Raw genomic sequence first — 113,257 nt, 5'->3', positions numbered from 1 at the left:
GCAGGCCATGCTGCGCACGGCCCAGCGCTATTTCGAGGTGCTGCTGGCGCGCGACGGCTTGCGCGTCCTCGAGCAGCAGCATCGAACCGTCAGCGGCATGCTGGCGCGTGCGCAGGCGCGCTTCCGGCTCGGCGACAGCTCGATCCTCGACGTGCACGAGGCCCGCGCCCGGCTCGACCAGCTCGAGTCTCGGCGCCTGCTCGCGCGGGTCCGGCTCGAGATCGCGCAGGCGGCGTTCCGGGACATCACCGGCCTGCCGGGGCTGGACCTCGCCCCCCTGCCGGCGGAGGCTGCGCGGCTGACCGCGGCGCCTGCCGAACCCCTGCACGACTGGCTGGCGCAGGCGGAGAACGCCAGTCCCGACATCCGCCAGAGCCAGGAGGCCGCCGCCATGGCGAGCGAGGAGGCCGACAAGCATCGCGCCATCGCGGCGCCCACGCTCGAACTCATCGGCGGCATCGGCCGCAGCCACCTCAGCGGCACGGGCGAATTCGGCCCCGCCGCCAACACCGCGAGCCAATGGTCGGCCGGGGTGCAGCTGCGCATCCCCCTGTACACCGGAGGCATGCGCAGCGCCCGCTACCAGGAGGCCCTGGCGCTGCGCGACCAAGCCCGTTTCCAGTCGCGGGCCGCCGGCCAGCGCATCGCGCAGGCCGTGCGCGCGGCCTGGCTCGGCCTGGACACTGCTCAGGCCCGCATCCGGGCGCTGCGGCAGGCCTTCGAGGCCAATGCGGCGCGCCGCGACGCGACCCGCCTGGGCCTCGAGGTCGGCGAGCGCGGCACCCTGGACTGGCTGGACGCCGAGGACGCGGTGGCACAGGCGGACCTGGCCCGCCGCGAGGCGCTCGCCGGAGTCGCCATGGACCGCCTGCGCCTGTCCGCACTGGCCGGGCGGCTGGACGACGACGCACTGAAATTCGTCAATTGCGCCCTCGCAGGCGCGCAATGCCCCTGACCCGCCGCGGGGCGGGCCGATCACCCACGAGGAGACTCGCGATGCCGACAGACCATCCACTATCATGGCCCCCGACGCTCGAAGGCAGGCGGGCGTTCCTCGCCCGATGCGCCGCCGGCGCCGGAATCGCGCTGCTGCCCGCGGCGCGCCCGCGAGCGGCCGAGAAGGTGCGCAGCCCGGTCCGCATCGTCATCCTCGGCGCGGGCGCCGCGGGGCTGACCTGCGCCTCGCTGCTGACCGCGCGCCTGGAGGGCGCGCGGATCACCCTGGTCGACGCCCGCAAGGCGCATTACTACCAGCCGGGCTACACCCTCGTGGCGGGCGGCATCAAGCCCGCCCGCTACCCGGTCTCGACCACGGCCGAGCACATCGCCCCCGGCGTCCAGTGGGTGACCGAGGAGGCGGCCGAGATCGACCCCGACGGGCGGCGCGTCCTCACACGCGGCGGCCAGGCGCTTGCCTATGATTTCCTCATCGTCGCCTGCGGCCTGCGGCTGGACTATGCCGCGATCGAAGGCATGGACGAGTCCCTGATCGGCAGCAACGGCCTGGGCAGCCTCTACCTCGGCCCCGAGGCCGCCCAGGCCACCTGGCGCGCGATGTCCGAATTCGCCGACCGCGGCGGGGTCGGCGTGTTCCTGCGCCCGGGGACCGAAATGAAATGCGCGGGCGCCCCCCTGAAATACGCGTTCATCACCGAGGACCACCTGGCGCGCAGAGGCAAGCGCAAGAAAGCCGAGCTCATCTACAACGCCCACAACAAGGCTCTGTTCAGCGTTCCCATCGTGTCCGAGAAGGTGCGCATGCTGTTCCAGGAGCGCGGCATCCGCGTCCATTACGACCGCATCCTGAAATCCGTGGACCCCGGCAGGCGCATCGCCACCTTCGCCTCGCCCGAAGGCCCCGTCGAACTGGGCTACGATTTCATCCACGTGATCCCCCCGATGCGCGCTCCGGACGTGATCCGCCACAGCCCCCTCGCCTGGCGCGCGGGCCCCTTCGCCGCGGACGGCTGGATGGAGGTCGACCAACAGACCCTGCGCCACGCGCGCTATCCAGAGATATTCGGCGTGGGGGACGTGGCCGGCGTCCCCAAGGGCAAGACCGCCGCCAGCGTCAAATGGCAGGCCCCTGTCGCGGTCGACCACCTGGTCGCCGCCCTGCGGGGCAAGGACGGTGATTTGATATACAACGGATATACATTCTGTCCCTTGATCACCCGCCTGGGGCGCGCCATGCTCGTCGAGTTCGACTACCAGAACAACCTGACGCCGTCCTTTCCCGGCGTGGTGGCTCCCCTCGAGGAGCTCTGGGTGACCTGGGTGATGAAGACCATGGCCCTGAAGCCCACCTACATCAGCATGCTGCACGGCCACACTTGAGAGGACACGACATGGATACCATCGATCCCCTGACCCTCATCGCCATATTCCAGGAGATGCTGGGCGTATTCCTGTGGCCCCTGCTGGCCTTCGGCGTGCTGGCCCCGCTGCTGTTCATCGCGGCGGCCTGGCGCGACCGCGGCCTGCGCGCCAGGCGCCTGGTCTGGTCCGAGGCCCTCGGGCTGGCCGGAGGCGCGCTGGCCCTCGGGCTGATGGCGCTGGTGTCGTCCTCGGGCTTCACCGACGCGGGCGGCCCCATCGACTGGCTGCTCATCGTGGCGATCTTCGTGCTCGGCATGCTGTGGACGGCCTTTGCCGCCTACGGGATCGCGGCGATCGTCAGCCGCTGCAGGCAGCGTCCATTGGATCAGAAAACCGGCTTACAGGCCTGATAAAAGGAATTCAGCAGCGAATCGTAAAGCCGCTCACACGCCGCCTATCGGCAGTGACAATAGATACAAAGTAAAGCTAGCTATTCGCCCCTGCATGCCCCAGACTGAATAAATCGAGGCAACAGTCATTCAGGGCCGATCTCCAGCCACCCAACAGATCGCGCCGCCTCCGTCAAAATCGCACATCCTGAACGTGCGGCCCCTTGCACACCGATTTCGTTGAGATCGGAACGTTTCGCGATGGGCAATCCTGGCCCAGATATACACAACAAACCGGCCAGTCTACTTGGAATCCTCATGATCATTTCCCTATTGCCCGCCGGCCTCATCGCGCCAAAGCTGCACGCTGTTGACATGGACTGGCCGCCCCCACCGCCCTCTCCGTTTGACGAAACCGAGCGCACCAGACGACGGATCGAACACCGCAACCATTTTCTCAAGCTGATGAAAGAAAAATTTCCCGGATTGCCATACTGAACCCGCACTCTGGCCACGCAGTGGTACTGCCCAACTCCTAACCCAACATCCGCGTCATCAGCCTATTTTGGGCGATGGCAACAGAAATCCCGGAGCACACCATGGAACAGAACACACCCAGCAACACCCCTCCCTTCAACCAAAAGAAGGGCGAACTGCAACAGAAACCGGATCCCAAGAGCAGTCCTCAGGAACCCGCTGAGCAAGAGAAAGGGGATCGAACGGCGAAAAAGTGACCGGTAGCCGGAAGGCTACGGTAGGAAAGGCCTAACAACCCTTCCTTCGACTCCGCCATCAGCCGCCCACGGGCGGCTGTTCTTTCGCACTTCAATCCGTCCGGCGCACGCCAAGATCGTGCACGCCAATGGCCTATTCGCCTGCACAGCCCCCTACCGTCTCATTGTGCTTCAGCAGCTGATGCCAGGGTTGCGTCCACATCGGCCGGCGGCTGAGGCGCTATGAGGCCTGACGCCCCAGGCGGCCGGGCCGCGCGCGCATGCGCCGCCCCTGCGCCAGCCACACCAGCGCGAGGATCAGCAGAGCCGGAACGTAGATCCAGAACTCGGACGGCCGCGAGGGATTGGGCACCAGCACCTCATGGATCACCCAGCCCTGCTCCCAGCCGGCGCGGCGCGCCGTGCTGCCAAAGCGGACATTGGCGATCTGCACCTGGCCGCCCAGGGCCACGGCCGTGACGCCCGCCGTCGCCAGGCGCTGGCGCCCGGCGGCCTCGCCGTTGAGGTCGCCGTCCTCGGGCAAGGCCGGCAGCGTCACGGCGACGGTTTTGGACAGGTCGTCGCCCTCGAGGTTCATGCCCTCCATGACCACGATCAGCCGGCCCTTGTCCGGCAGCGCCGCGGCGACCTCCAGCATGTGCGACGCCGGCTGGACCTGGTAGCGAGGCGCCACGAAATCCATGAACCAGCCGGGTCTGAACAGCGCGAAGGTCACCAGCAGCAGCAACAGCACCTCGAGCAGATTGCAGCGGATGCGGAACCAGAACATCGTCGCCGCCGCGAACGTCATGGACGCCAGCGTGGCGCCCGAGACGATCAGGATCAGTTCGCCCCAGCCATTCACATCGATCAGCAGCAGCAAGGGATTGAAGATGAACATGAAAGGCAGGACGGCGGTGCGCAGCGCATACCTCACGCCCTGGATGCCGGTCTTGATGGGATCCTCGCCCGAGATCGCCGCCGCGGCAAAAGTCGCCAGTCCCACCGGCGGCGTGATGTCGGCCATGATGCCGTAATAGAAGACGAACATGTGGACCGCGATCAGCGGGATCACCAGGCCGCTTTGCGCGCCCAGCTCGACCACTACCGGTGCCATCAAGGTGGCCATCAGGATGTAGTTGGCCGTCGTCGGCATGCCCAGCCCGAGGACCAGGCAGACAGCGGCGGTGAACAGCAGCATCAGCAGCACGCTGCCCATGGACACCAGTTCGACGAAGGCGGTCATGCGCAGGCCCAGGCCGGTCAGCGTGATCGCCCCCACGATGAGGCCGGCGGTGCCGCAGGCGATGGCGATACCCACCATGTTGCGCGCGCCTTCCTGCAGGCCGGTGACGGCCTCGGACCAGCCCAGACTCCAGGCGTGCGCCGTCGGCTGGCGCCTGAACCAGGCAATCAGCGGATGCTGGGTCACCATCTGGATCAGCATGGCGATCACCGCCCAGAATGCGGACAATCCGGCCGAGAACATCTCGACGGTCAGGCACCAGACCAACACCCCGATGGGTATCAAATAATACAGCCCGGCACGCACCGTCGGCCAAATCGGCGGACGCGTGGGATGCGTGATGTCGATGTCGGTGGGCAGGTCGGGATGGCTGGCCGCGATGCGCAGCAGCCACAGGTACAGCAGCGCCAGCATGGCCAGCAGGATCCAGATCGCCCAGGCGCCCGCCAACCGCTGCACACCCACGCCGATCCAATACACCAGGCCCATGACCGCGATCGATCCCGACAGGCCCATCCCCCAGCCGGCGAGGCGCTGCAGCGGCGTGCGGGGTGTGCTGTCCGAGAGCATCGGCTCGATGCCCAGCTGCAACGCCTCGAGGTGCACGATGTAGAACAGCGCGATGTAGGAGATCGACGCCGGCAGCAGCGCATGGCGAATGATGTCGGTGTAGGGAATGCCCACGTATTCGATCATGAGGAAGGCGGCCGCCCCCATGACCGGCGGCATGATCTGCCCATTGATCGAGGACGCGGTCTCGATGGCGCCGGCGCGGATGCCGCCATAGCCGGCGCGCTTCATGAGGGGAATGGTGAAAATGCCCCCGGTCACCACGTTGGCCACCGATGAGGCCGACACGATGCCGTTGACCGCCGAGGACACGACCGCGACCTTGGCCGGCCCGCCCCTCAGGTGGCCCAGCATCGCAAAGGACACTTGCATCATGTAGTTGCCCGCACCGCAGCGATCGAGCAAGGAACCCAGCAATACGAAGATGAAAATATACGAGACCGAGACGCCCAGGGCCACGCCATAGACGCCCTCGGTCGTCAGCCACATATGTGACATCAGGCGCTCGATCGACGCGCCGCGGTGCGACAGGACGTCGGGCAGCCAGGGCCCGAGCAGCGCGTAGGCGACGAACACCGCCCCCAGCACCGCCATCGGCGCACCCAGGGCGCGGCGCGTGGCCTCGAGCAGCAGCAACAGCCCGATGCCCGCCACCACGACGTCGCGCATGAGCGGGATGCCGGGCCGCGCGGCCAGCTCTTTGTAGAACAGGAACAGATAGGCGCCGCAGAATCCGGCCGCCAGCGCGAAGATCCAGTCATGCAGGGGTATCCGGTCGCGCGGCGAGGCCTTGCGGGCCGGAAACGCCAGGTAGCCGAGGAACATGGCGATGCCGAGGTGAACGGCGCGCGCCTCGGTATCGTTGAATATCCCCAGGTGCAAAGCAAACGGAATGGGCGAGGCATACCAGAGCTGGAACAACGACCACGCCAGGGCGGTCAGCAATACCAGCGTACCGGCGAGTCCCTGCAAGTCCCGGCCGCCGCGGTCCACATCGGCGACCAGTTGCTCCAGGTGGGCATTATCCATCTGCTTCATGTCCTCTCGCATCGGCCTTCCCCATGCCCTCGATGATCGGCGGCCGCGCGCGCGGCCGCCCCATGGACCGTCACCAGGCCCTGCGGACCCCGGCGAGCCGGGCGCACGCGCCCCGCCCTTGGATCACAGCAGGCCTTTTTCCTTGAAGTACTTTTCCGCGCCCGGATGCAGCGGCGCGGACAGGCCGTTCTTGACCATGTCCTCGGCGACGAGGTGGCCCAGCGCGGGGTGCAGCTTCTTGAAGTCGTCGAAATTATCGAAGACCGCCTTCACCACCTGATAGACCGTATCCTCGGGCACGTCGGCGGAGGTCACGAAAGTCGCCAGAACCCCGTAGGTCTGGGTTTCCTGCGGATTGTTGGGATACAGGCCCGCGGGGATCGTGGCCTTGGCGTAGTAGGGATACTTGTCGACCAGGCCGTCGACCACGGGGCCGGTCAGCGAGACCAATTGCGCGCCGCAGGTCGTCGTCGGATCCTGGATGTTGGCCGAGGGGTGGCCCACACCATAGAAGAACCCGTCGATCTTGCCGTCGCACAGGGCCGACCCGTGCTCATCGGGCCGCAACTCGGAGGCCAGCGAGAAGAAGTTCAACCCCTGACCCATGGCCTCCAGCAGCATCTCCATCGATGCGCGCGTGCCCGAGCCGGGATTGCCGACGTTGAAGCGCTTGCCCTTGAAGTCCTCGAAAGTCTTGATGTTGGCATCCTTGTTCGCCACGACGGTGAAGGGTTCCGGGTGGATCGAGAAGACGGAGCGCAGCTTGTCGAACTTGCCGGAATCCTTGAATTGTCCTTCCCCGTTGTAGGCATTGAAGCCCACGTCCGACTGCACCACACCCAGGTCGAGTTCACCCGCCTTGATGGTGTTGACGTTGAAGACCGAGCCTCCGGTGGACTCGACCGAGCAGCGCAGGCCATGCGAGGCGCGGTCCTTATTGACCAGCCGGCAGATGGCGCCGCCCGCGGCGTAGTAGACCCCGGTGACGCCGCCGGTGCCGATGCTGACGAATTTCTGTTGCGCAGCAACCGGCGCGGACATGCCGGCGCACAGGGCGGCAACGGCGGCCGACAGGGCCAGGCGCCGGCCGAGGCGCAGGGATGGCATGAATGAATCGCGCATTGTGTTCTCCTTTTCAACCCGCGGTAAGCCCGCATTAAGCGAACGGACAGGATAAAACACTTGTTGCCGCGATGGCTACGAAAACCTCGACTGTTTCATTCGGGGTTTTTACCAATTTCCGAGGAAATCCAGCCGGGCCTCAGGCCCTGCGCCAGGCGCCCAGGCGTTGTGAGAGACGGTCCGCGAGCCTGCGCATGGCTTGCCCGGCGCGCTCCTCGAGCGCCTCGTCGACATCGTCGGCCCGGATGCTGACCGCCACCCCGGCCACCGCCTCGGGATTGTGCGAATCGAAGACCGGCGCGCCAAAGCAGTACATGCCCTCGCGCACGGCCTCGCGATCGATGGAATAGCCGCGGCGGCGCACGCGGCGCAACTCGTCGATGAGGGCCTCGACGTCGCGCAGGCCGTTGGCCGTCAGTGGCACAGGCCAGGCGCCGGGCGCGCCCATGAGTTTGCGCACACCCTCGTCGGGCGAGGTGCTGAGCATGGCCTGGCCGGTGGCCGTGTAGACCGACGGCAGGCGCATGCCTGAACGAAAGGTGAAGCCCAGCGGCCGCACGCCGTTGCGGCAGGCGATGTAGACCACCTCGCGCCCGTCGCGCACGGACAGCGTGATGGTCTCCTCGGGCAGGACGCGCATGTCATCCCAGGAGGCAAAGAACTCCTGGGTGATGTCGATGCGCGCCAGGAACGCATTGGCCCACATCATCACATGGGGTCCCAGGGTCATCTGGCCGCTGTCCAGGCGGGTGAGCAGGTTGAGTTGCTCGAGGGTGGCGCACAGGCCGTGGAGGGTGCTCTTGGGAATGCGCAGCGCCCGTGCCAGTTCGGCCAAGGACTGCGGCTCGCCCGCCGCCGCGATCCGATCGAGGACGGCGGTCGCCCGCGCGACAGCGGGTGCGGCGGGACGGTCGGGCGTCAATGGATCGTCTGCCATCGGTGGTGTGGATCAGAACGTCGAGGCGCAATGCCCGCCGCTGGGGGCCTGCCCGGAGCCGGCGGCGATCAGCGGCGGCTCGGCGCGCACGTCGACGGCGGTGCTGTGCGCCCAGTCCCAGGCGAAAAAGCCGGCGATCAGCGCCCAGAACAACACGGCCATCAAAGGGTTCTTCATGCCGCCTCCGATCAGAACGCGAAACGACGGCGCACGCGCACGCCCAGCAAGGAGCCGAGGAACGCCATCGGCACCCAGATCCAGCCATGCAAGCTGCCGGTCGAAATGCCGCTGACCATGGCGCCGATGTTGCAGCCAAAGGCCAGGCGCGAGCTGTAGCCCAGCAGAAAGCCGGCCACGATGCCGACCAGCCATTGGGTGCCGTTCAATCCCTTGGCGGGTTTGCCCGCGGACTGGCCCGCCGCGATCCACAAGGCGCCGGCGAGGATGCCGAGGTTGGTGATCGAGGTGACGTCCAGGAACACCGATTGGCCCAGCGTGGTGGCGTTGACGGTTTCGCTCCAGAAGGGGTTGGCGGAGGGGTCGAACACGCCGGCCGCGGTCGCGAGCTTGGCCGCCCACAGGCCAAAGCCGTAGACGATGCCCCAGGGCTGGCCGGCGATCACCAGGTTCAGGGCGGCCAGGGCGGCCAGCAGCACAGCCCCGATCAGCAGCTTGCGATCGAACAGCCGGGCCGAACGTCCGGCCCAGCGCACCACGCCCAGCCCCACCGCGGCCAATCCCGCCAGGGTGAGCGCCAGCGCCACCGGAGCGCCGAAATGCGTGACCAGCCCATACGGCGGAACCGCGCCCAGCGCCAGCCAGCGGTCCAAGGTCGCCGAGCCCAGGAAACTGCCGATCGCGAACAACGGCAGGATCGCCATGTTCAGGGGGATGCCCAGGCCCGCCTTGTACAAGGTGCCCGACCCGCAGCCGTCGGCCACCTGCATGCAGGCGCCGAACACGAAGGCGCCCACCAGCAGGCTGATGCTGGGCGGACCCAGGGCGGCGCCCAGGTCGGTCGGAAAGGCCGCCAGCAGCGGCATGGATACCGCGGCGGCCACGGCAAGCAGCAGCAGTTGCGCCAGCACGCCACTGGGGTCGCGCTGCTCGATCAGCCGGCGCCAGCCGGTCGTAAAGCCGAAACGCGCCCCGGCCAGGACGGCACCCATGCCCACACCCACGAGGAACAACAGGGCCTGGCGCAAGGCGACGGACCAGGCCAGGAAAACCATGAAGGCGATCGTCAGGATCGCGACGGGACTGCGTTTCACGCGATCTCCTTGAGGGGGAACCGGGCCTCAGCCCAGCAGGCCCTTGAGCTTGTCGAGAATCTGCGAGCCGCGGCCCGGCACGTTGTCCATGGGCAGCGCGCTGTCATGCGACCACTCGGCGAGCGAAGCGGGATACAGACGGACGTTCTTCTGGCCCACCACCTCGGACAAGGCGAACCAGTCGGTGGCGGCCCAATGCCCGGTATTGCAGAAAGAGATCGTTTCGTCGGCCGGTTCCGGCAGGGACTGCGCGGCGATCCGGCGGGCCTCGTCGGCCGAGACGAAGATCGAGGTGCCGGGCTTGAACCACTTGCCGTTTTCGAGATTGACGGCGCCCTGGATGGTGCCGGGGACCTGCGCGGTGGGCGCCTTGACCTTGCCCAGGTAGAAATCCAGGGGGCGCGCATCGACCAGGCGCACGGCGGGATTGCCGACCTGGGCCGCGACCTGCTCCGTCGTGGCGATGAGGCTGTCGTCCAGCCGGGCCTCGAAGGCGCTGGCGGTGACGGCCGGGGCCGCCTGGTCCTGGGGCAGGCCGGCGTCGGCCCAGGCCTTCAGGCCGCCGTTGAGGATCGAGAGATCCTTCAAGCCCAGGTATTTCAGGGTCCAGTACACGCGGGCCGAGGCGCCGAAATCGGTGGCGTCGGCGCCCGAGGACACCACGATCGCATGCGTGCCGGCATCCACGCCCAGGCCGCGCACGAGCTCGGTCAGGCGCGAGACGGGCGGCAGTTCGCCGGGATTGTCGGCCGGGCCGCGCCATTGCCCGTAGGGCGCGGACACGGCGCCGGGAATATGGCCCGCCGCGTAGGCGTCGGGAGGCCGGATGTCGATCACCCGCACCGCGGGATCCTGGCGGATCGCCTCCAGTTCAGGCGGCGTGAGCAGCGGCTGCGCAGCCCAGGCCGCGGACGAGGCACCGAGCGCCACGACCGCGGCGCCCAGGTAGGAAGTCAGGGATTTCATGATGATGACCTGAAGCAATAAGAACAGGGGTTCTTATTTTCTCAGACTTTAAGGCCCGGCGGATGAGGCGCGATAGATCGCCTGTTTATTAGCTTCTATTTCCGGGGGATAAGGATCCCGGGGATGCCTGTGAGACCTCCCGCAAGGCGCCCGCCAGATTGGCCGGCAGGACCTGAAGGATGCGGGCCGCGCTGGCCGCCGCCTCGGTCAGGGCCCGGGCGGGATCGGCGCCCTGTGCCCATTCGTGCACGAAGGCTGAGGCGTAGGCATCCCCCGCACCTACGGTGGAGACGACCTCGACCGCCTGGGCGGGAGCGAAATGTCCGGCGCGGCCGTCATGGAACAGCGCCCCACCCTCGCCCAGGGTGATCAGGACGCCCTGGCCCTCTCGCGAGAGAATGCGGCGTGCCAAGGCCTCGGCGCGCTCGGGCGGAAATTCCTCGTGCGCGGCGGCAGGCGCCTCGCCGCACAAGCGGCTGGCCTCATCGATGTTCATGCACAGCAGGTCGGCTTCGCGCCGCAGGATCCGCAGCGCCTCGGGCTGCGCGATCTGGCGGGCGCCCGGCGTCACCACCAGCCGCCATCCCCGCCCGCCCGGCGCGCTCAGGGCGGCATCCAGGTGTGCCTGCGACTCCAGCGACAGGCCGGTGACATAGGCGACGTCGCAGGCGGCCAAGCCCGGAAATCCATGCCCACCCACGCGGGCGCTCGCGCCGCGCTGCGCATAAGCGCGGGCGGCGCCCCGCTCGTCGACCATCACCACCGCCTTGCCGGTGGGCTCGGACACCGTCTCGAACGCGACATGCACGCCGTGCCGCGCCAGCAGGCCCGCGATCAAGCCGCCTTCGAGGTCGGCGCCCACGCCGGCCTGCACCGTCGCCTGCGCACCACGCGCGGCGAAATTCAGGGCGGCGTTCACCGCACCGCCGCCCGCGTACAGGCCGATGTGGGCCACGTCCTGCTTGGCGCCGCGCATCGGCAGGACGCGCGCCACCACGATGTCCACCACCGCGGCGCCTATCGTCAGGATTTTCATGGCAAGCCCTCGTCAGTGCAGGTCGCGCGTGTAGACGAACTTCGGCATGCTCCAGCCAAAGCGCAGGGCCAGCAGCCGCAGCGCGAGGCCGACGATCATCGCCACCGCCATGACGGCCTCGTGATGCCATTGCAGGGCGTGCCCCGCCACATACAGTCCCCCGGTGACGACGGAGACCGTGGCGTAGAGCTCGGCGCGAAACAGCAGCGGGATCTCATTGCACAGGACGTCGCGCAACACCCCGCCCACGCAGCCGGAAATCAGGCCCGACGCGATGACGACCCCGACGGGCATGTCCAGGCCGATGGCCACATTGCAGCCGATCACCGTGAACACCACCAGGCCCACCGCATCCAGGAACAGGAACAGCCAGCGCAGCTGCGCCAGGTGCCGGGCAATGGCGATGGTCAACAGCGCGGCAACACCCGTGACCGCCAGGTAGGAGGGATGGGCGACCCAGCTCAGCGGATGATGGTCCAGCAGGATGTCGCGCACGGAACCGCCGCCCAGGGCGGTCACCCAGCCCAGCAGGCACACGCCCACCCAGTCCATTTCGCGCCGCCCGGCCGCCAGCGCCGCCGTCATGGCCTCGGCCGAGATGGCGACGAGATAGAGAATCTGCAAGAACAGGGCGGTCGAGGGGGCTTCGATCACAAGATTCCCTTTGAGAGCTTGATTTCCCTTAGAATTTACCGCATCCGACAGAACACATTCCGTCACGTCTCCTTCCAAACTGAAAAAAGGAACTCGTATGAAACGCTGGATGCTGCTTACCGCCGGATTGATTCTGTCCGCGAACGCCGGGGCGGCGGGCCCGGCCCAATGGGCCTACGAGGGCGCCGGCGGGCCCGCGCACTGGGGCGCGCTCAGCCCCGAATTCACAGCCTGCTCCCAGGGCCGCAATCAATCGCCCGTCGATATCAGTTCGACGGTCAAGGCCCAGCTGCCGCCCTTGCACATGCGGTATGCCGCCGGTCCGGCGACGATCATCAACAACGGCCACACCATCCAGATCGACTTCGCGCCGGGTGGCGCCCTCAATCTGGACGGCCGGGATTTCGAGCTCAAGCAGGTCCATTTCCATGCCCCCAGCGAAAACACCATCGACGGCCGCCTGTTCCCCCTCGAGGCGCATTTCGTGCATGCCGACGCCAAGGGTGCTCTGGCCGTGATCGGGGTCATGTACGAGACCGGCGCCGCCAACGAGGCGTTGGCGCCGGCCTGGGCGCAACTGCCCGCGCAGCCCGGGCCGGCGCAGCCCCTGGCGCAGCCCGTCGATGCCACCCGGATGCTGCCGGCCGCGCTCGACTACTACCGGTTCAGCGGCTCCCTCACCACGCCGCCCTGCTCCGAGGGCGTACGCTGGCTGGTGCTCCAGAAACCCCTGACCGCATCCAGCGAACAGATTGCCGCATTCGAAGGCATCATGGGCGGGCCGACCAACCGGCCGGTGCAGCCCCTCAACGGCCGCCTGATCGTCGAATAGGTCCGGGGCCTCCGGATCATGCCGCGCCGCCTGCTCGCGACTCTCACGCTCAGCGTGGGCGCCCTGCTCTGGCCGATGCAGGCGCCGGCGGCCACGCACTTCGGCTGCCACGGTATCCGCGACCTGGCCGTCGTCGCCCACATGGACGACGACTTGCTGTTCATGAATCCGGATATCGCGGATACCCTCGACGCGGGCGGCTGCCTGCAAGTCGTCTATCTGACCGCCAGCGATCGCGGCGAAGGCGCGCCTTATATGCTGGGTCGCGAACGCGGCATCCGGGCCGCCTACGCCCGCGCCGCGGGCGTGCGCGACGCCTGGCGCGAGGACGTGCTGACATTGGACGGGCGCCGCCTTGCCCGCTACACCCTGGAGGACCGTCCGGCCATCCGCCTGGTCCAGATGCGCATCAAGGACCCCTGGCTGGGCAAGGGCTGGGGCAGCCTCACGCCGCTCAGCCAGGCGGAATCCGTGCCTGGCGCGGAGGCGGAATCGATCGGTCCGCTGGTCGAGCGCTATGTCCGTTCCGGCCTGGTGACAGTCCTGGCGGCGTTGATCCGGGATTACGCGCCGACCTCGGTGCGATACATGGACGCCACTATCGCCACCCCCTATGCCGAGCTGTGCTGGCGCTGCGCCGGGGACGACCATCCCGACCATATCGCCGGCGCGCGGCTGGTGCGCGACGCCATGGCGCGGGCCCCGGGCATCTATGCCGAGATCGGCTACCTGAACTATCCCAGCCAGGAACGTCCCAGCAACCTGCCGTCCGCGCAAGCCGCCGCCAAGACCGAGGTTTTCCTGGCCTACATGCGCCACGACTACCGCTATTGCCGCGATCCGGCGCGTTGCGCACAGCCGGCCGGACCCGAGGCCGCATGGGTGTCAAGAATATATTATGTATCTCATGGAAATACCCCCGCGGCGCTGCTGGCGCAATCCGGCGGCCCCATCCTGCTCACGGTCGACGAATACTCCAACAATGCCAGCCTGCTGGCCGACGGGCGCATTCAGGCCCTGGGCCAGGGACCGCGCAGCGCCGATCCGGTGACGGTATTCAGATTGGCGGCCCCGGAAACCGGCGCCCTGCTGCGCAGCCCGGACGGCCGCATCCTGTCTGTCTTGATCGATGCCGCCGGCGGTCCGACGGCCTGGCGGCCCGTCGAGGGGGCGCGCCTGACGCGTGCGCCGGTGGTCACCCGCGGCCCGGCTCCGTGGGCGCTGGGCATGGGCCACGACGGACGCCTGCAACTGTCCCGCTGGGACACGGCGCGCCGGCAATGGGCGGGATGGCGGGGATTGCCTCCGCTGCCGGCGGCGCGGGCCGACGCGGCGATCGCCGAGGACCGCAACCAGGGCGTCCTGGTCCTCGCCACGGACGAGGCCGGGACGCTCTGGTGCGCCAAAGGCGGCGAACCGCTGCCCGAGGGCGTCCCGGCGCAGTGGCATCGCATCCGGGGCATCCGCAGCAGCGGGGGCCTGGCCGTGCTGCAGAATGCCGCCGGGCGAATGGAAGCCTATCTGCGCGACGCGCGCAGCGGGCGCATGATGCGCATGACGCAGCGGCGCCAAGGCGCCGGTTGCGGGGCATGGGGTCGGCCCGAGGACCTGGGCCTGGTCTACCAGGGCCGCCCCGCGATCCTCCTGGGACCGGACGGCCATGTCGTCGTGGCCGCCCGCGAACGCGACGGCGGCCCGCTCTGGCTGATCCGGGATGGCCGCGCGCGCAGGCTGCCCGGGGCCCCGGCATCCGACCCCAGCCTCGATGCAGTCGACGGCGAACTGCACGTCGTCACGCGCCAGATCGGGCCCGGCCAGGACTACCTGGTGCTGAGCCGGCGCGGCGGCACCTGGCGCGGCGACATCGTCGGCCGCCCGCCGCCGCAGGCCAGCGGACTGGCGCCCAGGCCCCGCCCACCGACGCTCAAGACATCGGCACCCCCGGCCTGAACGCCGTACCCGAATCAGGCACAATGCCAATATTCGAACCCCTCGAGGACATCATGGCCGATCTGTCAGCATTCCCCATCACCCGCAAGTGGCCGGCTCGACATCCAGACCGCATCCAGCTGTATTCCCTGCCGACCCCCAACGGCGTCAAGGTCTCGATCATGCTGGAGGAAACCGGCTTGCCGTACGAGGCGCATCTGGTCAGCTTCAGCACGCAGGATCAGCTCTCGCCGGAATTCCTGTCCCTCAACCCCAACAACAAGATTCCCGCCATCATCGACCCGGACGGCCCGGGGGGCCGGCCCCTGCCGCTGTTCGAGACGGGGGCGATCCTGATCTACCTCGCCGACAAGTCCGGCCGCTTTCTGCCCGCCGACCCGGCCCTGCGCTACCAGGCGATCCAGTGGCTGATGTTCCAGATGGGCGGCATCGGGCCGATGTTCGGCCAGGTGGGCTTCTTCAACAAGTTCGGCGGCAAGGACTACGAGGACAAGCGGCCGCTGCAGCGCTACGTGGACGAATCGCGCCGGCTGCTGAAGGTTCTCGAAGGACACCTTCGGGGCCGCGCCTGGATGATGGGGGACGACTACGGCATCGCCGACATGTCGATCTTTCCGTGGGTCCGCAATCTCGTCGGTTTCTACGAGGCCGGCGAACTGGTGGGCTTTGGGGACTTTCCCGAGGTGGCGCGGGTCCTCGAGGCTTTCGTCGCCCGTCCCGCGGTCCAGCGCGGCCTGGATATCCCGCCGCGCGGCTAGGGCCTGTTCACACTAAGGCACCTGCGGCTCAGTCCTCGCCGTCGGCCTCGTCCTTTGCCGGCGCCGCCTCGAGCAGGTCGGGGCGGCGTGCCAGGGTCAGAGCCAGCGATTGACGGCGCCGCCATTCGGCGATCTGCGCATGGTGCCCCGACAGCAGCACCTCGGGCACCGGCACGCCGTCCCAGACTTCGGGGCGGGTGTAGTGCGGACTGTCCAGCAGTCCCCCCAGTGCGGGATTGAAGGAATCCTGCTCGGCGGACTGCGCATCATGCAGGACGCCGGGCAGCAGGCGCAGCACACTGTCCATGACGACCATCGCCGCCAGCTCGCCGCCGGACAGCACATAGTCCCCCAGCGACAGTTCCTCGGTCACGTGTCGATCGATGAACCGCTGATCCACGCCCTCATAGCGGCCGCAGATCAGGATCGCGCCCGAGGACCGCGCCCAGCGCTGCGCCAGCCGCTGATCGTGACGCCGGCCGGCCGGGGACAGCAGCACGACCGGCACGCGATCCGGATCCTCGGCCGACTCGGCATGGCGCGCGGCACGGGCCGCCGCCACCGCGCGCGCCAGGGGCTCGGCCATCATGACCATGCCCGGCCCGCCGCCGTAAGGCCGATCGTCCACCGTGCGATGGACGTCCTCGGTGAAATCGCGGGGATTCCACACACCCAGGGACCAGAGTCCCCGCGCGTGGGCACGCCCGGTCACCCCCTGGTCGCGCAAGGCGGCGAACATGTCGGGAAATAAAGTGATCAGATCGAATCGCATGCTTGCGCCCCGCATCGAAGCAAACGCCCTGCGGCGCTCAGAAATCGGCGGGCCAGTCGCTGTCGATGCGCCGGGCCGCCAGATCGACACGCTGCACGTGGGCCTGCACGAACGGCACCAGCACATGCACCGGCCGCCCGCGGGCATCCGCCTCGGGCTGGAATCCGCCCTGCCCGTCCAGGACGCCACGCGCCACGCGCAGCACCGCATGGGCGCCATTGTCGAACACCTCGTCGACGCGGCCTAGAAAACAGGAGGCCTCGCCGGACTGCCCAAAGAAGTCGCAGCCGATCAGGTCGACCCAGTAATACTCATCCTCGCCGGCTTCTGGAAAGGCGGCCCTGGACGCCCAGACGGTGCACCCCTGCAGGGCCTCGGCCGCAGTGCGATCGGCGATGCCCTCGAACTGGGCGACGACGAAACGCCCCCCATGCAGGCGGCTGGTGCGCACCTCGATGGCGCGCGCCGACGGCGCCATGCCGGCCTGCGGGCCGGCCGCGGGTAGCTTCAGCCACCAGATCGCCGCGCGCAGCAGAGCCTGCGCATCGGCGGAATAGGGCTGGATCTTGAGCCAGCCGCGCACACCATGGGCCGCAACGATCCTGCCGACCTCGACCAGATCATCGGGCACGGAGTCGGCGCCGGATGCGCGGCCAGCCATGGCGCGCACCGTTGATCAGGCGGCAGCCTTGGCCGAATATTCCTTGACCAGACGGGCAACCGTGGGCGAGAGCTGCGCGCCGTTCTGCGTCCAGTGCTGGATGCGATCGAGGGCGATGCGCAGGCCTTCCTGGCCTTCGCCCGCGACGGGGTTATAGAACCCCACGCGTTCGATGAAACGGCCATCGCGGCGATTGCGCGAATCGGCTGCAACGACATTGTAGAAGGGACGCTTCTTCGAGCCGCCGCGGGCCAGACGAATCACAACCATTGATAATCCTTTGAAAATACGATGAAAAACGCAAAATTTTAGCACTTTTGGATGCCTGGCGGCAATCCGTGCGCACCACGGCTGGGTGCGCGCCCAAAAAACAACAGGCGGCGCGCTTAGGGGCCCTCCGGCCAAGTGCCCGCCGGCTCGTGCAGAAATTCCCTAGCGCCGCCGCAAAACATGCATGGTCACGCCGTCGGGCCGAGCGTCCTGCACCAGCAGGGCATTGCCCGTCTGCCGGCAGAACGCCTGAAAATCGCGCACAGCATGCGCATCCGTGGTCAGCACGGCCAGGACCTGCCCGCTGTCGAGCCGAGCCAGGGCCTTTTTGGTGCGCAGGATGGGCAGAGGACAATCCAGCCCCGTGGCATCGATCTCGAGATCGACCGGGACGGAAGGATCGGACGGCTGCATTCAGGCCTCCAGGCGCGCCTGCACCCAGGCGCGCACGCCCGCGAGGGCACCGTCCAGGGCGCCCACGTCGGTCCCGCCCCCCATCGCCATGTCGGGACGCCCGCCGCCCTTGCCGCCCACCTGGGCCGCGACGGCGCCCACCAGATCGCCCGCCTTGATCCGTGTCGTCAATCCGGGGCTGACGCCGGCGACGAGACTGATCCGGTCGTCGGAGACCGCCGCCAGCAGGATCACGGCATCCTGCAGCTTGGCCTTGAGCTGGTCCACCATGCCGCGCAAGGCCTTGGGATCCACGCCCGAGAGGCGGGTCGCCAGCAGGCGCGCGCCGGCCAGTTCGACGGCCTGGCCGGCCAGATCATTGCCGGCGGCGGCGGCCAGCTTGTCCTGCAGACGTTCGAGGTCGCGCTCCAGGTGGCGCGTCTGCTGCTGCAAGGCCTGAATGCGTTCCGGAATATCGGCGGGCTGGGTCTTGAGCAGGCCGGCCGCCTGGTCCAGCATGCTCTGGGCATCCTGGACCCAGCCGAGCGCCTTGCGTCCGGTCACGGCCTCGACGCGACGGATGCCGGCGGCCACGCCGCCCTCGGAGACGATCTTGAACAAGCCGATGTCGCCGGTGCGCGCGACGTGTGTGCCGCCGCACAGCTCGCGCGAAAAGCCGATGTCCAGCACCCGCACCTCGTCCCCGTACTTTTCGCCGAACAGCGCCACCGCGCCGCCCTCGACCGCCTGGTCGTAAGGCATGAGCCGGGTACGCACGGCCTCGTTGGCCAGCACCTCGCCGTTGACGATGCGCTCGACCTCGGCGACCTGCGCCGGGCTCATGGGCGCGTCGTGGGCAAAGTCGAAGCGGGTCTTGTCGCCATCGACCAGCGAGCCGCGCTGCTGGACATGGTCGCCCAGTACCTGCCGCAGGGCCTTGTGCATCAGGTGCGTGGCCGAGTGATTGCGCATGGTGTCGCGACGCCGCGCCTGGTCGACGTGCGCCTCGACGGTATCGCCCACCGACAGCGTGCCCTCGAGCAGGGTGCCGTGATGGCCGAAGACGTCGCTTTGGATTTTCTGGGTGTCGGCCACCTGGAAGCGCGCGGCCGCACTGGCCAGCAGGCCGGTATCGCCGACCTGGCCGCCCGATTCGGCATAGAAGGGCGTGGCATCGAGCACCACGACCGCATCCTGCCCCTGGGCAATGGTCTGGACCTGGGCGCCATCCACATACAGGGCGGTCACGGCCGCCTGCCCGTCGAAATGCTCGTAGCCGTCGAATCGCGTGGCCACGCCCTCGTAGCTGAGGTCCGCGGCGGCCTTGAACTTGCCGGCCGCGCGCGCCTGTTCGCGCTGCTGCGCCATGGCCCGCTCGAAGCCGTCCAGGTCGACCTCGACCCGGCGCTCGCGGCAGATGTCGGCGGTCAGGTCCACCGGGAATCCGTAGGTGTCATAAAGGGTGAACAGCGTCTGCCCGTCCAGGGCCCGGCCCTCGGGAAGCTCGCCCAGCGCAGCCTCGAGGATGCGCATGCCGTTCTCGAGGGTCTCGCTGAAGCGTTCCTCCTCCTGGCGCAAGACCTGCTCGACGCGGGCCTGCTGGGCGGCGAGCTCGGGATAGGCCTGGCCCATCTGGTCGACCAGGTCGGCGACCAGCCGATGGAAGAACGCGCGGGTCTGTCCGAGCTTGTGCCCGTGGCGCAGGGCCCGCCGGATGATCCGGCGCAGCACGTAGCCCCGGCCCTCGTTGCCCGGGATCACGCCGTCGACGATCAGGAAGCTGCAGGCGCGGATATGGTCGGCGATGACCTTGAGCGAGTTGTTGTCCAGGTCGCCGGTGCCGGTCTCGCGCGCGGCGGCGCGGATCAGGGTCTGGAAGAGATCGATCTCGTAGTTGGAATGCACGTGCTGCAGCACGGCGGCGATGCGCTCCAGGCCCATGCCGGTGTCGACGCAGGGCCGCGGCAGCGGATGCATGACGCCCTGGGCGTCGCGCTCGAACTGCATGAACACGAGGTTCCAGATCTCGATGTAGCGGTCGCCGTCCTCCTCGGGCGATCCCGGAGGCCCGCCCCAGATCTCGGGGCCGTGATCGTAGAAGATCTCTGAACAGGGACCGCAGGGGCCGGTATCGGCCATCTGCCAGAAATTGTCCGAAGCGTAGCGCGCGCCTTTGTTGTCGCCGATCCGGATGATGCGCTCGGCGGGCACGCCGATGTCCTCGGCCCAGATGCCGTAGGCCTCGTCGTCCTCATGGTAGACCGTGACCCAGAGCTTTTCCTTGGGCAGGCCGTAGACCTCGGTCAACAAGGTCCAGGCATAGCGGATGGCATCGTGCTTGAAATAATCCCCGAAGCTGAAGTTGCCCAGCATCTCGAAGAACGTGTGGTGGCGGGCGGTGTAGCCGACGTTTTCCAGGTCGTTGTGCTTGCCGCCGGCGCGTACGCAGCGCTGCGCGGTCGTCGCCCGGCGATACGGACGCGTGTCCTTGCCGGTGAACACGTCCTTGAACTGCACCATCCCCGAATTGGTGAACAGCAGCGTCGGATCGTTGGCCGGCACGAGCGGCGAGGACGGCACCACCTGATGCCCCTTGGATTCGAAAAAGGACAGGAATTTCTGGCGTATCTCGGAGGTTTTCATTCGTCATGCCGCTGGGGAAAGTAACCGGGAATTATAACGTCTTGGGTCCTCAAGCATGCGCCGCCAGGAAATCGGCCAGCGTCAGCGCAACCACCTGCGTCGCCGCGCACAGATCGGACAGCGCCAGGTTCTCGTCGGCCTGCTTGGCGCGCGACTCCATCAGCGTGCGCGGGCCCGCCCCGTACAGCACCACCGGCACGCCGTGCTCGCCATACAGACGCGCATCCGCATACAGCGGCGTGCCGCAGACCTGGATCGGCTCGCCCAGCACCGCCTCGGCATGGCGCCGCAGGCTGGCGACGATCCGCTCATGGCCGGGCAGCGCGCGCAAGGGGTGCGCCAGCAGGATGCGGCGCACATCCACGCGGATGCCGGGCAGGCCGGCGGCCGCGGACTGGATGAAGGCGCGCACCTCGGCCTCGACCTGGACGGGATCCTCCTCGGGAATCATGCGGCGGTCCATCTTGAGGACCACCCTGCCCGGCACCACGTTGGTGTTCGTGCCGCCGTCGATGCGGCCCACGATCATCGTGGGGCTGTCGATGCCGGGGAAGGCCGAGCGGATCCGATCCAGCGCGTCGGCCTGGCGATAGATCTCGTCGAGCACGCGCGCGGCGGCGCGCAACGCGTCGTGACCGGACTTGGGCATGGAACCGTGGGTGGCCTTGCCATCGATCGTGACCTCGAACTGCAGGCAGCCGTTGTGCGCCGTGACGGCGGCGTAGCTGAAGCCCGCGCACAGGGCGTAGTCCGGCCGGGTCAGGCCCTGTTCCAGCAGCCAGCCCGGCCCGAGCAGGCCGCCGAACTCCTCGTCATAGGTGAAGTGCAGTTCGATGGTCCCGGCCAGCGCCGCGCCGCTGGCCTCGAGCGCACGCACCGCATGCAGATAGGTGGTGAAGTCGCTCTTGGACACCGCCGCCGCGCGGCCATAGATGCGGCCGTCGGCAATCTCGCCGCCATAGGGCGGATGGGTCCAGCCCTCGCCGGGCGGCACCACGTCGCCGTGCGCGTTCAGGGCGAACACCGGCCCGCCCTCGGCGTAGCGGCGCCGCACGATCAGATTGGTGATGCTGCGCATGCCGTAGGCCCGCACCTGCTCCTCGGGCACGGGATGCCGCTCGACCTCCCAGCCCCAGCGCTCGACGATGCGCGCCACCGCATCGGCATGCGGCGCCGTGTCGCCGGGCGGCGTGTCGGTGGGAATGGCGACGAGGGTGCGCAGCAGTTCGACCTGTTCGTCGAAATGCGCGTCCACCCAGGCGCGCAGGCGCGCCCGCAGGCCGGCGTCGGCGGGCTGGGAATGTGGTTCGGTGGTCGGGGACATGGCGGCCTCGTTCGAAAATCGTCCATATGAAGCAGGCACCTCGCGGTGCCTGCGGCAAAACCAGTGCTGCGCGCGCAGGGTCAGCGCGCGAGCCGGCCCCAGATGCGCACGCGGCTCAGGCCGCCGTCGGGAAAGATGTTGACGCGCACGTGCGAGACCGGGCCGATGGCCTGGATCTGCGCACCCTCATAGAAATGCTGCTTGTCCATCTCGGTCTTCTGTTCGCCGAGCAGCTCGGGCCAGAACATCGCCTGGGTCACCAGCGACTGGTCCGTGGATTCGGCCACCAGCGCCGCCTGGATGGATACGCGGTCGGGATAGTTGCCCTTGAAGTGGGCGGTGTCGATCTCGATCTTTTCCACGGTCACGGGATGGCCCAGCTCGAGGATCAGCCAGTCGTTGCCCGGCTCGCGGCGGCGGCGGGTTTCCCAGCCGTCACCCATGTTGACGCCGCGGCCCGGCTTGATGATGCCGGTGGGCACACCGAAGTGCGCATCGTTATAGGCCACCACGCGCCCGCCATTGGCCAGGGCCGACACCTCGTACAAGGCCGCCGGGTCGCGGCGCGCCCAGTCGCAGGCCGGCTGGCCGTAGACCCGCAGGCGGGCGACGCCGCCGTCGGGGAAGATGTTCAAGCGCAGGTGCGTCCAGACACGGTCGTCCTGGATCTGGACGAAATGGTGGGAATTGCCCTTGAGCGTGGTCGCCGGCACGATCTCGACCCACTCGGTCGCATCGTCGGGATCGCCCTCGCTGCGGCAGGCCAGCACCGAGGCGGCCGGCGGGAAGTTGCCGGTGAAGTGGCTGGTGTCGATGTCCAGGCCCTTGACGACCCCCGGCAGGCCCAGGGCGATGATGGCATGGTCGTGGCCGCCGTTGCGCCGGCGGCGGGTTTCCCAGCCATCCATCCATTTGCCGTGCTCGTCGAACTTGCCGACGACGAACACCGGGCCGGCCGCCTGCAGCATGCGCCCGGCCGAGGCAAAGAACTCGTCCGTGCAGGACACGACCCGCGCGCCCAGCTCGGCGTCGGCGAGGTTCGGATGGCGGGTCGCGAACGCGGGCAGCTCGACCGCGGGGGCATCGATGACGGTGCCGACGGGCAGATTGGGGGTAGCCATGGTGACATGCTCCAAAACAAAGTGACCGGTCCGCCGGAACCGACCGGAGGACCGTGAGACGCAAGTCCGCCGACGGACTTGCGGACAAAGGGATTCAGGCGGCGCGCCAGGGGTGTTGTTCGACCCAGTGGCGGGCGATGTCGGCGCGCGTGGCGATCCACACCCGCTCGTGCTTTTGCACGTGGTCGAGGAACCGCTGCAGGCCGGCAAAGCGGCCCGGACGGCCGATCAGGCGGCAATGCAGGCCCACCGACATCATCTTGGGGGCGGTCTCGCCTTCGGCATACAGGACGTCGAAGGCATCCTTGAGATAGTGATAGAAATGATCGGCCGTGTTGAAACCCTGCGGCGCGGCAAAGCGCATGTCGTTCGTGTCCAGCGTATAGGGCACGATGAGCTGCGGCCGCGTGTTGCCGTCGGACAGTTCCACCTCGGTCCAGAACGGCAGGTCGTCGCCGTAGTAGTCCGCGTCGTAGAGAAAATTGCCGTCCTCGGCGACGATGCGCAAGGTATTGGGGCTGTCGCGCCCGGTGTACCAGCCATCGGGGTGGCGGCCCAGCAGCCGGGTGACGATCTCGACACAGCGCCGGAAGTGCTCGCGCTCGACGTCCTCGGGCACCGACTGGTAATGGATCCAGCGATAGCCGTGGCAGGCGACCTCGTGACCCAGCTCGACGAAAGCGCGCGCGGCTTCGGGATGGCGCTCCAGCGCCATGCCCACGGCAAAGACTGTCAGGGGCAGTCCGCGGCGCTCGAACTCGCGCAGGATGCGCCATACACCGGCGCGCGAGCCGTATTCATAGATGGATTCCATCGACAGGTGGCGCGCAGGATAGGCGGCCGCGCCGATGATCTCGGACAGGAACTGCTCGGAGCCCGGATCGCCGTGCAGCACGCAGTTCTCGCCGCCTTCCTCGTAGTTCAGGACGAACTGCACCGCCACGCGCGCCTGGCCGGGCCAGTTCGCATGGGGCGGATTACGGCCATGGCCGACGAGGTCGCGCGGATAGGCGGTGCTGCTGGGCATGTGGGTCTCCTGGTGATCAGATCTTGACGCTGAACGCGGCCCACGGGTCGAGCGTACCACCGGCCGTCTCGCCCATGCGCTGCTCGCAATCCAGCAAGTGATGGCCCATGGCCTCGCGTGCGCCCGCGGCATCGCCGCGGGCGAGCAGGTCCAGCACCTCGCGATGCTCGATGTAGGAGCACGCGCTGTCGTTGGGCGTGTCGTGGAATGCAATGATCAGCGTCGTGCGCGCGCACAGGCTGTGCAGCATGTCGGTCAGCACCTGGTTGTCGGCCAGGCGCGCGAGCTCGACGTGGAAGGCGTTGGACAGGCGGATCCAGCTGATGCGGTCGCCGCTTTCGAAGGCCTGCTGCTCGCGCTCGACCATGTCATAGAGCGGGCGCAGGGCCTCGGCGATGTCGGCGCGGGCGACCAGTGCGTCGATGACGATGTATTCCAGCGCCCGGCGCATGGCGAACACATCGCGGGTTTCCTTGGGCGTGGCCTGCCAGACGGTGGCGCCGCGGTTGGGCTCGATCACCACGATCTTGTCGTGGGCAAGCTGCGACAGCGCCGTGCGCACCGTGGCCCGCGAGCAGGAAAAGATCGTGCACAGGGTCGCCTCAGTGAGTTTCGCGCCCGGCAACAGGCGGCGGTCCATCGCCGCGTCGAAGATCTCGCCATAGACACGGTCGACTTCCGAGCGCGCGCCGGCCGACCCAGGCGGGTTGCGCAGCGAAGACGCACTGGGGGCGCCGGGGCCGTCCGGCGCGGCTGAAGGTTTCAAGCGAAGCATGAGGACATTTTGTACGACCAGAGTTGTTGACAATTATTGTAGATCAGACGAAAATCGTCAACACAAATTGTTTACAATCATCCAACTATCCTGCCCCGGAGTCGACCACAGGCATCAGCCGCAGACTTCGCGAACCGTCGCCGCAGGCGGCGGGCCGGCCATACCGGGGGCCTTTTGGCAGGATGCTGACCGGAGACAAATCCCATGGGAAAACTATCCACCCATGTGCTGGACACCGTCCATGGTGTGCCGGCCCAGGGCGTCGCCCTGGCACTCTATCGCCTCGATGAGGACGGGACACGCACCCTGCTCAAGCACGCGGTCACCAATGCCGACGGCCGCTGCGACGAGCCGCTGCTCAGCGGCGCCGACCTGCGGCGCGGCACCTACGAACTGGTCTTCCACGCCGGCGATTACTTCGCCGCGCGCGGCGTCCAGTTGCCCACGCCCCGATTCGTCGATCAGGTCATCCTGCGTTTCGGCGTGGCCGAGCCCGCCGAAAACTACCACGTACCGCTGGTCGTGACGCCATGGACCTGGTCCACCTATCGCGGCAGCTGAGCCGCCCGCGCATCGTCCCGGAACCCATCAGACCATAAAGGCACCCCATGGAAGGATTCCTCCTGGAATACGGCAATCTATTGCTGCGCTGGCTGCACGTCATCGCCGCCATCGCGTGGATCGGCGAATCGATCTACTTCGTCATGCTGGACTTGAGCCTGCATCCGCCCCGCAATGAACACGGCAAGAAGCTCGGCGTCTTCGGTGAAATGTGGGCCGTGCACGGCGGCGGCTTCTACCACAACCAGAAATACCTGACCAACCCCGCCGAACTGCCCGACGACCTGCACTGGGCGTTCTGGAAGGCCTACAGCACCTGGCTGTCGGGCTTTGCGCTGTTCGCCCTCATGTACCTGTCCAAGCCGACGTTCTACCTGGTCAATCCCGCCAGCCCCTGGGCCTGGGCGACGGGCATGAGCGGCACCCAGGCCAGCATCGTGGCGGTGGCCTTCCTGGTCGTCGGCTACATCGCCTACTCGCGCATGTGCCGCCTCATCAGCCCGACCATGAACCGTGACGGCCTGCTGAGCCTCGCGGTGGGCGTGATGATGGTGTTCGTCGCCTGGCTCAGCATCCAGATCTTCCCGGGCCGCGCCGCCTTCCTCATCACCGGCGCGCTGATGGCCACCTGCATGTCGGCCAATGTGTTCTTCTGGATCATCCCCGGCCAGCGCCGCATGGTGAAGGCCCTGAAGGCCGGCCAGACCCCCGATCCGCTGGACGGCAAGCTGGGCAAGCAGCGCTCGGTGCACAACACCTATTTCACGCTGCCGGTGGTGTTCCTGATGCTCAGCAACCACTACTCGTTCACCTATACGGGCGAATACGCGTGGATCATCATGAGCCTGTTCATTTTTGCCGGCGCGGTGATCCGCCAGTACTTCGTGCTGCGCCACACCGGCAGGAACGATCTGCGCTTTCCGGCCGCCGGCATCATCCTGCTGGCCGTCATCGGCTGGCTGGCCGCACCCTCGGGCACACCGGCCCAGGCCGGCGGCGAGCAGGCCGCCGTCACCCTTGAACAAGTCCAGGGCATCGTCACCGCGCGCTGCACCGAATGCCACTCGGCCAAGCCGACCTACGCGGGCTTTTCGGCGGCGCCGGCGGGCGTCATGCTGGATACCGCCGACGAGGTCCTGCTGCACGCGCAACAGATCAAGACCGTGGTCGCCAACCAGTACATGCCTCTGGCCAACCTGACCCAGATGAGCGACGAGGAACGCGCCGTCATCGCCGCCTGGAGCGGCCAGTAGGTCCATGGCGGCGCATCATTGCGCCGCCATGCAGATGAAGCCGGACGTCCGCCCCTCGGCGGACGCCAGCGTACCCGCGTCGGACACCATGACCGGCGCATAGCCGAAGGGACAGCTGCAATAGCCCGTGGCCGGGTTGCCCCGGTATGCGCCCGTGCCGTCGTAGCATCCCCGGTGGCTGTTCGACAGGAAGCCGCCGCCATCCACGCGGCCGGCCGAGCGCCAACGGCCCTGACGGCACAACAGGATGCCGTTGTAATCGCGTTCGATGGTCAGGGCGCCCTCCTCGCCGCAGCCCTCGTATTCGACGCCGGGGCGCTCCAGCACCAGATAGTCCCTCGCCCGCAGCGAAGCCCCGCTGCGGATGTTGCCGCCCACCGTGGCATCGCCCTGAAAGTCGGGGTCCCGATCGTCACCGACCTTCAGGTAGGGGCCGAGGTCTGGATCCGCGCCAGCCGCTGCCGCAACGTCGGTATCGTCGGCCGCGAGGGCCACGGTGCCCGGCGGCCAATCCTCCGGGGCGGGAAGCCGCCGGGCGGCGCCTGCCAGGGCGTCGGGGGCGTGCGGCCACACCACCAGTCCTTGGCCGCGCACGGCCATCAGCCACTGCGCCACCAGGCCTTCGTCGACCGACCGCCCATTGCGGGTCAGCAGCGGACCCCGCGTGTGGACCAGCGCCGTGAGGCGGCACGCAGGCCCCGGACAGACCTGCGAACGCAGGATACGCAAACCGGCGGACTGACCCAGCGGTCCCGCCTCGAGCCAGCCTGACGGAACGAGGCCGGCGGCGCGCAGCTCGTCCCAGCCGGGCGCCGACCAATCGTCGAACCCTTCGTGCGCCAATGCGCCCGGGCCGTCCGCCAGGGCCAGCGCCGGCCCGTGCCGCCTGAGGTAGGCCCGCGCAGCCTCGTGGGCCACGGTCATCCACACCGCCAGGGACTGGGCCTGCAAGTCGCGCACGCGCTGCGCCCAGGCGTGCGCGGCCCAGACCGAAAGCAGCGCGAGGATCAGCCCGGCCAGGGCCAGCTCGATCAGCACGAAGCCGCGCGGCCCGGCGCGCCCGCCCGCGAAGCGACGCACGCCCGGCGGGCTCATCGCGCGTAGAACGCGAACTGGTTGACGTCGCCGCGCGCGCATGCCGATTCAGCCGCCAGGGCGCTGTAGGTGGTGGAGGCATCCTTGACCACCCGCCCCTGGCCCGCGCCCTGCCCCACGGTGATGCTGTCGGCGACACGCTGCAGGACCGAGGCGATGGAGGGGCAGGCGGCATGATTGACCGCGTTCAGGCGAACCACGAAGCCGGCGCCGCTCTCGACCGTCTCGATCTGGACGACACCCTGTCCGCCGAGGCCGTGGCGCACGGAACCGTCCGCCGCCACCGTCAGCACCGTCGAATCAGCCATCATATTTGCCAGGCTGGCGGTCGACAGCGACTCGTAGGGCGGGACATCCCCGGTGTTGGCGTTCACGCGCGCCTGCAGAATGAAGCGGGTGAGCTCCTCGCCCACCCGGGGAACCTTGTTTTCGATCACATAGCCACCGATCGCCGGAATGCCGATGACCGCGACCAGCAGGATGATGGCCGTGACGATCGAGACCTCGATCAGGGAAAAACCTTGCTGCCGGGCGCGCCGCGCGCTTGCTGTGGAAACTGCCATGCTGTTCTCCTTGCCGGATGACCGGCACCGATCCGCCGGCCCCTAATGGCCGGCTTGAAATACCATCCAGGCGCGCCGCAGCTCGTCCATTGCGGCGTAATGCCACAGCGCCGCGCCCAGCACCCAGGCAAGTGCGGCCAGCAGCGCCAGCCAGCGCAGCGCCTGCGCCTGGCGCGACACGCGACCGAGCAACTGCGCGGCAAGCCGCAGGCGCGTCGCCCGCAATCCCTCATGCAGGCCGCGCGCCGCCGTCATATCCTCGAGGTACCAGTAGGCCTCGCGATCCAGCAGTCCGGTATCCAGCGAGGCCACGCCCGCCCATCCCCAGTCGATGCGGGCCAGCATGCGCGTCAGGTGCAGCCCCGCCCAGGGCTGTGCGCCATCCCGAAGCATGCCGATGGCGGTGCGCAGCTGGGTAGAGGCGCCCGGGCCGGCATCCAGCAGGATCTCGAGCAGCGCCAGGATGCGCAGACCCTGGACTTGCCGATACAGGCGCCAGATGCCGTGGCGGTCCAGGGGACGCCGCCAGGCACCCACGCCGCGCGGCAGCGACCAGATCGCAAGGAACGAGACGATCGCGGCCCCTGCGGGCAACAGCACACCATAGGCGGCGAGCCAATCGGAAAACGCAAACAGCGCCCGAGCGTACGGCCCATGAAAGGCGGGCGGCAGGCCCTGGAAGGCATGCGCCAGCCCAGGCACGGTGAAGGCCGGCAGTGCCAGCGCCAGGAGGCTGGCGACGATCATCGCCGCCGCGGCCGTACCGAGGGTCAGGACCAGGATACGGCGCGCCTGCGCCATCAGCGCCAGATGCCTGGCCAGCGCCTCGAAACAGGCCAGCAGGCGCTCGTTGCCGAACGCCTGGGCGGCGCGAACCAGCACCAGTTCGTCGGCAGGAAAGCTGGCGATCCACGTGGCGTACAGGTCGCCGCCGCTGCGCTCGCAGGCGCGCGACCACGCGGCGGACAAGCGGCCGCGCACGCTGCCGGCGCCATAGCGCCGCGCATCCAGGTCGAAGAGCTCGCGCAGGGTGCGCCGGCCGAGCATGCCCCGCAGCACGCCTTGCAGATAGTCATAGTATTCGGCCCGCGCCGAGGCGAAGCGCCAGGCGTCCAGCCGCAAGCCCGGCCCCGCACGCCAGCGTTCCCCCCAACCCCGCCTCATGGGAGGCGTCCTTCGCGCAAGGCGAGCGTCTCGAACGCCATGAAGCGCACCTCGACGTCACGCGGATCGATCTCGCCGCGCAAGGCCTTGTCCATCGCGTGAGCCATGGCGCCGCGCCCGGGCACATGCGGTACAAGCGCGCCCCGCGGCAGGCCCGGCTCGAGGCATTCGGCAGCCACAGTCCGGCCACGATAGCCGGCCAATTCCGGCAATTGCGCAACCCGGCACTGCCCGCAACCCGCCTCGTTGCGCAGGCGCAGCGCCTCGCGCGAGCATGGCCATGCGGATTCGATGCCCGCGAGCCAGTGCTCCCAGTAGGCCGCCGGGCGCGTACCGCCTCGAGCCAGATGATGGGCCTGCGCCGGCATGGCGCAAGCCGGACACAGGGTGGGCAGCAAGGCCTGAAAGACCAGGAGCTTGAGGATGCCGGGCGTCTGGAGGAAATCACGGGGGATGCCGACGAACTCGGAGGCCAGCCGGTCGACGATTCCAGCGGCCGAGGGCGCATGGACGGTCGTGTAGACGTTCACCCCCGAGCCGGCCAGGTCCATGAACGCCCTGCCGGTTTCCGCATCGCGGATTTCACCCAGCAACACGTCGGTCATCGCCGAGCGCTTGAGCGCTCTCAGCTTGGCCGCATAACCGTCATGCGCCTCGCGATCCAGGTAGCGCCCGATGGTGTTCTGCACCGCGTGCTCGATGCGGTACTCGACCGGTTCCTCGAGGGTGATGACCTTGCGATGCGGCGGCAGGCCGGCAATCAGCGTGGCCAGCGTCGTGGATTTGCCCGAGCCGACCGTGCCGGCGAAGACGATGGCGCCGCCCTCGGAGCGCATGACGCGCTCGATCTGTTCGACTTGGTCGCGGCGATAGCCGAGAGCCTCGAGCGACGCCGGCCGGGGTCGCGCGTGGCGCTCGAGGAACCGCAGGCAGACGCTGGGGCCGCGATCCGCGGCCAGGGAGGCCCAGCGCAGCGTGATGTCGCGCCCGTCGACCTGGCGCAGCAGGCTGCCCTGCTGTTCGGCCAGGGGATCGAAGACCGCTCCGTTGCCGCCGCGGATGTCCATCCAGGCGACGGCCAGGACATCGAGCAGCAAGGCGGTGGGCATGCGGCGGAAGCGCTCCGGGGCGATATAGCGCCCCGCCAGCGTGTAGCGCACCTCGGATTCGGCTTCATCGCGGCAGACATTCAGATGCAGATCGCTGGCGCCATGGCGCACGCCCCATTCCACCATGTCCTGAAAGACGCCGGCCAGCGCAGTGGGTGTACGTTCGCGCGGAAACGAGGTCGCCGGTTGTCCCGCGCCGCCGCGCGCCAGCGCCAGCAGCAAGGCGGCCGACAATACGTAGCGCGGCGGATCCGCCATGCGCCTGCCGGCGGATTCGATTCGCCGGCTGAGTTCGTCGGCCTGGTCGCTGCCCACATGCTCGGCCAATGCGAACAGGGCGACTGTGCCGTCGGCCATTTCGGCGGGACAGATCCGGTCGGACAAGGCCCGCGCCCCGAATTCGGCCGCCAGCGGGCGGCGCACCGGCGGATCCAGATCGGCCAGCCCGCGCGCACCATCGAGGACGACCGCACGCGCGCTGTCGAAGACCGCGAGGCGAGCCGCCGCCGGGGCGGGCGTCCGCCGGGGCCGCCAGCGGACCATCATGGCCTGGCCTCGCCCAACATGGCCCGCAGACACAGGGCGTGCCGCTGCGCACCGCGCTCGAGGCGCACGCACGCGCCGTTCATCTCGCGCAGCCGATAGACGGCGGAATCGCCCGCGTGGCCCACCGGCAGCGCCTGGCCGCGAACATACAGGAATGCGCGCCCGCCCACCTGGACCTCGGCCATCAGCCTGCGGCCGACACCATACATCGCCACGAGCCGTGGCTGCGCAGCCGATGCGTCGGCCGGCTGGCTGGCGCGCGCCGCCGGAACCCCGCCCCGCGCCGGCGCCGGCCGCAGGGCCTCCTGGAGATCGCGCCGCAACAGCTCGCGCACGGACTGGGCCTGCCACTCGAAATCCTCGCCGCCCTCGATGCCGGCCTCGGCGGGCGAGGATGCGGGGACGGCCGCGGGCCCTGCATCCCCTTGCACGACGCCCGTGGCCGGCGCGGGGCTCGGCTGGGCCGACAGGGCCAGCATGGCCGCAACGATCACCGCCTCAACCAGGCGGAGCCGGGAGGTCTTGGGTTTCATAGAGGACTCCCTCTAAATGAAGATTGATGGGACTGTCGGAGAGCCCTGCGGCGGGCCGCCGGCCGATCGACAAGGCCGCCTTGCGCCAGCCGATATGCTGCGAGATGGGGATCAGCAGCACGGCCGAGCGCAGCGGACCGTCGACCCGCAATTCCCGCAAGGCATAGCGGCGCATGTCCGGGGGCCGCGGCAATTCCACGCCGTCCGCATCCCGCGGAGGGGTCGGCTCCAGGGCCCGGCTGGCATCGAGGCGGAACGCGGAAAAGGCCGGCAGGATGCCCTGTGCCCGGCTGGCCCAGTCACGCGCCTGCCCCTGCGCGGACGGCGGCCGGGTACGGTCCGGGACCTGCGCCGGCAGCGATAGCGTCCAGGAGGCGCGCGCGAGGCCCAGGGACGGGAAGTCCAGACGCCAGTCGCGCGGCGCCCGGCGCAGCAGCCCGCGATTGTCGGCCCGGCGATCCGCGCGTTCATACTCGCCCAGACAGCGCCAGGCGCCGTCATCGGCCTGCCGACAAGACAGCAGGCGCAGCCGCCAGCCGGCGATCGCAGCCGGCTGCCGATGAAGAGCGGCAAGCAGCGCGCGCGTGCCCGCCGCGCCATGGACGCGGTGCTGCTCCAGCAGGCGGCGCTGGGCCTGGTCCCAGGCCTGGCGGGCATCGATACGCGGCGGTCCGTTCCGGGCATCAGCCAGACTTTGCCACGCCAGCGGCGCGGCCACGCACACCGCCAGCCCCACGAACCCGACGCGCCGCCAGCCCCACCACGGCGCCCGCCGCAGGCGGGATTCGTCGCCGGCGTGGCCGGCCAGATCCTCGAGACGGACCGCAAGCTGCGACGACGGGCGGCGCAGGCGGGGATACGCCAGGCGCAATTCATCGATCACCGCCTGCGCCAGCCCCGGGTCCTGGTAGATGCGGTCCGCCCGCGACAGGACGACCCCCTCGTGGGCCGCCAACACGCAGACACTGCCGTCGCCCAGGTCGAGCACGTCCGCCACCGTACCCCGGGGGTGGAGCAAGGCGAAGATCTGCGCACCCGAATAGGGCTGCGCGGACGACTTGCCATCCAGCCAGGCCAGCCCCACGGCCGCCTGGTCGGAGCCCGACAGGACGGCGTGCGAGGCCCGGCGCCGCCGGGTCAGCCGGCGCGCCAGGCGATCGGGATGCTCGCCCACCAGCGGCAGCCACTCCATGCCGAACGCCAGCGCAACCCGGCCGACCTGGAGAATCCGCGTGCCGCGCATGGCCTACAGCCCCTCCTCGACACGCGCGGTGATGACCAGGAGGGTCGTCAGGCGCTGTGCGGCGATCTGGTCGCCGCCGCCGAACACGGCGGGCATGCCCGGCCCGAGGCGGCGCTCGGATGTTTCGGACTGATGCCGATCGAAGCCGGAGATCACCAGCGGCTGGCCGGGCTGTACCGCGAGTTGTTGCACGGTACCGTTGCCGTCGATCGTGAGCTGCTGCAGTTGCAGCGGATTGGCCTTGTCGCCGAAGGTCACCGACTTCAGCGGCTGGGCCACCGTATTGTCATAGGCGATCGACAGGAAGATCTGGCCGTCCTCCTGGGCATCCGGTATGACGGTCAGCAGCGAACCGACGGTTTCCTCCTTCTGGTTGACCGACACGGCAGGCAGCGCCATCCCGGCGCCGCCGGGCATGGAAGTGGTTTCGACCCGGTCGATATATGAGAACGTGGTGCGCACCGCATGGGTCACGGGACGGCGGTTGAGGGTCAGCATGGGCACAGTGCTGCTGCGCACCAGACGCCCGGTCTCGCCCAGAGCGCGAACCACCGCCTCGCTGCCCGAGAGCGGGCCCTGGGTGATGCCCACGCCCAGCGAGCCCGACGGCGCCGTGCCCAGCGCCGGCACCGCCAGGCTCGCGGCCACGCGCGTGCCCGCGAAGATCAGGTTCCAGTCCAGGCTGGCGAGTGCCTGGTCCGTCAAGGCCACGGTCAACTCCTCGAACACCAGGCGCACACGACGGGTCAGGGCGCGATTCTCGATGTCGAGGTAGCGCGCGATCCGCTCGAGGGCGTCGGGCGTGTCGGTGACCACGATGCTGGCGCTGGCACCGGGCTCGGCCACCAGCAGGCCGGCGCGCGACAGGAAGGGCTCGATGCGGGCCCGGATGGTCTGGATCACATCCAGGCCGCCGCCGGCGAGGCGGGTGCCGGAGGTGCTGACGAAACCGCCCGCGCCGCGCGCCCCGGCGAACCCCAGCGAGGCCTCGGTCTGCGCCTCGAGCGCCAGTGCGCGGACGTTGAAGACCCGCGTCTGGGTGCGGAAAAATTCGATGCGGCCCTCGTGAAAGCGCCACAGGACCCCGAAGTGCGCGCACAGGCGATCCAGCGTCTGGGCGAGGGGTCGCGACGCATCGGCGAGGATGAAGGGCTCGGGCGCCGGCGCTGCGGAGGGGCCGGCGCCGGCCACCCCGGTCAGGCGCGGCAGGAAATGCCAGGCGGGCAACAAGGCGTCCGGCCGCACGTGCACGGGGATGCCCGTCACCGCCGAGATCCGGCCGCCGATGCGGCGCAAGTCATCGTCGCCGTCGGCAAACAGCAGGGTCGTGCGCACGTTGGCCCGCAGCGCCGGCGGCAGGCTCAGTTCCCGGGCCAGGGGCTGCGCCCGGCCCGCGAGCCAGGGCCGGTCGACGTCCTGGGCGGCGTGGCGCGCCTCGACATCGTCCCGCGCGTCGGCGGCGAAGGCTTCATGCCCCTGTGCAAGAGCCGCCCGTGCCTGCGAAAACTCGAGGGCCGCCTCGCGCAGACGCTGCGACAGGGCGCAGCCGGCGAGCAGCCCGCACAGGAGAACGCCCGCGATCGGCCGCCACGCCCTCACGAGGGTCTCCCGGGGCCTGATGTGCGATCGCAGCGCTGGGCCAGCGGAATGACCCGCAAGACCCGGTTGGCGTAGAAACAGGGCTGCAGGGGACGGTCGCCGAGTTCGGTGGCGGCCAGCAGCGCGCGCACCGCGGGGCGGAATCCCTCCCCGAAGGCCGCCGACCCCGCCAGGGGAATGTCGACGTCGACCGCCCAATGCTCGGCCTCGAATACCCAACCCGCCTCGCGCGCCCAGCGGCCCAGCGCACTGCGGATGTTGAGGTCCGCCGGGCCGGCCTGGAACGCCGACGGCTGGAACGCCGGGGGCTGGGGCGGTGGAGGCGGAGGCGGAGGCGGCGGGACGGGCGCCGGCAGGTGCGCGGACAGCGGCGCCGGTGCAGGCGAGGCGCGGACCGCCGGTGACAAGGAGGCCAGCCGGGGCGCGGGTGCCTCGACCGGCACGGCGGACGCCTCGGACATCGGGATCGAAGCCGGGACCTCGGCCACCGAGGCCGCTGCCCGATCCTCGACTGTGACCCCCGTCGTGCGCCGCGCCTCGGCCGCCAGATGCCCGCCGCGCATCACCAGGTGGGGCGGCACCCCCTCGAGGACCAGGTAGTCGCCCCGCCGCACGGGCATCAGCAGGCGGTCGCCGCGCGCCGTGCGCTGGAACAGGGCCGGCACGGCCTGGTCGGCCGGATACTGCAGCCAGGTGCGCTGGCCGTCGTCGAATACCTGCAGCGGCGCGAGGCCGGGATCACCGTCGATCCGCCAGTCGAAACCGAACTGCCGCGGCGCGGAATCGGCCGGCTTGCGTCCGTCCACCTCGAGCCACGCCCAGGCGGACGTTTGTGCGCAGCCGGCCAACAGGACCGAGGCGGCGGCCGCCGTGAGAACCTTCAACATAAACGCATCCCCCATCAACGAAACAGGCACCGGATCCAGCGGATCGGGTGCCTATCTTGGGATGGATGCCGGCCCTGCGCCAGACCGGCGATTACGGATGGAGGAAAGCGCCCCTGCGGCGGCGCGCCCCGCCTTGTCGGCCGCGCGCCGGAGGACGGGGCACGGGAATCAAGGCCTCATTTCTGGCGGACCATCTTGTTGGCCTCGGTCGCCGCCAGCTGCAATGCCGTCACCGCGGGCTGCTGGCCCTGGAGGGCGTTGTCCAGGATCTGGTGGAAACGCGCGCGGATGCTGGGATAGTTGTTGATGCGGAATCCCTGGCCGGTCGCGCTGGCCTTCTGCGAATACACGGCCACCAGCTCGCGCCATTGTCCCAGGCCCTTGTAGTACTTTTCCGGGGTCTGGTCGAAGGCCGCGTGCGTCAAGGGCAGGAAGCCCGTGTCCTGGTGCCATTTCGCCGCCTGCTCGGGCTGCGCCAGCCAGCCCAGGAACTTGATCCGGGCCTCGGTGCGGGGCTTGTCGGTCTTGGTCAGCCACAGGCCCGCGCCCGACACGAAGGGGCTGCCGGGCTGTTTGGTGACCTCGGGATAGTACGGCAGGCCCGAAACGGCATAGCGCAGCAGGCGCTTGTCGTTGAAGCGGCCGATGTGGCCGGAATTGGACATCAGGATCGCGCAGTCGCCCGCCGCGAAACGATCCACCGACTGCGGCCCGAGCTTGGGCCCGACCATGATTTCGCTGCGCACCCAGCTGATCATCAGCGACAGGTGGCGCACATAGGTGGAATCGAAGGAAAAGCTGGGCAGCCCCTTGACTGTGAGGCCGTTGCCCCCGCTGGCAAAAAGCTGGTTGTTCACCGCCGCCAGGTTCTCGAGGTTGATCGAGACCGGCAAGTCCGAGGTCAGCGGGCACTTGCGCGAGCCGTTGTTCGCCAGCTCGACCAGCTGGGCTTGCAGCTCGAGCCAGGTGCGCTGCGGCACCGCGGGCTCGATGTCGGCTTTCTTGAAGGCATCCCGGTTGTAGTACATGACCGGAACCTCGAGCATGTAGGGAAACGCCATCAGGCGCCCCTTGGCATCGTGGATGAAGGCGTTGTCGGACGACAGGAACCAGCGGGCGTTCTTGAGCGCCGGGCCGTTCTGCTGGGTGTAGAAAGGCTGAATATAGTTGCGCCGGGCGATTTCCTCGAGGGTGTGGTCGTCGCCCAGCTCGACCAGCGCAGGCAGGTCCTTGGCGCGCGCCGCCTCGTCGAGGGCGGCCTCGAGTTTCTGCGGGGTCTCGAACACCCGCAGCTTGACGCGGACATCGGACTGGCCCCGGTTGTAGGCATCGACCAGGTCCTCGAAGGCCTCGGCATTGTGCTCGTCCATGGTGTGCCAGACCTGGATATCCGTCGCCGCGAAGGCCGGACCGGCTGCCAGGGCCGCGACGAGCGCCCACGCGGCATGGCGCCCCAGGCGCAAAAAGCCGGGGTGGCTGATGAATTTCATATTGAATCTAACCCAAAAAAGGAAAATCGACCTCTGGCGTCCGACCGGACACCAGATCCGCCAAGGCCTTGCCCGACCCCACGCCCATCGTCCATCCCAGGCTGCCATGCCCGGTATTCAAATAGAGGTTGCCGATCCGCGTACGGCCGATCAGGGGAACGTTGGAGGGTGTCGTGGGCCGCAAACCGGCCCAGAACTGAACATTACCAAAATCGAGTGCGCTTGGAAACATGGCGCGCGCCCGTTGCACCAGATTATTGCAACGCCGTGTATTCAAGGCCCGCGAATAGCCGCCGATTTCCGCGGTGCCGGCCATGCGCAAATGGTCGCCCAGGCGCGAGAACACGATCTTGGCCTCCTGGTCGATCAGGCTGACCTCGGGGGCGGCGGCCGGATCGCGCAGGGCGAAAGTCGCCGAATAGCCCTTGGCGGGATAGACCGGACAGTCGATGCCCAGCGGACCCGCCAGGTCGGGCGTGAAACTGCCCAGGGCCAGCACGTAGGCGTCGGCGCGCAGGGGCCGGAACCAGCCATCCGGCTCGACCACCTCGGCCACCGCCACGCGCCGCTCGCCCGGCACCAGGCGGCTCAAGCGCGTGTCGAAGCGAAACACGACGCCCGCCGCGCGGGCGCGCTCGGCCAGCGCGCGAGTGAACAGGTGCACGTCGCCGGATTCGTCGTCGGCGGTATAGTCGCCGCCCAGGATCTGCCCCCGCAGGGCCTCGAGCGCCGGCTCGATGCGCAGCACCTCGTCGGCATCCACGATGCGGCGGTCCACCCCCAGTGCGCGCATGCGCTCGGCGCTCTCGCAGGCATGGTCGAATTCGCGGGCGTCCCGATAGAAGGCCAGGATGCCGCGTTCCAGGTGGTCGTAGCGAATGTCGAGATCGGCGCGCAGGCTGCGCAGCGTCGACCGGCTGTATTGCGCCATGCGCACCATGGCCGCCACGTTGACGGCATAGCGCGTGGCCCGGCACTCGTTCAGGTAGCGGGCGCACCACAGCCACTGCCGGGGGCTCAGCCGTGGCGAGAACGCCAGGGGCGCGTCGCGCCTTCCCAGCCAGCGCAGGACCTTGCGCAGCGTATGCGCGCTGGCCCAGGGCTCGGCGTAGCACACTGAAATCTGGCCGCCATTGGCGCGGCTGGTCTCGAGCGCGACACCGGGGCGCCGCTCGATGACCTCGACCTCGTGGCCGGCCTGCGCCAGCCACCAGGCACTGGAGACGCCGATGATGCCGGCGCCGAACACGGCGACTTTCATACGCCGGCCTCGAGCCGATCGATCTCGGAGGTGAAGGCGTCGGCGTAGAATTCGTCGCCCGGCAGGCCGCAGGACTGGACGAAGTCCCGGCGGGCGGCCTCGACCATGGCCGGCGCGCCGCAGGCATAGACCTGATGGCCCGACAGATCGGGCAGATCCGCCATGACGGCGCGGTGGACCAGGCCCTCGCGCCCCGTCCAGCCGTCGGCCGGCCGGGCCTCGGAGACCACGGGGACATAGCGGAATCCCGGCAGGCGCTCCCGCCATTCCCGCGCCAGGGCGTCCATATACAGGTCGGCCGGACGGCGGCCGCCCCAATACAGCGTCGCGGGCCGCCGGACACCCGTGGCGATCATGTGCTCGACAATGGCCTTGATCGGCGCGAAGCCCGTGCCGCTGGCCAGGAAGACCACGGGCTTGTCGGTGTCCTCGCGCAGGAAGAACGAGCCCAGCGGACCCTCGATGCGCAGGATGTCCCGCGCCTTGAGCGCCGGCTCGGCCGCGCCGAACACCTGGCTGGTGAAGGCCCCGCCGGGCATGTGGCGCACATGCAGGCGCACCGTGTGGTCCTGGCTGGACGGCGCGGCCATGGAATAGGCGCGGCGCCGGCCGTCCTTGAGGATGAACTCCAGGTACTGGCCCGGGTTGTAGCGATAGGCCTCGGCCGAGGGCAGCTGCAGGGTGATTTCCATGACGTCGTCGGCCAGGGGCTGCAGGGCCAGGACGCGGACCGGCATCTTGCGCACGTGGATGTCGCCCGCCATGCGGACTTCGCGCGCCTCGATGACCAGGTCCGACGACGGCCTGGCCTGGCACAGCAGGGTGTAGCCGCGCGCCAGATCCTCGGCCTCGAGGATGTGCGCGGGCGCTTCGCCCGCAGCGTACTCGCCCGACACCACGCGGCCGCGGCATGTGGAGCATGCGCCCGTGCGGCAGCTGTAAGGCAATATCAGGCCGGCGGCCAGCGCCGCATCCAGCACCGTCTGCCCGGGCTCGACCGCGAAGGCCTGGCCGCCGGGCAACACCGTCACCTTGAAGCTCATGACCCGTCCCGCATGGCGTTGAATGACATCCCGAATTGCATGACACCCGACATTCTAGCCCGCGGGCCACAGACTCGGCTGTTTGACCTTGACGGCCAGAAGCTTGCCCTTGCGCGCACGCCGCCCCTCGTATTCACGCAGGGCCTCGCGATCCAGCGTCAGGACGGTGTCCTTGGCCCGATACACGCCGCGCAGGCTGACCCCGGCGGGTCCGACCGCGGCCCACTGCTCGAGCCGGTCTTCGGCATCGAAGCCCATCAGGATCGTGCCGCGGCCGCCGCCCGACAGGGTCTTGACCTCGTCCAGGGACAGCACCAGAAACTTGCCTTTTTTGCTGAGCAGGGCCAAGGCGTGGTCGTCCTCGCGCAGCATGAGCGGCTTGAGCAGGACATCGCCCCGGTCCAAGGTCACGAACTGCTTGCCCGCATGCTGGCGGGTGCTCAGGTCGCCGATGCGGGTCAGAAAGCCGGTGCCGGTGCGCACCCCCAGCATCACCCGGCGGTCCGCCGCGCCCGCCACCATATGGACGATGCGCGCCCCGGCCTCCATCGAGACCATGGCGGTCACCGGCTGCCCGTCGCCGCGCGCCGACGGCAGGCCCGCCACGGCGATGGCGTAGCTGCGGCCGGTACTGGACAGGGCGATCAGCTCGTCGGTGCTGCGGCACTCGATGGCATCGTACAGAGCGTCGCCGGTCTTGAAGCCGAACTGCGCGGGATCGTGGCCGTGCCCCTGGCGCAGGCGCAGCCAGCCTTTTTGCGAAATCACCACGGTCACGGGCTCGTCGGGCACCTGGGTCTCCATCACGGCCCGGCTGGCCGCCTCGATCAGGGTGCGCCGCTCGTCGCCGTACTGCTTGGCGTCGGCCTCGATCTCGCGGATCATCAGGCGCCGCATGGCCTCGGGCTTGTCCAGCAGTTCCTGCAGGGCCAGCTGTTCCTCGCGCTTTTGCGCGAGTTCCTGCTCGATGCGGATGCCTTCGAGGCGGGCCAGCTGGCGCAGGCGCATGTCGAGGATATCGTCGGCCTGGCGCTCGGTCAGATGGAACCGTTCCATCAGCGCCGCGCGCGGTTCCTCGGCCTCGCGGATGGTGCGGATCACCTCGTCGACGTTCAGATAGACGATGCTGCGCCCTTCCAGGATGTGGATGCGGTCCAGCACCTTGTCCAGCCGGAAACGGGTGCGCCGCGTGACCGTGGCCGAGCGGAATGCCAGCCAGGACTCGAGGACCTGGCGCAGGCTGCGCTGCCCCGGGCGGCCGTCGGTATCGATGCAGACCAGGTTCATCGACACATTGCCTTCCAGGCCGGTGCGCACCAGCAGCATGTTGACGAACTCGTCGCGGTCGATCCGGCTGGTCTTGGGTTCGAACACCAGGCGCACGGCGGCCTGCTTGCCGGATTCGTCGCGCACGGCGTCGAGCATGCCCAGGACCAGGGTCCGGGTCTGCTGCTGCTCGGCGCTCAGGCTCTTCTTGCCGGCGCGCGGCTTGGGATTGGTGAGGTCCTCGATGGATTCGAGGATTTTTTGCGCCGAGGTGCCCGGCGGCAGCTCGGTGACCACCAGCTGCCACTGCCCGCGGGCCAATTCCTCGAAATGCCAGCGCGCCCGCGCCTTGATCGTGCCGCGCCCCGTGGCGTAGATCTGGGCGATGTCCTCGGGCGCCGAGATGATCTGGCCGCCGCCCGGAAAGTCCGGCCCCGGCACCAGTTCGTAGAGCGCCTCGTCGCTCAGGGCGGGCTTGCGCAGCAGCGCCACGCAAGCCTGCGCGACCTCGCGCAGATTATGCGCAGGGATTTCGGTCGCCATGCCCACCGCGATCCCCGAGGCGCCGTTGAGCAGCATCACCGGCAGGCGCGCGGGCAGGCACACCGGTTCTTGCTGGCTGCCATCGTAATTGGGGATGAAATCGACGGTGCCCTCGTCGAGCTCGTCGAGCAACAGCCGGGAAAACGGCGTCAGCCGCGCCTCGGTATAGCGCATGGCCGCGGCATTGTCGCCGTCGCGCGAGCCGAAGTTGCCCTGCCCGTCGATGAGCGGGTAGCGCAGGCTGAAGTCCTGGGCCATGCGCACCATCGCGTCGTAGGCCGCCTGGTCGCCATGGGGATGGTATTTGCCCAGCACGTCGCCCACCACCCGCGCCGACTTGACCGGACGCGACTGGGCGCCCAGGCCCATCGCGTCCATCGCGTAGAGGATGCGGCGCTGGACCGGTTTCTGGCCGTCGGAGACCTCGGGCAAGGCGCGGCCCCGCACCACGGAAACCGCATAATCGAGATAGGCCTGCTCGGCGTAGCGGGCGAGGATCAGGCCCTCGTCGCCATCCTGGGCCGGTGTAAGGTCTTGTGTTGCGTCCATGCTCATGTCCTAGGGCCTGTTCACACTAAATGTCGATATCGGCCAGATTGCCCTTTTCCTCGAGCCAGGCGCGCCGCTGCGCAGCCTCGCCCTTGCCCATGAGCATGTCGAACATGCGCCGCGAGGCGCCGGTGCCCTCGCCGCCATGCCGCACACGCTCGAGGCGCCGGGTGTCGGGGTTCATGGTGGTGTCCCAGAGCTGCTCGGCACTCATTTCGCCCAGGCCCTTGAAACGGCTGATGCGCCAGGCGCTCTCGCGCAGGCCCTCGGCGCGCAGCTTGTCCTGCACGGAATCGAGTTCGCCCTGGTCCAGGCAGTAGATCTTGCGCGCCGGGCGCTTGCCGGCGGCCGGCACGTCGACGCGAAACAGCGGCGGACGGGCCACATAGACATGGCCCGCCTCGATCAAGCGCGGAAAATGGCGCAGGAACAGGGTCAGCAGCAGCACCTGGATGTGCGCGCCGTCCACGTCGGCGTCCGACAGGATGCAGATGCGCCCGTAGCGCAGCCCCGACAGGTCGACCGCCTGGTCGGGGCCATGCGGATCCACCCCGATCGCCACGGAAATGTCGTGGATCTCGCTATTGGCGAACAGGCGGTCGCGCTCGACCTCCCAGGCGTTGAGGATCTTGCCGCGCAGCGGCAGGATCGCCTGGAATTCCTTGTCGCGCCCCATCTTGGCCGATCCGCCCGCGGAATCGCCTTCGACGAGGAACACCTCGGTGCGCCCCGGATCCGAGGATTCGCAGTCGGTGAGCTTGCCCGGCAGGACCGCCACGCCGGAGCCCTTGCGCTTTTCAACCTTGCGCGCGGCGCGCGTGCGCGCCTGCGCCTGGCCGATGGCGAGCTCGGCGACGCGCTTGCCGTATTCGACGTTGGCGTGCAGCCACAGTTCGAGCGCGTTGCGCAGGAACCCGCCGACCAGGCGCACCGCGTCGCGGCTGTTCAGGCGCTCTTTGATCTGGCCCTGGAACTGCGGATCCAGGACCTTGGCCGACAGGATGAAGCTCGCCCTGGCATAGACGTCCTCGGGCAGCAGCCGCACGCCCTTGGGCACCAGGTTGTGCAGTTCGGCAAAGGATTTCACCGCGTTGAACAGGCCTTCGCGCAGGCCCGCCTCGTGGGTGCCGCCCGCGGTCGTCGCGATCAGGTTCACATAGGATTCGCGCACCACCGGCCCCTCGGCGGTCCAGGCCACGACCCACTGGGCGCCCTCGCCCTCGGCGTACTGCTCGTCGTCGTCGGCCGCGTACTGGCCCCCCTCGAATAGCGGCACGATCGTCTCGCCACCGCCCAGCGCCTCGGCCAGGTAGCCGCGCAGCCCCGATTCATAATGCCACTCGCGGCGCTGCCCCGACTTTTCGTGCAGCAGGCCGACGCGGATGCCGCCCAGCAGCACCGCCTTGCTGCGCAGCGCATGCTCCAGGTCGCCCAGGGGGATCTGGGCGCTGTCGAAATAGCGCGGGTCGGGCCAGACGCGCACCCGGGTGCCCGTGCGCCGCCGGGCGGCCGGACCGATGCGCGCCAGCGGCTCGGCGGTCTCGCCGCCCGCGAAGGCGATGCGGTATTCGCCGCCGTCGCGCCAGATCGTCACCTCGAGGCGGCTGGACAAGGCATTGGTCACCGACACCCCCACCCCGTGCAGACCGCCCGAGAACGCGTAGGCACCGCCATCGGCCTTGTCGAACTTGCCACCCGCGTGCAGCCGGGCATAGACCAGTTCGACCACCGGCGCATGTTCCTCGGGGTGCTCGCCCACGGGGATGCCCCGGCCGTCGTCCTCGACGGTCACGCTGCCGTCGGCGTGCAGCGTGACCTCGAGCGTGCGGGCAAAACCCGCCAGGGCTTCGTCGGCGGCATTGTCGATGACCTCCTGCAGGATATGCAGGGGATTGTCGGTGCGCGTGTACATCCCCGGGCGCTGGCGCACGGGCTCCAGCCCCTTCAGGACGCGGATCGAGGACTCGTCGTAGCGTGTGGTGGCCAATGTCGTTCCGTAGTCGGTGTGGTCGAAGACCGGTATTTTACGGAAGTTCGCCGGCGCGCCGCTGGCGCACAGTGGGAACGGCGCGCAACACCGCGCGACAATGCGCCTCGCACAGTGGTATGCTTTATCGCATTGTGCCGGACCGACGCAAAACCCCAGCGGCGGCCCTGCGGCAGGGGCGTGACCGCGCGCCGGCGCCCATTCTCCATTCCTCTCTGATTCCTAGCACAACCATGAGCGACTCCATCAAGCACGTCAGCGACGCGTCCTTCGAGGCCGACGTTCTCCAATCCGATCTACCCGTCCTGGTGGACTATTGGGCCGAATGGTGCGGCCCTTGCAAAATGATCGCCCCGCTCCTCGAAGAAGCCGCCGCCAAATACCAGGGCCGTGTTATCATCGCCAAGGTCAATGTCGACGACAATCCCGACAGTGCCGCAAAGTACGGCATCCGGGGCATCCCGACGCTGATGCTGTTCAAGGACGGCAAGGTGTCAACCACCAAGGTTGGCGCCCTGTCCCGGACTCAGCTCCAGGCGTTCCTCGACGACTCCATCTGATTCCGTAAACATCGATCCGGTCAATCCGCACGCTCGCGCGAGCCCGTTCAGGGCTCGCCGCCGATCCAACGATCCCTTTCTCCCCCTCTTCCCATGCATCTCAACGAACTCAAAGCACTGCACGTCTCGCAGCTGCTAGAAATGGCCGCCGGTCTGGACATCGAAAACGCCAGCCGCCTGCGCAAGCAAGAGCTCATGTTCGCCATCATGAAGCGGCGCGCCAAGCAAGGCGAGCAGATCTTCGGCGACGGGGTGCTGGAAGTCCTGCCGGACGGGTTTGGATTCCTGCGCTCGCCCGAGACGTCCTACCTGGCCAGCACGGACGACATTTATATCTCGCCCTCGCAGATCCGCCGCTTCAACCTGCACACCGGGGATTCGATCGAAGGCGAGGTGCGCACGCCCAAGGACGGCGAGCGCTATTTCGCGCTGGTCAAGGTCGACAAGGTCAACGGCATGCAGCCCGAGGCGATCAAGCATCGGATCATGTTCGAGAACCTGACGCCGCTGCACCCCGACGAGCCCATGGTGCTCGAGCGCGACATCAAGAGCAAGGAAAACATCACCGGGCGGATCATGGACATCTTTGCCCCGATCGGCAAAGGCCAGCGCGCCCTGATCGTGGCCAGCCCGAAATCGGGCAAGACCGTGATGATGCAGCACATCGCCCACGCCATCACGTCCAACTACCCCGACGCGGTGATGATCGTCCTGCTGGTCGACGAGCGGCCCGAGGAAGTCACCGAAATGCAGCGCACCGTGCGCGGCGAGGTCGTGGCCTCGACTTTCGACGAGCCCGCCACGCGCCACGTGCAGGTCGCCGAAATGGTCATCGAAAAGGCCAAGCGCCTGGTCGAGCTGAAAAAAGACGTGGTCATCCTGCTGGACTCCATCACCCGCCTGGCGCGCGCCTACAACACGGTCGTGCCCGCCTCGGGGAAGGTGCTGACCGGCGGCGTGGACGCCAATGCCCTGCAGCGGCCCAAGCGCTTCTTCGGCGCCGCGCGCAACCTCGAGGAAGGCGGCTCCCTGACGATCATCGGCACCGCGCTGATCGAGACCGGCAGCCGCATGGACGAGGTCATCTACGAGGAATTCAAGGGCACGGGGAACTCCGAAGTCCACCTGGAACGCCGCCTGGCCGAGAAACGCATCTATCCGGCCATCAATCTGAACAAATCCGGCACACGCCGAGAGGAACTCCTGATCAAACCGGAACTTCTACAAAAGATCTGGGTGCTGCGCAAGTTCATACACGATATGGACGAAGTCGAGGCCATGGAATTCATCCTGGACAAGATCCGGGCGACCAAAAACAACGCAGAATTCTTTGACATGATGAAAAAATAAGCGAGCATCCTTGATGACAAACCCTTCACTCGAGCAGTTTCTATCCCAGGTCCAGGCCCGCGATCCGCACCAGCCCGAATTCATGCAGGCCGTCACGGAGGTCGTGCACAGCCTGTGGCCCTTCATCGAGAAAAATCCGCGCTACGGCAGCCAGGCCCTGCTCGAGCGCCTGGTCGAACCCGAGCGCGCGATCCAGTTCCGCATCTCCTGGATGGACGACACCGGCCGCATGCAGGTCAACCGCGGCTTTCGCATCCAGCACAACTCGGCCATCGGCCCCTTCAAGGGCGGCATGCGCTTCCACCCCTCGGTGAATCTGTCCATCCTCAAGTTCCTCGCCTTCGAGCAGACCTTCAAGAACGCCCTGACCACGCTGCCCATGGGCGGCGGCAAGGGCGGATCGGACTTCGACCCCAAAGGCAAGTCCGACGCCGAGGTCATGCGCTTCTGCCAGGCCCTGATGCTGGAACTGCACCGCCATCTGGGCCCGGACATCGACGTGCCGGCCGGCGACATCGGCGTGGGCGCCCGCGAGGTCGGCTTCATGGCCGGCATGGCCAAGAAACTCTCCAACTCGGCGGCCAGCGTCTTCACCGGCAAGGGCCTCTCGTACGGCGGCAGCCTGATCCGCCCCGAGGCCACCGGCTACGGCACCGTGTATTTCGCCGAGGAAATGCTGCAACGCGTCGGCCAGTCCCTCGAAGGCTACACGGTCTCCATCTCGGGATCGGGCAACGTGGCCCAGTACGCCATCGAGAAATGCATGCAGCTGGGCGCGCGCGTGATCACGGTCTCGGACTCGCACGGCTGCGTGGTCGACAAGGCCGGCTTCACGACCGAAAAGCTCGCCGCCCTGATCGAACTCAAGAACCAGAAGCGCGGCCGCGTCGAGGAATACGCCAAGCAATTCAACCTGGTCTACGAGGCCGGCAAGCGCCCCTGGCACGTGCCGGTGGACGTGGCCCTGCCCTGCGCCACCCAGAACGAACTCGACATCGATGATGCACGCACCCTGATCGCCAATGGCGTGCGCTGCGTGGCCGAAGGCGCCAACATGCCGACCGCCTTCGACGCCGCCGAGGCATTCATCGCGGCGGACGTGTTGTACGCCCCGGGCAAGGCCAGCAACGCCGGCGGCGTCGCCGTGTCGGGGCTGGAAATGAGCCAGAACGCCCAGCGCCTGCACTGGACGCGCGACGAGGTCGACTCCAAGCTGCGCGCCATCATGCGCGACATCCATGAAAACTGCGTGCTCCACGGCGGCAACGGCAGATCGGTCAACTACCTGAATGGCGCCAACATCGCCGGCTTCGTCAAAGTGGCGGACGCGATGCTGGCGCAAGGCGTGTACTGAGGCCGGCCATGCACCGTTTTCGCCACGCTTGCCAAAAGGCTCCCCTCGGGAGCCTTTTTTTGCACACAGGGACTCGGCCTGCGGTGCGCAAGGGCATTTTCCGCGTGCAATACACGTTCTTTCGATACACTGAACGGTTCCCGACCGCCACCCGCCCTCGATCCACATGCACCTCCAACGCCACGTCCTGCACAACGAGCTCCACGCCCGTCCTTCCATGTACTTCGAGGCGCCCGCGCAGATCTTCCACCTGGCCCTCCTGGACGAGGACGACACGGCCGGCACCATCGTCCGCACACTGTGCGACCGGCACGTCGCCATGGCCGACCCCGGACAGCCCCTGGGCGAAATCCCCCTGGGCGAAGCCAGCCTGCGCTGGGAACGCCATACCGAGTTCCTCACCCTGACCCTGCTGATGCCGGGCCGCCACAGCAGCCCCTGGCCGGAACTCCCCCCTGTGCTGGCCGAGGTCGCCGAGGCGCACAGCCGCCTGCTGATCAATGCGGACCAAGTGTGCATCGAGTCCGCCGCCGACTGGACGGGGGACGTCGAGGCCTATGGATTCGAGGATCCGCTGGGCTCGATCCTGGACCGGGACAAGGCCACCGTCTGGAGCGACCTGCGCCTGAACGGCTCGGGGCTGAACCGCATGCTGGTGGTCAATCGCCAGCTCGACGGCCGCCGGCTCGGCCGGATGGTCCGGCGGCTGCTCGAGGTCGAAACCTACCGCTTGATGGCCTCGCTCACGCTGCCGATGGCGCGCGCGCTCAACACAGAGCTCAAACACTACGAAGCCGAGCTCGCCGCACTGTCCGACGACAACGCGCGCGCCGGCGCGCGCGAGGCCAAGGCCCTGCTGGAACGGATCACCGCGCTGTCGGCCCGCGTCATGCAGACGCGCGCACGCACCCGCCTGCGCTTCAGCGCCACCGAGGCCTACGCCCAGCTGGTCTTCGAGCGGATCGCCGAGCTGCACGAAAGCCGCACCGGCGACTGCCAGCAATTGGGGGCTTTCATCACCCAGCGCTTCCGTCCCACGGTGCGCTATTGCGCCTCCACCGACCGGCGCCTGTCGGCCATCGGCGAGGCCGTCGCGCACCTGGGCGAGCTGCTGCAGGCCAGGGTCCAGGTCGAAATGGAAGAGCAGAACGCCCAGATCCTGCACAGCCTGAGCGCACGCGCCGACACCCAGATCAAGATCCAGAAAGCGGTCGAGGGCCTGTCGATCATCGCGATCAGCTATTATCTGTTCAGCCTGTTCAAGCTGCTGTACGAGGGCCTGCTGGTGCTGGGCGCCGATCTCTCACCACGGACCGCCCTGCTGGCGGGCACGCCACTGGGCCTGCTCATCATCGCCGCGGTCGCCCACCGCATCCGCGACACCAAGCGGCACTGAACGCACCGGGATCACCGCGAAACCATGCAAACGTCCACCCTACATTTCCGCAGCTTCCTGCTCCTGCTGGTCGCCGTCTCGATCGCCTTCCTCAGCATCCTGCTGCCCTTCTACCCGGCCATATTCTGGGGCGGGGTACTGGCCGTGATCTTCGGCCCCCTGCACCGGCGGCTGCGGGCGCTGGTGGGCGAGCGCCGCAACCTGGCGGCCTTCCTGATGGTGCTGATCATCATCCTGATCGTCATCCTGCCCATGACCTTCATCGCCGGCGCGCTCGCCAACGAGGCGGCGGGCCTGTACAACCGGATCAACAGCGGCCAACTCAATCTGGGCGGCTACTACGAACAGATCGTCACCGCCCTGCCGGCTTGGGTGCATGGCTGGCTGGACTCCTGGGGCGTGGGCGACCTGCTCAGCATCCGCGAGAAACTGTCCGCCGGCGCGCTGCAGGGCAGCCAATTCCTGGCCAAGCAGGCCGTCAGCCTCGGCCAGAACACCTTCCAGTTCCTGATCGGCCTGGGCGTCATGATGTATCTGCTGTTCTTCCTGCTGCGCGACGGCCATGCGCTGGTCCCGCGCATCAAGAGCCTGATCCCGCTGTCGGACGCCCATCGGCGCCACCTGTTCCAGAAATTCACGACCGTGGTCCGGGCAACGATCAAGGGCAATATCGTCATCGCCATCACCCAGGGATTCCTGGGCGGCGTCATGTTCGCCTTCCTCGGCATCCAGGGCGCCCTGTTCTGGGGGGTGTTGATGGCGTTCCTGTCGCTGTTGCCCGCCGTCGGGGCTTCGCTGATCTGGGCGCCCGTCGCCATTTATTTCATGGTGACCGGCGCCTATGGCGAGGGCATCATCCTCATCCTGTTCGGCGTGCTGGTCATCGGCCTGATCGACAACCTGCTGCGCCCTATCCTGGTGGGCAAGGATACCAAGATGCCCGACTACGTCGTGCTCATTTCGACCCTGGGCGGGCTGGCGGTGTTCGGCCTGAACGGCTTCGTCATCGGCCCGCTGTTCGCTGCCCTGTTCATCGCCTGCTGGGATCTGTTCCCCGATGCGGTATCGCTCAACGCCCGCGCGACACGGGACGAATCGGCGGCCCCGCCGCCGGTCAAGCCGGCGGGATCGCCGGCCGCGCCGCCCCCAAAATGACCGGGCGCACGGCCCGCGCCGTGCCCCCATCCAAGCCGCCACATTCCATGTATAATGCTTGGCTTTGGTGGGCGGCTGACGATAGCCGATGCCGCCATCGCCGGTGTAGCTCAGTTGGTAGAGCAGCTCATTCGTAATGAGAAGGTCGAGGGTTCGACTCCTTTCACCGGCACCAGTCACCACGCCCCGCACCACAGCGGCAGCCCGCCGCACCAGCACACCGCCGCATGCCGGCAATCAGAAAAAACAACACCATAGCGCGCCGTCCAACGATTCGGATGACAAATGTATTCGCCCAGAGTACTATTGCGGTCATCGAAGGGATGCGTCTTGCATGTCTTCGTTATTGATGCCGTTGTCACCTGCAATGGGTGCCTTTGGGTTCGTCGGAGAGTCGAGCCCAATGTCCGGATATGATCTTCACGATATTCGGCCTGCCGCATCGTTGTCCACCTCCAAAACGTAGCCGCCTCCGTATGCGTCCGTCCTCTGGATCCGCATCCGGTGGGCGGGTTCAGTGACCGCTTCGACCCGAAGCGCTCAACGGAGATGAAATCCTATGAAGATCAAGCAACTGGCCCTGTATGCCGTCGCCGCCGGCGGACTCGCCATTTCCCTGCCCACCTTGGCGCAGTCCACGGCCACGGGTTCGATGGACGTCCAGATCGTCATCACGGCCAACTGCACGGTGTCCGGCTCGACCAATACCCTGGACTTCGGCAGCAACGCCTCGACCGCCTCCAATGCGACGGCCAGCAACGGCGGATTCTCGGTCACCTGCTCGAACATGACACCCTACAAGATCGGCCTGAAGTCCAATTCGAGCGGCGCCGGCGATGATGGCGCCGGCGTGATGGCCTCGACGGCACCCGGCGTCACGCAGACCATCGGCTACCAGTTGTACCAGGATACCGGCATGGCCACGGTGTGGGGCAACAGCACCACCGGCACCATCAACACCAAGGCGGCCACCGGCACGGGCTCGGCCCAGGCCTACACTGTGTATGGCAAAACGACAACATCGCTGAACGTCCCCGCAGCGACTTACACCGATACCGTCGCCATTAATGTGTACTATTGAGGTTTTCACGAGCTGAGGACTGACCCATGGGGATAGCCCATTTGGCCAGATGGGCGGTTGGCGCCGTCCTTGTCGCATGGGGCGCAATCCAGGGCACGGCCCTGGCTGCGGGTCTGCAGATCTCGCCGATCAGCATCACCATGCCGGCGGATAAAAAGGCGGACGAGGTCTGGCTGCGAAATTCCAGCGCCGAGGTCGTGCATGCCCAGGTGCGGGTCTATCGATGGTCCCAGGCCGACGGCGAGGACGTCCTGTCCCCGGAGCAAAACATGGTCGCCAGTCCGCCCATGGTCCAGATCGAGCCCGGCCAGCAGCAACTGGTTCGCCTGGTGCGTGTTGGACCGCTCGGCGGCCCGGCCGCCGAGGAACGCTCCTATCGGCTGCTGATCGACGAGCTCCCCGTCGACCGGACGACCTCCAAGGCAGGACTGAATTTTGTCTTCCGTTACTCGGTACCCGTATTCATCAGCGGCACCGCGCCCGCCAAGCCCGTCCTGGACTGGTCGCTACGACAGGACGGCGGCCAGGTCTGGCTGCGAATCGCCAACTCGGGGACCAGCCATGCGCAATTGGCCAATATCGAATTCACGCCTTCGGGGGGGAAAACGATCATGGCGGTCAACGGCCTGGCGGGCTATGCGCTGCCGGGCCAGTATCGCAGCCTCCGGCTGGATCTGCCGGCCGGCACATTTGCGCGGGGCGGGGTTTTCTCCAGCTTGATCAATGCCGCCAAGGTTGAAACGCCCGTCCAGCCGATTGGCAAGACTCCTTAGCCAGAGCATCCTCACGGGGCTGGCCATGGGAGGCGCTATCGCGACTTCCGCCCAGCCCGCCGACATCCCGCCGGCCGGAACCGGCCAGGATATGGCGCGCGGCGAAAACGGCAGCACCGTCTTTTTATCCGTCACGCTCAACGGCAGCGCGGGCCACGACTTGGTTCCATTCGTCGAGCGCGGCCAGGCGCTCTACCTGCCGCGGGAAAGCGCCCTGCAGCTGAAATTCAGCACCGCCTTCCTGGACACCGTATCCGAAGACACGCCCCTGGCCGACTACCCCGGCGTCAGCTACGACTATCACCGTGATCTGCAAAGCATCGACATCACGGCGCCGCTCTCCAACCTCACGCTGGACACGACCGTGCTGGGAACACCGTCCAACCCCATCACGCATGCGGCGGCCTCGCCGGGCATGCTGCTCAACTACGACCTGTATTCCTCGTACACCAACAGGGACGATCTGAGCCTCAGCGGATTCACCGAATGGCGAGGCTTCGGCGACCTCGGCCTCGTCAGCAGCTCGCATTTGTTCCAGGGCCTGCGCAGCGGCGGTCAGCCAAACTGGGAATACACCGCGGTGCGCATGGACACCGTCCTCGAGCATTCCCTGCAGGACGAGCAGATCACTTTCCGCCTGGGCGACACCTTGACCAACGGCACCGCCTGGAGCCGCAGGACGCGCATCGGCGGGTTCCAGGTCTCGCGCAATTTCTCCTTGCAGCCCTATCGGACCACCGCGCCGCTGCCGGCCTACTTCGGATCGGCGACACTGCCGACCTCGGTGGAGCTCTACATCAACGGCATCCAGCAGTACACCGGCCAAGTGCCTGCCGGCCCCTTCGAACTCAACGCCCTGCCCACGGTCAGCGGCGCCGGCAATGCCCAGGTGGTCCTGACGGACGCGCTGGGCCGGCGCACGTCCGTCGACTTCCCCTTCTACAATTCCAGCAGGCTGCTGCGCGAGGGGCTGTCGGACTGGTCGTTCGAAACCGGCTACGTCCGCACCGATTACGGCTATCGTTCGTTCGGCTACGACAGCCGTCCCATGGCGTCCGGCACCCTGCGCTATGGATTCACGAACGTCCTCACGGGCGAATCGCACCTGGAGGGCGGCCAGGGGATTGTCTCGGGCGGCGTCGGCGCGGTCATGAACATCGGGACGATGGGCACCGTATCAGGCTCCTGGGCGCAAAGCCGCAACGAGGGCACCCGCGGCGGGCAATACACGATCGGCTACGAACTGCAGCATGGGTTCGTCGGCCTGGGCGCCAACCTGCAGCGCGCCGACGCCGGCTATCGCGACGTCGCCAGCGCCTTGGGGGGCACGCCGGTGTTGCGCAGCGACAGCGCCTATATCGGCTTCAACGTCGGCGTGCTGGGCAGCATCTCGATGAACTATGCCTACCTGCAGCAAGCTGAGCAGCCGCGCTACCGCTACGGCGGCCTGTCCTGGTCGCGCAATTTCGCTCGCGGAGCGGCGCTCAGCCTCAGCGCGAACCAGAACCTGGACGATCGCAGCGACCGGTCTGTCTATCTGACGCTGACCATCAACCTGGACGGCGGCCTGTCGACCTACGGCTCGGCCGCCCAGTCGAAAGAGACGAGAACCTATTCGGCGGGCGCCCGGTACACGGCCCGCGCCGATACCGACTGGAGCTGGAACGTCCAGGGACAGAACTCGGAATCCCGAGGGATGAGCGCCAGCGCCCAAGCCAACCGAAGCTTCCAGGTCATGGACCTCAACCTGGGCGTCAACAGCGCGGGCAATGACCAGAACGCCTATGCGGGCGCCTCCGGCTCCGTCGTGCTCATGGGGGGGAACCTGTTCGCCTCGCGCAGGCTGTCGGACGGGTTCGCCCTGGTGTCCACCAGCGGAGTGCCAGGCGTGCCCGTCAAGAGCGAAAACCGCCCGGTGGGCGTGACCGACGGCGGCGGCCGGCTGCTGGTGCCCCGCCTGCGGTCCTATCAGCATAACAAGATCTCGATCGATCCCCTGGGCCTGCCCGTCGACGTTCGCATCGACACCATCAGCAAGGATGCCGTTCCCCGCCACGGATCGGGCCTGAACGTCGAATTCCGGATCGAACGCGTGCAGGCCGCGACCGTGATCCTGCAAAACAGCGCCGGCCAGTTCATTCCCATGGGCGCCCAGGCCACCCTGAACGATGCGCCGCAGTCCACCAGTTGGGTCGGCTACGACGGCCGCCTCTACCTCGAGGGCCTGCAGGCCCAGAACCACCTGACCATCCAGGACGGGGACACACAATGCGCGCTGCGGTTTCCCTATGTCTATGCGCCCGGCACCTTGCCGGAGATCGGCCCGCTGGTTTGCACGCCATGAACGCGCAAGCACCCCTTCCCCACACAACAGCGGACCCGCCCATGGCGTCCCGACACAGCTCATCATCGACATGAAAACCTTGATCTCCCTCTTGCGCGCGGGCCTGCTGGCCGCCGTGTTGACCGCGCTGCTCCCGGCCACGGCCGCGGCGGCAAGCTGCAACGCCTACTCGGGCAATCTAGTGTTCGGCACCGTCACCCTGTTGAGCGGCGGCGTCAAGGACAGCAGCGCCGTCATCAACTACGGATGCAGCGCGAACCCCGGCGAACGCGTGCTGCTGTGCTTCAGCATGGGGGCGGACCCGGGCACGGGCCTGTACGCGCCGCGCCGCCTCAGCAGTTCCGGCAAGTACATGGCGTTCAACCTGTACACGAATGCCAGCCGCTCGACCGTCTGGGGCAGCACGGATTCGGCAGGCGGCGCTTATCCGCCGGTCGCGCTGGCCATGGACTTCGGCGCCGGCGAATACTACAAGACGGGTTCATTGACGGTGTACGGCCGCATCAACCCCGCCGGACAGACGGGGCTGCCGGCCGGCTATTACGATACGAACGCCATCGGCGGATGGCCCATGGCGCTCAGCTACAAAATCATCCCGACATCCGCGCCCATCGACTGCGCCACCGGCGGATTGGCCAAAAACAGCGCCACGTTCTACATCCAGGCCATCGTCGTGAGCGAATGCCGGATCGACTCGTCGACCACCATGGATTTCGGGACGGTATTCATGAGCCTGACCCAGAACGTCGACAGCACCTCGACAATCACGGTGACCTGCAACGGCGGCCAGTCGGGCAATGGCTACCACGTGCGGCTGGGCGATGGCCTGTACGCCAGCGGCCAGCAGCGCCGGATGCGGGGTTCCATGGGCTACCTGAATTACGAACTGTACCGCGACCCCCAGCGCACCAGCCGCTGGGGCAATAGCGACTATCTGGGGGTCGCCGGGACCGGCAACGGCCAGCCGCAGGCGCTGACCGTCTACGGCCGGGTGCCGGCACAGACACCGCCCGGGCCGGACCGCTATTCCGATACCGTCGTCATCACCCTGAGCTATTGAACCCGGACGTGGATTTTCCGCAACCGCGCGCCCGGCCCCCGATGCTATAGTGAGCACATATGCACTGCCACGGATTCCAACGGAACGCAAGGCGCCTGTCCCAGGCCGCCGCACTCATCGCCGCGCTGGCCGCGGCGACGGCTTCTGCCAGCCCTTCGTTCGAGGCACGCATCACCATCCGGTCGCAATGCAGCATCCATCCCTTGTTCGGGGCGGCGGCTGCCACCGGTGACGCTGCCGTGATCTGCCAGCCGGGCGTGACGCCATACCAGTCGCTGGACATTCCGCTAGACGGCGACACCGGGCCCTTGGCCACCTCCGACATCCTCTCGATAGCCAATGGCGGGCAGGCCCAGGCCACGTTCTGGCTGCGCCAGGCCATCGCGATTCCCCCGCCCTTTTCCAACACCACCGCCAAGAGCAAGCTCCTCTACATCATTTTCTGAACGGCCGGCACGCATGCGCCAGAATCCGTGCGACCGCGGTGGCTCTTTCCTGGAGACCGCAACATGTCCTCCGGCATCTCGCTGCATCAACGCGTACAGGGCGCCCTGATCGGCGCCTTCGTGGGCGATGCGCTCGCCCTTGGCCCCCACTGGTACTACGACCTCGTCGCGCTGCGCGCCGACTACGGCGCCTGGATCACCGACTACACCGACCCGCGCCCCGGGCGCTACCATGCCGGATTGAAGGCGGGCCAGTCGTCCCAGGCGGGCTACCTGCTAGAGCTCACGCTGCGGTCCCTCGTCGAGCGTGGCAGCTACGACGAGGCCGATTTCTGTGACCGGATGGACACGGACCTGTTCCCACGGATCGACGGCACGCCGCAGTCGGGACCGGGGGGCTATACCAGCCAGTCCATACGCGAAGCCTGGCGCTTGCGCACACGCGAGGGCCTGCCCTGGGGCCGGGTGGGCGGCCTGGCCGACAACACCGAGGCCGCCGAGCGCACGCTCGCGATCGCCGTGCGCTACGCGCTGCAACCCGGCGCGCTGGCCGTTCACGTGGGCGCGAACACCGCGCTAACGCAGGTCGATCCCACCGTGGCCGCGATGACGGTCGCCTACGCCTGCGTGCTGGGTCTGCTGGTGCGCGGCGAGGCCCTGGACGAGCAGACCTCGGGGGTGCTGCTGGACCTGGTCCGCGCGGGAACCCTGCCCTTCCACACGGTGACCTCGCCTGGGGAAAACATCCCGTCCCCGGGGCCCGAGGCGCCCCGCCAGGCCGGCCAGTTCGCCTCGCCCGACGCCCTGCTCACCGCATCCAATATCGCCCGCGCCGCCCAGGATCCCGACATCCGCATCGAGCCGCCCTGGAAGGTTTCCCTGGTCTACGGCATGCCCTGCGCCGTTTATCACCAGTTTCCCGCTGCGTACTATCTGGCGGCCTGCTTCCAGGATGATTTCGAGTCCGCCGTGCTGCACGCGGTCAACGGCGGCGGCCAGAACCAGGCGCGCGCCATGCTGACCGGCGCGCTGTGCGGCGCGATCGGCGGCCTGGCGGCCATTCCGGACCGGTTCATCGAGGGCCTGGAGTCCGGCCGCGAACGCCTGGCCCTGGCCGCGCGTCTGGCGCAGCAAATGGACTCGGAAGCGGAAGCCGGCACCGCGACCGCACGCTGACGCATGCCGAGGGGTTCTGGTCCGCACCTGCCCGCTAGCGCACGGGCAGGAAATTGAAGAACAACAGGCCCTGCAGATAGTTGATGCCCACGCGGCGCAGGTTCTCGTCCAGCAGTTCCGCCACCAGGTCGAGCCGGCCGATCAGCCGGCCGAATTCGCGCTCGAAGCTCAGGTTGGTCCCGCCCTCGCCGATCTCGTTGGACAGCAATAACGGCCGGCCCCGCGGATCGCGACGGCTGGCCAGCATCCAGGCGGCGATCTCGACGTTGCGCGCAGCGTTGAAGATCCGCTGTCCATCGAGGGCATCGGTGGCATAGAAACGCACCTTGCCGCCATGCGCGGCAATCAGCATGTCCGCCAGGCCCAGGACGTAGGCCGCCACCCGATCACCGCCATATTCCGGGTCCATCGCCACCGACAGCACCTCGATGTCCCGCAGACCCTGCAGATCGGCGGGCACCGCGCCGGCCTGGATGGCCGTGCGCCCCTGCTCGACGGCTGCCTGCAGGTCGACAAAGCCGCCCTTGCGCCATTCGGCTGGATTGCGGCGATAGAGCTTCTCGAGCAAGCGCTCCAGGCTGTCGAGATTATCGCGCATCGCCATGGTCACGGTCCGGTTGAAATCCGTCTGTCCCAATTGGTCGAACGACATGGACTCGCCCTGGGGGCCGCCGTGCGGTCCGGGCGTGCTCGTGCATGCCGACGCGCCCAAGGCCAGGGCGAGTGCCAGGCCCCGCAGGCGCCGCATCAGTACTGCTGCTCCGGATCAACGATTCCCGAAATCGGCTCGCCGCGCCCGTAGGCCCGGATCTTGGCCGAGATCTGGCGCACCGTCTGCCCCATGAGGCTCAAGCCGGCGATGTGCGGCGTGACCTGTACGCGCGGATCTGCCCAGAAGGGGTGCTGCGCGGGCAGCGGCTCGTCGACGAAAACGTCCAGGGCCGCCCCCCTGAGCAAGCCCTCGTCCAACGCGCCCAGCAAGTCCGCCTCGACCAGATGGCGGCCGCGCGCGATGTTGATGAGGTAGCCGTCTGGCCGCATGCGCTGGAAAGTCGTGCGACAAAGAATGCCTTCGGTCTGCGCCGTCAGCGGCAGGACGTTGATCAGCACGCGGGTGCGGGCGAGGAATGCGGGCAGGCCGGCATCCCCGCCGAACACCTCGATCCCGTCGAGCGCACGGCCGGAGCGCGACCATACCGCAACCGGGTACTCCAGGGCCGCCACCGCCCGGGCCACGCGCGCGCCCATCACCCCCGCGCCCATCACGCCCACCGGCCAATCCTCGCGCGCCATATCCCCCAGCGACTGCCAGCGGCGCTGGGCCTGGAGCTGCGCGTACCGGTCGAAGTCGCGTGAGACCCGCAGCAGGAAATGCACCGCGTATTCGGCCATCTGCACCGCCATGCCGCCGTCCTCGAGGCGTACGATCAGCACGTGTTCCGGCCGGCCCGGCATGCGCAGCAAGGCATCCACGCCCGCCCCCAGGTTGAACAGGATCCTGAGCCGCGGTTCGCGCTGGAACAGGTCCGCCGGCGGATTCCAGACCACCGCCACCTCGGCGTCGCCCTCGGGCGCGCCGTCGCCCCAGGCACGCACCCGATCCTGCGGCAAGGCGTCCTGAAAGGCCCGCACCCAGTCCCCCGGATGCCTCTCAATCCGGGATGCAAACACGACCTCCATCGAATGCTCCTTTCCAGCGTAACGGATCGCCACAATTGAACGCGCGGCCACGAGCCTGGCGAGTTCGCGCGGTGCTAATATGAACCGAAAAAAACATCAATATACCCGACCGCCTCCGGGAGGACTGCATGATCCGGCTCGACCACGCAATGCTCGTGCGGAGGGTGTCCGATCTCACCCGCCGCATCGCCGCGCGCACCTTTCCCTGGACCGAGTACCATCCCGGCCTGCATGGCGGCCGGCTCGGCAACCTGGTGTTGTTTGCGGGCGAATGGCTGCGCGGCCCGGCAGCCGTCGGCGCCGTCTGTTCCAGCTCACGCTGGTTGGCGCGCGAGATCGCCCGCCATGTCCCGGCCGGCGGGGGCCTGGTGGTCGAATTGGGCGCCGGCACGGGCATCGTGACCCAGGCCTTGCTCGAACGCGGCATCTCGCCGGGCCGCCTGATCGCCATCGAACGATCCGAGGCCTTCGTCGCACACCTGCGGCGCCGCTTTCCCGGCATCACCGTCATTTGCGGGGACGCCGCGCAGCTCGATGGCCTGATCCCCGAGGGCCTGCGCATCGATGCCCTGGTCTCGAGCCTGCCGCTGCGGTCGCTGCCGCTGCCCGAGCGCCGCCGGATCCTCGATCAATGGGACCGCGCGCTGGATGCGGATAGCATGCTGATTCAGTTCACCTACGATATCCGGCCACAGACCCGCACCTGTTCCTGCGACCAGGCCTTCGAGGTGCGCAACAGCCGTATCGTCTGGGCCAACCTGCCGCCGGCGCGCGTGCTGCTGGCGCGGCGCGCAGGCCGGCGGCGCCCGCCTCCATGAGCCTCCCGGTCAGGAGGCGCACGAAGAATCGCCCGACCAGGGGGCAAAGGCATCCGCCACCGCGTCCCGGCCACCCGGGCAGTGTCGCAGCACCAGCGCCAGCAGCACCCGAGCCTTGCGGCCGTCGAGGCAGCCCGAAACCAACAAGCCGCGGCGCTGCAGGTCGATCTCGCTGCCGGGAAACCCATAGGTGCCTGTCAGCGTATCGCCCACACCGATGCGCGAGGCGAGGATCACCGGCATGGCGCGGGCTGCTTCTTCGAGGCTTTCCGCCATGCCCAAGGAGACATGGCCCCCGCCGGTGGCTTCCACGACCAGGCCATCGAATCCACCCGCTGCGAGCAGTGCGCGCACCTGTTCACCATTGTCGCCCAAGCCGGCGGCCACCAGCGCCACCTGCGCCGGCCGGCCCTCGCCGGCGAGAGCAAGCCCCGGCATGCGTGGCGGACGCAGCGCCAGGCGAAAGCGGCCCTCGGCCACCCAGCCGATACGCCCACTGGCCGGCGACGCAAAGGCATCGGTGCGGCTGGTGTGCATCTTGCGCACGAACCGCGCCGCATGCACCTCATCGTTCATGACGACCAGGCACCCCAGCCCGCGGGCCGCATCGCTGATCGCGACCTGAACCGAGGCCAGCACATTGGCCGGCCCGTCGGCCCCCGCCACGGTGGGATTGCGCATTGCGCCGGTGACGACGACCGGGCTGTCGATATCGAGCAAGCGATCGAGCGCGAACGCGGTTTCCTCGATCGTGTCGGTGCCCTGGGTGATGACGAAGCCCCGCGGGCCGGCCGCATCGAGCTCGGCGATGGTCTGCGCGAGCGCCTCGATGTCTTCGAACTGCAGTTGGGCGCTGGGCAATTGACGGAACGAGCGTGCCTCGATCGCGGCGATCCGCTTGAGCTGCGGCACGGCGGCAACGAGCGCGTCGCCTGAGAGCGTGGGCACAACCCCGCCTCGATCGCTCTCGGTCATCGCAATGGTGCCGCCGAGGGAAAGAATGATGACTGAAGGCAAATTCATGAAAACCTCTGTAGATCCCGCTAATGAAAGACGTGCTCGATCGAGTTCACACAATCGACCAACAGCCGGGTGACCTGTTTTTGCCGGCTGTCCATCATGCGCTCGCCGATGGACGCCACAAAGACCGATGCCACCGGCGCACGGCCGCGGTCGTGCACGGTACGGCCGATAGCCGTCACGTCAAGGGCCGCGTTGCCGGCGTCGATTGCGATGCCGCCGCGGCCACGCGTGTCGTCTATGGCTTTCAGTATGCGTTCCGGCGTGATCTGATAGGCCTGCAGGCGGGGCTGCACGGCTTCGAGCACCAGGCGAATTTCGGCATCGCGCATGGATGCCAGAATCGCGAGCCCGCCGGCTCCGACCCCCAGAGGGTGGCGATCGCCTTCGGTCCGCGTCATGGTCTGGATCGGGTAATTGCCCGCTATCCGGCTGAGGCAGATCGATTCGTGCCCGCTGCGCCCGACGAGAAAGACCATGTCGCCCGTCGCCTGCGCGAGGGTATGCAGATACGGCTGCGAGACCTCGCGCAGATTGGTTCCCGGCAGCGCCACCAGGCCCAGCTCGTAGATCAGCGGCCCGAGCCGGTAGCCGCGAACCGGATCACGCACCGCCAGGCGTTCCAGCACCAGCCGCTGCAACAATCGTTGGGCCGTCGATTTGTCGAGCGAAGCCATCTTGGCGATGTCCACCAGACGCAGGCTCTGGTTGTGGCTCGAGGCAATGATCCTCAGCAGCAGCGCGGCGCGCCCGACCGTCTTGGCGGGCGACTGCGCGGCGGATTTGGAAGCAGGCGGCATGATGTCAATGGAGCAATTCACGGAACGAGTAGCAGGCGGGCGCCAGGCGGGAGGCTTCCCCGCACGGAAAGCCGCTCATCGTGGCCGCATAGTAGTCGGACTGTCATGGAACCACAATTCGGCATTTTGCCAAGGCATTGCTCGCCAAGTCAGAACAGCAGATCACGCAGCCACAGTGTGGATTGCGGGATGTAGGTCACGATCGCAAGCGACACCAGCATCAGCAGCAAGAACGGCATCACCGCCTTGAGCGTTTCCTTGTAGCTGAGCTTGAATGTCGCCATACCGACGAACAGGTTCATGCCGAACGGCGGACTGATCATCCCGATCGCGAGGTTCATGGCGACGACGGCACCCAGGTGGATAGGATCGATCCCCACCTGCAAGGCCGCCGGCATGACCAAGGGCGTCAGGATGATGATGGCCGAGTTCACATCGACCAGCATCCCGGCAAACAGGAATATCAGGTTGATCACCAGAAGCACCGTCACCGCGCTGTCGAAGACACCGATGTTCGCGACCAGCTGCGGCACCTGCTGGAGCGTCAGGTACCAGGTCAGCAAAGAGCCGCCGACGATCAGGATCATCACCATCGCGATCACTTTCGACGACGAGCGCGCGATCGAAACCAGGGCCGCCCAGTTCAGGCGTTTGTAGACGTAGATTTCGACGAGCACCGCGTAACCGACCGACACCGCGGCCGCCTCGGTGACCGTCGTGATCCCCCCATAGATCCCGCCCAATATGATCAGGGGAAACAGGATCGCCAGTGATGCGCGCCGCGCTGCCGCCACCAACCCCTCGAGACTGAATTTCTGGTCGTTGCCCAGGCCGCGCACGCGGACATAGACCAGCGTGAAGGCGATCAGAATGATGGCGAAGACGATGCCTGCGGCAAGCCCCGTCAGGAAGGTCTGCGCGATCGACTGGTTGGCCTGCAGCCCATATAGGATGATGGCGACGCTGGGCGGGATGAGCATCGATAAAGTAGCGCCGGACAAAATGAGCCCCAAAGCGAAGCCCCGGCTGTACCCGCGCTTCAAGAGCACGGGATACGCGATCGGGCCGATGCTGACGATCGCGGCCACGCCGACTCCTGAAATGGCGCCAAAAAGCATCATGGTCATGATCGTCGCAATCGCCATTCCGCCCGGAATATGGCCAATGGCGGCTTCCATCAGGGCAACGAGCCTGTCTGCGATTTCACCGCCCGCGATGATGTCGGCCGCGAACATGAACAAGGGTACGGCCAGCAAGGCGGGAATTGAAACGCCATTGATCGCGTGCTGCACGACCGCCACGGGCGGCATGCTCATGTCGAACCAGGTCAGGCCGGCGATCGCCGGCAGCAACAGGGATATGAATATCGGCAGTGACATCAGCAGCAATATCACGACCGCGAGAATTACGCCTGGGAGAGCCATCTTGTGTTCCTTTTCGCTATACGTCCGCCGTCATTCTTCTGACGGATCATCCTGCTCTTGAATGCCCGGATAGCTCTCCGGCTTGCCCATGATCACGCCCCAGCCCAGCACCAGCGCATTGCACAGCATCAGAAGCATGGCAACCGTGACAAACGCGTAGATGTATCCTTGCGAGATCCCGAGGGTCGCCACCTTGCCCCCCCGCATGAACAGCTGGTAGGCCAGCTGGGCCCCGTGCCAGACGAAGAAACAGCTGATGACGGCCGCCGTGACCGCCGTCAAGAGGCCGATCAGGCGGAGGAGGCCCTGCCGGTTGCGCACCATCCGCAAGAAGAAGTCGACACTGACGTGGCCGTACTTCAGGATGATCACGGCCGAACCGATGAACGTGATCCAGATCATGAAGTAGACGGCGAGCGTCTCTGTGCCGATGAACGACTGGCGGACCACGTTCCTGGCGAACACATTCACGAGCATGAGCCCGCTCAAAGCCAGCAGGGCGAGAGCCGCAGTCAGCTCCGCTATATTGTTAATGCGTTTCATGATGACGACTCTCCCCCGTCAAACCCCTACTTGACGCCCATTTTCTTGAACTCGTCCTCGAACTTGGCCGCCAGTTCCGCGCCCTTCGGCCCGACCATGTCGACGTAGTAGTTCTTGACGGCGGGTTCCAGGACATCCTTGATCGCGGCGACTTCCTCGGGCGTGAGGTCCACGATGGTGGTCCCGGCGGCCTTGATCTTGACCAGGTCTTCCTGGATCAATTTCTCGTTCACCTCGAATGTCGTCTTCCCGCCTTCCGCCACCGCGGCCCGGATCTCGGAATGGCAGGCCTCCGGCAGCTTGTCCCAGAAGACCTTCGAAATGGCGAACACCTGATCCAGGATCCCGTGGTTCGTCATCGTGATGTATTTCTGCACCTCGTAGAACTTCATGTTGTATATGAGCGGGATCGGGTTGTCCTGGCCGCCGATGGTGCCGCTTTGCAATGCGGAATACGTATCGCCGAAATTCATCGACACATTCTGCATGCCCAGCAGCTCGTTCTGCTTGTGCAGGACCTTGGACGGCATCACCCGCACGATCAGCCCCTTGAAATCGGCCGGCGTGCGCAAGGCCTTGTTGGAAGTCCAGTTCTTGTAGCCGGTATGCCAGACACCGGGCACGATGAAGCCATGGGGCTCGGGCACCTTCAGCAGATCGGCCATGGCCTCGCTTTCATAGACTTTCAGCAGTTCATGGGGATCCGAGGGCCAGAAATACGGAAGGTCCAGTATGCCCATCAACGGCTCGTAGGGCACCAGGTTCGCGGCCGGTGCAATCATCACCTCGACGCCGCCCAGTTGGACCTGCTCCCAGATCGACTCGCTTCCGCCCAACTGGTCGGAGGGGAAGACCTGGACCTTGATGTCGCAGGTCTTGCTTTTGTTCAGGATGTCGGCGACGACGTTCGCCCCCTGGTCGCGCGGGTCGCCCGGCGCGGCGGAGTGCGAAATCTTCATGGTGTATTTTGCCGCGTACGCCGCCGGGGCGAACGCAAGCATGCCAGCCAGGCACGTGGCCAGCCCGGTCTTGATGAATTGATGCATGGCGATCTCCAAAGCCAAAGGATTGCTTGACTACAGGGTTACTCTCGTTCGTCCTTCAGGCGGTTCGGTTGACGTGAGGCACCGACCATTCTTCGACCTTCTTCGGCTCGAGGACGGGGTCGCCGAGGAAGGGTGTGGACAGGCAATACAGCCCGGAGTGTGTCGCCACCCAGATCAGGCGTCGGTCCCACTCGATGAAGACGGCCTCGGTCGTGCCGCGGCGCCAGCTCATGTAGTCCGAGATCTCGCCGTCGCGCGGCGGGACGAAGTACGCCACTTCCTTGGGCGCAGTGGGTTCCGAGATGTCATACAGGCGGATGCCCGCATTCAGGTACGACATGGCGACCAGGTTGGGCTGGGCCTTTCCGGGGGCGATCCAATGCTGCATCACCCGTGAACTGAACCGCCCGCGCGCCATTGCAAAGTCCTTGTAGGGCGCGTCGGGATGAGGCATGGGCCGGGGAAAGAGCCCGATGATCCGGGGGTTCGCCGGATCCTTGGCGTCGATGACGTACGGCAGGTGAAAGGGCTCGCGACAATCGGCCTCGAGCGCTTCCGGCAGCGCGATGACCAGGTTCTGCAGTTGAGGGTGCTCTGTGGCGGATGCCCCCACGACAGGCACGACGTGGTGATACGGAATGCCGCCAATGGCTTCCAGCGGATGCGCCGTCTTCCCGTACACCTTCGGGTTCTTAATGTCGGACAGGTCGTGCACATAGAAGCCGAAATGCCCCCAGCCGCCATAGCCCACCGTGCCCCCGTCCTCGACCCGCTTGGGAACGATGCAGGGCGTGCGATTGCAGGTCCAGGAACATTGGTCGCCGGCAAACGGGTAGGTGCTGCGATACAGTTCTTCTTCCTCGAGCCGCTGGCCCGGGACCCACCAGCGCGAGACTTCCTTGACGGCGGCGGGGTCGGACATGTCGACGATCATGAGCCCGTGGCTATTGACCCGCTCGGAACTCTCCATCCGCAACTGATCGTCCCAGCCGCAGGCGAGATAGGCGTACTTGCCCCCGTCATAGAAGGACAGGTGTACCCCGTTGCCGGTGTCCCCCGTCGCAAACTCGTTCAGCAGCACCGGCTTTTCCGGATTGGTGACGTCATAGGTCTTGATGCCGCGAAAGCCGGCATACGATGCCGCCTGCTTGCGGTACTCGGGGTGATATTTGCCACGGGGGTATTCGACGGTGCCTGGTGTCAGCGGAATCTGGTGGGCGACGATGCGTATCCATTTCTTCAGGCGTTCGTTGTATATGCAGCTCTGGAACGGCGCCAGGCCGTCTTCCTCGATCACCGTGGGCGCCTTGGGTTCCGTGATGTCGATCCAGCCACCCTGGAAGGCGAGCATGCGCCGCCGGCCTTCCGTCCATAGGCATGCGTGCTCGTCTCCGAAGAAGTCGACCTTGATCGACGGGTAGAACCCGATGACCTCCATGGACGAGATGTATTGATTGCGGTCGAGATAGTCCAGCGCACCGGCGGGCAGCCGCATGGGCACGGTGCCTCCCTCCTGCATGACGCCGTGGATGGCGGGGTTCACCGATGAGTTCTTGTCGTGCTCAGTGGACATGTCGTGCTCCTCCAATGATGATGAATGCGACTTCAGTTCTGTTGCGCCTGCGAGCGATACCATTCGAGCATCTCGGCGCCCGTCATCGGGACGACGCCCTCATGCCCGAGGATGTAGTCCAGGAGCTGCTCCAGATACTTGATGCGGTGCGGCACCCCGGTCAGGAAGGGATGGATCGAGATGGACATCACGCGGACCGAGTCGGCGCTTTCCTGGTATAGACGGTCGAACTGGTCCTTGCCACGGCGCCAGATCTCGTCTGAAGGCTGGAGTTGGACGGCGCTGATCACGACGTCATTGATCTCGACCGGGTATGGCAGCGCGGTCATGGTTCCGGTGCGGGTGTGGACCGGCACCGGCTGATCATCCAGAACCCAGTTGGCCACGTACTCGATGCCCGCCTCGGCAAGCAGGTCGACTGTTTCGTCGGTTTCGGTCAGGCCCGGGCTCTCCCAGCCGCGCGGCGCCTCGCCGGTGAATGCCTGGATGGCCTCGATCGTCTTCCGTATGGCCTCGCCTTCATCTTCCACCGTATGCATCGGCGCCTGCACGTAGCCGTGTCCCATGAACTCCCAGCCTGCATCGCGGGCGGCTTCACAGGCCTCTGGATAGACGGTGCAGGCACTGCCGTTGACGGCAAGCGAAGCCTTCAGATCGCGGCTGCGCAGTGCGTCGAGATAGCGCCAGAAGCCGACGCGCATGCCGTATTCATGCCAGGCCCAGTTCGGAACATCGGGCAGCATGGGCTGGCCCATGGGCGGCGGAAGGACCACACGCGGCATCGGTCTTTCCGGGCGCCAGTTCTCGATGTTGACGATGACCCACAGGATGATTTTTCCGCCGTTCGGCAGATGCAGTTTTTTTCTCTTGTGTATCGGCTCATAAGGAACACGTGTCCGGACACTGCTTCCCGCCTTCGACATCTCACTTCTCCATCAATAAAAACCCGCGAGCCAGGGAAACGGCTCAGCGGTGTCATATGCGAATCATCCTAGGGTCCGGCTTCTGCAGTGTCAATCAACAGATCGAATTTATCTCATTTAATGAGAATATTAGGGATAATCCCCTATGCATATTCTATAAGAGCGTTATCCTGTTTCATCACTGATTATGAAGGGATATATTGTCGAATAAGTACTGTTCACCGCGTTGAATTCTTCCCTGCGCTGCAGGGGCCCCATTTTAAAGTATCATTTAATGAGAATTTTGGATTGCGTTTGAAATAGGTGCGGACTATCATGGCGTCCGATCCCCACGTCGGGGAATCCGGGAAGATCGTCGATGCCAAGAAGCGCCATAGCAGGTGGACTGGCGATTGGGGCGCTGGTGCTCCTCGCCTTCAATCTGCGCCTCATTTTTCCGAGCCTGTCCGTTCTCTTGCCGGAAATCACCAGGACGACCGGGATCTCCGCGGCAACGGCCGGGTACGTGACGGCACTGCCCATGATCTGTCTGGGCGTGTTCGCACCGATCGCACCGCTGTGCGTGCATCGCTTCGGCGTCGAACGCACCCTGGTCGTCGCCTTGCTGGGCCTGGCCGCCGGCACGGCGCTGCGGGGCTTCCACGGCCTGCATGGGCTGGTGCTGGGCTCCCTGTTGGCCGGCGCCTGCATCGCGGTCTGCAATGTATTGCTGCCGGTCCTGGTCCGGCGCGATTTCAGCGGCCGGGTTGCACTCGTCACGGCGCTCTACGTGACGGCGATGAACCTGGGATCGGCCGCGGCGGCGGCACTGACGATCCCCCTGGTTCGCGCGCTGGATCTCGCCTGGAGCAGCGGTCTCGCGCTATGGGCGCTGCCCGTCGCCCTGGCCGGCGCCCTCTGGCTGCCGCGGTTCAAGAGGCTGCCGGATCGCCGCGCTGGGACGTATGCCTGCGGCGATGTCTGGAGGAACCGGCTGGCCTGGCAAGTCACCCTCTACATGGGCCTTCAATCATCGATGGCTTATACGGTCCTGGGCTGGATGGCGCCGATCCTGCGTGAGCGCGGCATGGATCCGACAACCGCGGGCCTGGCAACCTCGGCCTGCATCATCGCGAACCTGGCGGGCAATCTATTGGCGCCCGCCGTGATCAAGCGGGCGCCTGACCAGCGGCTGCTGAGCCTGGTCCTGGCACTGGCTTGCGGCATACCGCTGATCGGCCTGCTGATCGCTCCGGTAGCCTGGGTGTTCCCGCTCTCGCTGGTCCAGGGGCTCGCCCAGGGCGCGACGTTTTCGACCGCCTTGACGATCATCGTGCTGCGTTCGCCCAATACCGAGACCGCCACGCTGCTTTCGGGCATGGCCCAGAGCGCCGGCTACACGATCGGCGCCCTCGCCCCTTTGCTCATCGGCCTGATCCACCACTGGTCCGGCAGCTTCATCGGCGTACTGTGGCTGCTCGTGTTCGTGACCCTGGGCACGGCACTGTCCGGATGGTCCGCGGGGCGAAACCGGTATGTGGTGCTTCCCGGTGGATCTTCGCCGGCGGCCTCAACCCCGCATTGAACCCGTCCGCCCGACGTATCGTGGCCGGCAAACAAAACACTAGCGGATCAGGCCCGCCGCCCTGGGCAGCCACAGCGACATCTCGGGCAGGAAGGTGATCAGGGCCAGCACCACCGCCATCACGGCGATCGGCCATCCGGCCTTGCGCCAGACCCGCACCGGAGGCCGCTCGGCCACGTTGGCGGCGACCAGCAGACAGATGCCATAGGGCGGCGTCACCGTCCCGATCGCGCAATTGAACACCACCACCAGCGCGAAATGAATGGGGTCGATCCCGAAACTGGCGGCGATCGGCAGGAGCACGGGCGCGACGATCAGGATGGCGGCGATCGTCTCCATGAACATCCCGATCAGCAAGAACAGGCCGTTGACGAACAGCAGGAAGACCAGCGGGCTGCTCGATACGCTGCGCAGCCATGCGGCGAGCATGTCGGGCACGTTGGCGTTGGCCACCAGCCACGAGAACACCGTCGCCGTCCCGATGATCAGCATCACGGCGGCCGACAGCGAGGCCGAGCGCAGCACGATTTGCGGCAAGTCCGCCAGGCGCAATTCCCGGTAGATGAACATGCTGATCAGCACGCCATAGAAACCGGCCACCGCCGCCGCCTCGGTGGGCGTGAAGATGCCGCCGATGATGCCGCCGACGATCACCACCGGCATGCCGAAGGCCGGCAGCGCGACGTACGTGCTGCGCGCCAGCTCCCGCAGCGAGAACGGCTTGGATTCCCGGTATTGCGGTCCGCCCTTGCGCGCGTACACGTAGGACACGCCGATCAGCAGGCCGATGCACAGCAGCCCGGGCACCACGCCGGACAGGAACAATGCGCCGATCGACATATTGCCGATGATGGCGATGACCACCATGGTCAGGCTGGGCGGGATGATCTGCGCCATCGATCCCGCGCAGGCGATGATGGCGGCCGAGAAATCCACGTTGTAGCCGCGCGACTTGAGCTGCGGCTGCATGATGGACGAGACCGCCGCCACGTCGGCCGAACCCGACCCGGAAATGGCCGCCAGGCCCGCCGAGGTCACGCAGGCCACGTGCAGCAGGCTGCCCGTCACCCAGCCGATCAGCGCCGAGGAAAAGGCCACGATGCGGCGCGATATGCCGCCCGCGTCCATGACGACGCCGGCGAAGATGAAAAACGGAATGGCCATCAAAGTGAACGAATTCAGCCCCGCGAACACGCGCTGGCTGACCAGCGTGACCGGCACGTCCGTGGTGATCACCAGCGTCAGCAGCGCCGAGGCGCCCAGCACGAACACCAGCGGCACGCCCAGCGCCAGGAACAGCAGGAAGCAGACCAGGATCACGATCATGACGCGTCCTCCGCCTGCGCGTCGATCTGGGCGAAGGGCTCGTCCCAGCGCCGCGCGACCGACACGACCAGTTCCAGCGCGATGTAGAACGCGCCCAGGGGCAGGCAGCCGTAGACCGCCCACAAAGGCACGCCCATGGCGGGCGACACCTGGTGCACGCCCAGGCGGATCAGCGGGATGCTGCCGTAGGCCATGGCCGCGAGGAACCCCATCGTCACGCAGGCGACCAGCACACTGGCGATGCGGGCATAGCGCAAGGACAGCATGGCAGGCAGAAAGTCGATGGCCATGTGCTGGTTGCGCGCCATCGCGACCCCCGCGCCCAGCAACACCAGCCAGACCTGGCAATAGGTGGACAGCTCGGTGGCCCAGGCCGTGGTGTAGTCCATCAGATAGCGGCTGCCGACCTGCAGCAGCACCGCGCCCATCATGACGCAGAACAATACGATCACGATGCCCGACATGAGCCGCCTGAGCCCATCGATGCACCACCAGCAAATTCCGGAATACTGTCGCATGGCGTCTTCCCGCAAGGGATTGCCGGGGCAGACCGGCATGCGGCCCGCCCGCCCCGTGGGTTGAAGGGCAGGATCAATCGATGGCGCGGATGATCCGCAGCAATTCCTTCTGCTCGTCGGTCTTCACGTGCGTACCGTAGATCTTTTCGGACGCCGCGCGGAACGGGGCCGTGTCCGGATGCGTGATGTTGACCGGCAGCTTCTTGAGCTCCTCGAAACGGCGCTGGTCGCTTTCGCGGTAGGTCTTGCGCTGCACGGCGGCCGCCTCGGTCCCGGCCGCCAGCAAGGCGTCCTGCACATCCTTGGGCAAGGCATCGAAGCGCGCCTTGCCCATCACCACCGGCGCCACCAGCTCGATCCAGCCCACCATGGCCCAATTGGGCGCCACCTCGTAGAACTTGCGCGAGTGGTAGTTGGTGTTGGCGGCCTCGGCGCCATCCACCACCCCCGTCTCGAGCGCACCGTAGAGCTCGGTATAGGCCATGGGCGTCGGGTTCGCGCCGAAGCTCTTGAAGGCATCAATGTGGATGGGATTGTTGAGGGTGCGGATCTTCATTCCCTCCAGGTCGCCGATCGCGTTGATCGGCTTCTTGGACATGATGTGGCGTGTGCCCGCGAAGAACAGGCCCACCAGCCGATATCCCTTCTTGGCCAGGACTTCATTGAGATACTCGTGCACCTCGGGCGAATTGGCGACGCGATCCATGTGCTCCGGACCCTTGAACAGATAAGGCAGGCTGAACACATTCATGTCGGGCACGAAGTTGGCCATCACCTCGTTGGCGGTGACGGCGATGTCGACGATGCCGAGCTGGGTGCCCTGGATGCTTTCGGCCTCGTCGCCCAGCTGGGCGTTGGAAAACACCTGGATCTCGGCCTTGCCACCCGTCTTTTCCTTGAGCAGCTCGCTCATGCGCATCATGCCGGTGTGGTAGGGCTCGTCCTGATTGGCGTTGTGGCTGGCCTTGAGCACGATCTCGGCCGCGGCCGCGGCCGCGGGCAATGCCGACGCGGCAAGCAGGGTGAGCGAGGCGAATATCGCGGCCGGCAGCCGGGTTGTCTTGAAGTTCATCACCGATTCTCCTTTGGGTTCCATGCTGGAAATATGCGATGGGGTGTCAGCCCGCGATGAGGCCGAGTCCATCCAGGACCTCGCGCAAAGGTTCGCGCCTGTGCGCAGGCAATGGCAGACGCGGCGCGCGCGGCGCGCCCACCGGCCTGCCGATCAGCGCCAGCGCAGCCTTGGTCGCCGATACGTACAAGTCGCCCGCCAGGGCATCGAGCAGCGGGGCGACCCGATCATAGATGCGTCGCCCGCCCTCGCCGTCGCCCTGCTCGACCGTCACAGTGAACATCTGCGCAGACAGCGCGGGGGCGATATTGGCGAACACCGACACGTATCCTTGCGCGCCCACCCGGTAGCCCTCCCAGGGGTGATAGCCGGCGAACACCGTCATCCGCCCCTTGGACAGCCTGAGGATCTCATTGATCCGCGCGACGCTGCCGCTGGATTCCTTGATGTATGAAATATTGTCGATCTCGGAGAGCCGCGCCACCAGCGGCGCGCGCAGATCGACATTGGATGTGTTGGGATTGTTGTACACCATGACCGGGATGCCGATGGCCTCGGCGATGCGCCGGTAATGATGAAAGATCTCGTCCTCCGTGGGCGAGGAATAGTAGGGCGGCACGATCATGACGCCATCGGCGCCCAGGCGCTCGGCCTCGCGCGAGAGATCCACCGCCTCGTCGGTCCATTCCGCCGCCGTGCCGACCAGCACCGGCACCCGGCCGGCCGCCTGCTCGACCACGATCGACGCCGCCCGCGCCCTTTCCTCGCGTGTCATGGACAGGAATTCACCCGTGCTGCCCAGGGGGATCAGGCCATGCGCCCCTTGTTCGACCTGCCAATCGACGAAGCCGCGCAAGGCCTGCTCATCGAGACGCCCCTGCTGATCGAAAGGGGTCACCATCACCGTATAACTGCCGCGGAATCCGGCCATTTGTCGTCTCCTTATAGGAATATTGATCCTGATTTGATCAATTTTTTGATTTGTTAATTGACATTTGATCATCTTAATAATTATGCTGTCAACAAATAAAACGTTGCAGGAGGCACCATGCCCTTCATTGAAGTCTTCGATTTCGACGCCACCCCGGCCCAGCGCCAGAACGCCACCCGGGCCCTGACCGACAGCTTGTGCGAGGCCTACGGCATCTCGCCCGCCATCGTCTCGGCCTACTTCTTCGATGTCGGCGGCATCGGCTACGGCCATGGCGGAAAGTTCGGCCCGGAGGCTGAAATGAAGCGCATCTTCATCAAGATCCACGCTTTCGGACGGTCGGAGGCACACCGCGGCCGGGCGGCCGACATGATGACCAAGGCGGCCATATCGGCCTACCGGGTCCTCCCCAAACAGGTCGTCATCTATTTCCTCGATCGAGACCCCAGCCAGGTTTCCCACGGCGGCCTGCTGGAATCGGCCGCCTGAGGCTTGCCGATGCGTGGCGGCTTGCGGCGGCGTACTGTTTATTGATCAAAACCGGTCGAATAGCCTTTTTTTATTTTCTGGATGAGACATGGAACGCTTCTACACCGATGAGCAGCGTCAGCTGCGTGACACTGTCAGGCGCTATACCGAACAGGCAGTGATGCCGGCCGCGGCCGGCATCGATCGCGATGACCGCTTTCCGCGCGAGCTCTACGAAGGGCTGGCCGGGCTGGGGCTGTTCGGTATCGGCCTGCCGGAGGCGGCCGGCGGCAGCGACCTGGGCACGGTGAGCACCTGCATCGCCATGGAAGAGATCGCCCGCGCCTCGGGCACCCTGGGCAACGCCTACGCCCTGCCCGTCGAGGCCGCGCTGTTTCTGGACGCCCACGGCAGCGACCGCCACAAGACCTTCATTCCCGGCATTCTGGACGGCTCGGTGCTGCCCGCCTCGGCAGCCACCGAACCCGACCATGGGTCGGACGTGGCCGCCATGCGCACCACCGCGGTGCGCGACGGCGACGACTACGTCATCAACGGCACCAAGGCCTGGGTCACGTTCGGACGCATCGCCGATTTCATCATGGTCTTCGCCAAGACCGACCGCGACGCCGGCCACCGGGGCATCAGCTGCATCCTGGTCGAAGCCGACCGCCCCGGCGTGGTCCGGGGCAAGTCCGAGGAACTCCTGGGCATGCACGGCCTGGAGGATTGCCAGGTGATCTTCGACCAGGTGCGCGTGCCGGTGGCCAACCGCATCGGACCCGAAAACCAGGCTTTCAAGATGGCCATGGGCAACTTCAATTTCTCGCGGCTGATGATGTCCTCGATGGCGCTGGGCATGGCGCAGGCCGCGATGGAGGACGCCCTGTCCTATGCCCGGACGCGCCGCCAGTTCGGCGAAGAGATCATCCGCTTCCAGGCCGTGCAGTTCATGCTGGCCGACATGTCCACGGACATCGCCGCCGCGCGCCTGCTCATCCACCATGCCGCCCGCCTGCACGATGCCGGCCATCCGATCGCCAAGGAGGCGGCGCACGCCAAGCTGTTCACCACCGACATGGCGATGAAGCATGCCTCGAACGCCCTGCAGATCCACGGCGGCAACGGCTATTCGCGCGAATACCGCATCGAGCGCATATTCCGCGACCTGCGCCTGGCGCAGATCTACGAGGGCACGAATCAGATCCAGCGCCTGATCATCGCCCGCCAGCTCGAAAAAGAATCCACCTGAAAGGAGTCGACATGATCAGCCTGATCACCGCACGCGAGGCCGCCGCCCTGGTCAAGGACGGCGACGTCCTGACCGTCGGCGGCAACGGCGGCACCGGCGTGCCTGAATCCGTGCTGGCGGCGCTCGAAAGCCGCTTCCAGGAAACAGCCAAGCCCGAAGGCCTGACGCTGTTTCACGTCACGGGCATCGGCGCCGTCACCGAGAGCGGCCTGTGCCGCCTGGCCTACCCAGGCCTGATCTCGTGCGTCTACGGCGGCAACTTCGGCCTGCAGCTGCCCTTCATGAAACTGATCCGCGAAGAACAGATCGAAGGCTACAACTTTCCGCAAGGCGTGATGACGCAGCTCTGCCGCGCCATGGCCGGCAAGCAGCCGGGCGTGATCACCCACGTCGGCCTGCACACCTACATGGATCCGCGCCATGAGGGCGGGCGGATGAACGCGCGAACCCGGGAAGAGCGGATTTCACTGCTCGAACTGGACGGGCGCGAGTATCTGTTCTATCGGGCCCCGACGCCCAACATCGCGTTCCTGCGCGGCACCAGCGCCGACGAGGACGGCTACGTGTCCATGGAGCACGAAGCCACCACCCGCGAGGACCTCTCGCTGGCCCAGGCCGTGCACAACGCCGGCGGCATCGTCATCTGCCAGGTCAAGCGCCTGGTGCGCCGCGGCACCCTGCACCCCCAGATGGTCAAGATCCCCGGATTTCTGATCGACCATTTCGTGCTGGAACCCGACCAGAAGCAGACCTATGCCACTCAGTACGACCCCAGCCGCTGCGGCGAGACGCGCGTGCCCATCTCGACCCTGCGCCCCGACCCCCTGACGGAGCGGCGCGTGATCGCACGGCGGGCCGCGCTGGAACTGCGCAGCGGCGACGTCGTCAACCTGGGCGTGGGCATCTCGGCCATGATCCCCAACGTCGCGGCCGAAGAAGGCATCGACGAGCACATCACCCTCACCGTGGAATCGGGCGTGATCGGCGGCGTGCCCGGCTACGCCCGGGAGTTCGGCACCGCCTACAACCCCCGGGCCATCATCGATCAGCCCTACCAATTCGATTTCTACGACGGCGGCGGCTTGAACTGCGCCTTCCTGTCGTTCGCCGAAGTCGACGCGCAAGGCAACGTCAACGTCACCCGCTTCGGCGACCGCTATGACGGTTCGGGCGGCTTCATCAACATCACTCAAGGCGCGCAGCGGCTGGTGTTCAGCGGCACTCTGACGGGCGGCGGGCTGGACGTGGCCGTCACGGACGGCCGGCTGCAGATCCGCCGCGAAGGCCGCTTGCGCAAATTCGTGCCCGAGGTCGGCCAGATCAGCTTCAACGGCCGCCTGGCGCGCGAACGCGGCCAGGACGTCACCTTCATTTCCGAGCGCGCCGTCTTCAAGCTCGACGCCGAAGGGCTGGTGCTGGTCGAGATCGCCCCCGGCGCGGACCTGCAGGCGGACGTCCTGGAGCAGATCGGTTTTCCCGTGCGGGTCTCGCCGGACCTCAAGCCCATGGACGAGCGGCTGTTCCGGAACGGCTCCATGGGCCTGGACCTGCGACACCCACCGGCGAAAACCGGCATTCAAGAGGAGGCCATCAATGCCTAAGCACGACATTTCACTCGACGGCGTGACCGTCGCCACCGTCCTGCCCTTCAAATCGGACCTGTCCATCGACTGGGCGAGCTACGATCGCCTGCTGGCCTACTGCACCACGCCGCGTGGCATCAACGCGGTATTCGTCAACGGCCATGCCGGCGAAGGCGCGACGCTCGATGCTCGCGAACGCATCGAGGTGATCCGACGCACCCGCGCCTTCATCGGCCCCGACAAACCCTTGCTGACGGGCATCATCCCGTACTCCACGGCCGACGCCGTGGCCCAGGCCAAGGACGCTGAACAGGCAGGCGCGGACGTGGCCGTCCTGTTTCCCATGCCGCAATTCGCGGCCGGCGCCTCGGGCGATCCACGCTATGTGCTGCACTATCTCGAAACCATCCTCGAGGCGACCACGCTGCCGGTGTCGATCTTCCAGCAGGACGTGCGCTCGGGCACCGGATTCAGCACCGCGGTGCTGAGCGAACTGGTCAAGTACGATCGGGTCATCGCCATCAAGGAAGGCAGCGGCGACATCCAGCTCTACGAGGACAATCTGCGGACCCTCAAGGCGCTGGCGCCCGACGTCGCCATCCTGCCCTCCAACTATCACTGGCTGTTCGCTCAGGTCGCCCTGGGCGCCGACGGCATTCTGTCGGGCATGGCCAGCATGATTCCCCATCTGCTGTGCGAACTGTGGGCAGCGACGCAGGCAGGCGACCTGAAGGCCATGCGCGCGGTCAACGACCGCCTGTACCCGATCGTGCGCACCATCTACGGTCCGCCGCCGCTGATCGACATGCACACGCGGCTCAAGGCCGGCCTCGCGCACCTGGGCGTCATCGACGATGCGACCCCGCGCCCGCCCCTGCTGCCCGTGCCCGCCGACACGGCGCGGCAAGTGGCCCTGACCGTAGACCGCGCCAACCTCAAGGCGGCCCTCGCCTGACGCGCAGGCGCATCCCGCTGCCGCCGCCGAAACACCGAACCCGGAGACTTTTCACATGCAGACCAAACCCCGCGAAGCCTTCATCGACCTGTACTACGAGGACGTCGTCGTCGGCGACGAAGTCCTGACCGACAGCCACACCGTCACCACCCAGGGCATCCTGCAGTTCGCCGACACCACGCGCGACCACCATCCCCTGCACACCGACGAGGCCTATTGCCGCAACACCGAGTTTGGCAAGCCCATTGCTCACGGCCTGTTCGGCCTGTCGCTGATCGAAGGCTTGAAGTCCGAGCTGCGGCTCTACCAGAACACCTCCGTCGCCTCGCTGGGCTGGGACAAGGTGCGCTTTCGCCAGCCGATCTTCGCCGGCGACACGGTGCATGTGCGCGTGGTCTTCATCGACAAGCGCGAGAGCCGCAGCGGCCCGCACGGCATCGTGATCGAACGCACCGAAATGATCAACCAGGACGGTGCCGTCGTGATCGACGCGGAGCACGCGACCCTGCTGTTTCGCAAGGCCGCCGCCGGGCAAGCGGCGGCGCAGCCGCGGGCCGAGACGCGATCCTGAGGCGCGCCATGGACACCCACACCGCCGACACCGCCGCATCCGGCGAGGCCGCCATGGGCGACATCCTGCAATCGACGCCATGCGAGGGCGTGCTGCTGATCCGCATGAATCGACCGGCGGCGCGCAACGCGCTCAGCATCCGCTTGCTGGGCGGCATCGCCGGCGCCCTGCGGGCCGCCCAGTCCGATCCCGGCGTGCGCGCCGTCGTGCTCGCCGGCGACGACAAGGCATTTTCAGCCGGCGCCGACATCAAGGAGATGCCTGACAACGGCATTCCCATGTGGGGCCAGAAGGAACGCCTGCTCGCCTGGAAGACGATCGAACGCTTCCCCAAGCCCCTGCTGGCGGCCGTCGAGGGCTACGCCCTGGGCGGCGGCTGCGAATTGACCTTGTTGTGCGACATCGTCATCGCCGGCGAGGCGGCGCGGTTCGGCCAGCCCGAAGTCCGGATCGGCGCCTTTCCCGGCGATGGCGGCACGCAGCGCCTGCCGCGCGTCATCGGCAAGTCGCGCGCCATGTGGATGATCATGACGGGCAATTTCATCGACGGTCGCAAGGCCTGCGAATGGGGCCTGGCGACCGAGGCCGTCGCCCCCGGCCAGGCCTTGCCGCGCGCCTGCGAGATCGCACGCGAGATCGCCGGCATGTCGCCGATCGCCATCGAGATGATCAAGCAGGAAGTCCTGATGACGGACTCCAAGCCGCTTGACGAGAGCCTCAGCCTTGAACGTAAATTGCTGCTGTGGCAGACCGAGGACCATGACGAGGGGATCGCCGCGTTCATGGAAAAACGCAAACCCGTCTTCAAGGGGCGATAATCCTCGTCACCGGGAACACGATTCGCGCACACTTGAGCAGCCCACCACATGGCCACGAACAAGAAAACAACCGCCCACCCGCGGGCACCCGCTGCGGGCGAGGACGCCAGGTCAGAAGACGCCTCCAGCACCCTGGTCGACCTGGTCACCGAAGTCATCCGCGAGGCCATCCTCTCGGGCGGCTATTCGCCGCGCGAACGCCTCAAGGTCGCCGACCTGTCGCGGCGCTTCAATTTCAGCGCCATGCCGATACGCGAGGCCTTGCGCACGCTCGAGGGCGAAGGCCTGGTCGAGATCACCCCCAACCGGGGCGCCACCGTCCGCCAGCTCGACAGGCAATTCATCGAGGACCTGTTCGAGCTCAACACCGAGCTGCGCATCTTCGCCATACGCCGCGGCATCAAGGCCATGACGACGGCCAAGCTGGACATGCTGACGGACATCGCCCGGGATTATGCCGCAGCGGTGGAAGGCGGCGACCTCGACGCCTCGCTCAAGCTCAACCGCAAATTCCACGGCAAGCTGATGGAGATCGGCGGCAATATGGAGGCCTTGCGCGTTTTCCAGCGCGGCTGGGAGCTGATCGGCGCCTTCCGGCGCCACTACGGCTACGGTCCCAGCCGGCAGCGGGGCCTGGCCCGCGAAAAAAGCATGCTGATCGAGGCCTTGCGCCGCATGGACCTGCAGCAGGCCGAGGCCATCCTGCGCATGCAGCACGCCGCCGCCGTCGAGGACCTGATCCAGCGCTTCGACGCCATGGGCAATGGCTAGTGTCCTGTTTGCTTAATCCATGCATTTAAATTCGGATGGATGCGCTGTCCGGACAAGGCGCAAACCGCAGCGATAGCCTGGCTATCGCGAGGATTTGCAACGCAGGCCGGGCAGTGCAGACGCCGAATTTAAGCATGAGTATTAAGCAAACAGGACACTAGACACGCATGCCGATCACGATCGCCTGACGATTTTGCGCGCATCCCTCGAATTAGTGTATGATTTCGTTCTTCGCAAAATGCGATGGGCTGTTAGCTCAGTTGGTAGAGCAGCGGACTCTTAATCCGTCGGTCGAGTGTTCGAGTCACTCACAGCCCACCAGGGATATCAAGGACTTAGGTGAAAACCTAGGTCCTTTTCTTTTGCCTGTATGTGATGCGATATGTGAGACCATCACATATACAGTGGTTTTCGGCGCGTGGCAGATCGTAGCCATGGAATCCGGCATGGAGCCGGTCGAAGTCGAGGCCGTGGCCGCCGTGCGCCGTCGAGTCGTTCGAAGTTGACCGCGTCGACAAACGCGCCGAAGAAGGGTTCGAGGCGGCGCGCAAGGGGGCCGCTAAAGCGCACTTACCATCGGCCTCATCCTGGGCGTCTGCGCGTACCCGCAGCCCAAAGCTGTCGCATCACTCCCGGAGGTGTCTAAGATCTTGTGCCAGTCCCAAGGCGGGACTATCATTAAGCACATGAGAGTGATTGCCGTCAGCACCTTGCGTCAATTCTGGGAAATCCACCCGGCAGCAGAGCAGCCCCTTAAGGCTTGGTTCAACGAGGCCACTCAGGCCAAATGGGCCCAGCCAGCCGACCTCAAGGCCCAATACCGCAGCGCCAGCGTACTGAAAAACCGGCGCGTCGTCTTCAACATCAAAGGCAACGACTACCGGCTGATTGTTGCCATCGCCTATAAGCTGGGGGTCGTCTACATCAAGTTCATCGGCACCCATGCCGAGTACGACAAGATTGACGCCGAAACTGTAGAAATGGAGTGAACCATGGACATCCGCCCTATCCGCACCGAAGCAGACTACAAGACTGCGCTCAAGGTAATCTCCCGTCTCGTGGAGGTCGACCCGGACATTGGCACGCCCGATGGTGACCGCCTGGATGTCCTGTCCACGCTCGTCCAAGCCTACGAAGCCAAGGCCTTCCCCATTGACCTGCCTGATCCGGTCGAGGCAATCAAGTTCAGGATGGAGCAAGCCGGTCTGACCGTAAAGGATCTGGAGCCGATGATAGGCCAACGTAACCGCGTCTACGAAGTCCTCAACCGCAAACGGTCCCTGACGCTGCCGATGATCTGGCGACTCCACAAGGGGCTCGGGATACCTGCTGAGAACCTGATTCAGCCTCCCGCGCATGCCTGACACTAACCGCCTGAGCCAATTCGAACGCGATCTGTTTCATCTGAACTGCGCCCCTATGCCGATTTCCGGCGTCCTTCAGCCGACGCGGGCGCCGCCTCAGATCCGGGCCGCCAGCTCGGCCGCCAGGCCGATATAGGTGCGTGGGGTCAGCGCAAGCAGCCGGGCCTTGGGCTCGGCCGGCAGATCCAGGCCCTGGATGAACTCGCGCAGCGCCTCCTCGGTGATGCCCTTGCCGCGCGTCAGCGCCTTCAACTGCTCGTAGGGCTGCGGCAGGCCGTGGCGCCGCATGACGGTCTGGACCGGCTCGGCGAGGATTTCCCAGCACTGGTCGATGTCGGCATCGACGGCGGCGGCGTTCAGTTCGAGCTTTCCCAGGCCGCGCAGACAGGCGTCATAGGCGACCAGGCAGTACCCCAGCGCCACCCCCAGGTTGCGCAGCACGGTGGAATCCGTCAGGTCGCGCTGCCAGCGCGACACCGGCAGTTTTTCGGACAAATGGCGCAGCATTGCGTTGGCCAGGCCCAGGTTCCCCTCGGAGTTCTCGAAGTCGATGGGATTGACCTTGTGCGGCATGGTGGAGGAGCCCACCTCGCCTTCCTTCAGGCGCTGCTTGAAATAGCCCAGGGCAATGTAGCCCCAGACATCGCGATCCAGGTCCAGCAAGATGGTGTTGGCGCGGCCGATCGCATCGAACAGGGCCGCCATCCAGTCATGCGGTTCGATCTGGATCGAATAAGGATTCTGCGTCAGGCCCAGGCCACCCAGCACGCCCGCGCTGAAGGCCGGCCAGTCGAGGTCGGGATAGGCCGCGAGGTGCGCGTTGTAGTTGCCGGTGGCCCCGTTCATCTTGGCCAGAGGCTCGACGGCGCGCACCGCGGCCAGGGCGCGCTCCAGTCGCGCGGCGACGTTGGCGAATTCCTTGCCCATGGTGCTGGGGGTGGCAGGCTGTCCATGCGTGCGCGACAGCAGGGGCTGGCCGGCATGCGCGCGGGCGAGTTCGCGCAGCCGCGCAAGCACGGCCTCGAGCTGCGGCACGATGGCGCGATCCCGCGCGCGGCCCAGCATCAATGCGTGCGAGGTGTTGTTGATGTCCTCGGAGGTGCAGGCAAAGTGAATGAACTCTGCCGCACGCGCCAGTTCCGGGTGGTCGGCCACGCGCTCTTTCAGCCAGTACTCCACCGCCTTGACGTCATGGTTGGTGGTGCGTTCGATCGCCTTGATGCGGGCCGCGTCGGCCTCGGAAAAATCGCGGACCAGCGCCGCTAGACGCGTGCGCGCCTCGACGCTGAACGACGGCAGTTCCGGCAGGCCGGCATCCGACAGGCCAATCAGCCAGGCGATCTCGACCTCGACGCGATGGGCCATGAAACCCGCCTCGGACAGCAAGGGCCGCAAGGCGTCGGCCTTGGCGGCATAACGGCCGTCCAGCGGCGACAAAGCATTGAGCGTACTGAGCGAGGCGTCGATCTGCATGGGGAAATCACCAGTTGAAAATGCAGGCTGAATTCTACCATTCGCACCAGCACCGTCCTCTTGGGGCGGATATACCACAGAATGTTCGATGTGCGGCCCCGAACCGCGGCAAACGTGGCCAAACCGCCCCACCCCGCCCGTCGATCCCCCCTGCTCCTGCTATACTCTTCAAGCCCGTGACTCCCACGTTTTGCCATGAAATTGATCGGTACGCTGACCAGTCCGTACGTCCGCAAGGTGCGCATCGTACTGGCAGAGAAAAAGCTGGATTACGAGTTCGCCCTCGACGACGTCTGGGGCGCCGGATCCCAGGTTCCGCCGCACAATCCGCTAGGCAAGGTGCCCTGTCTGATCATGGACGAGAACGGCGCGCTGTTCGACTCGCGCGTCATCGTCGAATACCTGGACACGCTCTCGCCGGTCGGCCGGCTGATTCCGCCTCCCGGACGCGAACGCACCCAGGCCAAACTGTGGGAGGCCCTGGCTGACGGGGTCATGGATGCCGCCGTCACCGCCCGCCTCGAGCAGACCCAACGGCCGCCCGCACAGCGCAGCCAGGATTGGATCGATCGGCAACTGGGCAAGATCACCGCCGCCGTCGATCACATGGACGAACTATTGGGCGAACAAGCCTTCTGCATGGGTGTGAACCTGTGCCTGGCCGACATCGCCGTGGGCGCGGCCTTGACGTATCTGGACTTCCGTTTTCCCGACATGGATTGGCGCGCCGGGCACGAAAACCTCGACCGCCTGATGCAAAAGCTGCTGGCGCGCCCCTCGTTCGCGGGCACCCAGTACGCGGCGCCCAAGTAAACCCGCACGCAATGCCGCGGCCCCGGGCGCACGGGCTCACGCCCCGATGACGCCACCGCCCAGGCACACCTCGCCGTCATAGAGTACGGCCGACTGGCCCGGCGTGACGGCCCACTGGGGTTCGTCGAACGCCAGGCTGAAGCCGCCGTCCTCGAGCCTCAGCACGCACAGCGCATCGGCCTGCCGATAGCGCGTCTTGGCACCGTAGCGCCCCGGGGGCGGCGCCTCGCCGGCAATCCAGCTCACGTCCTGCGCCTGCAGGCTGCGGGCCAGCAAGCAGGGATGCTCGTGGCCCTGGACGACGTACAGCACATTGTCCTTCAGGTCCTTGCGCGCGACGTACCAGGCGTCGGCCGTGCCGTCCTCGCGCTGCCGGCCGCGCACGCCACCGATCCCCAGGCCCTTGCGCTGGCCCAGGGTATAGAACGCCAGTCCCTGGTGCCGGCCGACCACCTTGCCATCGACCGACAGTATCGGTCCGGGCCGGGTGGGCAGGTAGCGATTCAGGAATTCGCGGAAAGGGCGTTCGCCAATGAAGCAGATCCCGGTGGAGTCTTTCTTTGCCGCATTGGGCAGGCCGAGTTCACCGGCGATGCGGCGCACCTCGGTCTTGTGGAGCTCGCCCAGGGGAAACAGCGTGCGTGCCAGCTGGCCCTGATTGAGGCGATGCAGAAAATAGCTCTGGTCCTTGCCGGCGTCCACCGCCTTGAGCAATTGGCTGTGCACGCCCGTGGGCGACTCGACGCGGCGCACCCGGGCGTAATGGCCGGTGGCGATGTAGTCGGCGCCCAGGGTCATGGCGTGGTCGAGGAAGGCCTTGAACTTGATCTCGGCGTTGCACAGCACGTCCGGATTGGGCGTGCGGCCCGCGGAATATTCGCGCAGAAACTCGGCGAACACCCGGTCCTTGTACTCGGCCGCGAAATTCACCGCCTCGATGTCGACGCCGACGACGTCGGCCACGCTGGCCGCGTCCAGCCAGTCCTGGCGTGCGGAGCAATACTCGGTATCGTCGTCGTCCTCCCAGTTCTTCATGAACAGGCCGACCACCTCGAATCCCTGCTGCTTCAACAACCAGGCCGAGACCGACGAATCCACGCCGCCCGACATGCCGACGACGACCCGCGCCCCCGCCGCGATGCGGTCACCCATGGGCCATGGCCTCGTCGACGACCTCGATCCAGTGGCGCACCGGGGCCTGCGTGCCGCTTTGCAGGTGTGTGATGCAGCCGATATTGGCCGAGACGATGCGCTCGGGCAGGGTCTGGGCGATCGCCTCCAGTTTGCGATCACGCAGGGCCTTGGACAGTTGCGGCTGGGTGATCGAATACGTGCCCGCCGAACCGCAGCACAGATGGGAATCGGCGAACAGCTGCAGGTCGAAACCCAGGTCCGCCAGCAGGCGCTCGGTCACCGGGCGCAGGCCCTGCCAATGCTGCAGGGTGCAAGGCGGATGAAACGCGGTGCGCCCCGGTGCGGTGCGCATGCGGGCCCGCACATCGGCGGCCATGGGGGCGAGGAATTCCGCCACGTCCTTGACGTGCTCGTCCACGCGGGCGGCCTTGTCCGCATACGCGGGATCGTGGCGCAGGTGATGGGCGTACTCGCGGACCATGCCGCCGCAGCCCGAGGCGTTGATGACCACGGCCTCGACCTCGCCGGACTCGATCAGCGGCAGCCACGCGTCGATATTGCGGCGCATCTGGTCGCGCGCGGCCTCCTGGGCATCCAGGTGAAAATTGATCGCACCGCAACACCCGGAGCCGGCCGCGAACCGGGCGCCCACGCCGACCGCATCCAGGACCCGCATGGTGGCGGCATCGATGGACGGCATCATGGCCGGCTGCACGCAATTGGACAGCATCAGGACCTGGCGCGCATGGCGGCGCGGATCGGCGGGCAAGGCGCCCGCGGGCCGCGCCTCGGGCATCTTGGCGCGCAGCACGGGCGGCAAGGCGGGCCGCACCAGGCGGCCGAGCCGATACAGGGGTGTGAACCAGGACGAGCCCAGCAGCCGGCGCAGGGTTTCGCGCAGCAGCCGCTGGCCCAGGGGCCGGCGCACGCGCTCGCTGACGATCTGGCGGCCGATGTCGACGAGCTCGCCGTACTTGACGCCGGACGGACAGGTCGTTTCACAATTGCGGCAGGTCAGGCAGCGGTCCAGGTGCTGCTGGGTCACCATGGACGGCTCGGCCCCTTCGAGGACCTCCTTCATCTGGTAGATCCGGCCGCGCGGGCTGTCGAGTTCGTCGCCCAGGATCTGGTAGGTCGGACAGGTCGCCAGGCAAAAGCCGCAATGCACACAACGGCGCAGGATCTCATCGGCCTCGCGGCCGAAATCGGTATCACGTGCCCAATCCGCGAGATTGGTTTGCATAGTCTGGCCTCAGAATTCCGGGTATAAGCGATGGGGGTTGAACAGGCCCGAAGGATCGAATTCGTGTTTCAGGCGGCGATGGATCTGCAGCACGCCGGCCTCCAGGGGATGGAAGACCGGCTGGCCGCCGGTCTCGCCGTCGTGCCGATACAGGCAGGCCGAACCGCCGGCCGATTGCACGCGCGCGCGCAATGGCGACCCTGCCTCCAGGGGCGCCGCGACCCAGCGCAGGCCGCCCTGCCATTCGACCAGCGTAGGCCCCAGGCCCAGCGGCGGCGTTGGCGGCGGCACCGCCACGCGCCAGAGGGGGCGCTGCCCGAAGAACGGATGCGTCTGGTCACGCAGCGCGCGCCAGAATTCGGCATCGGCCGGGGCATCCAGGGCGTCCCCGCCGATCGCGGCGCCCGCCTGCGCGACGGCCGATTCGTTGCCCGAGAGACGCACGTACAGCCGCCCGCCCGCCCCGCCGGCATCGGCGACCCAGGCGGTGGCGGACACCGGCAGGGGTTGTGCGCGCCACCGCACGCACAGGGCCAGCGCCTGTGCCTCGTCGGCCTGCAGCACACGGGTGGTCTCGCGACGCGGGCGAGGCACGACCTTGAGGGACACCTCGATGATCGCCCCCAGCACCCCCAGCGACCCGGCCAGCAGGCGCGACACATCGTATCCCGCGACGTTCTTCATCACCTCGCCGCCAAAGCGCAGCACATTGCCGTTGGCATCCAGCAGGCGCGTGCCCAGGACGAAATCGGACAGCGGGCCGGCCGCCATCCGCCGCGGCCCCGACAACCCTGAGGCCACGCAGCCGCCCAGCGTACCCTCGGGTCCGAAACGCGGTGGCTCGAAGGCCAGCATCTGGCCGCGCTCGGCCAGCGTCTGCTCGATATCGGCCAGCCGCGTCCCGGCGCGCGCGGTGATCACCAGTTCGGACGGCTCGTAGCCGATGATGCCGTGATAGCCGGAGACGTCCAGACAGACACGCTCGGGCCCCTCGGGCACCGCGGGTTCGCCGTAGAACATCCGGGTCCCGCCGCCACGGATATGCACCGGCCGCTGGGCGGCGCGCGCGGTGGCGACCCGGTCGCAAAATTCAGAAAGCACGAAATCCATGATCAAGCCGTGGCGCAATACTGGAACTAGAAACGGGGAATGTCCGCAAAGCGCAGCTCGCCGTTGTGGACATGCATCTTGCCGTACTCGGCACAGCGCACCAGCGTGGGGATGAGCTTGCTCGGGTTGAGCAGGCCGTAGGGATCGAAGGCGCGCTTCAGGGCCGAGAACGCATCGAGCTCCTCGCGCGAGAACTGGCTGCACATCTGGTTGATCTTTTCCAGCCCCACGCCGTGCTCGCCGGTGATGGTGCCGCCGACCTCGACGCACAGCTCGAGGATGGCGGCGCCGAAGGCCTCTGCGCGCTCGACCTCGTCGGGCTGGTTGGCGTCGAACAGGATCAAGGGATGCAGGTTGCCGTCGCCCGCGTGAAAGACGTTCGCACAGCGCAGGCCGAACTGGTCCTCCATGGCCTCGATCGCCGACAGGACCCGGCCGAGGTGGCGGCGCGGAATCGTGCCGTCCATGCAATAGTAGTCGGGCGAAATGCGGCCGGCGGCCGGAAAGGCGTTCTTGCGTCCCGCCCAGAAGCGCAGGCGTTCGTCCTCGGACGCCGAGACCTGGATCCGCGTGGACCCCGCCGCGAGGAACAGTGCCTCGACGCGGGCGATCTCGTCGGCGACTTCCTCGGGCGTGCCGTCGGATTCGCACAGGAGGATGGCTTCGGCCTCGAGGTCATAGCCCGCGTTCACGAAGGGCTCGACCATGTGGACCGAGCGCTTGTCCATGAGTTCCAGGCCGGCCGGGATGACACCGTCGGCGATCACGCGCGTGACCGCATCGCCGGCGGCCTCGACGCTGGGAAAACTGGCCATGACGACCTGCGCGCGCTGCGGCTTGGGGACCAGCTTGACCGTGACCTCGGTGACCAGTCCCAGCATGCCCTCGGAGCCGATGAAGGCCGAGAGCAGGTTCAGGCCCGGCGCATCCGGCGCCTCGCCGCCGAGCTCGAGGACCTCGCCATCGATGGTCACGACCCTCACGCGCAGGACATTGTGCACGGTCAGGCCGTACTTCAGACAGTGCACGCCGCCGGAGTTCTCGGCGACGTTGCCGCCGATCGAACAGGCGATCTGGCTGGACGGATCAGGCGCATAATACAGGCCGTGCGCCGCGGCGGCCTCGGAGATCGCCAGGTTGCGCACCCCCGGCCCCACCACTGCGACACAGGCCTGGGGATCGACGCGGTGGATGCGGTTGAGCTTGGCCAGGCCGAGCAGCACGCCCTGGGGATGCGGGGTGGCGCCGCCCGACAGGCCGGTGCCGGCGCCGCGCGGCACCAGCGGCACGTTGAACGCCCGGCAGGCCTTCAACACCGCGATCACCTGCTGCTCGGTCTCGGGCAGGATCACCACGGGCGGGCGCTCGCGGTACAGCGCCAGGCCATCGCATTCGTAAGCCGTCGTCTGGTCGACCCGGGTCAGGACGCAGTGCGCCGGAACGTCGCCCGCAATGCTCGCCAGCAGCCCCGGGAAGTCAGGCGCGGCATCCGGCACCTGTCCCCGACTGGAAGTATCCATGCTCATCGTTACCCATTCATGGGGCCGGCGGCCGCGGCAACACCTTCCCCGGATTGAGAATGTCGTGCGGGTCGAGGGCGGCCTTGAGGGCCGCCATGACATCCAATGCATCCTGGCCGTGCTCGGTGCGCATGAACGCCTGCTTGTGCAGGCCCACGCCATGCTCGCCCGTGCAGGTTCCCTGCATGGCGATGGCGCACTCGACGAGCCGGTGGTTCAGTGCCTCGGATTCCGCCCATTCGGCCGGACTGTCCGGGTCCAGAAGCATCAGGACGTGAAAATTCCCGTCCCCGACGTGTCCCACGATTGTATAGGGAAAACTCGCCTGATCCAGTTCGGCGGCCGTCTGGCCGACACATTCGGCCAGGCGCGAAATCGGCACGCAGACGTCGGTGGTGCTGGCGCGGCAGCCGGGACGCAGCTGCAGGCCGGCGAAATAGGCGTTATGGCGGGCGGTCCACAGGCGATTGCGGTCCTCGGGCTGCTCGGCCCATTCGAAGTCCATGCCGCCATTGCCGTGCGTGACCTCCTGCACCAGGGTCGCCTGCTCGCGCACCGAGGCGGGGCTGCCGTGGAATTCGAACAGCAGCAGCGGCGTCTCGCGCAGGCTCAGGTGGCTGTATTGATTGGTCGCGCGCACGGCCGCCGCGTCCATGAACTCGACGCGCGCCACCGGCACACCGAGCTGGATCACCTCGATGACGCTGCGCACCGCCGAGTCCAGGTCGGGAAAGTTGCAGATCGCCGCCGAGACCGCCTCGGGCTGGGGGTACAGGCGCACCGTGACCTCGACGATGATGCCCAGCGTCCCCTCGCTGCCGACGAAGAGGCGCGTCAGATCGTAGCCCGCGGAGGACTTTCGCGCCCGGTTCGCGGTCTCGATGATCCGGCCGTCGGCCGTCACCACCTTCAGCGACATGACGTTCTCGCGCATGGTGCCGTAGCGCACCGCATTGGTACCGGACGCCCGCGTGGCCGACATGCCGCCCAGGCTCGCATCCGCCCCCGGATCGATCGGAAAAAACAGGCCGGTGTCGCGCAAGGCCTCGTTGAGCTGCTTGCGGGTGACCCCCGCCTGGACCGTCGCCGTGAAATCCTCGGCATGAACGTCGAGTATCTGGTCCATGCCGGACAGGTCGAGGCTGATGCCACCCTGCACCGCCAACAGATGCCCCTCGAGCGAGGAGCCGGCGCCATAGGGGATCAGGGGCACGCGATGGTCATGGCAATACCGGGCCACCCAGGCCACGTCCTCGATCGTCCGGGCGAACACCACCGCCTCGGGCGGCATCGGCGGATACGGCGACTCGTCGCGTCCGTGATGCTCGCGCACCGACTGCGCCAGCGAACAGCGCTCGCCGAACTGCGCTTGCAGGGCCGCCAGGAACCCGTCCGGCAGGGGCCGGGGCCGTTGTACGAAGGTCGGAGTATCCATGTGCATGTCCTAAGGGCCGGGGCCCGGGTATCGGAAGTTCAGGCGGCGTCGCCCACCGTCGCGGCGGCGGTCCCGGCGGCGGCGCGGCGGCCCACCACCGCGGCGGCCAGCCGCTCGAGCACGGTCACCGAGGTGTCCCAGTCGATGCAGCCGTCGGTGATGCTCTGCCCGTAGACCAGCGGCCGGCCGGGCACCAGGTCCTGCCGGCCGGCGACCAGGTGGCTCTCGACCATGACGCCGAAGATCCGCGTGTCGCCCGCCTCGACCTGGCGGGCGATGTCATCGATCACCTGCGGCTGGCGCGAGTAATCCTTGTTGCTGTTGGCGTGGCTCGCGTCGATCATCAGGCGCGGCCGTATGCCCGCCTTCTCCATGGCCTGCGCGGCCGCCTCGACGCTTTGCGCATCGTAGTTGGGGTTCTTGCCGCCGCGCAGGATCACGTGGCAGTCCTCATTGCCGACGGTGGATACGATGGCGGAATGCCCGCCCTTGGTCACCGACAGGAAGTAGTGCGGCTGCGAGGCCGCTTTGATGGCATCCAGGGCGATGCGGGTATTGCCGTCCGTGCCGTTCTTGAAACCCACCGGGCAGGACAGGCCCGAGGCGAGTTCGCGGTGGACCTGGCTCTCGGTCGTGCGCGCGCCGATCGCCCCCCAGGACACGAGGTCCGCGATGTACTGGGGCGTGATCATGTCCAGGAATTCGCTGCCGGCCGGCAGGCCCAGGCTGTTGATGTCGAGCAGCAGCTCGCGCGCCGTGCGCAAGCCCTGGTTGATGTTGAAGCTGCCGTCCAGGCCCGGATCGTTGATCAGCCCCTTCCATCCTACGGTAGTGCGCGGCTTCTCGAAATAGACGCGCATGATGATTTCCAGCTCGCCCTTGAAGCGCTCGCGCTGCTCGGCCAGGCGGCGCGCATATTCCAGCGCGCCGGCGGTGTTGTGGATGGAACACGGCCCGATCACCACCACCAGCCGGTCGCCCCTGCCCTGCAGGATCTCGTGCACGGCCCGGCGCGCCTCGTAGACGCCCTTGGAGACGGCCGGCGTGCAGGGAAATTCACGCATGATGTGGGCGGGAGGGGCGAGCTCTTTGATCTCGCGGATACGTAAATCATCGGTATTGTGTGACACGGTCAGGCTCCATCGGATGCCGGGTTCCGGGGGCGGCGACAAAAAAAAGCCGCCTGGCTGCGCCGGCGGCTTTTTCGGGAATTTTGTTCGACTACTTTTTTGTACAGCGATCCCCTTCCTCCACCAGCGGCGTTGGAAACGTAAAAAAATAAAAAAAATAGGGGGCGGCGTACATGGGCGAAATCCTAGCATATCCGGCCTCGAATGCCAAACGGTAAATCGGGCGGCGGCGCCTCCGATAAAGGCGTCCGTCATCATTCCCAAGCAAATGATTCCACCAAAATTGATTCGTATCGAAACCATTCTATAATTGATCATTCGACAGTACATCATTTGACGTGAATACAGGAGACCCGCATGATCAATAAACGCAAACAATTCGTCCTGGGCCTGGCCGGGGCCTGCGTCATGGGCCTGGCCGGCGCGCCGGCCGTCTCGGCCGACCTGGCGGAGATCCAGAAAAACGGCGTGCTGCGCGTCGCGGTCGCCAATGAAATTCCCTACGGATACATGGACGTGAACGGCGAGGCCAAAGGCGTCGGCCCGGATGTCGCCAAGCACATCGCCGAGGCCCTGGGCATCAAGAAGATCGAATGGACGACCACCAATTTCGGCTCGCTGATCCCCGGGCTGAAGGCCAACCGCTACGACATGGTGGCCGCCGAGATGGCCATCCTGCCGCAGCGCTGCGAACAAGTGCTGTTCTCGGAGCCCAATAGCTCGTACGGCGAGGGCCTGCTGGTCGCCAAGGGCAATCCCAAGGATATCCACGACTATGAAAGCTTCGCCCAGTCGGACCACAAGATCGCCATCATGGCCGGCGCCGACCAGCTCGAAATGCTGCAGGCGCTGAAGGTGCCCGAATCCCGGATCGTCACGATATCCAACAACGCCGACGCCATCTCCACGGTGTCCACCGGACGGGCCGACGGCTATGCCGCCACCAGCCTGACCGTGGGCGAGCTGGCCTCCAAGAGCGACAAGGTCGAGGCGGCCCAGAACTTCAAGGATCCCGTGGTCAACGGCACGCCCGTGCGCAGCTGGGGCGGCTTTACGTTCGACAAGGATTCGACGGCGCTGCGCGACGCGGTGAACACCGAGCTGGCGAAATTCAAGAAGACCCCGGCTTGGGAAAAAATCCTGACCGGCTACGGCTTCTCGGCCGAGGACGCCAAGGGCTCCTTCACCAAGACCACCGCCGAGCTCTGCGCCAAGTAAGCGGCCCAACCGCATGGACTGGCTGGATTACGCCCGCCCGCTGCTGCTGGGCGCACGGGTCACGATCGAACTGACGCTGTATTCCACCGTGCTGGGCGGGGTGTTCTCCTTTGCCTTCGGCATCGGGCGGCTGTCAGGGAATCGCCTGCTGCGCTGGTTCTCGATCGCGCTGATCGAGGTCTTCCGCGGCACGTCCCTGCTGGTGCAGCTGTTCTGGCTGTTCTTTGCGTTGCCGGTGGCCGGCGAACTGCTGGGGGTGGACCTGCGCCTGTCCCCGGTCGTCGCCGGCACCCTGGCGCTGTCGCTGAACATCGGCGCCTACGGGGCCGAGGTGGTGCGCGGCGCCATCCAGGCCGTGCCGGTCACGCAGTACGAGGCCGCCAAGGCCCTGGACTTCACCCCGCGCCAGATCCTCTGGCGCATCGCCGTGCCGCAGGCGGTGCCGGAAATGATGCCGAGCTTCGGCAATCTCGCGATCCAGAACCTGAAGGACACGGCGCTGGTCTCGCTGATCGGGCTGGGCGACCTGGCATTCCAGGCGGAGCGCATCCGCAATTTCACCCAGGACAGCGTCTCGGTCTACACCGTGCTGCTGCTGATGTATTTCGGCATGGCACTGGTCCTGGCCGCCATCATGCGCATGCTCGAGCGCCGCGCCGGGCGCTGGCGCGCCAAGGGGACCTGAGCCATGCTGTTCGGAATCGAATGGAATACCGCCGACAACTGGACCTTTGCCTGGTCCATCCTGCCGATCCTGCTGCGCGGAATGGTGGTGACCATCCAGGCGACGCTGCTCGGCTTTGTCGTGGCGGCCATCCTGGGGCTGATCCTGGCGGGCCTGAAGAGCGCCCGCGCGCGCTGGATTTCCTGGCCGGCGCGGGTGTTCACCGAATTCTTGCGCGACACGCCGCTGCTGGTGCAGCTTTTCTTCCTCTATTACGTGCTGCCGGAATACGGCCTGGTGCTGCCCGCCTTCATGACGGGCGCCCTGGCCCTCGGCATGCAATACAGCGCATACACCTCCGAGGTCTACCGGGCCGGCCTGGAGTCCATCACCCATGGGCAGACCGAGGCCGCCCGGGCCCTGGACATCTCGCCGATGCGCACCTTCGGCGTCATCATCCTGCCCCAGGCCGTGCCGCGCATCATCCCGGCGCTGGGCAACTACCTGGTGTCGATCATGAAGGACGTGCCGGTGCTGTCGGTGGTGTCCATCCTGGAAATGCTCAACGTCGCCCGCATCATCGGGGATCGCAGCTTCAACTACATGGTGCCGCTGACCATGGTCGGCGGGCTCTACCTGATCCTGACGCTGGTCGCCTCGGCCGGCGTGCGCATCCTCGACGAACGCCTGCCCAAACAAGGAATCCCCCTGCGATGAACGAAGCCATCATCACCATGGAACAAGTCGTCAAGCGCTTCGGCGAGGCCGTCGTGCTGGACCATCTGGATTTCGAGGTCCGCAAGGGCGAGAAAGTCACCATCATCGGCCCCTCCGGGTCGGGCAAATCCACCGTGCTGCGCATCCTGATGACGCTCGAGACCATCGACGAGGGCATGATCCACGTCGCCGGCAAGCCGCTGTGGCATGAATACCAAGGCGATCGGCTGGTGCCCGCCGGCGAAGCCCACCTGCGCGCCATGCGCAAGGAAATGGGCATGGTCTTCCAGCAGTTCAATCTGTTCCCCCATATGACGGTGCTGCGCAACATCACCGAGTCCCCCATCCACGTCCTGGGCCTGGACAAGGCCGAGGCCCGCGCGCGCGCCGAGGAGTACCTCGAACTGGTGGGCCTGTCGGAGCATGCGGAAAAATTCCCCAGCCAGCTCTCGGGCGGACAGCAGCAACGCGTGGCGATCGCCCGCGCGCTGGCCATGCGACCCAACATCATGCTGTTCGACGAACCGACCTCGGCCCTGGATCCCGAACTGGTGGGGGAAGTGCTGACGGTCATCCAGCGCCTGTCCGAGGAGCACGACCTGACCATGCTGCTGGTCACCCATGAAATGGGTTTCGCGCGCCAGATCTCGGATCGGGTCTGTTTTTTCGACAAGGGCACGATCGTCGAACAAGCACCGCCCGAGGAGATCTTCACCGCGCCGCGCGAAGCGCGCACGCGCGAGTTCCTCAAGGGCTTCATGGAAGAGCGCCAGCCCGCCGGCTGAGGCGAACAGGCGGACGGACGCCCCGAAAGGCGCCCTGCGCTTACCTCAAGCCGCGGCCGTAGCGCGGCTTTCTCCGACCTTCAGCGGCGCGGGGGTCAGCACCTCGGGCTCGCCCCGCGCGGCGATGTGCGACGGACGGGGCTTCATCCCGTGAAACGGATCGACCAGGGTGTTGTGCACGCTGTTGTAGACCATGAACGCATTGTTGCGCGGCCACGGCGAAAGATTCCCCACGGATCCGTGCAAGACGTTGCAGTCGAAGAACACCACGGAACCCGCCGGCGCCACCACCGCGTGGATACCGCCGCCGTCGGCCAGCAGGCGCAGGCTGACCGGATCGGGAACGCCGATGTCCTGGCGGCGCAGTGAACTGCGATAGTTGTCCTCGGGCGTCTCGCCCACGCAGGACACGAACTGCCGGTGCGATCCCGGGATCAGCATCAGGGGTCCGTTGCTGGCCTCGTTGTCGGTCAGCAGGACCGAGCAGCTGAGCGCGCGCATCGACGGCATGCCGTCCTCCACGTGCCAGGTTTCGAAGTCCGAGTGCCAATAGAACTCCCGACCCTCGAAACCCGGTTTCATGTTGGCGCGCGACTGGTGGATATAGACCTCGGAACCCAGGATCTGGCGCGCCACGTCCAGCAGGCGCGGATCGCGCGGCAAGTCGGCCAGCAGGCGGCCGATCTCGTGGATCCTGAAGATCGAGCGCAAGGCGTCGCCGCCCGGCTCGCGGATGACCTCCTCGCTGGCCTGGACCGACGGATCCCGGCAAAGCGCATCGACCTCGTCGCGCAAGGCCTGGACTTCGTCGGTCCCGAACACCTCGGGCAACACGATGAAACCATCGCGCTCGTAGGCCTGCAGCTGGGCGGGGTCCAGCGCCTGGACGTAGGTCCCGCCTTCATACACCACGGGCTCGCGCCGCGCCAGCAGGCCGGCGCTGCGCCCGCGGCGGGATTCGTAGAAATCCTTCATGTTCGACTCCTCATGCTTCTTGCTCCGTCGCGGCCGGCAGGGGATAGACGCCTTGCGCGTCATGGACCTCGCGGCCGGTCAGCGGAGGATTGAAGACGCAAATCACCCGCAGGGGCTCGCGCCCCCCTCTGAGCCAATGCTCGTCATTCTGGTCCAGCGCATAGACCACGCCGGGGCCCAGGGCGTATTTGCGGCCGTCGGCGACGGTCTCGACCTCGCCGTCGCCCTCGACGCACCAGACCGCCTCCAGGTGATTGCAATAATGAATATGGGTTTCGGTCCCCGGGAAAATCACCGTCTCGTGGAACGAGAATCCCATGCCGTCACGTGCGAGCAGCACGCGGCGGCTGGTCCAGTTGTCGGTGATGATCTCGTTTTCCGTACCCACCACCTCGTTGACGTTTCTGACGATCATTACACGCCTCCCGCCACTTTCAGCGTGCGGGGCCGACGCCCCGCCCCAGCCAGGACCTCCGTCGTGGCGCGCTCGATGATCTCCAGCCCGTGTTCGAGCTGCTCGCCGGGGATGGTCAGCGCCGGCAGCACCTTGAGGACCTCATCGTGGGCGCCCGAGGTTTCGATCACCACGCCCAGCTCGAAGGCCCGGTGGGCGATGCGATTCGCCAGGCCCTCGCCCGGCGGGGTCACCAGCCCCTGGATCAAGCCGCGGCCGCGCACGCTCAGGCCCGCATCGCGGTAGCTGTGGGCGAGGTTCTCGAGCCAATCGCGCACGATCGCCTCCTTGGCATGGACGCCTTGCTGGAAAGCATCGTCGCTCCAGTAGGTCTCGAGGGCCTGGGCCGCTGTCACGAAGGCCAGGTTGTTGCCGCGGAAGGTGCCGCTGTGCGCCCCGGGCTCCCAGACATCCAGCTCGGGCTTGAACAGCACCAGCGACATGGGCAGGCCGAAGCCCGACAGCGATTTGGACAGGGTCACGATGTCGGGCGAAATGCCCGCCGACTCGAAGCTGAAGAAGCCGCCGGTGCGCCCGCAGCCCACCTGGATATCGTCGACGATCAACAGCATGTCGTGCTGGCGGCAGAGGCGTTCGAGCTCGCGCAGCCAGCGCTGGGACGCCACGTTGACGCCGCCCTCGCCCTGCACGGTCTCGACGATCACCGCGGCCGGCAGGTCCAGGCCGCTGCTGGGATCGGACAGCATGCGCTCGAGGTAGACGATCGTATTGACGTCGGGGCCGAAATAGCCGTCAAAGGGCATGAAGCTGGTATTGCCCAGCGCCATGCCGGCGGCCTTGCGGAACTTGCTGTTGGCGGTCGCCGCCAGCGAGCCGCCGGACACGCCGTGAAAACCATGCGTGAACGAAATCACGTTGTGCCGGCCCTTGACCTGGCGCGCCAGCTTGAGCGCCGCCTCGACCGCGTTGGTGCCCGTCGGGCCGGTGAACTGCAGCGTATAGCGCAGGTCCCGCGGCTTGAGGATCAGCCGCTCGATCGTCTGGAGAAAATATTTTTTCGCGCTGGTGGCCATGTCCAGGCCATGCACCACGCCGTCGGCATTCAGGTACTCGATCATGCGGTCCTTCAGGACGGCATTGTTGTGGCCATAATTGAGCGTGCCGGCGCCACTGAAGAAATCGATATAGCGCCTGCCGGATTCGTCAAACAGCTCCGATCCGCTGGCCTTGCTGAAAATCACCGGGAAAGACCGGACGTAGCCTCTCACCTCGGACTCCATCCGGTCAAAGATTTTCAAGTCCATATGTACCTCCTTTTGTCTAGCAAATAGCGCCCGCCGTAACGGCGGACGTCTCGAATGGGCCGATACGCAACAGCGGTTCTGCTTCGTGGTCGCCGGCCCCGAACAAGGCGGCATCAAAGAATGCCGCCTCGACGATCGACGCGCGCAGGCTGTGCGCAAGCCCGGCGAATAGTCGCCGGGAAGCCGCATTGCCCGGGCCGACCGTGGTTTCGATATAGTGGATTTCCGCCAATTCCGGGCGCTCGATCAGCGCGTGCAGCATGCGGCGCCCCAGCCCCAGGCCGCGGGCGCGGCCCGCCACCGCGACCTGCCAGACAAACAGCGTGTCGGGCCGGTTGGGCGGCAGATATCCGGTCACCAGACCCGACAGGCCCTCGTCGTCCTCGGCGAGGATGCAGGTATCGGGAAAATGTTCGGCCAAAAGTAGGTAGGCGTAGGCCGAATTGGCATCGAGAGGCGGGCAGGCGCGGACCAGCCCGCACATCGACGCACCATCGGAACGATGGGGTTTGCGCAGCCTCAAACCACCAATCCCGATTCAGGCGCAACACCGCCGACCGGGACTTCGAGCATGGGGGATTGCGGGTCGGCGGGCTGCTGTATGCCGGCACCGGACTCCATCAGGGCCACGACACGCTCCAGCGACAGCGTGATCGTGGCCTGCTCGAGTTCGGGCAGCGCCTTGAGCGATTCGGAGAGCTTTTGCTGCAGGGGGGACGGCGTGTCGCGGGCGAGCTCGCGGCCGGCCTCGGTCGCGGTAATGAATACGATCCGTCGATCCTCGCGGCCGCGTTCCCGTACGATCAGGCCCTTGTCCTCGAGGCGGTCCAGGATGCCGACCACCGTGCTGGCGCTGACGTGAACCTCGCGGCTGATCGCCGTGGCGGTCATGGGGCCATGCTGGATCACGGTGCGCAGGCAGACGAGCTGGGGTCCGGTGATGTGGCTGCACGCCGCGAGCTGGCGCGAATGCAGGGCCACCGAGCGCGTAATGCGGCGCAATGCGCGCAGAATGCGCAAATCGTAATCCTGCTGCTGCGTATCGACCATTTTGCTCATAGCCTGCTCACAAGTGTCCCTCGATCGCTCATCGATCAAAAATGCGGCGAAAATCCATTTCGATTGAAATGATAAGCCCACGAATCAAATGGGTCAACCGCCGGACGGCTCAAGGCCGCCGCAAAAGCAAAGGGGCCCGCCATCATGGCGAGCCCCCTTGCGCGGCAACGAACAGGCCTCAGGCCGTGCCGCCCACCGTCAAACCGTCCATGCGCAGGGTCGGCATGCCCACCCCCACCGGCACGCTCTGGCCTTCCTTGCCGCAGGTCCCCACGCCGCTGTCCAGTTGCAAATCGTTACCAATCAAGGCGATGCGGCTCATGGCCTCGGGGCCGCTGCCGATCAGCGTCGCGCCCTTGACGGGGTGGGTGACTTTGCCGTTCTCGATCAAGTAAGCCTCGGAGGCCGAGAACACGAACTTGCCGCTGGTGATGTCGACCTGCCCGCCGCCGAAATTGACGGCGTACAGCCCGCGATCCACCGAGGCAATGATGTCCTGCGGGGGCGTGTCGCCGGCCAGCATGTAGGTGTTGGTCATGCGCGGCATGGGCAGGTGGGCGTAGGATTCGCGGCGTCCGTTGCCGGTGGCGGCCTGCCCCATCAGCCGCGCATTGAGCGAATCCTGCATGTAGCCCTTGAGGATGCCGTCCTCGATCAGCACGTTGTGCTGGGTCGGATGGCCCTCGTCGTCCACGTTCAGCGAGCCGCGCCGGTCGGCCAGCGTGCCGTCGTCGACCACGGTGACGCCGCGCGAGGCCACGCGCTCGCCGATGCGTCCCGAAAAGACGCTGGAGCCCTTGCGGTTGAAGTCGCCCTCCAAGCCGTGGCCGACCGCCTCGTGCAGCAGGATGCCCGGCCAGCCGGAACCGAGGACCACCGTCATCTGGCCGGCAGGCGCGGGCCGGGCTTCGAGATTCACACGGGCCTCGTGGACGGCGCGCCGCACGTACCCTTCCAGCACCTCGTCGGTGAAATACGCCAGGCCGGTGCGTCCGCCCCCGCCGCCGCTGCCCATTTCGCGGCGGCCGTGGCGCTCGGCGATCACGGTGACCGACAAACGGACCAGCGGGCGCACGTCAGCGACCAGGCGCCCGTCGCTGCCCGCCACCAGGATCACGTCGTACTCGGCCGCCAATCCCGCCATCACCTGGATCACCTCCGGGTCGGCGGCGCGCGCCATGCGCTCGACGCGCTCCAGCAGCGCCACCTTGTCGGGCGCCGAGAGCGAGTCGACCGGATTGACGGGCGCGTACAAAGTCCGGCGGCCATCGGGCGGGCCGTCGATGCGCCGCCGCCCGGCCCCCTGCCGGGCGATGGTCCGCACCGCGCGAGCCGAGGACATCAGCGCCGATTCGGACAGGCTGTCCGAATAGGCAAACGCCGTTTTCTCGCCGCTGACCGCGCGCACGCCCACACCCTGGTCGATGGAAAAGCTGCCGGTCTTGACGATGCCTTCCTCGAGGCTCCAGCCCTCGCTGCAGCTGTACTGGAAATACAAGTCCGCGTAATCCACCTTGTGCGCATGGATCTCGGACAAGGCCCGCGCCAGGTGCGACTCATCGAGCCCCCAGGGCTCGAGCAGCAGCGATCGCGCTGTGGCCAGGGACTCCATGCCCGGTTCTATCAGTTTCATATCCTTCCTTTGTCTTCGACAATCACATCACGCGGTGGCGCAGGGCCGGCAGGGATTCACGCAAACGCTCGAGGCGCCCGGCATCGAGCCCGCCGCTCACGACGCCCTCGCCCTCCGGCAGGCAGCCGAGAACCTCGCCCCACGGATCGACCAGCATGGAATGGCCCCAGGTCCTGCGGCCGTTGCCGTGCTTGCCGCCCTGGGCGCTGGCCAGCACGTAGCATTGATTCTCGATCGCTCGCGCGCGCAGCAATATTTCCCAGTGTACTGAACCCGTGGTGTAGGTAAAAGCCGCGGGCAGGACCATCAGGCGAACGTCCCCCTGCGCGCGGAAAAACTCGGGGAAGCGCAAATCGTAGCAGATGCCCAGGCCCGTACGGCCGAACGGCAGTTCGAAGACCTGCGGCGCATTGTCGCCGGGCCGGATGGCCACGGATTCATCGTAGGATTCGTCGCCGCGCCGGAAACTGAACAGATGGACCTTGTCGTAGCGCGCGCAAACCCCGCCGTCGGGGCCGAAGACCAGGCAGGCGTTATATATGCGGTCGGCATCCGGACTCTGCAAGGGCAACGTCCCGCCCACCAGCCAAATATCATGCCGGCGGGCCTGCGCGGCCAGGAATTCCTGGATCGGCCCGCGACCGGCGGTCTCCGCGATGCCGATCTTGTCCGCGTCGCGTGCGCCCATGAAACAGAAATACTCGGGCAGGACCACCAGGCGGGCGCCGCCGGCCGCGGCATCGGCAATCAGTGCGCCGGCGCGCGCCAGATTATCCTCGACGGAAAACCCCGATACCATTTGAACGGCGGCCACCGGAAAGAGCCGTTCTTCCGCGCATCTTGTCTTTTCCAAAATCAAACTCCATCCAAGAGGCTAAACCCAGCGGAAACTTTCAAATACACTGCAAGGGTGCCACAAAACATTAATATTGAATTAAAATTACCGCCACGTCCGATTATTTATCCTCAACCACCCTCAATACGGAAAATATAATGGCCCGAGCAAGCTATTCGACTCAAAAGCTGAAACTCGAGAAAGAAATCACCAAACTCCAAAAGCAGATGCAAACCTTGCAAAGCAAGCAGCGCGCGCCTGTGATCGCTTCTATCGTCCGATCGATGCGTGAATACGATATCAGCCTCGAGGAAATCACCGCTGCGCTCGGACGACGCGGGGGCGGCGCCCGCAAGGCCGCTGCGAAAACCACCAAGCGCGTCATTCCTCCGAAATACCGTCATCCGGAAACCAAGGCGACCTGGACGGGACGCGGCAAGGCGCCGCGCTGGATCACCGACGCCGAGGCGCAGGGCCAATCCCGCGACACCTTCCTGATCCAATGAGGCGCGCGGCGGCTCTCAGCCGCCGCTACCCCCCATCGGATACTCGACCTCGATGACCTGGGCATTATGCCCGGGAAATCGATCGAATATCGCCCGCGCCAAATAGGGCATCACCACTGTCAGATTATCGGACCGGCCCAAGCTGACCGCGGTGGCGCGATAGACCTCGCGGTGGTCGTGCCGTCGATCCTGAATCGTCACCGTCAAGGTATGGCGATACAGATCGACGGGCACGTTCTCGACCGGCGGTCCGAACGCCCAGCCGCCCCAGGGCCGGTACATGCCGACATAAGGCCCGTTGAATCCATAGAAGCCGCCGGAATAATAAAAGGGGTCGACGGGGCGCGAGATCCAGGCGCGCGTCATCGGGCTGCCATAATCGATCCGCACGTCGAAGCGCGCATCGCCCTCGCTGCGGGCCTCCACGAGGCCGGTCACGCCGATCGCGGCGCGCACCATGTCCGTATAAGCCTGGAATTGCAGGTCGTTCTTTTCGCCTTCGGCGGCCAGGATACGATAGTGCGCGCCCGCGGCGTCGGACGGCCACTGCTGATAGCGGGTGACCTCCGCGGAAAATGTGGATGCGCATCCCGCCAGCAGAACTGCGGCCCACGCCATCCCGCCCAGACGCACGATTCGCGCACAACGCGAGAGCCCCGCCAATACCATTTCGCACCTCTTTCACGACGACTCGGCCGCCCGGGCCACAGGCTTTCATCATAGGGCTTGCGGCACCCGTGCGGAACCCTGCGGTTGCACACCGATACACGGGCGCGGCACCGGCGTGCGCACTACAATGAGGGCCACGCCAAATTCCGTTTCCATCTCGAAAAAATGCGCACCGATACCGCCCAGACCGTCCATCGCCTCGATTATGTTCCATACCCCTATCGCCTGCCCGAGCTGCGGCTGGAGTTCGATCTGGATCCCGAGCGCACGCTGGTGCGCTCGACGATGTGCTTCGAGCCGGCCGCTGAACCCGGCGGACAGCCGCTGGAGCTCTACGGCGAGGACCTGGAACTGCTCTCGATCGCGCTCGACGGGCGCCTATTGTCGGCGAACGACTATGTGCTGGACGGCCAGATCCTGAGGCTGCGGCCGCCGGCGGGCCGGCCCTTTACCCTGATCGTGACCAGCGCTTGCCGGCCCGCGGAGAACACCAGCCTGATGGGCCTGTACGTCTCGGGCGGAAAGCTGTTCACCCAGTGCGAGGCGCAGGGCTTTCGGCGCATCACCTGGTTTCCCGACCGCCCGGACGTCATGTCCCGCTATCACGTCACGCTGCGCGCCCAGCCCGGCCCTTTTCCGCTGCTGCTGTCCAACGGCAATCCGACGGCGCAGCGCGTCCTGGACGACGGCCGCCACGAGGCCGTCTGGGAGGATCCGCACCCCAAGCCCTGCTATCTGTTCGCGCTGGTGGCCGGCGACTTCGACCGCATCGAGCGCACCGAGACCACACGCAGCAGCCGCCCCGCCGCCCTGCAGGTCTACAGCGACCGGGGCTGCGGTGAACAAACCCGCTGGGCGCTGGATTGCCTGGCGCGGGCGATGCACTGGGACGAGCAGCGCTTCGGCCTCGAGCTCGACCTGGACCGGTTCATGGTCGTCGCGGCCCGCGACTTCAACATGGGGGCCATGGAGAACAAAGGCCTGAACATCTTCAACGCCGCCTATGTGCTGGCCGACCCGGACACCGCCACGGACGCGGCCTATCGCGGCATCGAGGCGGTGATCGGACACGAATACTTCCACAACTGGACCGGCAACCGGGTCACGTGCCGCGATTGGTTTCAGCTGTCTCTGAAAGAGGGCCTGACGGTATTCCGCGACCAGGAGTTCTCGGCCGACATGATGGCCTCCGGCCTGCCCGAGCGCGAGGCCGCCAGCGCCCGCGCCGTCAAGCGCATCGACGACGTGACGACTTTACGCATCGCGCAGTTTCCCGAGGACGCCGGCCCCATGGCGCACCCCATCCGGCCCGACAGCTACCAGGAGATCGCCAATTTCTATACGGCCACGGTCTACGAAAAAGGCGCCGAGGTCATCCGCATGCAGCACACATTGCTGGGCGAGGCGGGCTTTCGTGCCGGACTCGACGAGTATTTCCGGCGCCACGACGGCCAGGCCGTCACCTGCGATGATTTCGTCGACGCCATGGAATCGGTCTACCGTCGGCTGCGGCCCGGCGAGGACTTATCGGTCTTTCGCCGCTGGTATGCCCAGGCGGGCACGCCGCGCGTGCGCGTCCAGGTGGCGCACGACGCCGCGGCCCGGACCTGCCGCATCACCCTCAGCCAGCATTGCCCGCCGGTCGGGCTCGAAACCCGCCACGATCCGGTCGAGCACAAGCCACCCCTGCACATCCCCTTTGCCATCGGCCTGCTGGATTCCGACGGCACACCCATCCCGATCCCATGGGAAGGCCAGATGCAGGACACCGTGGTGCTCGAGCTGCGCGAGGCGTCCCACAGCTGGACCCTGCCGGGCATCGAGCGGCGGCCTGTGGTGTCGCTGCTGCGCAATTTCTCGGCGCCGGTCATCGTCGAGGCCGACCGCCCGGATGCCGAACTCGCGCTGCTGGCACGCTGCGACACGGACCCGTTCGCCCGCTGGGAGGCCGGACAGGAACTCGCGCGGCGCCACCTGCTCGCCTGCGTCGCCGCCTTCCAGGCACAGGCGCAGCCGCCCGCCATCGATCCACTGCTCGAGACCTGGCGCGCAGCCCTCGCCGACAATACCCTGACGCCGGCCTATCAGGCCCGGCTGCTCGCCCTGCCCTCGCCCAAGGAAATCCTCGAGCTCACCCAGCCCATGGACCCGGCGGCGACGATGCAGGCCTGGACGCACGTTCAAGGCGCCATCGGTACGGCGCTTGCCGAGGCCTGGCGCCGGATCCACGATCGCCGTGCCGAGGACGACGGCCCCTACCGGCCGGACCCCGTCTCCTCGGGGCGCCGGGCGCTGCGCAATCTCGCCCTTGCTTATCTCGCGGCCGGCGGCGCGGGCGAGGGCCGCGAAAGAGCACTGGCGCAATACCGGGACGCCCGCAACATGACCGCGCGCATGGGCGCCCTGGCGGCGCTCCTGAACCAGGACGGCGGCCACGAGGCGGCCGATACCCTGCTGGCCGACTTCCACACCCGCTGGCGGCACGAGCCCCTGGTGGTGGACCGCTGGTTCGCCGTCCAGGCGGCCGCGCCTTCCTGCGACATCGCGCGGGTGCGCGAACTCATGGCCCATCCGGATTTCTCGCTGCGCAACCCGAACCGCGCCCGCTCGCTGGTGTTCCGCTTCTGCATGGACAACCTCAAGGGCCTGCACACGCCCGACGGCTATGCATTCTGGGCCGAGCAGGTGCTTGCCCTGGATCGCATCAACCCCGAGATCGCCGCCCGGCTGGCGCGCGCCTTCGACAACTGGGCCCGCTACGCACAGGGCCCGCGCGACGGCATGCGCGAAGCCCTGCGCCGCGTCCACGAGGCGCCCGGCCTGTCGCGCAACGTCGCGGAAATCGTCTCCAAGGCATTGACCGTCTGACGGCGGCCGCCGAGCCATCCACTCACACCAATATATAAAGGGGGAACCACCTTGAAATTCAAATCCCTGACCCAGTACCTGGTCGAGCAGCAGCGCGAACACCAGGCCGTGTCCGCCGAGGTCCGGCTGCTCATCGAAACCGTGTCGCGCGCCTGCAAGGCCATCAGCCATGCCGTCAGCAAGGGCGCGCTGGGCGGCGTGCTCGGCAGCCTGGGCACCGAGAACGTCCAGGGCGAGGTGCAGAAAAAGCTCGATGTGCTCTCGAACGAGATCCTGCTCGAGGCCAATGAATGGGGCGGGAACCTGGCCGCCATGGCCTCCGAGGAAATGCAGACCATCCACCGCATCCCGAATCAGTATCCCAAGGGCCAGAATCTGCTGCTGTTCGATCCCCTGGACGGCTCCTCGAACATCGACGTGAACGTCTCGATCGGCACGATCTTCTCGGTCCTCCAGGCGCCGGCCGAGGCCGCGGGCCGCGAGATCGCCGAAGCCGATTTCCTCCAGCCCGGCACGCGCCAGGTGGCGGCGGGCTATGCCGTCTACGGCCCGCAGACCATGCTGGTGCTGACCGTGGGCGCCGGCGTCGTGGGCTTTACCCTGGATCGGGAAATGGGTTCGTGGCTGCTGACGCACGAGGACATCCGCGTTCCCGAGGATACCGCCGAGTTCGCCATCAACATGTCGAACATGCGCCACTGGGAGGCGCCGGTGCGCCGCTACATCGACGAATGCCTGCAGGGCGAGACCGGCCCGCTGGCGAAGAACTACAACATGCGCTGGATCGCCTCGATGGTGGCCGACGTGCACCGCATCCTGACGCGCGGCGGGGTCTTCATGTACCCGCGCGATGCCCGGTCCTCGGGCCGCAAGGGCAAGCTGCGCCTCATGTACGAGGCCAACCCCATGAGCTACATCATCGAGCAGGCCGGCGGCGCCGCCATCGACGGCGACACGCGCATCCTGGAACTGCAGCCCGCCGAACTGCACCAGCGCACCGGCGTGATCCTGGGGTCGCGCAACGAGGTCGAACGCCTGCGGCGCTACCACCGGGATCCGGCCTGATCATCAATCCAGGGTCAGCACCGTGGCCCCGGTCGTGCGGCGCTCGGCCAGGGCGCGGTGCGCCTCGGCAACGTCCTCGAGGGCGAAGCGCTGGCCGATGGCCACCTGGATGTGGCCGTCCACGACCTGCTGGAACAGGTCCGCCGCCGCCTCCTGCATGGCCTGGGCCGAGGCGACGTACGTGCCCAGGGTGGGCCGCGTCACGTACAGCGAGCCCTTGGTCGCCAGTTGGCCGAGCTTGACGCCTTCGACCGGCCCGGACGCATTGCCGAAACTGACCATCAGGCCCCTGGGCTGCAGGCAATCCAGGGAGACCTCCCAGGTGCTCTTGCCCACGCCGTCGTAGACCACCGGCACCTTGCGGCCGTCGGTCAGTTCGCGCACGCGCGCCGCGACGTCCTCGCGCGTATAGTCGATGACCTCCCAGGCGCCGTTTTGCCGGGCCAGCGCGGCCTTTTCGGGCGTGGAGGCGGTGCCGATCAGACGCACGCCCAGGGCACGGGCCCACTGGCAGGCGATCAGGCCGACCCCGCCCGCGGCCGCATGAAAGAGGATGGTTTCATCGCCCTTCAGGCGGTAGGTCTGGCGAAACAGGTACTGGACGGTCAGGCCCTTGAGCATCAGGGCGGCCGCCTGCTCGAAATCCACCGAATCGGGAATGGCGACCACGCGGTCGGCCGGCACGTTGCGCAATTCGGCGTAGGCGCCCAGCGGGCTCTGGCCATAGGCGACCCGATCGCCCACCCGCAGGTGCCGGACCCCGGCGCCCACGGCCTCGACCACCCCGGCGGCCTCGAAGCCCAGGCCGTGCGGCAAAGGATTGGGGTACAGCCCCGTGCGACAATAGATGTCGATGAAATTCAGGCCGATGGCCTTTTGCCGGATAAGGACCTCATGGTCAGACGGCGCAGGCACCGCCTCGGTCACGATGCGCATGACCTCCGGACCGCCATGCGCCTCGATCCGGACCTTCCTGCTTTGCTCCATAACGATCTCCTTGAGGCGCGGGGCCGCGCCCAACGACTGATTTCCAAAGACCGCATTAGACTAGCATGAACACTCGCCAGGCCCGGATATCCATTCACGCCGCCTGCCAGAAGCAGACACAGAGGGTAAAATCAGTCTTTTACCGACGAACCGATTGAAAGACTGACGCTTATTATGGCCGGACACAGCAAATGGGCAAACATCCAGCACCGCAAGGGGCGCCAGGACGCCAAGCGCGGCAAGCTCTGGACCAAGATCATCCGTGAAATCACCGTTGCCGCCCGCGCCGGCGGCGCGGATCCGGATACCAATCCCCGTCTGCGGCTCGCATGGGACAAGGCCACGGCGGCCAATATGCCCAAGGACAACATCCTGCGCGCCATCCAGCGCGGCGCAGGCGGCGCCGATGACGCCAACTACGAGGAAATCCGCTATGAAGGCTATGGCGCCGGCGGTGCGGCCGTGCTGATCGACTGCATGACCGACAACCGCCAGCGCACCGTGTCCGAGGTGCGCCACACCCTGACCAAGCACGGCGGCAACCTGGGCCAGGACGGCTGCGTGTCGTTCATGTTCAAGCATTGCGGACAGTTCCTGTTCGCGCCCGGCACCTCCGAGGAACAGGTCATGGAAGTCGCCCTCGAGGCCGGCGCCGAGGATGTGCAATCCGACGACGAAGGCGTGATCGAGGTGATCTGCGAACCCGGCCAGTACGCCGAGGCCAAGGCCGCCTTCGAGGCGGCGGGCCTCGTCCCCGAGGTCCAGGGCGTCGTCATGAAGGCCCTGAGCGAGGTCGAGCTCTCGCCCGAGGACTCCGAACGCATGCAAAAACTGATCGATACTCTCGAAGGCCTGGATGACGTCCAGGAGGTCTTCACCACCGCCATCCTGGACGAAGCCGAATGAAACTCCTGGTCATCGGCGCGGGCGGCCGCGAACACGCCCTCGCCTGGCGTCTGGCCCAATCGCCGCGCGTCCAGACGGTCTACGTGGCGCCCGGCAACGGCGGCACCGGCCACACACCGCAGCTCCAGAACCTCGACGTCGACGACACCGAGGGGCTGATCGATTTCGCGCGCCGCGAAAAGATCGCCTTTACGGTGGTCGGCCCCGAGGCGCCGCTGGCCGCCGGCATCGTCGACGCCTTTCGGGCGGCCGGCCTGCGCATCTTTGGCCCGACCCGCGAGGCGGCCCAGCTCGAAAGCTCCAAGGACTACGCCAAATCCTTCATGCAGCGCCACGGCATCCCCACCGCGGCGCACCAGACCTTCACCGATCCTGCCGCCGCCAAGGCCTACATCCTCGGACGTGGCGCGCCCATCGTCGTCAAGGCCGACGGGCTGGCCGCCGGCAAGGGGGTCGTCGTCGCCGCCACCCTCGACGAGGCGACTGCGGCCGTGGACCACATGCTGGGCGACGGCCGCCTGGGGGCGGCCGGTGCGCGCGTGGTGGTCGAGGACTTCCTCGAGGGCGAGGAGGCCAGCTTCATCGTCATGTGCGATGGGCATCACGTCCTCGCCCTGGCCACCAGCCAGGACCACAAACGCCTGAACGACGGCGACCAGGGACCGAACACCGGCGGCATGGGGGCCTATTCGCCCGCACCCATCATCACGCCCGCCCTGCACAACCGCATCATGCGCGAGATCATCCTGCCCACGATGCAAGGCATGGCACGCGACGGCATACCGTATACCGGATTCCTGTACGCGGGCCTGATGATAGGACCGGGCGCCGATGCCGCGCGCAGCCTCAAGGTGCTGGAATTCAATTGCCGGCTGGGCGACCCCGAGACCCAGCCGATCATGATGCGCATCAAGAGCGACCTCACGACCGTCTTCGAACACGCCCTCTCGGGCACCCTCGATCAGGCCGAAATCGACTGGGACCGCCGCACGGCGCTGGGCGTGGTGCTGGCGGCCGCGGGGTATCCGGAATCCCCGCGCAAGGGCGATCCCATCAGCGGCCTGGCCCCCGACACCGACACCTGCATGATCTTCCATGCCGGCACCGCCCTGCGTGATCAGGCCCTCGTCACCAACGGCGGACGGGTGCTCTGCGTGACCGTCCTCGCGGATTCGATCCGCCGCGCCCAGCAGGCCGCCTACGACGCCGTGTCGCAGACCGTTTTCGAAGGCCGCCAATTCCGCCGGGACATCGGCTGGCGCGCCCTGCCGGCCGCCAGACCCTGAGCCCAAGGATATCCATGCCCGTCCCCACCCATCGCGTCCACGACACCTTCATCGACCTGCAGGCCGGCATCGTGCGCGCCCTCGAGGCGCTGGAGGGCGGCGCCTTCGGGCACGACGCCTGGACCCGGCCGGAAGGCGGCGGCGGGCTGACGCGCCACCTCGAGGGCGGCCGTGTCTTCGAGCGCGCCGGCGTGCTCTTCAGCCATGTCCAGGGGACGACGCTGCCGCCCTCGGCCAGCGCCCATCGCCCCGGGCTGGCGGGCCGGGCCTGGGAGGCCATGGGCGTGTCGATGGTGCTGCATCCGCGCAATCCGCATGTGCCCACCACGCACATGAACGTGCGCCTCTTCGTGGCGCGCGGGAGCGACGGCGCCGAGGATGTGTTCTGGTTCGGCGGCGGGCTCGACCTTACCCCATACTATCCCCACGAGGCCGATGCGCGCCATTTCCACAGGGTCTGCCGCGACGCGGTCGCCCCTTTCGGCGAGGACAAATATCCCGCGTACAAGACCTGGTGCGACGATTATTTTCTATTGCGCCACCGGGGCGAGACCCGGGGCGTGGGCGGCCTGTTCTTCGACGACCTCGACGCACCGGACTTCGAGACCTGCTTCGCCCTGACCCGCGCCGTGGGCGAATGCTTCCTGCCCGCCTACGTGCCCATCGTGGAACGCCGCAAGGACGCGCCTTACACCCAGGCCCAGCGCGACTTCCAGGCGTACCGCCGCGGCCGCTACGTGGAATTCAACCTGGTCTACGACCGGGGTACGCTGTTCGGGCTGCAATCGGGGGGCCGCACCGAATCGATCCTGCTGTCCATGCCGCCCATCGCCCAATGGCGCTATGACTGGACGCCCGAACCCGGCAGCCCGGAAGCCGCGCTCGCCGACTACCTCAAGCCCCGGGAATGGGTGTAGTGCCGCGGATCGGGCTCCTGGGCGGCAGCTTCGATCCCGTCCACCGCGCCCATATCGCACTGGCGCAAGCCGCGCTCGAGGCCCTGGCGCTCGACCGCGTCGAGCTGCTGCCCGCCCATCGGCCCTGGCAGCGCCAAGCCCTGGGCGCCGGCCCCGACCATCGCCGGCGCATGCTCGAGATCGCCTGCCGGGACGACCCGCGCCTGCTGGTGAATCCGATCGAACTCCAACGTCCGGGCGCGACCTATACCATAGACACCCTGGACGCCCTCCCTCCGGCCCGCTACACCTGGATCCTGGGGGCCGACCAACTGGCGAATTTCTGTACCTGGCACCGCTGGCGCGACATCATCGCACGGGTCCGCCTGGCCGTCGCCCAGCGTCCGGGATCGGTGGATACGCCGCCGATCGATCTCCAGCAGGCCCTGGACCAGTCGGGACACGCGCTGCTGCGCATTCCCTTCCCACCCCTGGCGATCACCGCCACCGGCATCCGGCACGCCCTGCGCACGGGCGGGCCGGTCGATGATATGCTGGACCCGAACGTGCTCGAATACATCCGGACGCACCACCTCTACTCCGATCCGGCGGCCACTCCGGACCCCAACCGCCCTCTATGAACATCCAGAAACAGCAACGCATCGTCATCGACGCCCTCGAGGACGTCAAGGCCCAGGACATCAAGGTCTACAACACCACCGGCCTCACCGGCCTGTTCGACCGGGTCATCATCGCCAGCGGCACATCCAACCGGCAGACGCGCGCCATCGCCAGCCACGTCGCCGACCAGGCCAAACGCCGCGGGATCCAGGTGATCGCCTGCGAAGGCGAGGAATCCGGCGAATGGGTGCTGATCGACCTGGGCGACATCGTCGTGCATTGCATGCAGCCCGCGATACGCGCGTACTATCACCTCGAGGAAATCTGGGGCGCCAAGCCCGTGCGGGTCAAGCTCCTGCCGCAGGGGCCCGCCCAGGCCGCCTTCGAGGATTGACGGCCATCGCCCGCCGCACATGAAGATCCAGGTATACGCTGTAGGCGTGCGCATGCCGGCCTGGGTGCAAGAGGCCTGGAAAGACTACGCCAAGCGCCTGCCCCCCGACTGCGCGCTGGAACTCGTCGAGATCAAGCCCGAGCCCCGCAGTTCCGGCAAGACACCTGCGCAGCTCATGCTGGCCGAGGCACAGCGCATCGAGGCCGCCCTGCCCGCCCAGGCCTGGCGGGTCGTGCTCGACGAGCATGGCCGGGACCTCGACACCGTGGGCCTTGCGCGGCTCCTCGAGAACTGGCGCGGCGAGGGCCGGGATGTCGCCTTCCTCGTCGGCGGGCCCGACGGGCTGGATCCGGATCTGAAGCGACGTGGGCACCAGACGATCCGGCTGTCCTCGCTGACGCTGCCGCATCCCATGGTCCGCGTCCTGCTGGCCGAACAAATCTACCGCGCCTGGGCCATACTGTCCGGGCATCCCTACCATCGCGCCTGAACGGAGGCCCCGCCATGAATGCCCGCCGCCGCACCAAGATCGTCGCCACCCTCGGCCCCGCAAGCTCCTCGGCCCAACGCATCGAGGCCCTGATCCTCGCCGGGATGGACGTCGCCCGCCTGAATTTCTCGCACGGTACGGCGGACGAGCACCGCGAGCGGGCCCGCCTGATCCGCGACATCTCGGGCCGCCTGGGCCGCCACATCGCCATCATGGGCGACCTGCAGGGCCCCAAGATCCGCATCGCGCGCTTCGCCGAGGGCGCGGTCACCCTGCATGCGGGCGATCCCTTCACGCTGTCCACGGACCACCCCGCCGATGCCGGCGATTCGCACATCGTCGGCATCGACTATCCGCCGCTGGTGCGCGATTGCGCGCCGGGCGACGAACTGCTGCTGGATGACGGGCGCGTGATCCTGCGGGTCGACCGGGTCGAGGACAGCAGCGTGCACACCACCGTCGCCGTGGGCGGGCCGCTGTCCAACAACAAGGGCATCAACCGCCGCGGCGGCGGCATCTCGGCGCCCAGCCTGACGGACAAGGACCGCGAGGACATCCGCCTGGCGGCGGAACTGGAACTGGACTACGTGGCCGTCTCGTTCCCGCGCACCGGGGCCGACATCGAACAAGCCCGCAGCCTCGTGAGGGCCGCCGGCAGTCCCGCCTGGATCATCGCCAAGATCGAACGCGCCGAGGCCGTCGCCGACGACGAGGCCCTCGACGGGCTGATCCGGGCCAGCGACGGCGTCATGGTGGCGCGCGGCGACCTGGGGGTCGAGATCGGCGATGCCCGGCTGGCCGGCATCCAGAAGCGCATCATCCAGCATGCGCGCACCCTGAACAAGCTCGTGATCACCGCCACCCAGATGATGGAGTCCATGATCGCCAGCCCGCTGCCCACGCGCGCCGAGGTCTCGGACGTGGCCAACGCCGTGCTGGACTACACCGACGCCGTCATGCTGTCGGCCGAAAGCGCCTCGGGCCAGTATCCGGTCGAGGCCGTCGCCGCCATGGCGCGGGTCTGCCTGGGCGCCGAACAAGAACCCACCAGCACCCGCTCGCATCATCGGCTGGGCGAGACCTTCACCCGCTGCGACGACACCATCGCGCTGGCCAGCATGTATGCCGCCAATCATTTTCCGGGCATCAAGGCCATCATCAGCCTCACCGAAAGCGGCCACACGCCGCTGATCATGTCGCGCATCCGCTCGGGCGTGCCCATCCACTGCTACACGCGCCACGTCACCACGCAGCGGCGCGCCGCCCTGTTTCGCGGCGTCTACCCCGAGGCTTTCGACGCCGCGGCGCTGCCGCCCGCGGAGGTCAGCGATGCCGCCATCGACATCCTGCGCGCCCGCGGCCTGCTCGAGGCCGGCGACTGGATCATCCTGACCAAGGGCGACTTCTATAGCGACAGCGGCGGCACCAACGGCCTCAAGATCCTGCGCGTCCAATGACTTGTACGGATATCCTTCATAGATCCGTCCCATGACGGCCGCCCCGCTCTATCTGGCCTCGGCCAGCCCCCGGCGCCGGGAAATCCTCGACCAGATCGGCATCGCCCACCGTGTGCTGCGCGTCCCGGCGCCCGAGGGCGAGGACGAGCCGCAATGGCCCGGCGAGGCCGCCGAGGACTACGTGCGTCGCACGGCACGGGAAAAGGCCGAGCGCGCCATCCTGTGGCTGGCCGGCCCGCAGCGTCCGGAAGGCTTCCTGCCGCCGGATCAGGCATTCGTCCTTGCCGCCGACACGACCGTCATCCTCGAGGGCCAGGTCCTGGGCAAGCCGCGCGACCTGGCCGACGCCGAATCGATGCTCACCCGCCTTTCGGGCCGCAGTCACCGGGTTCATACCGCCGTGGCGCTGGCGTCCAAGGGCCGCATCCTCGAAGGCCTGAGCGCCAGCCAGGTCCGCTTCAAGCCGCTCTCGCGCGCCGACATCCAGGCCTACTGCGCCACCGGCGAGCCGCTGGGCAAGGCAGGGGCCTACGCCATCCAGGGACGCGCGGGCGTGTTCGTCCAGCACCTGGCGGGCAGCTATACCGGCGTCATGGGGCTGCCCGCCTATGAAACCGCGCAGCTCCTGGAGCAGGCTGCGGCCATTCATGAACGCAAGGGATAACCCTGTAATCATTCGCATTTACTTGACCCGTATTCGCTTGGCGCATTAGGATCGCGGTACCCCCTTACAATTTCCTGTCAGGGTATGGTGATGGCCATGGCTGCATGGCATGGCCACCGTTGCAAGTATCTTCACTCACGAAAAAGGTATTGCACATGGTCACTCAAGCCAGCGACACGGGTTCGCCCCAGATCGCACCCGAAATCTCCAGCGTCAACCTACCTCCGGTCACCTACCGCGACCTCCCCGAACCCCTCCCCCTCAAGCAAGTCATCGGCCCCAGCGTGCTGCTGCTGGCGGGCTCGATCGGATCGGGCGAATTCGTGCTGTGGCCGTACATCTCGACCCAGACCGGCCTCGCGCTGGTGTGGCTGGCCACGATCGGCATCCTCACCCAGTACTACCTGAACATGGAGATCACCCGCTACACCCTGGCCACGGGGGAAACGGCGGTGACGGGGTTCACGCGACTCTGGAAACCCTGGAGCTGGCTGTTCATCATCATGGCCGTGGTCCCCTGGATGTGGCCGGGATGGGCGACCGGCAGTTCCACCGCGCTGACTTACGCCTTCGGGCTTTCCCAAGGCGCCGTGATCCCAATCACGATCGCATCGCTGGTCCTGATCGGCATCGTGTTGACCGTCTCTCCCGTGGTCTACAAGACGGTGGAAAAGATCCAGTTCTTCCTGGTGGCCCTGATCCTGCTGTTCATGCTCTACATGATCTTCGGCCTGCTGGGCGGCTCCAGCTGGTCGGCGCTGCTGTCGGGCTTCACCACCGAGATCCCGCAGATCCCCAGCGCCATCGGCTCGATCCCCACTGCACTGCTGCTGGGTGCCATCGCCTTCGCGGGCGCCGGCGGCGTCATGAACCTGGCCCAATCCAACTGGGTGCGCGACAAGGGCCTGGGCATGGGTGCGCACCTGCCCAAGATCGTCTCGCCGATCACCGGCCAGGAAACCACCAGCGCCTCGATCGGCTATTTCTTTCCGCAGGACGAGGCCAACATGGCGCGCTGGCGCGGCTGGTGGCGCGTCGCCGACCGCGAGCAGTTCATCACCTTCTTCGTGCTGGGCTGGCTTGCCATCATGCTCTTCATGATGCTGGCCTTCACCTACGTCGGGGTGGGCAGCACCGCGCAGAACTTCGACTTCGTACGCCTGCTGGGTGAAAGCCTGAACACGGATGTCGGCAGCTGGGCGGGTCCCGCCTTCTGGTTCACGGGCGTCGCCGTACTGCTGTCCACCAACCTGACGGTGGTGGACATGATCGCCCGTATCGTGGCCGACATCATCAAGGCCAACTGGCTGCGCGACAGCCAGACCTGGAGCGAAAGCCGGCTGTACTTCCTGGTGGTCTGGCTGATGGTGATCTTCGGCTCGGTCATCCTGCTGGCCGGCGTCAGCCAGCCGCTGGTGCTGCTGGTCATCGCCTCGGCGCTCAATGGGCTGGTGATGTTCGTGTACTCGGTGCTGCTGATCAAGCTCAACCGCGGCATGCTGCCCAAGGCGCTGGGCCTGGGCGGCGTGCGCTACGTGGCGGTGCTGTGGGCGGTGATCTTTTACGGCGGCTTTTCGATCTACCTGATCATCACGCAGTTCGGCAAGCTGTTCTAATGGGCCCGGGCGCTTTGCGCCCGGATCTTATTGGCAGGGAACGCCCATAAAAAAACCCCCGCAAGGTTGATCCTTGCGGGGGTTTTGCATCAGAGCCTGACGATGACCTACTTTCACAGATGTCCATCCACTATCATCGGCGCGAAGGCGTTTCACTGTCCTGTTCGGGATGGGA

108 protein-coding genes, 2 tRNA genes and 1 rRNA gene (1 of these 111 cut by a window edge) are annotated in these 113,257 nt (G+C 66.9%); 51 read left to right on the top strand and 60 right to left on the bottom strand.

What is annotated here, in order from left to right:
- From OOZ48_RS11430 to OOZ48_RS11410, 5 genes are all read left to right on the top strand, one after another.
- A protein-coding gene (locus OOZ48_RS11430; protein ID WP_269498402.1) for a TolC family outer membrane protein crosses the window boundary here: on the top strand, positions 1-955 show its 3' portion. It extends 491 nt beyond the left edge of the window; 955 of the gene's 1,446 nt are visible here — the last part of the coding sequence; the start codon falls outside the window, past its left edge; it ends in the stop codon at positions 953-955.
- A 41-nt stretch (positions 956-996) separates the two neighbouring features.
- Entirely contained in the window at positions 997-2,337 is a 1,341-nt protein-coding gene (locus OOZ48_RS11425) for an NAD(P)/FAD-dependent oxidoreductase (RefSeq protein ID WP_269498401.1), read from the top strand.
- An 11-nt stretch (positions 2,338-2,348) separates the two neighbouring features.
- A complete protein-coding gene (locus OOZ48_RS11420; RefSeq protein WP_269498398.1) occupies positions 2,349-2,729 on the top strand; it encodes a DUF5368 family protein in 381 nt (126 codons plus the stop codon).
- A 297-nt stretch (positions 2,730-3,026) separates the two neighbouring features.
- Positions 3,027-3,206, top strand: a complete 180-nt coding sequence (locus tag OOZ48_RS11415) for a hypothetical protein (RefSeq protein WP_269498396.1) — start codon at positions 3,027-3,029, stop codon at positions 3,204-3,206.
- A gap of 101 nt (positions 3,207-3,307) precedes the next feature.
- A complete protein-coding gene (locus OOZ48_RS11410; protein ID WP_269498395.1) occupies positions 3,308-3,442 on the top strand; it encodes a hypothetical protein in 135 nt (44 codons plus the stop codon).
- A gap of 220 nt (positions 3,443-3,662) precedes the next feature.
- Here OOZ48_RS11410 and OOZ48_RS11405 read toward each other — a convergent pair whose 3' ends face one another.
- The 8 genes from OOZ48_RS11405 to OOZ48_RS11370 all read right to left on the bottom strand — a co-directional run bounded on the left by OOZ48_RS11405 (position 3,663) and on the right by OOZ48_RS11370 (position 12,258).
- Entirely contained in the window at positions 3,663-6,275 is a 2,613-nt protein-coding gene (locus OOZ48_RS11405; protein ID WP_269498393.1) for a TRAP transporter permease, read from the bottom strand.
- A 123-nt stretch (positions 6,276-6,398) separates the two neighbouring features.
- Positions 6,399-7,397: a TAXI family TRAP transporter solute-binding subunit gene (locus OOZ48_RS11400; RefSeq protein WP_269498391.1), complete on the bottom strand. Its 999-nt coding sequence runs from the start codon at positions 7,395-7,397 to the stop codon at positions 6,399-6,401.
- Between the two features lie 139 nt (positions 7,398-7,536).
- The gene (locus tag OOZ48_RS11395; RefSeq protein WP_269498389.1) at positions 7,537-8,334 is read right to left on the bottom strand and encodes an IclR family transcriptional regulator; all 798 of its coding nucleotides are present in this window, start codon (positions 8,332-8,334) and stop codon (positions 7,537-7,539) included.
- 12 nt (positions 8,335-8,346) lie between these two features.
- Positions 8,347-8,511, bottom strand: coding sequence for a hypothetical protein (locus OOZ48_RS11390; RefSeq protein ID WP_269498388.1), 165 nt, complete (start codon positions 8,509-8,511; stop codon positions 8,347-8,349).
- An 11-nt stretch (positions 8,512-8,522) separates the two neighbouring features.
- On the bottom strand, positions 8,523-9,605 hold the full coding sequence (locus OOZ48_RS11385) for a YeeE/YedE thiosulfate transporter family protein (protein WP_269498387.1): 1,083 nt from the start codon (positions 9,603-9,605) through the stop codon (positions 8,523-8,525).
- A gap of 27 nt (positions 9,606-9,632) precedes the next feature.
- A complete protein-coding gene (locus OOZ48_RS11380) occupies positions 9,633-10,571 on the bottom strand; it encodes a sulfurtransferase (RefSeq protein ID WP_269498386.1) in 939 nt (312 codons plus the stop codon).
- An 88-nt stretch (positions 10,572-10,659) separates the two neighbouring features.
- Positions 10,660-11,607, bottom strand: coding sequence for a carbohydrate kinase family protein (locus OOZ48_RS11375; protein WP_269498385.1), 948 nt, complete (start codon positions 11,605-11,607; stop codon positions 10,660-10,662).
- Positions 11,608-11,619: 12 nt separating this feature from the next.
- Complete coding sequence (locus OOZ48_RS11370; protein WP_442867579.1) at positions 11,620-12,258, bottom strand: trimeric intracellular cation channel family protein; 639 nt, start codon at positions 12,256-12,258, stop codon at positions 11,620-11,622.
- 100 nt (positions 12,259-12,358) lie between these two features.
- On the opposite strand from OOZ48_RS11370, the gene OOZ48_RS11365 reads away from it, so the two are divergent.
- From OOZ48_RS11365 to OOZ48_RS11355, 3 genes are read left to right on the top strand one after another with little or no spacing between them, the layout of a single operon-like run.
- Entirely contained in the window at positions 12,359-13,093 is a 735-nt protein-coding gene (locus OOZ48_RS11365) for a carbonic anhydrase (protein ID WP_269498383.1), read from the top strand.
- An 18-nt stretch (positions 13,094-13,111) separates the two neighbouring features.
- Complete coding sequence (locus OOZ48_RS11360; RefSeq protein ID WP_269498382.1) at positions 13,112-15,043, top strand: PIG-L family deacetylase; 1,932 nt, start codon at positions 13,112-13,114, stop codon at positions 15,041-15,043.
- A gap of 53 nt (positions 15,044-15,096) precedes the next feature.
- Positions 15,097-15,801 carry a glutathione S-transferase N-terminal domain-containing protein gene (locus OOZ48_RS11355; RefSeq protein ID WP_269498685.1) on the top strand — a complete coding sequence of 235 codons (705 nt, stop codon included), beginning with the start codon at positions 15,097-15,099 and terminating at the stop codon, positions 15,799-15,801.
- Positions 15,802-15,829: 28 nt separating this feature from the next.
- Here OOZ48_RS11355 and trmD read toward each other — a convergent pair whose 3' ends face one another.
- The 9 genes from trmD to OOZ48_RS11310 all read right to left on the bottom strand — a co-directional run bounded on the left by trmD (position 15,830) and on the right by OOZ48_RS11310 (position 24,787).
- On the bottom strand, positions 15,830-16,573 hold the full coding sequence (gene trmD / locus OOZ48_RS11350; RefSeq protein ID WP_269498380.1) for a tRNA (guanosine(37)-N1)-methyltransferase TrmD: 744 nt from the start codon (positions 16,571-16,573) through the stop codon (positions 15,830-15,832).
- 37 nt (positions 16,574-16,610) lie between these two features.
- Positions 16,611-17,234: a ribosome maturation factor RimM gene (gene rimM / locus OOZ48_RS11345; RefSeq protein ID WP_269498378.1), complete on the bottom strand. Its 624-nt coding sequence runs from the start codon at positions 17,232-17,234 to the stop codon at positions 16,611-16,613.
- Positions 17,235-17,249: 15 nt separating this feature from the next.
- Positions 17,250-17,504 carry a 30S ribosomal protein S16 gene (gene rpsP / locus OOZ48_RS11340; RefSeq protein WP_269498376.1) on the bottom strand — a complete coding sequence of 85 codons (255 nt, stop codon included), beginning with the start codon at positions 17,502-17,504 and terminating at the stop codon, positions 17,250-17,252.
- Between the two features lie 162 nt (positions 17,505-17,666).
- A complete protein-coding gene (locus OOZ48_RS11335; RefSeq protein ID WP_269498374.1) occupies positions 17,667-17,918 on the bottom strand; it encodes a sulfurtransferase TusA family protein in 252 nt (83 codons plus the stop codon).
- Positions 17,919-20,540, bottom strand: a complete 2,622-nt coding sequence (gene alaS, locus OOZ48_RS11330; RefSeq protein ID WP_269498372.1) for an alanine--tRNA ligase — start codon at positions 20,538-20,540, stop codon at positions 17,919-17,921.
- A gap of 49 nt (positions 20,541-20,589) precedes the next feature.
- A complete protein-coding gene (locus OOZ48_RS11325) occupies positions 20,590-21,864 on the bottom strand; it encodes a M20/M25/M40 family metallo-hydrolase (protein ID WP_269498370.1) in 1,275 nt (424 codons plus the stop codon).
- Between the two features lie 80 nt (positions 21,865-21,944).
- On the bottom strand, positions 21,945-22,985 hold the full coding sequence (gene alc, locus OOZ48_RS11320; protein ID WP_269498368.1) for an allantoicase: 1,041 nt from the start codon (positions 22,983-22,985) through the stop codon (positions 21,945-21,947).
- 94 nt (positions 22,986-23,079) lie between these two features.
- Positions 23,080-24,012, bottom strand: coding sequence for an allantoinase PuuE (gene puuE, locus OOZ48_RS11315; RefSeq protein WP_269498366.1), 933 nt, complete (start codon positions 24,010-24,012; stop codon positions 23,080-23,082).
- Between the two features lie 16 nt (positions 24,013-24,028).
- Positions 24,029-24,787 (bottom strand): GntR family transcriptional regulator, encoded by a 759-nt coding sequence (locus OOZ48_RS11310; protein WP_269498365.1) that lies wholly within the window; start codon positions 24,785-24,787, stop codon positions 24,029-24,031.
- Between the two features lie 204 nt (positions 24,788-24,991).
- Here OOZ48_RS11310 and uraH point away from each other — a divergent pair, with 204 nt between their 5' ends.
- Together uraH and OOZ48_RS11300 are read left to right on the top strand one after the other, a co-directional pair.
- Positions 24,992-25,348, top strand: a complete 357-nt coding sequence (gene uraH / locus OOZ48_RS11305; protein ID WP_269498363.1) for a hydroxyisourate hydrolase — start codon at positions 24,992-24,994, stop codon at positions 25,346-25,348.
- A 47-nt stretch (positions 25,349-25,395) separates the two neighbouring features.
- Positions 25,396-26,601: a urate hydroxylase PuuD gene (locus OOZ48_RS11300; RefSeq protein ID WP_269498360.1), complete on the top strand. Its 1,206-nt coding sequence runs from the start codon at positions 25,396-25,398 to the stop codon at positions 26,599-26,601.
- Between the two features lie 15 nt (positions 26,602-26,616).
- Here OOZ48_RS11300 and OOZ48_RS11295 read toward each other — a convergent pair whose 3' ends face one another.
- From OOZ48_RS11295 to OOZ48_RS11235, 13 genes are all read right to left on the bottom strand, one after another.
- On the bottom strand, positions 26,617-27,681 hold the full coding sequence (locus OOZ48_RS11295) for a hypothetical protein (protein ID WP_269498358.1): 1,065 nt from the start codon (positions 27,679-27,681) through the stop codon (positions 26,617-26,619).
- A gap of 11 nt (positions 27,682-27,692) precedes the next feature.
- Positions 27,693-28,259 carry a type 4 pilus major pilin gene (locus OOZ48_RS11290; RefSeq protein WP_269498356.1) on the bottom strand — a complete coding sequence of 189 codons (567 nt, stop codon included), beginning with the start codon at positions 28,257-28,259 and terminating at the stop codon, positions 27,693-27,695.
- Between the two features lie 42 nt (positions 28,260-28,301).
- Entirely contained in the window at positions 28,302-29,423 is a 1,122-nt protein-coding gene (locus tag OOZ48_RS11285; RefSeq protein WP_269498353.1) for a general secretion pathway protein, read from the bottom strand.
- Entirely contained in the window at positions 29,420-31,078 is a 1,659-nt protein-coding gene (locus tag OOZ48_RS11280; protein ID WP_269498351.1) for an ATPase, T2SS/T4P/T4SS family, read from the bottom strand. The genes OOZ48_RS11285 and OOZ48_RS11280 overlap by 4 nt, the downstream gene beginning before the upstream one ends.
- On the bottom strand, positions 31,075-31,611 hold the full coding sequence (locus OOZ48_RS11275) for a hypothetical protein (protein ID WP_269498350.1): 537 nt from the start codon (positions 31,609-31,611) through the stop codon (positions 31,075-31,077). The genes OOZ48_RS11280 and OOZ48_RS11275 overlap by 4 nt, the downstream gene beginning before the upstream one ends.
- Entirely contained in the window at positions 31,577-32,854 is a 1,278-nt protein-coding gene (locus OOZ48_RS11270; protein WP_269498348.1) for a hypothetical protein, read from the bottom strand. Before OOZ48_RS11270 ends, OOZ48_RS11275 begins: the two co-directional genes overlap by 35 nt.
- Positions 32,855-32,857: 3 nt before the next feature.
- Entirely contained in the window at positions 32,858-34,453 is a 1,596-nt protein-coding gene (locus OOZ48_RS11265; RefSeq protein ID WP_269498346.1) for a hypothetical protein, read from the bottom strand.
- The gene (locus tag OOZ48_RS11260) at positions 34,450-35,340 is read right to left on the bottom strand and encodes a TcpQ domain-containing protein (protein ID WP_269498344.1); all 891 of its coding nucleotides are present in this window, start codon (positions 35,338-35,340) and stop codon (positions 34,450-34,452) included. The genes OOZ48_RS11265 and OOZ48_RS11260 overlap by 4 nt, the downstream gene beginning before the upstream one ends.
- A gap of 176 nt (positions 35,341-35,516) precedes the next feature.
- On the bottom strand, positions 35,517-36,830 hold the full coding sequence (locus tag OOZ48_RS11255) for an extracellular solute-binding protein (RefSeq protein WP_269498341.1): 1,314 nt from the start codon (positions 36,828-36,830) through the stop codon (positions 35,517-35,519).
- 7 nt (positions 36,831-36,837) lie between these two features.
- On the bottom strand, positions 36,838-38,091 hold the full coding sequence (locus OOZ48_RS11250) for a D-amino acid dehydrogenase (protein WP_269498339.1): 1,254 nt from the start codon (positions 38,089-38,091) through the stop codon (positions 36,838-36,840).
- Positions 38,088-39,134, bottom strand: coding sequence for a CDP-6-deoxy-delta-3,4-glucoseen reductase (locus OOZ48_RS11245; RefSeq protein ID WP_269498337.1), 1,047 nt, complete (start codon positions 39,132-39,134; stop codon positions 38,088-38,090). The genes OOZ48_RS11250 and OOZ48_RS11245 overlap by 4 nt, the downstream gene beginning before the upstream one ends.
- A gap of 54 nt (positions 39,135-39,188) precedes the next feature.
- On the bottom strand, positions 39,189-41,492 hold the full coding sequence (gene parC, locus OOZ48_RS11240; protein ID WP_269498336.1) for a DNA topoisomerase IV subunit A: 2,304 nt from the start codon (positions 41,490-41,492) through the stop codon (positions 39,189-39,191).
- A gap of 25 nt (positions 41,493-41,517) precedes the next feature.
- The gene (locus tag OOZ48_RS11235; RefSeq protein WP_269498334.1) at positions 41,518-43,479 is read right to left on the bottom strand and encodes a DNA topoisomerase IV subunit B; all 1,962 of its coding nucleotides are present in this window, start codon (positions 43,477-43,479) and stop codon (positions 41,518-41,520) included.
- Positions 43,480-43,712: 233 nt separating this feature from the next.
- On the opposite strand from OOZ48_RS11235, the gene trxA reads away from it, so the two are divergent.
- The 12 genes from trxA to OOZ48_RS11175 all read left to right on the top strand — a co-directional run bounded on the left by trxA (position 43,713) and on the right by OOZ48_RS11175 (position 56,174).
- Complete coding sequence (trxA, locus tag OOZ48_RS11230) at positions 43,713-44,039, top strand: thioredoxin TrxA (RefSeq protein ID WP_269498333.1); 327 nt, start codon at positions 43,713-43,715, stop codon at positions 44,037-44,039.
- 93 nt (positions 44,040-44,132) lie between these two features.
- Complete coding sequence (gene rho / locus OOZ48_RS11225; RefSeq protein WP_269498331.1) at positions 44,133-45,389, top strand: transcription termination factor Rho; 1,257 nt, start codon at positions 44,133-44,135, stop codon at positions 45,387-45,389.
- 13 nt (positions 45,390-45,402) lie between these two features.
- Entirely contained in the window at positions 45,403-46,743 is a 1,341-nt protein-coding gene (gene gdhA / locus OOZ48_RS11220; RefSeq protein ID WP_269498330.1) for an NADP-specific glutamate dehydrogenase, read from the top strand.
- 166 nt (positions 46,744-46,909) lie between these two features.
- The gene (locus OOZ48_RS11215) at positions 46,910-48,139 is read left to right on the top strand and encodes a DUF3422 domain-containing protein (protein WP_269498328.1); all 1,230 of its coding nucleotides are present in this window, start codon (positions 46,910-46,912) and stop codon (positions 48,137-48,139) included.
- A 24-nt stretch (positions 48,140-48,163) separates the two neighbouring features.
- The gene (locus OOZ48_RS11210; RefSeq protein WP_269498326.1) at positions 48,164-49,294 is read left to right on the top strand and encodes an AI-2E family transporter; all 1,131 of its coding nucleotides are present in this window, start codon (positions 48,164-48,166) and stop codon (positions 49,292-49,294) included.
- 99 nt (positions 49,295-49,393) lie between these two features.
- Positions 49,394-49,469: transfer RNA gene (locus tag OOZ48_RS11205), tRNA-Thr, on the top strand.
- A gap of 384 nt (positions 49,470-49,853) precedes the next feature.
- Positions 49,854-50,375: a Csu type fimbrial protein gene (locus tag OOZ48_RS11200; RefSeq protein WP_269498325.1), complete on the top strand. Its 522-nt coding sequence runs from the start codon at positions 49,854-49,856 to the stop codon at positions 50,373-50,375.
- Positions 50,376-50,401: 26 nt separating this feature from the next.
- Positions 50,402-51,148: a fimbrial biogenesis chaperone gene (locus tag OOZ48_RS11195; protein ID WP_269498323.1), complete on the top strand. Its 747-nt coding sequence runs from the start codon at positions 50,402-50,404 to the stop codon at positions 51,146-51,148.
- 25 nt (positions 51,149-51,173) lie between these two features.
- The gene (locus OOZ48_RS11190) at positions 51,174-53,492 is read left to right on the top strand and encodes a fimbria/pilus outer membrane usher protein (RefSeq protein WP_269498320.1); all 2,319 of its coding nucleotides are present in this window, start codon (positions 51,174-51,176) and stop codon (positions 53,490-53,492) included.
- 70 nt (positions 53,493-53,562) lie between these two features.
- Positions 53,563-54,552 carry a Csu type fimbrial protein gene (locus tag OOZ48_RS11185; RefSeq protein WP_269498318.1) on the top strand — a complete coding sequence of 330 codons (990 nt, stop codon included), beginning with the start codon at positions 53,563-53,565 and terminating at the stop codon, positions 54,550-54,552.
- A 59-nt stretch (positions 54,553-54,611) separates the two neighbouring features.
- Positions 54,612-54,998, top strand: coding sequence for a hypothetical protein (locus OOZ48_RS11180; protein ID WP_269498317.1), 387 nt, complete (start codon positions 54,612-54,614; stop codon positions 54,996-54,998).
- 63 nt (positions 54,999-55,061) lie between these two features.
- Positions 55,062-56,174: an ADP-ribosylglycohydrolase family protein gene (locus tag OOZ48_RS11175; protein ID WP_269498314.1), complete on the top strand. Its 1,113-nt coding sequence runs from the start codon at positions 55,062-55,064 to the stop codon at positions 56,172-56,174.
- 34 nt (positions 56,175-56,208) lie between these two features.
- Here OOZ48_RS11175 and OOZ48_RS11170 read toward each other — a convergent pair whose 3' ends face one another.
- On the bottom strand, positions 56,209-56,922 hold the full coding sequence (locus OOZ48_RS11170; RefSeq protein WP_269498312.1) for a hypothetical protein: 714 nt from the start codon (positions 56,920-56,922) through the stop codon (positions 56,209-56,211).
- Positions 56,922-57,854: a 2-hydroxyacid dehydrogenase gene (locus tag OOZ48_RS11165; protein ID WP_269498309.1), complete on the bottom strand. Its 933-nt coding sequence runs from the start codon at positions 57,852-57,854 to the stop codon at positions 56,922-56,924. Before OOZ48_RS11165 ends, OOZ48_RS11170 begins: the two co-directional genes overlap by 1 nt.
- Positions 57,855-57,982: 128 nt before the next feature.
- Here OOZ48_RS11165 and OOZ48_RS11160 point away from each other — a divergent pair, with 128 nt between their 5' ends.
- The gene (locus tag OOZ48_RS11160; RefSeq protein WP_269498307.1) at positions 57,983-58,672 is read left to right on the top strand and encodes a class I SAM-dependent methyltransferase; all 690 of its coding nucleotides are present in this window, start codon (positions 57,983-57,985) and stop codon (positions 58,670-58,672) included.
- Between the two features lie 9 nt (positions 58,673-58,681).
- Here OOZ48_RS11160 and OOZ48_RS11155 read toward each other — a convergent pair whose 3' ends face one another.
- From OOZ48_RS11155 to OOZ48_RS11125, 7 genes are all read right to left on the bottom strand, one after another.
- Positions 58,682-59,695 carry an asparaginase gene (locus tag OOZ48_RS11155; protein ID WP_269498305.1) on the bottom strand — a complete coding sequence of 338 codons (1,014 nt, stop codon included), beginning with the start codon at positions 59,693-59,695 and terminating at the stop codon, positions 58,682-58,684.
- 20 nt (positions 59,696-59,715) lie between these two features.
- A complete protein-coding gene (locus OOZ48_RS11150; protein WP_269498304.1) occupies positions 59,716-60,492 on the bottom strand; it encodes an IclR family transcriptional regulator in 777 nt (258 codons plus the stop codon).
- Between the two features lie 149 nt (positions 60,493-60,641).
- A complete protein-coding gene (locus tag OOZ48_RS11145; protein ID WP_269498302.1) occupies positions 60,642-61,916 on the bottom strand; it encodes a TRAP transporter large permease in 1,275 nt (424 codons plus the stop codon).
- Positions 61,917-61,946: 30 nt separating this feature from the next.
- Positions 61,947-62,459, bottom strand: coding sequence for a TRAP transporter small permease (locus OOZ48_RS11140; RefSeq protein WP_269498301.1), 513 nt, complete (start codon positions 62,457-62,459; stop codon positions 61,947-61,949).
- 26 nt (positions 62,460-62,485) lie between these two features.
- Positions 62,486-63,505 (bottom strand): TRAP transporter substrate-binding protein, encoded by a 1,020-nt coding sequence (locus tag OOZ48_RS11135; protein WP_269498300.1) that lies wholly within the window; start codon positions 63,503-63,505, stop codon positions 62,486-62,488.
- 55 nt (positions 63,506-63,560) lie between these two features.
- A complete protein-coding gene (locus OOZ48_RS11130; RefSeq protein ID WP_269498298.1) occupies positions 63,561-65,078 on the bottom strand; it encodes an LVIVD repeat-containing protein in 1,518 nt (505 codons plus the stop codon).
- Positions 65,079-65,110: 32 nt separating this feature from the next.
- Positions 65,111-66,001: a polysaccharide deacetylase family protein gene (locus tag OOZ48_RS11125; protein WP_269498296.1), complete on the bottom strand. Its 891-nt coding sequence runs from the start codon at positions 65,999-66,001 to the stop codon at positions 65,111-65,113.
- A 358-nt stretch (positions 66,002-66,359) separates the two neighbouring features.
- Here OOZ48_RS11125 and OOZ48_RS11120 point away from each other — a divergent pair, with 358 nt between their 5' ends.
- Entirely contained in the window at positions 66,360-67,565 is a 1,206-nt protein-coding gene (locus OOZ48_RS11120) for a CynX/NimT family MFS transporter (protein ID WP_269498293.1), read from the top strand.
- A gap of 39 nt (positions 67,566-67,604) precedes the next feature.
- Here the strand turns inward: OOZ48_RS11120 and OOZ48_RS11115 are convergent, their stop codons facing one another.
- The 4 genes from OOZ48_RS11115 to dapA all read right to left on the bottom strand — a co-directional run bounded on the left by OOZ48_RS11115 (position 67,605) and on the right by dapA (position 71,412).
- Complete coding sequence (locus OOZ48_RS11115; RefSeq protein ID WP_269498291.1) at positions 67,605-68,891, bottom strand: TRAP transporter large permease; 1,287 nt, start codon at positions 68,889-68,891, stop codon at positions 67,605-67,607.
- A complete protein-coding gene (locus OOZ48_RS11110; RefSeq protein ID WP_269498289.1) occupies positions 68,888-69,409 on the bottom strand; it encodes a TRAP transporter small permease in 522 nt (173 codons plus the stop codon). The genes OOZ48_RS11115 and OOZ48_RS11110 overlap by 4 nt, the downstream gene beginning before the upstream one ends.
- Positions 69,410-69,482: 73 nt before the next feature.
- Positions 69,483-70,481: a TRAP transporter substrate-binding protein gene (locus OOZ48_RS11105; protein ID WP_269498287.1), complete on the bottom strand. Its 999-nt coding sequence runs from the start codon at positions 70,479-70,481 to the stop codon at positions 69,483-69,485.
- Between the two features lie 46 nt (positions 70,482-70,527).
- Complete coding sequence (dapA, locus tag OOZ48_RS11100) at positions 70,528-71,412, bottom strand: 4-hydroxy-tetrahydrodipicolinate synthase (RefSeq protein ID WP_269498285.1); 885 nt, start codon at positions 71,410-71,412, stop codon at positions 70,528-70,530.
- A 117-nt stretch (positions 71,413-71,529) separates the two neighbouring features.
- Here dapA and OOZ48_RS11095 point away from each other — a divergent pair, with 117 nt between their 5' ends.
- The 10 genes from OOZ48_RS11095 (at position 71,530) to OOZ48_RS11050 (ending at position 79,194) form a co-directional block, all read left to right on the top strand.
- Positions 71,530-71,901 (top strand): hypothetical protein, encoded by a 372-nt coding sequence (locus tag OOZ48_RS11095; protein WP_269498284.1) that lies wholly within the window; start codon positions 71,530-71,532, stop codon positions 71,899-71,901.
- An 88-nt stretch (positions 71,902-71,989) separates the two neighbouring features.
- On the top strand, positions 71,990-73,132 hold the full coding sequence (locus OOZ48_RS11090; protein ID WP_269498282.1) for an acyl-CoA dehydrogenase family protein: 1,143 nt from the start codon (positions 71,990-71,992) through the stop codon (positions 73,130-73,132).
- A gap of 11 nt (positions 73,133-73,143) precedes the next feature.
- Positions 73,144-74,733, top strand: coding sequence for an acyl CoA:acetate/3-ketoacid CoA transferase (locus OOZ48_RS11085; RefSeq protein WP_269498280.1), 1,590 nt, complete (start codon positions 73,144-73,146; stop codon positions 74,731-74,733).
- Entirely contained in the window at positions 74,726-75,670 is a 945-nt protein-coding gene (locus tag OOZ48_RS11080) for a dihydrodipicolinate synthase family protein (protein ID WP_269498279.1), read from the top strand. The genes OOZ48_RS11085 and OOZ48_RS11080 overlap by 8 nt, the downstream gene beginning before the upstream one ends.
- Positions 75,671-75,725: 55 nt before the next feature.
- Complete coding sequence (locus OOZ48_RS11075; RefSeq protein ID WP_269498278.1) at positions 75,726-76,241, top strand: MaoC family dehydratase; 516 nt, start codon at positions 75,726-75,728, stop codon at positions 76,239-76,241.
- 8 nt (positions 76,242-76,249) lie between these two features.
- Positions 76,250-77,059: an enoyl-CoA hydratase-related protein gene (locus OOZ48_RS11070; protein WP_269498276.1), complete on the top strand. Its 810-nt coding sequence runs from the start codon at positions 76,250-76,252 to the stop codon at positions 77,057-77,059.
- Positions 77,060-77,107: 48 nt separating this feature from the next.
- On the top strand, positions 77,108-77,830 hold the full coding sequence (locus OOZ48_RS11065; RefSeq protein WP_269498274.1) for a GntR family transcriptional regulator: 723 nt from the start codon (positions 77,108-77,110) through the stop codon (positions 77,828-77,830).
- Between the two features lie 245 nt (positions 77,831-78,075).
- Positions 78,076-78,151: transfer RNA gene (locus OOZ48_RS11060), tRNA-Lys, on the top strand.
- A 365-nt stretch (positions 78,152-78,516) separates the two neighbouring features.
- Positions 78,517-78,819 (top strand): type II toxin-antitoxin system HigB family toxin, encoded by a 303-nt coding sequence (locus OOZ48_RS11055; RefSeq protein WP_269498272.1) that lies wholly within the window; start codon positions 78,517-78,519, stop codon positions 78,817-78,819.
- A 3-nt stretch (positions 78,820-78,822) separates the two neighbouring features.
- Positions 78,823-79,194: a helix-turn-helix domain-containing protein gene (locus OOZ48_RS11050; protein ID WP_269498270.1), complete on the top strand. Its 372-nt coding sequence runs from the start codon at positions 78,823-78,825 to the stop codon at positions 79,192-79,194.
- A gap of 96 nt (positions 79,195-79,290) precedes the next feature.
- Here the strand turns inward: OOZ48_RS11050 and purB are convergent, their stop codons facing one another.
- Complete coding sequence (purB, locus tag OOZ48_RS11045; protein WP_269498269.1) at positions 79,291-80,667, bottom strand: adenylosuccinate lyase; 1,377 nt, start codon at positions 80,665-80,667, stop codon at positions 79,291-79,293.
- Between the two features lie 195 nt (positions 80,668-80,862).
- Here purB and OOZ48_RS11040 point away from each other — a divergent pair, with 195 nt between their 5' ends.
- Positions 80,863-81,480, top strand: a complete 618-nt coding sequence (locus OOZ48_RS11040; protein ID WP_269498267.1) for a glutathione S-transferase N-terminal domain-containing protein — start codon at positions 80,863-80,865, stop codon at positions 81,478-81,480.
- A 36-nt stretch (positions 81,481-81,516) separates the two neighbouring features.
- Here the strand turns inward: OOZ48_RS11040 and mnmA are convergent, their stop codons facing one another.
- Genes mnmA through aroG form a run of 6 tightly spaced genes read right to left on the bottom strand, consistent with a single transcriptional unit; the run spans position 81,517 to position 89,052 of the window.
- Positions 81,517-82,632, bottom strand: coding sequence for a tRNA 2-thiouridine(34) synthase MnmA (mnmA, locus tag OOZ48_RS11035; protein ID WP_269498265.1), 1,116 nt, complete (start codon positions 82,630-82,632; stop codon positions 81,517-81,519).
- Positions 82,625-83,857: a glycolate oxidase subunit GlcF gene (gene glcF, locus OOZ48_RS11030; RefSeq protein WP_269498263.1), complete on the bottom strand. Its 1,233-nt coding sequence runs from the start codon at positions 83,855-83,857 to the stop codon at positions 82,625-82,627. The genes mnmA and glcF overlap by 8 nt, the downstream gene beginning before the upstream one ends.
- A gap of 9 nt (positions 83,858-83,866) precedes the next feature.
- Complete coding sequence (gene glcE / locus OOZ48_RS11025; RefSeq protein WP_269498262.1) at positions 83,867-84,967, bottom strand: glycolate oxidase subunit GlcE; 1,101 nt, start codon at positions 84,965-84,967, stop codon at positions 83,867-83,869.
- A gap of 26 nt (positions 84,968-84,993) precedes the next feature.
- The gene (locus OOZ48_RS11020) at positions 84,994-86,493 is read right to left on the bottom strand and encodes an FAD-linked oxidase C-terminal domain-containing protein (protein ID WP_442867575.1); all 1,500 of its coding nucleotides are present in this window, start codon (positions 86,491-86,493) and stop codon (positions 84,994-84,996) included.
- Between the two features lie 10 nt (positions 86,494-86,503).
- Positions 86,504-87,922, bottom strand: a complete 1,419-nt coding sequence (locus OOZ48_RS11015) for an FAD-binding oxidoreductase (RefSeq protein ID WP_269498258.1) — start codon at positions 87,920-87,922, stop codon at positions 86,504-86,506.
- Between the two features lie 38 nt (positions 87,923-87,960).
- Positions 87,961-89,052: a 3-deoxy-7-phosphoheptulonate synthase AroG gene (gene aroG / locus OOZ48_RS11010; RefSeq protein WP_269498256.1), complete on the bottom strand. Its 1,092-nt coding sequence runs from the start codon at positions 89,050-89,052 to the stop codon at positions 87,961-87,963.
- 357 nt (positions 89,053-89,409) lie between these two features.
- Between aroG and ehuB the strand changes: the two genes are divergently transcribed.
- The 4 genes from ehuB to ehuA are packed head-to-tail and all read left to right on the top strand — an operon-like array spanning position 89,410 to position 92,436.
- Positions 89,410-90,270, top strand: a complete 861-nt coding sequence (ehuB, locus tag OOZ48_RS11005; RefSeq protein ID WP_269498254.1) for an ectoine/hydroxyectoine ABC transporter substrate-binding protein EhuB — start codon at positions 89,410-89,412, stop codon at positions 90,268-90,270.
- Between the two features lie 13 nt (positions 90,271-90,283).
- A complete protein-coding gene (gene ehuC / locus OOZ48_RS11000) occupies positions 90,284-90,955 on the top strand; it encodes an ectoine/hydroxyectoine ABC transporter permease subunit EhuC (RefSeq protein WP_269498252.1) in 672 nt (223 codons plus the stop codon).
- A gap of 3 nt (positions 90,956-90,958) precedes the next feature.
- Positions 90,959-91,651 (top strand): ectoine/hydroxyectoine ABC transporter permease subunit EhuD, encoded by a 693-nt coding sequence (gene ehuD / locus OOZ48_RS10995; RefSeq protein WP_269498250.1) that lies wholly within the window; start codon positions 90,959-90,961, stop codon positions 91,649-91,651.
- A complete protein-coding gene (gene ehuA, locus OOZ48_RS10990) occupies positions 91,648-92,436 on the top strand; it encodes an ectoine/hydroxyectoine ABC transporter ATP-binding protein EhuA (RefSeq protein WP_269498249.1) in 789 nt (262 codons plus the stop codon). The genes ehuD and ehuA overlap by 4 nt, the downstream gene beginning before the upstream one ends.
- Before the next feature lie 45 nt (positions 92,437-92,481).
- Here the strand turns inward: ehuA and thpD are convergent, their stop codons facing one another.
- From thpD to OOZ48_RS10955, 7 genes are all read right to left on the bottom strand, one after another.
- A complete protein-coding gene (thpD, locus tag OOZ48_RS10985; protein ID WP_269498247.1) occupies positions 92,482-93,411 on the bottom strand; it encodes an ectoine hydroxylase in 930 nt (309 codons plus the stop codon).
- A 10-nt stretch (positions 93,412-93,421) separates the two neighbouring features.
- The gene (locus OOZ48_RS10980; protein ID WP_269498245.1) at positions 93,422-93,826 is read right to left on the bottom strand and encodes an ectoine synthase; all 405 of its coding nucleotides are present in this window, start codon (positions 93,824-93,826) and stop codon (positions 93,422-93,424) included.
- Positions 93,826-95,130, bottom strand: a complete 1,305-nt coding sequence (gene ectB, locus OOZ48_RS10975; protein WP_269498242.1) for a diaminobutyrate--2-oxoglutarate transaminase — start codon at positions 95,128-95,130, stop codon at positions 93,826-93,828. The genes OOZ48_RS10980 and ectB overlap by 1 nt, the downstream gene beginning before the upstream one ends.
- A gap of 16 nt (positions 95,131-95,146) precedes the next feature.
- Positions 95,147-95,653: a diaminobutyrate acetyltransferase gene (gene ectA, locus OOZ48_RS10970; protein ID WP_269498239.1), complete on the bottom strand. Its 507-nt coding sequence runs from the start codon at positions 95,651-95,653 to the stop codon at positions 95,147-95,149.
- On the bottom strand, positions 95,650-96,189 hold the full coding sequence (locus tag OOZ48_RS10965) for a MarR family winged helix-turn-helix transcriptional regulator (protein WP_269498236.1): 540 nt from the start codon (positions 96,187-96,189) through the stop codon (positions 95,650-95,652). Before OOZ48_RS10965 ends, ectA begins: the two co-directional genes overlap by 4 nt.
- 178 nt (positions 96,190-96,367) lie before the next feature.
- Positions 96,368-97,822: a metalloprotease TldD gene (gene tldD / locus OOZ48_RS10960; RefSeq protein WP_269498233.1), complete on the bottom strand. Its 1,455-nt coding sequence runs from the start codon at positions 97,820-97,822 to the stop codon at positions 96,368-96,370.
- 22 nt (positions 97,823-97,844) lie between these two features.
- Positions 97,845-98,675: a carbon-nitrogen hydrolase family protein gene (locus OOZ48_RS10955; RefSeq protein WP_442867574.1), complete on the bottom strand. Its 831-nt coding sequence runs from the start codon at positions 98,673-98,675 to the stop codon at positions 97,845-97,847.
- Positions 98,676-98,815: 140 nt separating this feature from the next.
- On the opposite strand from OOZ48_RS10955, the gene OOZ48_RS10950 reads away from it, so the two are divergent.
- The gene (locus OOZ48_RS10950; protein WP_269498231.1) at positions 98,816-99,163 is read left to right on the top strand and encodes an H-NS histone family protein; all 348 of its coding nucleotides are present in this window, start codon (positions 98,816-98,818) and stop codon (positions 99,161-99,163) included.
- Positions 99,164-99,178: 15 nt separating this feature from the next.
- On the opposite strand, the gene OOZ48_RS10945 is transcribed toward OOZ48_RS10950, so the two are convergent.
- On the bottom strand, positions 99,179-99,781 hold the full coding sequence (locus OOZ48_RS10945) for a DUF4136 domain-containing protein (RefSeq protein ID WP_269498229.1): 603 nt from the start codon (positions 99,779-99,781) through the stop codon (positions 99,179-99,181).
- A 216-nt stretch (positions 99,782-99,997) separates the two neighbouring features.
- On the opposite strand from OOZ48_RS10945, the gene pepN reads away from it, so the two are divergent.
- Both pepN and OOZ48_RS10935 read left to right on the top strand, forming a co-directional pair.
- Positions 99,998-102,700 carry an aminopeptidase N gene (gene pepN / locus OOZ48_RS10940; protein WP_269498227.1) on the top strand — a complete coding sequence of 901 codons (2,703 nt, stop codon included), beginning with the start codon at positions 99,998-100,000 and terminating at the stop codon, positions 102,698-102,700.
- A 51-nt stretch (positions 102,701-102,751) separates the two neighbouring features.
- The gene (locus tag OOZ48_RS10935; protein ID WP_269498225.1) at positions 102,752-103,765 is read left to right on the top strand and encodes a class 1 fructose-bisphosphatase; all 1,014 of its coding nucleotides are present in this window, start codon (positions 102,752-102,754) and stop codon (positions 103,763-103,765) included.
- A 3-nt stretch (positions 103,766-103,768) separates the two neighbouring features.
- Here the strand turns inward: OOZ48_RS10935 and OOZ48_RS10930 are convergent, their stop codons facing one another.
- The gene (locus OOZ48_RS10930; protein ID WP_269498222.1) at positions 103,769-104,752 is read right to left on the bottom strand and encodes a quinone oxidoreductase family protein; all 984 of its coding nucleotides are present in this window, start codon (positions 104,750-104,752) and stop codon (positions 103,769-103,771) included.
- A gap of 174 nt (positions 104,753-104,926) precedes the next feature.
- Here OOZ48_RS10930 and OOZ48_RS10925 point away from each other — a divergent pair, with 174 nt between their 5' ends.
- From OOZ48_RS10925 to OOZ48_RS10885, 9 genes are all read left to right on the top strand, one after another.
- Positions 104,927-105,658, top strand: a complete 732-nt coding sequence (locus OOZ48_RS10925; protein WP_269498220.1) for a YebC/PmpR family DNA-binding transcriptional regulator — start codon at positions 104,927-104,929, stop codon at positions 105,656-105,658.
- Positions 105,655-106,944 carry a phosphoribosylamine--glycine ligase gene (gene purD / locus OOZ48_RS10920; protein WP_269498218.1) on the top strand — a complete coding sequence of 430 codons (1,290 nt, stop codon included), beginning with the start codon at positions 105,655-105,657 and terminating at the stop codon, positions 106,942-106,944. The genes OOZ48_RS10925 and purD overlap by 4 nt, the downstream gene beginning before the upstream one ends.
- Positions 106,945-106,958: 14 nt before the next feature.
- Positions 106,959-107,861, top strand: a complete 903-nt coding sequence (gene hemF, locus OOZ48_RS10915) for an oxygen-dependent coproporphyrinogen oxidase (RefSeq protein WP_269498216.1) — start codon at positions 106,959-106,961, stop codon at positions 107,859-107,861.
- A complete protein-coding gene (nadD, locus tag OOZ48_RS10910) occupies positions 107,861-108,481 on the top strand; it encodes a nicotinate (nicotinamide) nucleotide adenylyltransferase (protein ID WP_269498214.1) in 621 nt (206 codons plus the stop codon). The genes hemF and nadD overlap by 1 nt, the downstream gene beginning before the upstream one ends.
- Complete coding sequence (gene rsfS, locus OOZ48_RS10905; RefSeq protein WP_269498212.1) at positions 108,478-108,855, top strand: ribosome silencing factor; 378 nt, start codon at positions 108,478-108,480, stop codon at positions 108,853-108,855. The genes nadD and rsfS overlap by 4 nt, the downstream gene beginning before the upstream one ends.
- 19 nt (positions 108,856-108,874) lie before the next feature.
- The gene (gene rlmH / locus OOZ48_RS10900) at positions 108,875-109,345 is read left to right on the top strand and encodes a 23S rRNA (pseudouridine(1915)-N(3))-methyltransferase RlmH (protein WP_269498210.1); all 471 of its coding nucleotides are present in this window, start codon (positions 108,875-108,877) and stop codon (positions 109,343-109,345) included.
- A 14-nt stretch (positions 109,346-109,359) separates the two neighbouring features.
- Positions 109,360-110,802, top strand: coding sequence for a pyruvate kinase (gene pyk, locus OOZ48_RS10895; protein WP_269498209.1), 1,443 nt, complete (start codon positions 109,360-109,362; stop codon positions 110,800-110,802).
- Positions 110,803-110,833: 31 nt separating this feature from the next.
- Entirely contained in the window at positions 110,834-111,466 is a 633-nt protein-coding gene (locus OOZ48_RS10890) for a Maf family protein (protein WP_269498207.1), read from the top strand.
- Between the two features lie 155 nt (positions 111,467-111,621).
- Positions 111,622-113,082 carry an Nramp family divalent metal transporter gene (locus tag OOZ48_RS10885; RefSeq protein WP_269498205.1) on the top strand — a complete coding sequence of 487 codons (1,461 nt, stop codon included), beginning with the start codon at positions 111,622-111,624 and terminating at the stop codon, positions 113,080-113,082.
- 94 nt (positions 113,083-113,176) lie between these two features.
- Here OOZ48_RS10885 and rrf read toward each other — a convergent pair.
- Positions 113,177-113,257, bottom strand: a 5S ribosomal RNA gene (gene rrf / locus OOZ48_RS18550); the annotation flags it as partial.

The sequence above is a fragment of the Castellaniella sp. S9 genome, assembly GCF_027257175.1.
Lineage (GTDB): Bacteria > Pseudomonadota > Gammaproteobacteria > Burkholderiales > Burkholderiaceae_B > Castellaniella.
Note: the sequence above shows the minus strand (reverse complement) of the source record. Positions and strands in the feature narration are given on the sequence as shown.

Excerpts from the sequence above, each read along its gene's own strand:
- tldD (WP_269498233.1), bottom strand. The coding sequence starts at position 97,822 with ATGAAACTGATAGAACCGGGCATGGAGTCCCTGGCCACAGCGCGATCG.
- OOZ48_RS10890 (WP_269498207.1), top strand. The coding sequence starts at position 110,834 with ATGACGGCCGCCCCGCTCTATCTGGCCTCGGCCAGCCCCCGGCGCCGG.
- OOZ48_RS11290 (WP_269498356.1), bottom strand. The coding sequence starts at position 28,259 with ATGGCAGTTTCCACAGCAAGCGCGCGGCGCGCCCGGCAGCAAGGTTTT.
- puuE (WP_269498366.1), bottom strand. The coding sequence starts at position 24,012 with ATGCCCAGCAGCACCGCCTATCCGCGCGACCTCGTCGGCCATGGCCGT.
- OOZ48_RS11255 (WP_269498341.1), bottom strand. The coding sequence starts at position 36,830 with ATGAAATTCATCAGCCACCCCGGCTTTTTGCGCCTGGGGCGCCATGCC.
- OOZ48_RS11040 (WP_269498267.1), top strand. The coding sequence starts at position 80,863 with ATGAAATTGATCGGTACGCTGACCAGTCCGTACGTCCGCAAGGTGCGC.
- OOZ48_RS10945 (WP_269498229.1), bottom strand. The coding sequence starts at position 99,781 with ATGGCGTGGGCCGCAGTTCTGCTGGCGGGATGCGCATCCACATTTTCC.
- OOZ48_RS11185 (WP_269498318.1), top strand. The coding sequence starts at position 53,563 with ATGAAAACCTTGATCTCCCTCTTGCGCGCGGGCCTGCTGGCCGCCGTG.
- rimM (WP_269498378.1), bottom strand. The coding sequence starts at position 17,234 with ATGGCTGGCCGCGCATCCGGCGCCGACTCCGTGCCCGATGATCTGGTC.
- OOZ48_RS11360 (WP_269498382.1), top strand. The coding sequence starts at position 13,112 with ATGCCGCGCCGCCTGCTCGCGACTCTCACGCTCAGCGTGGGCGCCCTG.
- rpsP (WP_269498376.1), bottom strand. The coding sequence starts at position 17,504 with ATGGTTGTGATTCGTCTGGCCCGCGGCGGCTCGAAGAAGCGTCCCTTC.
- OOZ48_RS11410 (WP_269498395.1), top strand. The coding sequence starts at position 3,308 with ATGGAACAGAACACACCCAGCAACACCCCTCCCTTCAACCAAAAGAAG.
- OOZ48_RS11335 (WP_269498374.1), bottom strand. The coding sequence starts at position 17,918 with ATGCAGCCGTCCGATCCTTCCGTCCCGGTCGATCTCGAGATCGATGCC.
- rsfS (WP_269498212.1), top strand. The coding sequence starts at position 108,478 with ATGAACATCCAGAAACAGCAACGCATCGTCATCGACGCCCTCGAGGAC.
- OOZ48_RS11165 (WP_269498309.1), bottom strand. The coding sequence starts at position 57,854 with ATGGAGGTCGTGTTTGCATCCCGGATTGAGAGGCATCCGGGGGACTGG.
- thpD (WP_269498247.1), bottom strand. The coding sequence starts at position 93,411 with ATGAAGGATTTCTACGAATCCCGCCGCGGGCGCAGCGCCGGCCTGCTG.
- OOZ48_RS11425 (WP_269498401.1), top strand. The coding sequence starts at position 997 with ATGCCGACAGACCATCCACTATCATGGCCCCCGACGCTCGAAGGCAGG.
- rho (WP_269498331.1), top strand. The coding sequence starts at position 44,133 with ATGCATCTCAACGAACTCAAAGCACTGCACGTCTCGCAGCTGCTAGAA.
- OOZ48_RS11250 (WP_269498339.1), bottom strand. The coding sequence starts at position 38,091 with ATGAAAGTCGCCGTGTTCGGCGCCGGCATCATCGGCGTCTCCAGTGCC.
- OOZ48_RS11095 (WP_269498284.1), top strand. The coding sequence starts at position 71,530 with ATGCCCTTCATTGAAGTCTTCGATTTCGACGCCACCCCGGCCCAGCGC.
- OOZ48_RS11105 (WP_269498287.1), bottom strand. The coding sequence starts at position 70,481 with ATGAACTTCAAGACAACCCGGCTGCCGGCCGCGATATTCGCCTCGCTC.
- OOZ48_RS11155 (WP_269498305.1), bottom strand. The coding sequence starts at position 59,695 with ATGAATTTGCCTTCAGTCATCATTCTTTCCCTCGGCGGCACCATTGCG.
- parC (WP_269498336.1), bottom strand. The coding sequence starts at position 41,492 with ATGGACGCAACACAAGACCTTACACCGGCCCAGGATGGCGACGAGGGC.
- trmD (WP_269498380.1), bottom strand. The coding sequence starts at position 16,573 with ATGCGATTCGATCTGATCACTTTATTTCCCGACATGTTCGCCGCCTTG.
- OOZ48_RS11365 (WP_269498383.1), top strand. The coding sequence starts at position 12,359 with ATGAAACGCTGGATGCTGCTTACCGCCGGATTGATTCTGTCCGCGAAC.
- OOZ48_RS11110 (WP_269498289.1), bottom strand. The coding sequence starts at position 69,409 with ATGCGACAGTATTCCGGAATTTGCTGGTGGTGCATCGATGGGCTCAGG.
- dapA (WP_269498285.1), bottom strand. The coding sequence starts at position 71,412 with ATGGCCGGATTCCGCGGCAGTTATACGGTGATGGTGACCCCTTTCGAT.
- rlmH (WP_269498210.1), top strand. The coding sequence starts at position 108,875 with ATGAAGATCCAGGTATACGCTGTAGGCGTGCGCATGCCGGCCTGGGTG.
- OOZ48_RS11090 (WP_269498282.1), top strand. The coding sequence starts at position 71,990 with ATGGAACGCTTCTACACCGATGAGCAGCGTCAGCTGCGTGACACTGTC.
- mnmA (WP_269498265.1), bottom strand. The coding sequence starts at position 82,632 with ATGGGTGACCGCATCGCGGCGGGGGCGCGGGTCGTCGTCGGCATGTCG.
- OOZ48_RS11200 (WP_269498325.1), top strand. The coding sequence starts at position 49,854 with ATGAAGATCAAGCAACTGGCCCTGTATGCCGTCGCCGCCGGCGGACTC.
- OOZ48_RS11215 (WP_269498328.1), top strand. The coding sequence starts at position 46,910 with ATGCACCTCCAACGCCACGTCCTGCACAACGAGCTCCACGCCCGTCCT.
- OOZ48_RS11300 (WP_269498360.1), top strand. The coding sequence starts at position 25,396 with ATGGAAGGATTCCTCCTGGAATACGGCAATCTATTGCTGCGCTGGCTG.
- OOZ48_RS11415 (WP_269498396.1), top strand. The coding sequence starts at position 3,027 with ATGATCATTTCCCTATTGCCCGCCGGCCTCATCGCGCCAAAGCTGCAC.
- purD (WP_269498218.1), top strand. The coding sequence starts at position 105,655 with ATGAAACTCCTGGTCATCGGCGCGGGCGGCCGCGAACACGCCCTCGCC.
- OOZ48_RS11145 (WP_269498302.1), bottom strand. The coding sequence starts at position 61,916 with ATGGCTCTCCCAGGCGTAATTCTCGCGGTCGTGATATTGCTGCTGATG.
- OOZ48_RS10925 (WP_269498220.1), top strand. The coding sequence starts at position 104,927 with ATGGCCGGACACAGCAAATGGGCAAACATCCAGCACCGCAAGGGGCGC.
- OOZ48_RS11245 (WP_269498337.1), bottom strand. The coding sequence starts at position 39,134 with ATGAGCTTCAAGGTGACGGTGTTGCCCGGCGGCCAGGCCTTCGCGGTC.
- hemF (WP_269498216.1), top strand. The coding sequence starts at position 106,959 with ATGCCCGTCCCCACCCATCGCGTCCACGACACCTTCATCGACCTGCAG.
- OOZ48_RS11375 (WP_269498385.1), bottom strand. The coding sequence starts at position 11,607 with ATGAAAATCCTGACGATAGGCGCCGCGGTGGTGGACATCGTGGTGGCG.
- OOZ48_RS11190 (WP_269498320.1), top strand. The coding sequence starts at position 51,174 with ATGGGAGGCGCTATCGCGACTTCCGCCCAGCCCGCCGACATCCCGCCG.
- OOZ48_RS11420 (WP_269498398.1), top strand. The coding sequence starts at position 2,349 with ATGGATACCATCGATCCCCTGACCCTCATCGCCATATTCCAGGAGATG.
- pepN (WP_269498227.1), top strand. The coding sequence starts at position 99,998 with ATGCGCACCGATACCGCCCAGACCGTCCATCGCCTCGATTATGTTCCA.
- OOZ48_RS11150 (WP_269498304.1), bottom strand. The coding sequence starts at position 60,492 with ATGCCGCCTGCTTCCAAATCCGCCGCGCAGTCGCCCGCCAAGACGGTC.
- OOZ48_RS11260 (WP_269498344.1), bottom strand. The coding sequence starts at position 35,340 with ATGTTGAAGGTTCTCACGGCGGCCGCCGCCTCGGTCCTGTTGGCCGGC.
- OOZ48_RS11135 (WP_269498300.1), bottom strand. The coding sequence starts at position 63,505 with ATGCATCAATTCATCAAGACCGGGCTGGCCACGTGCCTGGCTGGCATG.
- OOZ48_RS10950 (WP_269498231.1), top strand. The coding sequence starts at position 98,816 with ATGGCCCGAGCAAGCTATTCGACTCAAAAGCTGAAACTCGAGAAAGAA.
- ectB (WP_269498242.1), bottom strand. The coding sequence starts at position 95,130 with ATGGACTTGAAAATCTTTGACCGGATGGAGTCCGAGGTGAGAGGCTAC.
- OOZ48_RS11195 (WP_269498323.1), top strand. The coding sequence starts at position 50,402 with ATGGGGATAGCCCATTTGGCCAGATGGGCGGTTGGCGCCGTCCTTGTC.
- OOZ48_RS11075 (WP_269498278.1), top strand. The coding sequence starts at position 75,726 with ATGCAGACCAAACCCCGCGAAGCCTTCATCGACCTGTACTACGAGGAC.
- OOZ48_RS11275 (WP_269498350.1), bottom strand. The coding sequence starts at position 31,611 with ATGAAACCCAAGACCTCCCGGCTCCGCCTGGTTGAGGCGGTGATCGTT.
- OOZ48_RS11325 (WP_269498370.1), bottom strand. The coding sequence starts at position 21,864 with ATGTCCCCGACCACCGAACCACATTCCCAGCCCGCCGACGCCGGCCTG.
- OOZ48_RS11120 (WP_269498293.1), top strand. The coding sequence starts at position 66,360 with ATGCCAAGAAGCGCCATAGCAGGTGGACTGGCGATTGGGGCGCTGGTG.
- OOZ48_RS10930 (WP_269498222.1), bottom strand. The coding sequence starts at position 104,752 with ATGGAGCAAAGCAGGAAGGTCCGGATCGAGGCGCATGGCGGTCCGGAG.
- ehuB (WP_269498254.1), top strand. The coding sequence starts at position 89,410 with ATGATCAATAAACGCAAACAATTCGTCCTGGGCCTGGCCGGGGCCTGC.
- OOZ48_RS11020 (WP_442867575.1), bottom strand. The coding sequence starts at position 86,493 with ATGAGCATGGATACTTCCAGTCGGGGACAGGTGCCGGATGCCGCGCCT.
- OOZ48_RS10965 (WP_269498236.1), bottom strand. The coding sequence starts at position 96,189 with ATGAGCAAAATGGTCGATACGCAGCAGCAGGATTACGATTTGCGCATT.
- OOZ48_RS11055 (WP_269498272.1), top strand. The coding sequence starts at position 78,517 with ATGAGAGTGATTGCCGTCAGCACCTTGCGTCAATTCTGGGAAATCCAC.
- OOZ48_RS11085 (WP_269498280.1), top strand. The coding sequence starts at position 73,144 with ATGATCAGCCTGATCACCGCACGCGAGGCCGCCGCCCTGGTCAAGGAC.
- alc (WP_269498368.1), bottom strand. The coding sequence starts at position 22,985 with ATGGCTACCCCCAATCTGCCCGTCGGCACCGTCATCGATGCCCCCGCG.
- pyk (WP_269498209.1), top strand. The coding sequence starts at position 109,360 with ATGAATGCCCGCCGCCGCACCAAGATCGTCGCCACCCTCGGCCCCGCA.
- OOZ48_RS11310 (WP_269498365.1), bottom strand. The coding sequence starts at position 24,787 with ATGCTTCGCTTGAAACCTTCAGCCGCGCCGGACGGCCCCGGCGCCCCC.
- ehuC (WP_269498252.1), top strand. The coding sequence starts at position 90,284 with ATGGACTGGCTGGATTACGCCCGCCCGCTGCTGCTGGGCGCACGGGTC.
- OOZ48_RS11170 (WP_269498312.1), bottom strand. The coding sequence starts at position 56,922 with ATGCGGCGCCTGCGGGGCCTGGCACTCGCCCTGGCCTTGGGCGCGTCG.
- ehuD (WP_269498250.1), top strand. The coding sequence starts at position 90,959 with ATGCTGTTCGGAATCGAATGGAATACCGCCGACAACTGGACCTTTGCC.
- purB (WP_269498269.1), bottom strand. The coding sequence starts at position 80,667 with ATGCAGATCGACGCCTCGCTCAGTACGCTCAATGCTTTGTCGCCGCTG.
- OOZ48_RS10980 (WP_269498245.1), bottom strand. The coding sequence starts at position 93,826 with ATGATCGTCAGAAACGTCAACGAGGTGGTGGGTACGGAAAACGAGATC.
- OOZ48_RS11395 (WP_269498389.1), bottom strand. The coding sequence starts at position 8,334 with ATGGCAGACGATCCATTGACGCCCGACCGTCCCGCCGCACCCGCTGTC.
- OOZ48_RS11210 (WP_269498326.1), top strand. The coding sequence starts at position 48,164 with ATGCAAACGTCCACCCTACATTTCCGCAGCTTCCTGCTCCTGCTGGTC.
- OOZ48_RS11380 (WP_269498386.1), bottom strand. The coding sequence starts at position 10,571 with ATGAAATCCCTGACTTCCTACCTGGGCGCCGCGGTCGTGGCGCTCGGT.
- OOZ48_RS11050 (WP_269498270.1), top strand. The coding sequence starts at position 78,823 with ATGGACATCCGCCCTATCCGCACCGAAGCAGACTACAAGACTGCGCTC.
- OOZ48_RS11405 (WP_269498393.1), bottom strand. The coding sequence starts at position 6,275 with ATGAAGCAGATGGATAATGCCCACCTGGAGCAACTGGTCGCCGATGTG.
- OOZ48_RS11400 (WP_269498391.1), bottom strand. The coding sequence starts at position 7,397 with ATGCGCGATTCATTCATGCCATCCCTGCGCCTCGGCCGGCGCCTGGCC.
- OOZ48_RS11130 (WP_269498298.1), bottom strand. The coding sequence starts at position 65,078 with ATGTCCACTGAGCACGACAAGAACTCATCGGTGAACCCCGCCATCCAC.
- OOZ48_RS11065 (WP_269498274.1), top strand. The coding sequence starts at position 77,108 with ATGGCCACGAACAAGAAAACAACCGCCCACCCGCGGGCACCCGCTGCG.
- glcF (WP_269498263.1), bottom strand. The coding sequence starts at position 83,857 with ATGCAAACCAATCTCGCGGATTGGGCACGTGATACCGATTTCGGCCGC.
- OOZ48_RS11175 (WP_269498314.1), top strand. The coding sequence starts at position 55,062 with ATGTCCTCCGGCATCTCGCTGCATCAACGCGTACAGGGCGCCCTGATC.
- OOZ48_RS11280 (WP_269498351.1), bottom strand. The coding sequence starts at position 31,078 with ATGATGGTCCGCTGGCGGCCCCGGCGGACGCCCGCCCCGGCGGCGGCT.
- uraH (WP_269498363.1), top strand. The coding sequence starts at position 24,992 with ATGGGAAAACTATCCACCCATGTGCTGGACACCGTCCATGGTGTGCCG.
- OOZ48_RS11285 (WP_269498353.1), bottom strand. The coding sequence starts at position 29,423 with ATGAGGCGGGGTTGGGGGGAACGCTGGCGTGCGGGGCCGGGCTTGCGG.
- OOZ48_RS11140 (WP_269498301.1), bottom strand. The coding sequence starts at position 62,459 with ATGAAACGCATTAACAATATAGCGGAGCTGACTGCGGCTCTCGCCCTG.
- gdhA (WP_269498330.1), top strand. The coding sequence starts at position 45,403 with ATGACAAACCCTTCACTCGAGCAGTTTCTATCCCAGGTCCAGGCCCGC.
- OOZ48_RS11270 (WP_269498348.1), bottom strand. The coding sequence starts at position 32,854 with ATGCGCGGCACGCGGATTCTCCAGGTCGGCCGGGTTGCGCTGGCGTTC.
- OOZ48_RS11015 (WP_269498258.1), bottom strand. The coding sequence starts at position 87,922 with ATGGATACTCCGACCTTCGTACAACGGCCCCGGCCCCTGCCGGACGGG.
- OOZ48_RS11160 (WP_269498307.1), top strand. The coding sequence starts at position 57,983 with ATGATCCGGCTCGACCACGCAATGCTCGTGCGGAGGGTGTCCGATCTC.
- OOZ48_RS11070 (WP_269498276.1), top strand. The coding sequence starts at position 76,250 with ATGGACACCCACACCGCCGACACCGCCGCATCCGGCGAGGCCGCCATG.
- OOZ48_RS11080 (WP_269498279.1), top strand. The coding sequence starts at position 74,726 with ATGCCTAAGCACGACATTTCACTCGACGGCGTGACCGTCGCCACCGTC.
- alaS (WP_269498372.1), bottom strand. The coding sequence starts at position 20,540 with ATGAAAACCTCCGAGATACGCCAGAAATTCCTGTCCTTTTTCGAATCC.
- OOZ48_RS11355 (WP_269498685.1), top strand. The coding sequence starts at position 15,097 with ATGGCCGATCTGTCAGCATTCCCCATCACCCGCAAGTGGCCGGCTCGA.
- OOZ48_RS10885 (WP_269498205.1), top strand. The coding sequence starts at position 111,622 with ATGGTCACTCAAGCCAGCGACACGGGTTCGCCCCAGATCGCACCCGAA.
- trxA (WP_269498333.1), top strand. The coding sequence starts at position 43,713 with ATGAGCGACTCCATCAAGCACGTCAGCGACGCGTCCTTCGAGGCCGAC.
- glcE (WP_269498262.1), bottom strand. The coding sequence starts at position 84,967 with ATGGATTTCGTGCTTTCTGAATTTTGCGACCGGGTCGCCACCGCGCGC.
- OOZ48_RS11125 (WP_269498296.1), bottom strand. The coding sequence starts at position 66,001 with ATGTCGAAGGCGGGAAGCAGTGTCCGGACACGTGTTCCTTATGAGCCG.
- OOZ48_RS11115 (WP_269498291.1), bottom strand. The coding sequence starts at position 68,891 with ATGATCGTGATCCTGGTCTGCTTCCTGCTGTTCCTGGCGCTGGGCGTG.
- OOZ48_RS11390 (WP_269498388.1), bottom strand. The coding sequence starts at position 8,511 with ATGAAGAACCCTTTGATGGCCGTGTTGTTCTGGGCGCTGATCGCCGGC.
- OOZ48_RS11180 (WP_269498317.1), top strand. The coding sequence starts at position 54,612 with ATGCACTGCCACGGATTCCAACGGAACGCAAGGCGCCTGTCCCAGGCC.
- ehuA (WP_269498249.1), top strand. The coding sequence starts at position 91,648 with ATGAACGAAGCCATCATCACCATGGAACAAGTCGTCAAGCGCTTCGGC.